Annotated in this window: 79 protein-coding genes, 1 tRNA gene, 1 other RNA gene, 1 pseudogene and 1 riboswitch (2 of these 83 running past the window's edge); of the genes and pseudogenes, 23 read left to right on the top strand and 59 right to left on the bottom strand. The window is 47.1% G+C overall.

The window, feature by feature from the left end:
- The 13 genes from ACWJJ4_RS14800 to ACWJJ4_RS14740 all read right to left on the bottom strand — a co-directional run.
- Positions 1 to 406 carry the beginning of an acetyl-CoA carboxylase biotin carboxylase subunit gene (locus tag ACWJJ4_RS14800; protein WP_454021764.1) on the bottom strand. Its footprint begins 944 nt before the window's first position, so 406 of the gene's 1,350 nt are visible here — the first part of the coding sequence; it begins with the start codon at positions 404 to 406; the stop codon falls past the left edge of the window.
- Between the two features lie 21 nt (positions 407 to 427).
- Entirely contained in the window at positions 428 to 2,068 is a 1,641-nt protein-coding gene (locus tag ACWJJ4_RS14795) for an AMP-binding protein (RefSeq protein ID WP_003153896.1), read from the bottom strand.
- 44 nt (positions 2,069 to 2,112) lie between these two features.
- Positions 2,113 to 3,255 (bottom strand): acyl-CoA dehydrogenase family protein, encoded by a 1,143-nt coding sequence (locus tag ACWJJ4_RS14790; RefSeq protein ID WP_014305112.1) that lies wholly within the window; start codon positions 3,253 to 3,255, stop codon positions 2,113 to 2,115.
- Between the two features lie 140 nt (positions 3,256 to 3,395).
- Positions 3,396 to 4,934 carry a glycoside hydrolase family 10 protein gene (locus tag ACWJJ4_RS14785; RefSeq protein WP_454021763.1) on the bottom strand — a complete coding sequence of 513 codons (1,539 nt, stop codon included), beginning with the start codon at positions 4,932 to 4,934 and terminating at the stop codon, positions 3,396 to 3,398.
- 121 nt (positions 4,935 to 5,055) lie between these two features.
- Entirely contained in the window at positions 5,056 to 5,436 is a 381-nt protein-coding gene (locus ACWJJ4_RS14780; protein ID WP_058906078.1) for a DUF1360 domain-containing protein, read from the bottom strand.
- Positions 5,437 to 5,511: 75 nt separating this feature from the next.
- Positions 5,512 to 9,315 (bottom strand): non-ribosomal peptide synthetase, encoded by a 3,804-nt coding sequence (locus tag ACWJJ4_RS14775; RefSeq protein WP_454021762.1) that lies wholly within the window; start codon positions 9,313 to 9,315, stop codon positions 5,512 to 5,514.
- 18 nt (positions 9,316 to 9,333) lie between these two features.
- Positions 9,334 to 20,109, bottom strand: a complete 10,776-nt coding sequence (locus tag ACWJJ4_RS14770) for an amino acid adenylation domain-containing protein (protein ID WP_454021761.1) — start codon at positions 20,107 to 20,109, stop codon at positions 9,334 to 9,336.
- A 25-nt stretch (positions 20,110 to 20,134) separates the two neighbouring features.
- Positions 20,135 to 27,784: an amino acid adenylation domain-containing protein gene (locus tag ACWJJ4_RS14765; protein WP_454021760.1), complete on the bottom strand. Its 7,650-nt coding sequence runs from the start codon at positions 27,782 to 27,784 to the stop codon at positions 20,135 to 20,137.
- 15 nt (positions 27,785 to 27,799) lie between these two features.
- On the bottom strand, positions 27,800 to 35,497 hold the full coding sequence (locus ACWJJ4_RS14760) for an amino acid adenylation domain-containing protein (RefSeq protein WP_454021759.1): 7,698 nt from the start codon (positions 35,495 to 35,497) through the stop codon (positions 27,800 to 27,802).
- A gap of 25 nt (positions 35,498 to 35,522) precedes the next feature.
- A complete protein-coding gene (locus ACWJJ4_RS14755; RefSeq protein ID WP_454021758.1) occupies positions 35,523 to 43,181 on the bottom strand; it encodes an amino acid adenylation domain-containing protein in 7,659 nt (2,552 codons plus the stop codon).
- A gap of 479 nt (positions 43,182 to 43,660) precedes the next feature.
- Positions 43,661 to 45,136: a D-alanyl-D-alanine carboxypeptidase/D-alanyl-D-alanine endopeptidase gene (gene dacB, locus ACWJJ4_RS14750; RefSeq protein ID WP_146276904.1), complete on the bottom strand. Its 1,476-nt coding sequence runs from the start codon at positions 45,134 to 45,136 to the stop codon at positions 43,661 to 43,663.
- Positions 45,137 to 45,155: 19 nt separating this feature from the next.
- Positions 45,156 to 46,124, bottom strand: coding sequence for an aldose 1-epimerase (locus ACWJJ4_RS14745; RefSeq protein ID WP_454021757.1), 969 nt, complete (start codon positions 46,122 to 46,124; stop codon positions 45,156 to 45,158).
- Between the two features lie 114 nt (positions 46,125 to 46,238).
- Positions 46,239 to 47,627, bottom strand: a complete 1,389-nt coding sequence (locus tag ACWJJ4_RS14740; RefSeq protein WP_454021756.1) for an MATE family efflux transporter — start codon at positions 47,625 to 47,627, stop codon at positions 46,239 to 46,241.
- A 228-nt stretch (positions 47,628 to 47,855) separates the two neighbouring features.
- On the opposite strand from ACWJJ4_RS14740, the gene ACWJJ4_RS14735 reads away from it, so the two are divergent.
- On the top strand, positions 47,856 to 48,398 hold the full coding sequence (locus ACWJJ4_RS14735) for an IseA DL-endopeptidase inhibitor family protein (RefSeq protein ID WP_015417595.1): 543 nt from the start codon (positions 47,856 to 47,858) through the stop codon (positions 48,396 to 48,398).
- 145 nt (positions 48,399 to 48,543) lie between these two features.
- On the opposite strand, the gene ACWJJ4_RS14730 is transcribed toward ACWJJ4_RS14735, so the two are convergent.
- The 3 genes from ACWJJ4_RS14730 to ACWJJ4_RS14720 all read right to left on the bottom strand — a co-directional run bounded on the left by ACWJJ4_RS14730 (position 48,544) and on the right by ACWJJ4_RS14720 (position 49,750).
- Positions 48,544 to 48,616 (bottom strand) — tRNA-Arg (locus tag ACWJJ4_RS14730).
- Positions 48,617 to 48,658: 42 nt separating this feature from the next.
- Positions 48,659 to 49,204, bottom strand: a complete 546-nt coding sequence (locus ACWJJ4_RS14725) for a site-specific integrase (protein WP_003153850.1) — start codon at positions 49,202 to 49,204, stop codon at positions 48,659 to 48,661.
- 315 nt (positions 49,205 to 49,519) lie between these two features.
- Positions 49,520 to 49,750, bottom strand: coding sequence for an excisionase family DNA-binding protein (locus ACWJJ4_RS14720; RefSeq protein ID WP_003153848.1), 231 nt, complete (start codon positions 49,748 to 49,750; stop codon positions 49,520 to 49,522).
- Positions 49,751 to 49,992: 242 nt separating this feature from the next.
- On the opposite strand from ACWJJ4_RS14720, the gene ggt reads away from it, so the two are divergent.
- Positions 49,993 to 51,768 (top strand): gamma-glutamyltransferase, encoded by a 1,776-nt coding sequence (ggt, locus tag ACWJJ4_RS14715; RefSeq protein ID WP_077722426.1) that lies wholly within the window; start codon positions 49,993 to 49,995, stop codon positions 51,766 to 51,768.
- A 46-nt stretch (positions 51,769 to 51,814) separates the two neighbouring features.
- Here the strand turns inward: ggt and ACWJJ4_RS14710 are convergent, their stop codons facing one another.
- The 4 genes and pseudogenes from ACWJJ4_RS14710 to ACWJJ4_RS14695 form a co-directional block, all read right to left on the bottom strand.
- A complete protein-coding gene (locus ACWJJ4_RS14710; RefSeq protein WP_326360866.1) occupies positions 51,815 to 52,990 on the bottom strand; it encodes an MFS transporter in 1,176 nt (391 codons plus the stop codon).
- 143 nt (positions 52,991 to 53,133) lie between these two features.
- Positions 53,134 to 53,436, bottom strand: a complete 303-nt coding sequence (locus ACWJJ4_RS14705) for an ArsR/SmtB family transcription factor (protein ID WP_003153841.1) — start codon at positions 53,434 to 53,436, stop codon at positions 53,134 to 53,136.
- Between the two features lie 61 nt (positions 53,437 to 53,497).
- Positions 53,498 to 53,713: pseudogene (locus ACWJJ4_RS14700) on the bottom strand (His/Gly/Thr/Pro-type tRNA ligase C-terminal domain-containing protein); the annotation flags it as partial.
- 51 nt (positions 53,714 to 53,764) lie between these two features.
- A complete protein-coding gene (locus ACWJJ4_RS14695) occupies positions 53,765 to 54,631 on the bottom strand; it encodes a LysR family transcriptional regulator (RefSeq protein ID WP_070081951.1) in 867 nt (288 codons plus the stop codon).
- A 118-nt stretch (positions 54,632 to 54,749) separates the two neighbouring features.
- Between ACWJJ4_RS14695 and ACWJJ4_RS14690 the strand changes: the two genes are divergently transcribed.
- Positions 54,750 to 55,730, top strand: a complete 981-nt coding sequence (locus ACWJJ4_RS14690; RefSeq protein ID WP_326362556.1) for a zinc-binding dehydrogenase — start codon at positions 54,750 to 54,752, stop codon at positions 55,728 to 55,730.
- Between the two features lie 26 nt (positions 55,731 to 55,756).
- On the opposite strand, the gene ACWJJ4_RS14685 is transcribed toward ACWJJ4_RS14690, so the two are convergent.
- The 3 genes from ACWJJ4_RS14685 to gltB form a co-directional block, all read right to left on the bottom strand.
- Positions 55,757 to 55,984 carry a hypothetical protein gene (locus tag ACWJJ4_RS14685; protein WP_146284503.1) on the bottom strand — a complete coding sequence of 76 codons (228 nt, stop codon included), beginning with the start codon at positions 55,982 to 55,984 and terminating at the stop codon, positions 55,757 to 55,759.
- Positions 55,985 to 56,098: 114 nt separating this feature from the next.
- Positions 56,099 to 57,580, bottom strand: a complete 1,482-nt coding sequence (gltD, locus tag ACWJJ4_RS14680; RefSeq protein WP_003153838.1) for a glutamate synthase small subunit — start codon at positions 57,578 to 57,580, stop codon at positions 56,099 to 56,101.
- Positions 57,581 to 57,596: 16 nt separating this feature from the next.
- On the bottom strand, positions 57,597 to 62,156 hold the full coding sequence (gene gltB, locus ACWJJ4_RS14675; protein WP_454021755.1) for a glutamate synthase large subunit: 4,560 nt from the start codon (positions 62,154 to 62,156) through the stop codon (positions 57,597 to 57,599).
- Between the two features lie 145 nt (positions 62,157 to 62,301).
- Here gltB and ACWJJ4_RS14670 point away from each other — a divergent pair, with 145 nt between their 5' ends.
- Positions 62,302 to 63,204, top strand: a complete 903-nt coding sequence (locus ACWJJ4_RS14670) for a LysR family transcriptional regulator (protein ID WP_025852255.1) — start codon at positions 62,302 to 62,304, stop codon at positions 63,202 to 63,204.
- Positions 63,205 to 63,264: 60 nt separating this feature from the next.
- Here the strand turns inward: ACWJJ4_RS14670 and proB are convergent, their stop codons facing one another.
- From proB to ACWJJ4_RS14650, 4 genes are all read right to left on the bottom strand, one after another.
- Positions 63,265 to 64,383: a glutamate 5-kinase gene (gene proB, locus ACWJJ4_RS14665; protein WP_176283360.1), complete on the bottom strand. Its 1,119-nt coding sequence runs from the start codon at positions 64,381 to 64,383 to the stop codon at positions 63,265 to 63,267.
- 24 nt (positions 64,384 to 64,407) lie between these two features.
- The gene (proC, locus tag ACWJJ4_RS14660; RefSeq protein WP_014418088.1) at positions 64,408 to 65,256 is read right to left on the bottom strand and encodes a pyrroline-5-carboxylate reductase; all 849 of its coding nucleotides are present in this window, start codon (positions 65,254 to 65,256) and stop codon (positions 64,408 to 64,410) included.
- A 176-nt stretch (positions 65,257 to 65,432) separates the two neighbouring features.
- Positions 65,433 to 65,801, bottom strand: coding sequence for a replication termination protein (gene rtp / locus ACWJJ4_RS14655; RefSeq protein WP_003153833.1), 369 nt, complete (start codon positions 65,799 to 65,801; stop codon positions 65,433 to 65,435).
- A gap of 288 nt (positions 65,802 to 66,089) precedes the next feature.
- On the bottom strand, positions 66,090 to 66,806 hold the full coding sequence (locus ACWJJ4_RS14650; RefSeq protein WP_015417604.1) for a 3-ketoacyl-ACP reductase: 717 nt from the start codon (positions 66,804 to 66,806) through the stop codon (positions 66,090 to 66,092).
- Between the two features lie 129 nt (positions 66,807 to 66,935).
- Between ACWJJ4_RS14650 and ACWJJ4_RS14645 the strand changes: the two genes are divergently transcribed.
- Positions 66,936 to 67,241, top strand: coding sequence for a DUF948 domain-containing protein (locus ACWJJ4_RS14645; RefSeq protein WP_003153826.1), 306 nt, complete (start codon positions 66,936 to 66,938; stop codon positions 67,239 to 67,241).
- A gap of 65 nt (positions 67,242 to 67,306) precedes the next feature.
- Entirely contained in the window at positions 67,307 to 68,068 is a 762-nt protein-coding gene (locus ACWJJ4_RS14640) for a hypothetical protein (RefSeq protein ID WP_369614723.1), read from the top strand.
- Between the two features lie 31 nt (positions 68,069 to 68,099).
- On the opposite strand, the gene ACWJJ4_RS14635 is transcribed toward ACWJJ4_RS14640, so the two are convergent.
- From ACWJJ4_RS14635 to ACWJJ4_RS14625, 3 genes are read right to left on the bottom strand one after another with little or no spacing between them, the layout of a single operon-like run.
- Positions 68,100 to 69,347 (bottom strand): RbtT/DalT/CsbX family MFS transporter, encoded by a 1,248-nt coding sequence (locus tag ACWJJ4_RS14635; RefSeq protein WP_102422270.1) that lies wholly within the window; start codon positions 69,345 to 69,347, stop codon positions 68,100 to 68,102.
- A gap of 47 nt (positions 69,348 to 69,394) precedes the next feature.
- A complete protein-coding gene (locus tag ACWJJ4_RS14630; RefSeq protein ID WP_454021754.1) occupies positions 69,395 to 70,861 on the bottom strand; it encodes an FGGY-family carbohydrate kinase in 1,467 nt (488 codons plus the stop codon).
- Complete coding sequence (locus tag ACWJJ4_RS14625) at positions 70,854 to 71,870, bottom strand: 2-hydroxyacid dehydrogenase (RefSeq protein ID WP_454021753.1); 1,017 nt, start codon at positions 71,868 to 71,870, stop codon at positions 70,854 to 70,856. The genes ACWJJ4_RS14630 and ACWJJ4_RS14625 overlap by 8 nt, the downstream gene beginning before the upstream one ends.
- Before the next feature lie 121 nt (positions 71,871 to 71,991).
- A riboswitch (SAM riboswitch) is annotated at positions 71,992 to 72,084 on the bottom strand.
- 146 nt (positions 72,085 to 72,230) lie between these two features.
- On the opposite strand from ACWJJ4_RS14625, the gene ACWJJ4_RS14620 reads away from it, so the two are divergent.
- The 3 genes from ACWJJ4_RS14620 to ACWJJ4_RS14610 all read left to right on the top strand — a co-directional run bounded on the left by ACWJJ4_RS14620 (position 72,231) and on the right by ACWJJ4_RS14610 (position 75,791).
- The gene (locus ACWJJ4_RS14620; protein ID WP_317461317.1) at positions 72,231 to 74,294 is read left to right on the top strand and encodes a molybdopterin oxidoreductase family protein; all 2,064 of its coding nucleotides are present in this window, start codon (positions 72,231 to 72,233) and stop codon (positions 74,292 to 74,294) included.
- A gap of 644 nt (positions 74,295 to 74,938) precedes the next feature.
- Positions 74,939 to 75,517, top strand: a complete 579-nt coding sequence (locus ACWJJ4_RS14615) for a MarR family winged helix-turn-helix transcriptional regulator (protein WP_077722442.1) — start codon at positions 74,939 to 74,941, stop codon at positions 75,515 to 75,517.
- The gene (locus ACWJJ4_RS14610; RefSeq protein WP_070081957.1) at positions 75,510 to 75,791 is read left to right on the top strand and encodes a hypothetical protein; all 282 of its coding nucleotides are present in this window, start codon (positions 75,510 to 75,512) and stop codon (positions 75,789 to 75,791) included. The genes ACWJJ4_RS14615 and ACWJJ4_RS14610 overlap by 8 nt, the downstream gene beginning before the upstream one ends.
- A 378-nt stretch (positions 75,792 to 76,169) precedes the next feature.
- Here ACWJJ4_RS14610 and ACWJJ4_RS14605 read toward each other — a convergent pair whose 3' ends face one another.
- A complete protein-coding gene (locus ACWJJ4_RS14605) occupies positions 76,170 to 76,916 on the bottom strand; it encodes an SDR family NAD(P)-dependent oxidoreductase (RefSeq protein ID WP_070081958.1) in 747 nt (248 codons plus the stop codon).
- 168 nt (positions 76,917 to 77,084) lie between these two features.
- Between ACWJJ4_RS14605 and ACWJJ4_RS14600 the strand changes: the two genes are divergently transcribed.
- Entirely contained in the window at positions 77,085 to 77,441 is a 357-nt protein-coding gene (locus ACWJJ4_RS14600; protein ID WP_014417586.1) for a winged helix-turn-helix transcriptional regulator, read from the top strand.
- Between the two features lie 700 nt (positions 77,442 to 78,141).
- Here the strand turns inward: ACWJJ4_RS14600 and csaA are convergent.
- The 4 genes from csaA to ACWJJ4_RS14580 form a co-directional block, all read right to left on the bottom strand.
- Positions 78,142 to 78,474 carry a chaperone CsaA gene (gene csaA, locus ACWJJ4_RS14595; protein ID WP_094246856.1) on the bottom strand — a complete coding sequence of 111 codons (333 nt, stop codon included), beginning with the start codon at positions 78,472 to 78,474 and terminating at the stop codon, positions 78,142 to 78,144.
- Between the two features lie 68 nt (positions 78,475 to 78,542).
- Positions 78,543 to 79,253 carry an AraC family transcriptional regulator gene (locus tag ACWJJ4_RS14590; RefSeq protein ID WP_454021752.1) on the bottom strand — a complete coding sequence of 237 codons (711 nt, stop codon included), beginning with the start codon at positions 79,251 to 79,253 and terminating at the stop codon, positions 78,543 to 78,545.
- Between the two features lie 52 nt (positions 79,254 to 79,305).
- Complete coding sequence (locus ACWJJ4_RS14585; RefSeq protein ID WP_454021751.1) at positions 79,306 to 79,872, bottom strand: TetR/AcrR family transcriptional regulator; 567 nt, start codon at positions 79,870 to 79,872, stop codon at positions 79,306 to 79,308.
- The gene (locus ACWJJ4_RS14580) at positions 79,872 to 80,591 is read right to left on the bottom strand and encodes an MBL fold metallo-hydrolase (RefSeq protein WP_025852283.1); all 720 of its coding nucleotides are present in this window, start codon (positions 80,589 to 80,591) and stop codon (positions 79,872 to 79,874) included. The genes ACWJJ4_RS14585 and ACWJJ4_RS14580 overlap by 1 nt, the downstream gene beginning before the upstream one ends.
- A 224-nt stretch (positions 80,592 to 80,815) precedes the next feature.
- Between ACWJJ4_RS14580 and ACWJJ4_RS14575 the strand changes: the two genes are divergently transcribed.
- Positions 80,816 to 81,337: a kinase gene (locus ACWJJ4_RS14575; protein WP_094246852.1), complete on the top strand. Its 522-nt coding sequence runs from the start codon at positions 80,816 to 80,818 to the stop codon at positions 81,335 to 81,337.
- A gap of 29 nt (positions 81,338 to 81,366) precedes the next feature.
- Here ACWJJ4_RS14575 and czrA read toward each other — a convergent pair whose 3' ends face one another.
- Positions 81,367 to 81,699, bottom strand: coding sequence for a Zn(II)-responsive metalloregulatory transcriptional repressor CzrA (gene czrA / locus ACWJJ4_RS14570; RefSeq protein WP_007407993.1), 333 nt, complete (start codon positions 81,697 to 81,699; stop codon positions 81,367 to 81,369).
- 191 nt (positions 81,700 to 81,890) lie between these two features.
- On the opposite strand from czrA, the gene ACWJJ4_RS14565 reads away from it, so the two are divergent.
- Complete coding sequence (locus ACWJJ4_RS14565; protein WP_003153802.1) at positions 81,891 to 82,556, top strand: lysozyme family protein; 666 nt, start codon at positions 81,891 to 81,893, stop codon at positions 82,554 to 82,556.
- Positions 82,557 to 82,620: 64 nt separating this feature from the next.
- Here ACWJJ4_RS14565 and ACWJJ4_RS14560 read toward each other — a convergent pair whose 3' ends face one another.
- A complete protein-coding gene (locus ACWJJ4_RS14560; protein ID WP_003153801.1) occupies positions 82,621 to 83,157 on the bottom strand; it encodes a DUF420 domain-containing protein in 537 nt (178 codons plus the stop codon).
- 144 nt (positions 83,158 to 83,301) lie between these two features.
- The gene (locus ACWJJ4_RS14555) at positions 83,302 to 84,084 is read right to left on the bottom strand and encodes a VLRF1 family aeRF1-type release factor (protein ID WP_031379041.1); all 783 of its coding nucleotides are present in this window, start codon (positions 84,082 to 84,084) and stop codon (positions 83,302 to 83,304) included.
- 188 nt (positions 84,085 to 84,272) lie between these two features.
- Here ACWJJ4_RS14555 and ACWJJ4_RS14550 point away from each other — a divergent pair, with 188 nt between their 5' ends.
- Positions 84,273 to 84,776: an N-acetyltransferase gene (locus tag ACWJJ4_RS14550; protein ID WP_014305189.1), complete on the top strand. Its 504-nt coding sequence runs from the start codon at positions 84,273 to 84,275 to the stop codon at positions 84,774 to 84,776.
- Between the two features lie 65 nt (positions 84,777 to 84,841).
- The gene (locus ACWJJ4_RS14545; RefSeq protein ID WP_077722447.1) at positions 84,842 to 85,819 is read left to right on the top strand and encodes a S66 family peptidase; all 978 of its coding nucleotides are present in this window, start codon (positions 84,842 to 84,844) and stop codon (positions 85,817 to 85,819) included.
- Positions 85,820 to 85,850: 31 nt separating this feature from the next.
- Here the strand turns inward: ACWJJ4_RS14545 and ACWJJ4_RS14540 are convergent, their stop codons facing one another.
- From ACWJJ4_RS14540 to gerPC, 7 genes are all read right to left on the bottom strand, one after another.
- The gene (locus tag ACWJJ4_RS14540; protein ID WP_173613035.1) at positions 85,851 to 86,243 is read right to left on the bottom strand and encodes a hypothetical protein; all 393 of its coding nucleotides are present in this window, start codon (positions 86,241 to 86,243) and stop codon (positions 85,851 to 85,853) included.
- 161 nt (positions 86,244 to 86,404) lie between these two features.
- Positions 86,405 to 87,277, bottom strand: coding sequence for a 3D domain-containing protein (locus ACWJJ4_RS14535; RefSeq protein ID WP_003153795.1), 873 nt, complete (start codon positions 87,275 to 87,277; stop codon positions 86,405 to 86,407).
- Positions 87,278 to 87,512: 235 nt separating this feature from the next.
- Positions 87,513 to 89,291, bottom strand: coding sequence for a DNA helicase RecQ (gene recQ / locus ACWJJ4_RS14530; protein ID WP_070081962.1), 1,779 nt, complete (start codon positions 89,289 to 89,291; stop codon positions 87,513 to 87,515).
- A 107-nt stretch (positions 89,292 to 89,398) separates the two neighbouring features.
- A non-coding RNA gene (gene ssrS / locus ACWJJ4_RS14525) (6S RNA) lies at positions 89,399 to 89,584 on the bottom strand.
- Positions 89,585 to 89,798: 214 nt separating this feature from the next.
- Positions 89,799 to 90,425, bottom strand: coding sequence for an FMN-dependent NADH-azoreductase (locus tag ACWJJ4_RS14520; RefSeq protein WP_454021750.1), 627 nt, complete (start codon positions 90,423 to 90,425; stop codon positions 89,799 to 89,801).
- Between the two features lie 144 nt (positions 90,426 to 90,569).
- Positions 90,570 to 91,061: a TraR/DksA family transcriptional regulator gene (locus ACWJJ4_RS14515; protein WP_003153790.1), complete on the bottom strand. Its 492-nt coding sequence runs from the start codon at positions 91,059 to 91,061 to the stop codon at positions 90,570 to 90,572.
- 83 nt (positions 91,062 to 91,144) lie between these two features.
- Positions 91,145 to 91,525, bottom strand: a complete 381-nt coding sequence (gene gerPC, locus ACWJJ4_RS14510) for a spore germination protein GerPC (RefSeq protein ID WP_070081963.1) — start codon at positions 91,523 to 91,525, stop codon at positions 91,145 to 91,147.
- A 92-nt stretch (positions 91,526 to 91,617) separates the two neighbouring features.
- On the opposite strand from gerPC, the gene ACWJJ4_RS14505 reads away from it, so the two are divergent.
- Positions 91,618 to 91,851 (top strand): hypothetical protein, encoded by a 234-nt coding sequence (locus ACWJJ4_RS14505; protein ID WP_014305194.1) that lies wholly within the window; start codon positions 91,618 to 91,620, stop codon positions 91,849 to 91,851.
- Here ACWJJ4_RS14505 and ACWJJ4_RS14500 read toward each other — a convergent pair.
- Positions 91,838 to 92,320 (bottom strand): Hsp20/alpha crystallin family protein, encoded by a 483-nt coding sequence (locus tag ACWJJ4_RS14500; RefSeq protein ID WP_094246848.1) that lies wholly within the window; start codon positions 92,318 to 92,320, stop codon positions 91,838 to 91,840. The genes ACWJJ4_RS14505 and ACWJJ4_RS14500 overlap by 14 nt on opposite strands.
- Positions 92,321 to 92,390: 70 nt before the next feature.
- Between ACWJJ4_RS14500 and ACWJJ4_RS14495 the strand changes: the two genes are divergently transcribed.
- Both ACWJJ4_RS14495 and ACWJJ4_RS14490 read left to right on the top strand, forming a co-directional pair.
- Complete coding sequence (locus ACWJJ4_RS14495) at positions 92,391 to 92,663, top strand: hypothetical protein (RefSeq protein WP_003153786.1); 273 nt, start codon at positions 92,391 to 92,393, stop codon at positions 92,661 to 92,663.
- Entirely contained in the window at positions 92,660 to 92,893 is a 234-nt protein-coding gene (locus tag ACWJJ4_RS14490; RefSeq protein WP_003153785.1) for a hypothetical protein, read from the top strand. The genes ACWJJ4_RS14495 and ACWJJ4_RS14490 overlap by 4 nt, the downstream gene beginning before the upstream one ends.
- A gap of 44 nt (positions 92,894 to 92,937) precedes the next feature.
- On the opposite strand, the gene ACWJJ4_RS14485 is transcribed toward ACWJJ4_RS14490, so the two are convergent.
- From ACWJJ4_RS14485 to ACWJJ4_RS14475, 3 genes are all read right to left on the bottom strand, one after another.
- On the bottom strand, positions 92,938 to 93,282 hold the full coding sequence (locus ACWJJ4_RS14485; RefSeq protein WP_003153783.1) for a PH domain-containing protein: 345 nt from the start codon (positions 93,280 to 93,282) through the stop codon (positions 92,938 to 92,940).
- A gap of 293 nt (positions 93,283 to 93,575) precedes the next feature.
- Positions 93,576 to 93,716 (bottom strand): DUF4025 domain-containing protein, encoded by a 141-nt coding sequence (locus tag ACWJJ4_RS14480; protein WP_454021749.1) that lies wholly within the window; start codon positions 93,714 to 93,716, stop codon positions 93,576 to 93,578.
- A gap of 65 nt (positions 93,717 to 93,781) precedes the next feature.
- Positions 93,782 to 93,985 carry a DUF6501 family protein gene (locus ACWJJ4_RS14475; RefSeq protein WP_003153779.1) on the bottom strand — a complete coding sequence of 68 codons (204 nt, stop codon included), beginning with the start codon at positions 93,983 to 93,985 and terminating at the stop codon, positions 93,782 to 93,784.
- A 183-nt stretch (positions 93,986 to 94,168) separates the two neighbouring features.
- Here ACWJJ4_RS14475 and ACWJJ4_RS14470 point away from each other — a divergent pair, with 183 nt between their 5' ends.
- From ACWJJ4_RS14470 to ACWJJ4_RS14460, 3 genes are all read left to right on the top strand, one after another.
- Positions 94,169 to 95,656: an aldehyde dehydrogenase family protein gene (locus ACWJJ4_RS14470; RefSeq protein WP_003153776.1), complete on the top strand. Its 1,488-nt coding sequence runs from the start codon at positions 94,169 to 94,171 to the stop codon at positions 95,654 to 95,656.
- 95 nt (positions 95,657 to 95,751) lie between these two features.
- A complete protein-coding gene (locus ACWJJ4_RS14465) occupies positions 95,752 to 97,635 on the top strand; it encodes a terpene cyclase/mutase family protein (protein WP_264101039.1) in 1,884 nt (627 codons plus the stop codon).
- Entirely contained in the window at positions 97,632 to 98,477 is an 846-nt protein-coding gene (locus ACWJJ4_RS14460) for a superoxide dismutase (protein WP_070081967.1), read from the top strand. The genes ACWJJ4_RS14465 and ACWJJ4_RS14460 overlap by 4 nt, the downstream gene beginning before the upstream one ends.
- Before the next feature lie 39 nt (positions 98,478 to 98,516).
- On the opposite strand, the gene ACWJJ4_RS14455 is transcribed toward ACWJJ4_RS14460, so the two are convergent.
- Entirely contained in the window at positions 98,517 to 99,854 is a 1,338-nt protein-coding gene (locus ACWJJ4_RS14455) for a sodium-dependent transporter (RefSeq protein ID WP_007407975.1), read from the bottom strand.
- A gap of 203 nt (positions 99,855 to 100,057) precedes the next feature.
- Between ACWJJ4_RS14455 and ACWJJ4_RS14450 the strand changes: the two genes are divergently transcribed.
- Entirely contained in the window at positions 100,058 to 101,026 is a 969-nt protein-coding gene (locus tag ACWJJ4_RS14450) for a bile acid:sodium symporter family transporter (protein WP_278071057.1), read from the top strand.
- A gap of 27 nt (positions 101,027 to 101,053) precedes the next feature.
- Here ACWJJ4_RS14450 and ACWJJ4_RS14445 read toward each other — a convergent pair whose 3' ends face one another.
- From ACWJJ4_RS14445 to cdaS, 9 genes are all read right to left on the bottom strand, one after another.
- Positions 101,054 to 101,800: an MBL fold metallo-hydrolase gene (locus ACWJJ4_RS14445; protein ID WP_454021748.1), complete on the bottom strand. Its 747-nt coding sequence runs from the start codon at positions 101,798 to 101,800 to the stop codon at positions 101,054 to 101,056.
- Between the two features lie 73 nt (positions 101,801 to 101,873).
- On the bottom strand, positions 101,874 to 103,121 hold the full coding sequence (gene odhB / locus ACWJJ4_RS14440) for a 2-oxoglutarate dehydrogenase complex dihydrolipoyllysine-residue succinyltransferase (protein ID WP_064107643.1): 1,248 nt from the start codon (positions 103,119 to 103,121) through the stop codon (positions 101,874 to 101,876).
- Positions 103,122 to 103,136: 15 nt separating this feature from the next.
- Positions 103,137 to 105,971, bottom strand: coding sequence for a 2-oxoglutarate dehydrogenase E1 component (gene sucA, locus ACWJJ4_RS14435; RefSeq protein ID WP_015388115.1), 2,835 nt, complete (start codon positions 105,969 to 105,971; stop codon positions 103,137 to 103,139).
- Between the two features lie 227 nt (positions 105,972 to 106,198).
- Positions 106,199 to 108,115, bottom strand: a complete 1,917-nt coding sequence (locus ACWJJ4_RS14430; RefSeq protein WP_454021747.1) for a vWA domain-containing protein — start codon at positions 108,113 to 108,115, stop codon at positions 106,199 to 106,201.
- 10 nt (positions 108,116 to 108,125) lie between these two features.
- The gene (locus ACWJJ4_RS14425) at positions 108,126 to 109,016 is read right to left on the bottom strand and encodes an AAA family ATPase (protein WP_454021746.1); all 891 of its coding nucleotides are present in this window, start codon (positions 109,014 to 109,016) and stop codon (positions 108,126 to 108,128) included.
- A 77-nt stretch (positions 109,017 to 109,093) separates the two neighbouring features.
- On the bottom strand, positions 109,094 to 109,684 hold the full coding sequence (locus ACWJJ4_RS14420; RefSeq protein ID WP_057080768.1) for a superoxide dismutase family protein: 591 nt from the start codon (positions 109,682 to 109,684) through the stop codon (positions 109,094 to 109,096).
- Positions 109,685 to 109,767: 83 nt separating this feature from the next.
- Entirely contained in the window at positions 109,768 to 111,006 is a 1,239-nt protein-coding gene (locus tag ACWJJ4_RS14415) for a LysM peptidoglycan-binding domain-containing protein (RefSeq protein ID WP_454021745.1), read from the bottom strand.
- Between the two features lie 320 nt (positions 111,007 to 111,326).
- A complete protein-coding gene (locus ACWJJ4_RS14410; protein ID WP_146284481.1) occupies positions 111,327 to 112,538 on the bottom strand; it encodes a macrolide family glycosyltransferase in 1,212 nt (403 codons plus the stop codon).
- 118 nt (positions 112,539 to 112,656) lie between these two features.
- The gene (cdaS, locus tag ACWJJ4_RS14405) at positions 112,657 to 113,283 is read right to left on the bottom strand and encodes a sporulation-specific diadenylate cyclase CdaS (protein ID WP_156734902.1); all 627 of its coding nucleotides are present in this window, start codon (positions 113,281 to 113,283) and stop codon (positions 112,657 to 112,659) included.
- Between the two features lie 277 nt (positions 113,284 to 113,560).
- Here cdaS and ACWJJ4_RS14400 point away from each other — a divergent pair, with 277 nt between their 5' ends.
- The gene (locus ACWJJ4_RS14400; protein ID WP_317461313.1) at positions 113,561 to 114,922 is read left to right on the top strand and encodes an MATE family efflux transporter; all 1,362 of its coding nucleotides are present in this window, start codon (positions 113,561 to 113,563) and stop codon (positions 114,920 to 114,922) included.
- 13 nt (positions 114,923 to 114,935) lie between these two features.
- Positions 114,936 to 115,343 carry the beginning of an STAS domain-containing protein gene (locus ACWJJ4_RS14395; RefSeq protein ID WP_003153745.1) on the top strand. 441 nt of this gene lie beyond the right edge of the window, so 408 of the gene's 849 nt are visible here — the first part of the coding sequence; the start codon lies at positions 114,936 to 114,938; the stop codon falls past the right edge of the window.

The raw sequence follows: 115,343 nt of genomic DNA, 5'->3' as shown, positions 1-115,343 counted from the left end.
CTGAAACACCGGGAACAATCGGGACCTTTGCTTTTTGCATCGTTTTTCGGGCTTCTATCTTGCTGCCCATCTTGGCGATGATATCACCGGGCGGGCCGATAAATGTGATTTGTTCCTTCCGGCAGCGTTCGGCGAACAGGCTGTTTTCTGACAGCAGCCCGTAGCCCGGATGAATGGCGTCCGCTCCGGCGGATTTGGCGGCTTCTATGATTCTGTCGATATGTAAATAGCTTTCATTTACTCTCGATTTACCGATCGGATAGGCCTCATCAGCCGCTTTTACATGCAGCGCGTCCCGGTCGGCTTCTGAATACACAGCTGTCGAGGGGATGCCGAGGCGTTTGCAGGTGCGGATAATTCTTAAGGCGATTTCTCCTCTGTTGGCAATCAGGACTTTTTTAAACAAATGTGAAGCACTCCTTTTTCATTAAGTTAACTTGAGCTCTTCAATCGTTTTTTCCCGCAGCTTGAATTTCTGAATTTTTCCTGAGGCTGTCATTGGATATTCATCTGTAAACAAAACATACCTGGGGACTTTATAGCGGGCGATATGTTCTTTGCAAAAGGTTCTGATGTCTTCTGCGGAAGCGGTTTGTCCGTCTTTGAGCCTGACCCACGCCGCGGCCTCTTCTCCGTATTTCGGATCAGGCACGCCGACGACCTGAACGTCTGCCACTGCGGGATGCCGATATAACATTTCCTCAATTTCGCGCGGATAGATATTTTCGCCGCCCCTGATCAGCATGTCTTTCAGACGGCCCGTGATTTTGCAGTACCCGTCCTCGTCCATGACCGCCAAATCACCGGTATGCAGCCAGCCGTCTTTGTCTATCGCTTCTTCGGTCGCTTCTTGATTTTTATAATAGCCTTTCATGACATGGTATCCGCGGGTGCAGAGCTCTCCTTGTTCACCCCGGTCGGCTTCTCCGGATGTTCCGGGCCGAACGATTCTGACTTCGATATGGGGAAGCGCGCGCCCCGCTGTTTCCACTCTTCTTTCAAACGAATCATCCGTTCTTGTCTGCGTAATGACAGGTGATGCTTCGGTCTGTCCGTAGGCAATGGTAATGTCGGTCATTCCCATTTTGCCGATCACTTCCCTCATGACTTCCGCCGGACATGGCGAGCCTGCCATAATCCCGGTTCGGACGTGGGAAAGATCATATTCAGAAAAACGGCTGTCATGAAGGAGGGCGATAAACATCGTCGGTACACCGTGCAGAGCCGTGCAGGCTTCTTGCTCCACCGTTTTCAGAACGGCCGGCGGAGAAAACTGTTCGATCGGAATCATCGCCGCACCCGCGGAAACACACGCCAGCACGCCGAGCACACACCCGAAGCAGTGGAAAAACGGCACGGGAATACATAAACGGTCACTTGAAGTAAGCTTCATGCATTCTGCGATATTGGCCGCGTTATTTACGATATTAAAATGTGAGAGCATGACGCCTTTCGGAAATCCGGTCGTACCTGATGTATATTGCATATGAATGCAATCATCCTTTTTCAGGCTGTCCATCCTTCCGTCAAGCGCTGCATCCGTTAAAGCTTCGCCTTCCTTCAGCAAAGAATCCCAGCGGTGCATCCCGGGCGGACTTTTATCACCGATATATAACACCGTCCGTAAAAAGGGGTAACGTTTCGAACGCAGCCTGCCGTGCTCACAAGTTTTCAGCTCCGGAATCAGCTTATTCACCATCTCAACATAAGATGTCTGCCGGTAGGAATCCATGATTATCAGGGCCGAGACGTCTGAATGCGCCAGCAGGTAATCGAGTTCTGCGATTTGAAAATTTGTATTAATGGTGACCAGAACAGCGCCGATTTTCGCCGTTGCAAATTGCGCCGCGAGCCATTCCGGTATGTTGGATGCCCATATGGCCACATGATCTCCTTTTTCAACTCCCAGCTTCATCAGCCCTTTTGCGGTTTGCCGGCATAACCGGTCAAACTCGGCATACGTATAACGAAGGCCGCGCTCAGGGTAAACAACCGCTTCATGATCCGGAAAAAGCTCCGCGGTCCGCTCAAGCAGCTTTCCGGCTGTTAAATGGATAAGTTCAGCCATATGACCTGCCCCCTTCCATCCCTGTCTTAGTAAACGTTTTCATTTCACTTCAAAAGCTGTCTTGCGATGACCATTCTTTGAATTTCTGACGTTCCTTCGCCAATCTCCATCAGCTTTGCGTCACGAAGCATACGTTCGACACCGCATTCCTTCATATAACCGGAACCGCCATGAATTTGGATGGCCTGAAGGCATGTTCTGACGGCCATTTCTGAAGCATAAAGCTTGGCGAATGCCGCTTCTTTCGTAAATGGCAGGTTTTGATCCTTCAGCCATGCCGCTTTAAGCACCATTTGTCTGGCAAGGTCAATTTCCATCGCCATATCGGCCAGCTTAAATTGAATGGCTTGAAATGACGATATCGGACTGCCGAACTGCTTGCGTTCCTTCGCATATGACAGCGACGCCTCCAGTGCGCCTTGAGCGATACCGACAGCCAGTGCCGCAATCGAGATCCGCCCGCCGTCTAATGTATATAAAAATTGTTTAAAACCTTTTTCAGGATCACCGAGCAGGTTATCGGCAGGCACCCTGACATCCTCCAGCACAAGCTCGGCCGTATCTGAGCCTCTCACACCCATCTTGTCGTACGGATTTGTGATCGTAAATCCCGGTGTGTCTGTCGGGACGATGAGAGCTGAAATGATCGGTTTTCCGGCGGAGTTCTTTCCCGTAACGGCGGTGACAATGACCGTGCGGGCGTAATTTGCGTTTGTGATCCAGCATTTTTCTCCGTTTATCACATAGTCATCGTCCTTTTTCTCGGCTTTTGTCTGGGTACCGCCGGCATCTGAACCGGCATTCGGCTCTGTCAGCCCGAATGATCCGAGCGCTTTTCCCGAAGCAAGCGGAATAAGATGTTCTTGCTTTTGCTGTTCAGTACCGAAATAGTATAATGGGCTTGCGCCGAGTGACACGGCTGCCGCGTAGCTCAGCCCCGTGCTGCCGCAGGCTTTTCCGATTTCTTCAACCGCTGCTGCATATGAAATGGTGTCACCGCCCGCCCCGCCGTATTCTTCCGGAAACGGAATTCCGAGCAGCCCAAGTTCGCCTATTTTTTTAAATGTGTCTATCGGGAAAACGGCTGATTGATCAACCTCATGGGCTTTCGGGGCAATTTCATTTTTGGCGAAATCTCTGACCATTTCGCGCACCATCTGCTGTTCTTTTGTCAGTTGAAAATTCATTAACCTTCCTCCTTCTGCTGCTTTCTACATTTTATTAATGGGGGTCTTTATTCATTCCATCCAAATAAAGTCTGAACATTCGGACTCATCCATCGCAAAAAAACTGACAGCGCGGCAACTGTCAGTTTTATTAATAATGGCTATTTAATCGTCCGTTTTGCGGAGGGACGGCTCTCATGGTGAAGCCTGTCAACGGAAGTAACGATATAGGTGCAGGCTTCTTTCGCCCGAATATCAGTATCTGAAAATGTCTGAGTCCGTGACGATGTTTTTCTGACTGTATCCACTAAATAAGGCTGCTTTCCCTTTTCTGCGCGGTAAATGGCGTAATAAGCCGTTTTTTTACCGTTGGATTTTGCATCTTCGATATAGAGTGTATGGCCTGAAGCGTTCTTCTCCGCCCGTTTGACAGCCGGTTTTTTTAAAGCCGAATGTCCGAGCCAAGGCATCTCGGGAATTAATGCGGGCCGGCTGTACATGTCTTTGATCAAACGGTTTTTTACATTGAGCGGATTACGGTTTAAATCCTTTAAACTGAAATGCATGCTTCCTTTAATCCAAGCTGATCCCCTGTTTAGCGTAATCTGTCTTCCGTATTCCCCCGGGTCGGCCCATGCCGGATCAGCATTGTTGTTGATTTTATAAGCTGCCTGCCCGATATATAAATGCACCGGCCGATTATTCACTTCTTTTCCCCACCAATCCGCTAAGACGTCATATGCCGCCGCTTTAAATCCGATACTCCAGTAAATTTGCGGTGCGATGTAATCAATGTATCCTTTTTGGATCCATTCTCTTGTATCAGCATATAAGTCATCGTAGTTCCGCACCCCGGCGGCCGTTTCGGAGCCTGTCGGGTCATCTGCGGCATTTCTCCATACGCCGAACGGGCTGATTCCGAATTTGACATAAGGTTTTTCTCGTTTGATGGTTAGGTTGATTTCTTTTACAAGCCGGTTGACGTTATCCCTGCGCCAGTCATCAATTGATGCAAAGTGAGCTTTTCCGTACCGTTCGTATTCCGCCTGATCGGGGAATTCCTGTCCGGCAATTTTATAAGGATAAAAATAATCATCCATATGAACCGCATCAATGTCATAACGGCTGACCACCTCTTTGATTCCATCCGTTATAAATTGTCTTACTTCCGGAATTCCAGGATTATAGTACAGCTGTTTTCCGTATGCAGCGACCCAGTCCGGATGGGAACGCGCGGGATGATCGTCTGAAAGCGCATTCAAATTTGTGTGATTCATCGTGATCCGGTAAGGATTGAACCAAGCGTGAAATTCAAGATTCCGTTTATGTGTCTCTTCAACTAAAAAAGCAAGCGGATCGTAGCCGGGATTTTTGCCTTGTGTTCCTGTCAGATACTCTGACCAAGGCCCGTAATCTGATGGATAAAAAGCATCAGCCGCAGGCTTAATTTGGACGATAACGGCGTTCATTCCCATCTCCTGAACGTCATCCAGCAGCTTGCTGTATTCTCTTTTTTGCTCTTCCGGTGACAGCCCTTTTTTAGAGGGCCAGTCGATATTAGTGACAGACGCGATCCAGACGGCTCTCATTTCTCTCTCCGGCTGAGCGCCGCTTGCTTGTGCGGATGCTGAGAACGTAAAGATGCCGGCTGTCAGTACAACGGCCAAAAACCATATCATGCTAAAACGGCAGCTTTTCATGTTTTTCCCCCTCTCTGCTTTACGGTATTCCGAAGCATTCCGGGCGGTGAATCAGAAAGCCTGCTTTGCTCCTCTCAGCCTAAAAGGGAAAGAAAAAAGTCCTAAAGCGAATCAAAACGCTTCAGGACTTTTTATGTTTTATGGCGGCGAGCACGTCAATGACCTTCGTTCCGACGCCGACGCATGTTTCAAGAATGGCCTGCGCTCCGGCAATGGACAAAATGAAAATAACCGGATGTGCATAGCGGGGCCAGACCAAATAGCAGATGCCAATTAATATGGCGCACCAGATGCCCGCACACCAATAACATTGCAGCATATAACCGAATGCGGAGGAAGGGACTTTTTTTTGGACGGCGCGCCCGTTTTGATCGACGGTTTTTTCTTGTTTTATAAAGGGTTTTCTTATGAATTCCGTAATCTTATCAAATACGATCAAATGGGTCAGCCGGTAGCTGGCAAGAATAATCATTACATACGTAAGCCAAGATAGGTTCGTCATCTCAAAGCCTCCAAAAAAAACTGAGTTTGATTCCCCTATCTTGCCCTTTGTCTTCTTCAGTCATTCTGCCGGATGTTACAGATTCCGCGCCAAGCGTCTTCCGCTGTTTGCAATGATGTCCAGTATGACCTCGGCATTTTTGTGTGCAAAGGCGGGTTCAAACATATCTTTATGGGCTCCCTCGCCCTGATATTCCTGGTAGAGTCCCATTGTGGCGCCTTCCCATTTCTTCGGCTCAGGCTCAGCATTTTGCTCTTCCTTTAAGCCGGCCTCGATAAAATGGAGGTTTGCCCCGATTTGGCCGTCATTTATCAGTTCCGCCCAGTACGTTTGATATCGCTCTGTTTTTCTGATGACCGCTTCCCTGACGGCTTCCGGGACATTTTCGGCTGTTGCGTTTGTTGGCTGCGGCGGCAGTGCGTCAAGCTTTCTGTACGCGTCTGCGATAATGACGTCGCTGATTTCTAAGCCTCGCTTTTCCATCGCTTTTGCCGCCTCGAATGCCGTATTGCCGCCCGCTGAATATCCGAAGAGGATATAAGGGCCTTCCGGCTGGATTTCCAGCATTTTATCAATGTATTGTTCCATTCTGCTGTCTTCTTCAATAAAGTTAAAACCGTACACAGCAGCCCGTCCATTTAATGCCGCCGCCAGATCTTTAAAGAAAATGCCGAAACCTGAGATTGGCGGAAAACAGAAAAGATTGCGGCCTTTCGGCTGATTCAGTCTGCTGATATGCTGTTCGGCAGCTTCTGACAGTGTGTTTGAATACAGCTTTTCAGCCAATTGTTCAATTGTCGGATATTCAAATATCATTTCAATCGGGACGTCCATCTGCTGCCTGGTCTTCAGCTGATGAATCACTTGCAATGCTTTCAAAGAATGGCCGCCCAGCTCAAAGAAGTCATCCTGTATGCCCAGCTCTCCGCAGCCGAGGATCGGCGTCCAAATGTCGATCAGCTCACGCTCTACCCAGTTTCGTGGCGGAACGGCTTTTGATGAAGCTTTTTTCCGTTCCGGCGCAGGCAGCCCGCGGCGGTCCACTTTGCCGTTTGCGGTAAGCGGCATACGGTCAAGCTTCATCACATACTGCGGAATCATATAGTCGGGAAGCGACCTGGCCAATAGGGATCGAATGGCTCTTTCTTCAGCATGTGCGCCTGTATAATACGCACAAAGGGTTGCTTCTTGTCCTTCGTCTGACACGATGACTGCCGCTTCCCTGATTCCATCAATTTCAGTCAGCCGCGCTTCAATTTCGGCCGGCTCGATACGCTTCCCGCGAATCTTGAATTGACGGTCGATACGGCTGATGTATCCGATGCTTCCATCAGGCAGCCAGTGTGCCAAATCCCCTGTTCTGTAAATCTTTTCTTCAGGATGAACCGGATGGCTGACAAATGCTTCACTTGTTAAGTCAGGCCTGTTTAAGTAGCCTTTGGCAACCCCGTCCCCGCCGACACAAAGCTCACCGGGCACGCCGATCGGCGCAAGTCCGCCATTTTTATCAATGATATACGCGGTTGAATTGCTGATCGGTTTTCCGATTGGGATCGGCTGAGAAAAATCGTGCCTGATTTCGTAAAAGGTAGAAAATGTCGTATTTTCCGTCGGCCCGTATATGTTATAAAGGCTGAGATTCGGACAGCGGTGTCTGACCTTATTGATGAGCGCCGGGGACAATGCTTCTCCGCCGACATATAAGGTGTGCAATCCGGAAAACATCTCCGGATCCGCCTGGGCAAACTGGTTAAAGAGCGCCGTCGTCAAAAACAGAATCGTAATACGATTGGAACAAAGATAATTGCCGAACCTCTCAGGGGCAAGCATTGTCGTGCGGTCAACCACATGAAGGCACGCTCCGTTCAATAGCGCTCCGAAGATTTCAAACGTCACTGCGTCAAAACCGATGGACCCTGTCATAATGAGACGGTCCGTCGTGCCGGCTGACGTGTAATTGCTGTTTGACACGAGCGATACGACGTTGCGGTTGGAAATCATCACGCCCTTCGGTTTTCCTGTTGAACCGGATGTATACATAATATAGGCAAGGTCCTCAGGTGACGTTACGGTATTCAGTTTTCCCGCCTCAGCTGTTTGTTTTTCAGCTGCAGCCGGGATAGAGATGATGTGAGAAAAGTCAACGTCAGTCTCAATCCCTTTTTGTACCGTTAACAGCTGTGCTCCGCTCTCAGTGAGCATATCGGCGATCCTGTCGGATGGCAGTTCTGCATCGAGCGGAAGGTACGTCCCTCCCGCTTTCAATACAGCGAGAACAGCGATGATAAATTCCGGTGAGCGTTCGGCAAGAATCCCGGCAATTCCTTTTGGCGCCAAACCGTTTTCCAGCAGGATGCGGGCGAACGCAGTTGACCGTTCATCGAGCTCCCGGTACGTCATCGTCAGCCCGCCGGCGTGAAGCGCCTGATGATCCGGGGTTTTCTTCACCTGTCGGCTGAACAGGCTGATGATGCTTTCGTCTCTTTCATAAATTGTTTTCGTGTCATTAAATTCGCCGATTATTCTTGATTTTTCCTTTTGTCCGAGCATCGGAAGCCGATCAGCGGGAACATCGGGATTGAAGGCGGCGCCGCGCAGCGCTTCTTCCAAGTGTCCTTTTACGCTCTCTATCCATACTTCGTCATAAACGTTCGCATTGTAGCTGAATTTGATGATCAGCTCATCGCCGGGCGCTATGATGAGGTTAAAATCGTAGCCCGATTGTTCCGAAACATTGACATTCCCGATCCGGAACGGTGCATCCGATTCCTTTTCCGCGTCTCTCATCTGCTGCTGAATCGGATAATTTTCAAACACGATGATATGGTCGATTAAATCCTGTTTCAGCTCAGTCTGAGATTGGATGTCAGCAAGCGGATGATAACTGAACGCCTCTGAATCAAGCATTTCTTTCTGGCTGCGGCCCAGCAGTTCTCTAAAGCTTTCGTCACCCGTTTTAATGCGTACCGGCACGGTATTGATAAACAGCCCGATCATGCTTTCCACGCCGTCAATGACGGAAGGCCGCCCTGATACGACGGCGCCGAATACGGCATCGTCCGTCCGGTTGTAGCGCTGCAGCATCAGGCCCCATACAGTCTGCATAAGAACCGCGAGCGTAGCGCCCTCTTCTTTGGCGATGGTTTTCAGCCTGTCTGTCAGATTTTGATCTAAAGAAAACAGGAGCTCTTTCTTACGGTAGCCTTTTTCCTGGGGACGGGCCGATATTTTCGGGAGTCCTGAGGGTGTCTCGCAGCCTGCTAAATATCCTTTCCAATACTCAGAAGCCGCGTCTTTGTCCTGATCAGTCAGCCATGTAATATACGTGCTGTAAGGCTTTGCGGGCGCCAGTGTGACAGGTGAGCCTGATTCAATCGCCCGGTACATATGCATGAATTCCTGAAGGACGATGCCGAGGCACCAGCCGTCCATAAGGATGTGATGGTGGCTCCAGACGCATACATATTTTTCGTCAGCCGTTTTAAACAAAGACACACGCATCAGCATATCCTTTTGCAAGTCAAAGCCTTTTAAGCGGTCACGTTCCTTAAATCGCTGTAAGTAGGCGCTCTGTTCCGCTTCATCCAAATGTGTAAGATCTTCGCGGTGCAGCCGGAATTCCCGCTCACGCAGCACGACTTGGCGGGGGCCGTTCAGCTGAGCGATATGAGGTAAAAAAACCGTTCTGAAAATATCGTGGCGGCTGATGACAGACTGTACGCTTTGCTCAAACAATTCCGGACGAAGCCGGCCTTTTATGGTGAAGACGGATTGCTCGATATATGCAGCCCCCTCCTTTTGCAGAAAGGAATGAAAAAGCATTCCTTCCTGCATTCGGCTGAGGGGATAAATATTTTGGATATTTTTTGTTTTGTCCATGTGTTCCTCCCGCTCGGTTTAGTGGAAGCTGAGTAAGTCGGCAATATCCTGCAATGCTTCCTCAGTCAGCTCCCGATCATCAAAGTCACTGACGGTCTTCTCCGTATCGGTTTTGCTGAGGCAGTGTTCCGACAGTTTCAGGAGGTAATACCGGCAGCTTTCGGACAGCCGTTCGATCGTATCTTGCCGGAAGCGCTCCGTTTCATAGGAAATGCTGACGGTCATCCGGCCTTTTGCCGCAATCGCGCTGATTTCAAGTGACTGCTCCCGTTTCCATGTATCTGTCACATCATCTCCGCCTCCCAAAGGAGAAAACTGAAACGCGTCAGGCTGTTCCGTTTCTGCCGGATTCCCGCCGGGCGCATCGAATTGTCCGAGATAATTAAAGCTGATCTCCGGTGCTTTCCCGAAAGTCATCCCGGCAAGCTTCGGCGGTGTTAAATATTTGAGGACGCCGTATCCGTTCCCTTTATCCGGAATGCGCCGCAATGTGTCTTTAACGGTTTTCAATGTGCGAATTTCATATTCTTCAAGAGGTTCATAAACTCCGCTCCGGACAAGCACCGGGTAAATGGAAGTGAACCACCCCACTGTCCTGCTGATGTCCGCACCTGCCTGCTCCGATTGGCGTCCGTGTCCTTCAAGGGCGATTTTCAAAGCGTGCCGCGGCGACCACTTTTGAACGGCGAGCACGGCGGAAGCCAACAGCATATCTTGCGTATCCGTATTGTAGGCGCTGTGCACATCTTTCAACAGGGCGTCCGTTTCACTTTCTGTCAGAGCGAAGGATACCGTGTTCCGTTTTTTTGCAGGAGTTTGAGATAGATCTGCCTGCTCGTAAGGAAGACTTTCCGTTTCATAGTGTTCAATCTCCCGCCAATACTCCGCCTGCTGAAGAAGCTGTCTGCTTTCGGCATAATCGGCCAGCTGCTCCGTATATGTTTTGAATGACATGGTTTTCGGAGGGAGTTTGATTTCCTGTCCAGAGGCGGCCTGCTCATAAGCAGAAGCCAAGTCTTCCAATAAAATCCGCCATGATATCCCGTCGACAGCGAGATGATGGACCGTCAGAAACAAGTAATCTTCTGCTTCAGAGCGGAACAGCACCGCCTGTACCAGCGGCCCGTTCTCCAAATCCATGTTTCTCTGTAGCTCTGCGACGCGGCGTTTTATAAAACGTTCCTTCTCATGCTCATCGCCTTCCGTTTCTAATATGGTCAGGTTGTAAAGCTGCTCATCTGCGAGGTCAGCCGGTCTGTTGAAGAGGAGAAGACCTTTCTCTTCGTCTTTTTTGCAGACAAGGCGCAAGGCATCATGATGAACGGTAATGGCTTTTAACGTTTTCCTCAGAGCCTCTTCATCTATTGAATTTGTTCTCGTCAGCATGACGGACTGGTTAAAATGATTTGCTTCCTTCATGTCTTGTGTGAAGAACCATTTGTGAACCGGCGACCACTTCACTTCTCCTTCTGCGGGAGCTTGGCTGACCGGCTGCCGCTCTGTACGGACATAAGGAGCCAGCTCTCTAATTGTCGGCCGGCTGAAAATATCTTTTACGGCGATCTGTTTTCCTGCCTGATGTAATCGGGCTGATACTTGCAGGGCTTTGATGGAATCGCCGCCCAGTTCAAAAAATGATTGATCCGCGGCAATGTTTTCAGTTCCGAGCACTTCGCTCCAAATCGCGGAAAGCTCTTTTTCCAAGTCGCTTTCAGGCTCCGTAAATGCCCGTCCGGTGTGCGCTTTTTTCCGCGGCTCAGGAAGCGCGCGGCGGTCAAGCTTCCCGTTCGGTGTGACAGGCAGGGCTTCAAGTGTTTCAAAGAACGCCGGCACCATATAAGCGGGCATTTCATTTCTGAGTGCCTGTTGCACGGTTTCACTTTCTGTTCCTTCTTCTGTCACGATATAAGCGCATAGTTCCGTTTGGCCTGCTGATGCGGACAGAGCGGTAACGGCTGCTTCCTTGACACCTTTTATGCCTGTTAAGGCTGATTCAATTTCTTTCAGTTCCACCCGGTAGCCTCTGATTTTGACTTGCTCGTCCATTCGGCCGATATATTGCAGCGTGCCGTCCGGCAGCCATTTTGCCAGATCGCCCGTGCGGTACATGCGCCGGTTCTTGTGGAACGGATCTTGGACAAAGGCTTGGGCCGTTTGCTTAGGAAGATTGCGGTACCCTCTTGCAAGGCCGGAACCCGAAATGCAAAGTTCTCCCGTTACACCGATCGGCTGCGGGTGATCCCCGTTTAAAATATAAACGTGTGAATGCTCAATCGGACGGCCGATCGTAATGTTCTCACTTTGTTCTATATGTCTTGCCGCTGTAGTGGCGACGCTGTTTTCCGTCGGGCCGTACTCATTGGCAAGCTCCGTGTGAGGACAAACTGATAAACTGCGGCTGATAATGTTTTGGTCGACAGCTTCTCCAGCTAATGTGACAATTCTGAGAGACTCTGCATCCCCCGGCTCCAGTACGTCAAGCAGTGTACGGTACAGTACGGGAACAATGATCATGTGAGTGATGCGGTAAGATGCAAGATAGTGTTTAATGGCAAGAATATCTCTTGCTTCATCTTCAGCTGGAACGGCCGCCTTCGCACCTGAAATCAGCGGTGTGAACATACTTGTTACAAAACCGTCAAAGGAAAATGAAAAAAGCTGAAGAACCGTATCTTTCTCATTCAGATCATAAAATCCGCTTCGCCATTGAAGGGTTTGGCTGACGGAACGATGTTCGACCATAACCCCTTTCGGCCTGCCTGTCGTCCCGGACGTGTAAATGATGTAAGCCAAATCTTCCGGTGCTGATAATGGCTGAACCGGTGATGCGTCTTGTTCTTGGATATCCTCCAGTGCGAGCACTTCACCTTTAAAATGATCAGGCACTTGATCTATTGCGCCGTGTACGGTAAGAAGAAGCGCTGTGCCGCTGTCTGAGATGATATATTGCTTGCGTTCCTCCGGATATTCAGGATCTATCGGGACGTAGGCGCCCCCGGCTTTCCAAACCCCGAAGACTGCGGCGACTTGTTCCGGTGATCTTGGTATTACAATGCCGACGGCGGCATCCGGTCCGATCTCCCGTTTTTGCAGAGCTCTGGCGATTTTATTCGACCATTCATCTAATTCTTTATATGTGACCAACGTTTCCCCGCTGATAAGGGCTGCCGCATCCGGTGTTTTTCGCGCCTGGGTGATGAACAGTTCATGAACTGTTTTTTCAGGCAGCTGTTTATCCGCCGTGCCGTTAAAGTCCGAAAGAATTCGGTCCCGTTCCGGAGCAGTCAGCATGCTGATCGCTTGTATAGAAGTTTCCGGTTCACGGACAATGTGTTCAAGCATCGTCATAAAGTGGGAAGCCCAGCGCTGCATCGTTTCTTTCCGGAATAAAGACGCCGCATATTCAAACAGAAAATGAATCTGTCCCCCGCCTTCAGAAGCCTGCAAAGTGACATCAAATTTGGAAACCGGACGGGACACGTCCGCAGGCTGAATATGCAAACCGTCCAACAGCAATTCCTCATGCTCCATATTCTGAAGAATAAACATCACATCAAACAGCGGATTACGGCTTGTGTCCCGCTGCACGCCGAGCCGTTCCACCAGCTCTTCAAACGGGTAGTCCTGATGTTCATACGCTTCCAGTGCGGCCTGGCGGACTTCCGCCAAGTAATCGGTAAACCGTTTGTCCCCCTTCGGCTCCGTTCTGATGGCCAGCGTGTTGACGAACATGCCGAGAATCGGTTCAAGGTCTTTGTGCGGACGCCCGGCAATCGGCGAGCCGACGATGATGTCTTCCTGCCCGCTCAATCGCGCGAGTAACGTATTGTACGCGGCGAGAAGAACCATATACAAAGTGGAGCCGTGATCCCGGGCGGTGCGGTGAAGGCCGGATGCCGTTTCAGCGTCAAGCGTGCACGATACGCTGCCGCCCGCAAAGCTTCTGACAGCCGGACGGGGCTTGTCAGCCGGAAGCTCAAGCACCGGAAGCTCTCCTTCTAGCCGCTTCAGCCAATACGCTTCCTGCTTCTGATACCCTTCTTTCTGCTGAAACGACCGCTGCCAGACGGCATAGTCTTTATATTGAAGGCGCATCGGCGCAAGCGAACGGCCTGCGTACAGCTCGCCGAATTCTTTAATCAAGGTGTTGACGGACACACCATCGGAAATAATATGATGCATATCCGTTAATAAAAGATGGCGTTCGTCCGATTCTTTCACGAGGGCCGCACGGAAGAGCGGCGCTTCCTCCAGACAAAACGGCCGGACGAATGCGTCAGCTGACTCGGCCTCATCGAGCTGAAACGGTACGCTGTCATGGATGCGCTGCACCGGTTCGCCGTCAGGCCCTGTTTCAAAGGACGTTCTGAGCGACTCGTGCCGCTCCACAAGCTGCCGGAACGTCTCCTCCAGCCGGCTGCGGTCAAGCGGGCCCGTCAGTTCCAGCACAGCCGGCATATTGTAGCCGACACCGCCGTCTTCAAGCTGTTGGAGCACATACATCCGTTTCTGCGCCGAAGACACCGGGTAGGTATCTTGTGTTTGCGCAGGCTGAATCGCTTCATACGGGCTCTTTTCCAAGTCCTGAATAACCGAAGCGAGCTCTTCCACCGTCGGCCGGGCGAAGATGTCCTGTAACGGCACCTGAACACCGAATTCTTTGGCGATGCGGGAGACGAGAGCCGTCGCTTTTAACGAATGGCCGCCCCGCTCAAAAAAGTGATCCCGGATGCCGACGGGTCCGTTTTTCAGCACCTCTTCCCAAAGGGCGCAAAGCTTCATTTCCGTGACGTTCCGCGGGGCGGTGTACACCTGTTTGTCTTCCGCTCCGCCGGGAGCCGGCAGCGCGCGGCGGTCAAGCTTTCCGCTCGGCGTGACCGGCCATTCGTTCATCTCTATAAACTGAGCCGGCATCATGTAGGCCGGAAGGCGTGCAGCAAGCTCCGCCCGCACGTCATCGCTTTTTCGTCCTTCGATATAGGCGTAAAGCGCGGTTTCGCCGTGTTCGGTCCGGGCAGTGACCGCCGCCTCACGAATGCCGTCAATGCGCCGGATCGCCGTTTCGATCTCTCCCGGTTCAATCCGGTAGCCGCGAACTTTCACCTGTCCGTCTGACCGGCCGAGCCATTCGACAAGCCCGTCTTCAGTCCAGCGTGCGATATCGCCCGTCTGATACATGCGCTCTCCCGGATAAAACGGATCATCGAGAAAACGTTCCGCCGTCAGTTCAGGACGGTTCAAATAGCCCCGGGCCACGCCTGTCCCCGCGATATACAGCTCTCCGATACAGCCCGGCGGCAGAAGCTGTCTCTTTTGATTTAAAATATACAGCCGCATGTTATGTCCGGAAATGCCGATCGGAACATTGTGAAATTCCTTTCCTTGCGGCAAATCAAAGTACGCCGCTTCTACCGTCGCTTCCGTCGGACCGTAGGAATTTGTCAATTCCGTTCCCGGCAGAAGGTCATAAAAACGGGAAACCAAGTGCGGGCCCAATTGTTCGCCGCCGGCAAAAACCCTTTTCAAGCAGGTCTTTTTGATCGGCTGTTTTCTGGAATTTATATATTCCAAGAAAGCATGAAGCATGGATGGCACAAAATGAGCTGCCGTTATGCGGTTTTTCTCCAATGCGTTCAGTATCATTTCAGGGTCTTTCTCGCCGCCTTGCGGAAGGAGAAAAACAGAAGCTCCCGCGATCGGCCACCAAAACAGCTCCCAAATCGAAGCATCGAAAGAGTATGATGTTTTATGCAGAATGGTGTCGGAATCATTTAATCCATAACGCGTTTGCAGCGAGTATAAAAAGTTTACGGCTGACTGATGTTCAACCTGCACGCCTTTTGGGCGTCCCGTAGAACCGGATGTATAGATGATATAAGCCAATGAATCAGGTTTTACCGGAACATTGGGGTTGGCCGCAGCTTCCGGGTTTCCTGTTTGCCCGCTTTTCAGAGAGATCGTTTCTCCCTCAAAAAGATCTGGTGCGAAAAGTTCTGGTTCTGCCAGTAAGAATTTCACGCCGCTGTCTTTCAGTAAAAAGCGAATCCGCTCTTCCGGATAATCCGGATCAATCGGCAGATATGCACCGCCTGCTTTTAAGACAGCGTAAATGCCGATCAGCATGTCAGGAGAACGCCGGCCCATAATGGCAGTCTTATCCTCCAGCCTTATCCCCCGCTTGATCAGCTGGTGCGCAAGCTCATTCGCTCTTTCGTTCAGTTCCTGATACGTAATCGAAATGTCATCAGTTAAAATCGCCGGACGGTCCGGCGTTTTTTCTGCCTGTTGTTCCAGCAGCTCATGAAGAGGCTGATGAAGCGGAAACGCTGTTTTCTGCAAGGGGCTGAAATTTTGAAGCAGAGACACTTCTTCTTTTTCTGACAAAACAGAAATATCGTCTAATTCCAAACCCGGATCAGCTGCGGCGTTTTCGGCAAGTGTCGTGAAAAATTCCGCCCATTTTTGAATCGTTTTTCTCTCAAACAAATCGGTGCTGTATTCAAACTGGCAGTACAATTCACCGGCGTTTTCGGAGATGTACAGCGATAAGTCAAATTTAGAAATCGGCAGGCTGACGTCTGCCGGCTGCAGTTCAAGTCCGGCTGCCCTAAGCTTCTGCTGTTCCATATTTTGCAGCGCAAATGTTGTGTCAAACAGCGGATTTCTGGACATGTCCCGCGGCACACCGAGCTTATCGACGAGCTCTTCTAACGGGTAATCCTGATGTTCGTAAGCCTCAAGCGCTGTTTGGCGAATTTCCTTTAAATATTCTTTGAACGTCATGCTTCCGTCGGGACGCGTCCTGAAAGCGAGCGTATTGACAAACATGCCCAGAACGGCGTCAAGGTCGGCATGAGGCCTTCCTGCAATCGGAGACCCGACAATCATATCTTCCTGTCCGCTTAAACGGGCTAACAGAACCGTGTACACACCGAGCAGCGTCATATAAAGTGTGCATTTGTTTTCTTTCGCCAGCTTTTTCAACTGTGCTGTATGTTTTTCGCTGATGACAAATGACACCCGGTCACCGGAAAAGCTCCGCACCGGGGGACGCGGCTTATCAGCCGGCAATTCAAGCACGGGAATCTCCCCGGCAAGCCGGTTCAGCCAGTATTCCTCTTGTTTCCGATATGCGGCGCCCGCCTTAAATGATTGCTGCCAGACGGCATAATCTTTGTATTGAATCCGTAACGGCGGCAGACTTCTCTCAGCATACAGCTCACTGAATTCACGTATCAAAAGATTGACGGATACGCCGTCTGAAATAATATGATGCATGTCAGCTAAAAGCAGATGCCGGTCTTTTTCTATTTGGACAAATCCCGCCCGGAAAAGAGGCGCTTTGCCGAGATCGAACGGCCGGATAAACGCTTCGGCTGATTGTTCTTTTGTAAATGCAAACGGCACTTCGTCATGAATCCTCTGCACAGGCCGGCCGTTTTTTTCTTCAAAGGACGTTCTGAGCGGTTCATGCCGCCGGATCAGCTCCTTGAACACGGCTTCCATCCTGTCTCGGTCAAACGGCCCCTTCACCTCTAAAACGGCTGGAATGTTATAGCTGACACCGCCATTTTCAAGCTGGTGAAGGACATACATCCGTTTTTGAGCGGATGAGACAGGATAAGTTTCTTTTGTTTCTGTCTTTTCTATGGATGCGAACGGATTCTCTTCTGCTTCACCGATGATTTTGGCGAGTTCTTCTACAGTCGGATAGCTGAAGACATCACTCAGCGGGATTTGCACGCTGCACTCTTTAGCTATTTTTGCAACGAGTGCCGTCGCCTTTAATGAATGGCCGCCAAGCTCGAAAAAGTGATCGTGAACGCCGATCGGGCCGGTTTGAAGCACTTCTTCCCATATGCGGGTAAGCTTCAGTTCGGTCACATTCCGGGGAGCTGTATATCGACGGCCCGCTGCGTACGCTGAAGCTTCCGGAAGGGCCCGCTGATCGACTTTGCCGTTCGCAGTGAGCGGAATCGCGTCAACGAAAGCCCATTTGACCGGAATCATATAATCAGGCAGCTCCTTGGCCAAATCACTTCGCAGCTGAGAAGGATCAGTCGCTTGTGAGACGCTGCAGTAGGCGCATAATTCATTTTCGCCCGACTCATTCGTTTGAATCAGCACGGCAGCTTCTTTCACGGCATGATGATTTGCCAGGACGGTTTCAATTTCCTTTGGTTCAATCCGGTACCCTCTGATCTTCACTTGATCATCTGTCCGGCCGATGTATTCAATTTGGCCGTCCGCACGCAGTCTTGCCAAATCTCCGGTCCGGTACATGACGGCGCCCGTTCTGAACGGATCCGGCAAAAATTTCTCTTCGGTCAGCGCCGGATTGTTCACATAGCCTCTTCCTGTATTCGCTCCGGAAATATACAATTCTCCCGCAATTCCGAGAGGCTGAAGCTGTCTGTTTTTGCTGAGAATATACATTTTGTTATGATGGATCGGTTTCCCGATCGGTGGATGTTCAGGTATGTCATCTCCCGCAGAAATCGTATACGTTGAAACCACGTGGGTTTCTGACGGGCCGTAATGATTATGCAGCTGCATACCGTGTAAACGGAGCGTCTGCCTGAACAAACGTGAGATAGTCAGCTGCTCCCCGGCCGTAATGACATGCTTCACACAGCGGGGAAAAGACTGTGCATAACCTTCTTCATTGAAAAGCATCTTGACAAACGCAGTCGGGAAAAACACCACTTCCGTTTTGTGCTGATCGATAAACGAATACAGCTGAGAAACATCCCGTTTGATAGATTCGGGCACGATACAAAGGGTGCCGCCGCTCAAGAGTACTGAAAATAACTCCTGATAGCAGACGTCAAACGCCAAAGATGCGTACTGCAGCACATTTGTGCAAAAATCAATGTCTGTGTTCGTCAATTGGTCAGAAAGAAGGTTGGCCATATTTTTATGTTCGAGCAGCACGCCCTTCGGTTTCCCTGTCGTACCGGATGTATAAATCATATAAAGGAGGTCGTCCGCCGTATTAATGGATTGCACATTGCTTCCGTCCGCTTCCGTCCCGGCCTCTTCTATATATGTAACCTGCAGCGTTTGTTCCGCGGGGAGTGACTGATGCCGCTCTGTTACAACATGGATGCAGCCGCTGTTTTCAATAACATATCGGATACGCTCCTTTGGACTGCCGGGATCTATCGGGACAAAGGCGCCGCCCGCTTTTAAAATACCGAGAACGGCCGCCGCTAAAGAAGGGGAACGGCCGAGCATGACGCCTACCGGCTCCTCCCGCTTTAATCCGCGTTTTTGCAGCAGACGGGCCAGCTTATTAGCCGATTCATTCAGCTCTTTGTACGTCACTGACCCGCCTTCATACCGGATCGCGATTTGATCCGGCGTTTGTGCGGCCTGCCGTTCAAACATCGCATGAATCGTGTCATACTCAGGCTTTTCAGTTTCTTCAGAAATCGGAGCAAGCAGCTGCTCTTTTTCCTCAGGAGTGATGATTACAAGCTTATCCGGCGTGATATCAGGTTTGTCGAGAATCTGGGAAACGATATGTGTCAAATGACCTTTGATATTTTCGATAAATTGGCGGTCATACACGCTTGAATCGTATCTCATTTTCAAATGAATCTCGTCACCCGGCGCCACCATAAGATAAAAACTGTAATTGGTTTCGTCTTCCATGCTGAAATCATGGATGTGAAAAAGGTCTTTCGTTTCCCCGTTGCTGTTCAGCACATCGAGCTCCTGTTCAACCGGATAATTCTCAAAGACGAGAATATGGTCAATTAAGCCTTGTTTTACCTGTGAATTCGCCTGTATATCATAAAGCGGATGATAGCTGTATGCCTGTCCTTTCAAAGCGTCCTTTTGCACGTTTTTGATCAGCTTTTGAAACGGGATGTCCGCCCCGCTGATCCGGACAGGCACGGTATTAATGAACAGGCCGATCATTCGCTCGATGCCTTCGATTTCAGACGGCCTTCCGGAAATTACAGAACCAAAAACCGCATCTTCTGTCTGGTTATACACCTGAAGCAAAATGCCCCAGAGCGTGTGGAAAATGGTGCTCAGCGTGACCTCTTCTTTCACGGCCAGATCTTTCAGCTTAGCCGTGTCCTCTTTTGAAAAGGAAAACGTCACTTCCTCTTGTCTGCTTTCGCCGGCTTTTTTCTGCTTCGGCAGAACAGTCTGCTGCTCAAAGCCTTCAAGGTATCGCTCCCAGTACGAAGCGGCTTTTTCTTTATCTTGCTCCATCAGCCACTTGATGTAGGTCCCGTACGGCACAGCAGGCTCAAGCGTTAACGGTGTCCGTCGAAGCCGCGAGGCATATATCTGGAAGAACTCTTTCAGCACGATCCCGAGACACCAGCCATCCATAATAATGTGATGAAAACTCCAAATGCACGTATATTCACATTCTCCGGTTTGAAGCAGCGTCACCCGCATCAGCATGTCTTTTTGCAGGTGAAATCCTTTCTTTCGGTCTCTTCGTTTGGCTTCTTCAATATGCTTGATTTGATCAGCCTTGTTTAAATTGGTGAGATTTTCCTCAATGATGCTGACGTTCCGCTCTTTTAATACGACCTGCTGCGGCACTGACACGTTCTGGCTGATAAAGATCGTTCTGAAAATATCATGTCTTTCGAAAAGGGCATGAACGCTCTCTTCAAACACGCGGGTGTCAACCTTCCCTGTTATTGAAAAGGAGGCCTGCTCGGCGTAAGCCTGTGATTCCTTTTGCAGGAGGGAATGAAAAAGCATTCCTTCCTGCATATAAGACAGCGGATAAATATCCTGAATTGCATTCTTTTTTGTCATGTTATAATCTCCCCGTCGCCTTTTTCTACAGTTCCTCGACAAAACTCGCTATGCTGTCCAAATCATCAGATGTTAACGTTTTGCTGCTAAAATCACTAACGGTTTTTTCTGCTTCCTCTTTGCCTGTGCAGTGCGCCATAATATCACGCAAATATTGCTGTAAAGTTTGCAGCAGCTGTTCCATCGTTTCTTTGCGGAAGCGGCTCGGCGGATAGCTCAAACTGAAGTGCAGTTTATGTTGTGCAGCCATCGCGCTCATTTCCACCGCTTGTTCCCGCTGCCATGTCGGCGTGATGTCGTGCCCGCTCGCAAGACCGGATAAACTGAATGTGTGCTGATCTTCTGTATCATTGAATTGCCCTAAATAGTTAAAGCTGATTTCAGGCGCTTGTCTGAAGCGGATTGTTTTTTGTTCAGATGGTGTCATGTATTTTAAAATGCCGTAGCCTATTCCTTTATCCGGTATTCTTCCGAGTGTGTCTTTGACCGTTTTTACAGCCGTTCCAAGCTCAGCGCCTGCTGTGTTCAAGTCAATGAGCACCGGGTACATGGAGGTAAACCAGCCTACGGTGCGGCTGATGTCGAGCTCCGGCATGATGTGCTCTCTCCCGTGCCCTTCCATCGCGATGCGCAGTCTGCCGCCCCCTGTCCAGTCCCGTAAAGCCAAAGCTGCGGCAGTCAGAAGAATATCTTGCGTATCGGTATGGTAGGCCCGGTTGACCTGCTGAAGCAAAACGGACGTTTCTTCTTCTGTAAGCGTAAAGCTTACCGTTTGCCGAACGCTGTCGGCTCCCGTCTGATACTGCGGTTTTTCATAAGGAAGTTCGGCGGCTGTTTCTTCTTCAATAAAACGCCAATATTCTTCTTCACGCATCAGCTTGCTGCTTTTTGCGTATTCTGAAAGCCTTACGGCGTATTGCTTAAACGAATCGGTCTTTGGCGGAAGCTGGACCGGCTGACCTTTTACGGCTTGAGTGTAAGCGGCAGATAAATCCTCCAGCAGAATACGCCATGACACTCCGTCAACCGCCAGGTGATGTACGGTGATGAATAAATAATCCCCTGACCGGGTTTTGAACCAGCCGGCTTTTAATAACGGTCCTTTTTCAATATCCATCCGCTGTTGGAGCGCAGCCACTTCATCTTCTATTTCTCTTTCCCAAGTATCTGTCTCAGACAGATCCCAAATGTCCAAGCTGTACAGTTCATCTTTTTGAATACCGTGATTGATTTGTCTGATACTTTCGTTTTCTGAACTGACGGTGATACGGAGTGCATCATGATGAATGACAAGATGCTCCAAGGCTTGTTTGAGCGGCTGTTTATGCAATGCGTCAGAGCTGAACATCATGACGGACTGATTGAAATGATTTCTGTTTTCCATCCGCTGTGATAAAAACCAGTGCTGAACGGGTGTCCAAGGTATGTCTCCTTCCACCGGCCGCTGATCGATGACTCTTTCCGCTTTCCGGATAAGAGGCGCGAGTTCCTTAATGGACGGATGCCGGAATAAGTCACTTGCCGTCATTTTCCACCCGTAGCGTCCGAGCCGTGCGGCAACTTGCAGCGCTTTGATTGAATCGCCGCCCAACTCAAAAAATGAGTCTTCAATCCCGACTTGTTTTGTGCCGAGCACTTCCTGCCAGATCACGGAAAGCTGTTCTTCAAGCTCATTGCGGGGAGCTGTGTATGCGGTTTGAAGCGCGAGCTCCGGTTCGGGCAGATTTTTCCGATCCAATTTACCGTTCGGCGTAAGCGGCAGCTTCTCAAGTTCCATCATATAGGCCGGAACCATGTAATTCGGCAGTTGCTTAGAAAGTGAAGAACGCACTTTTTCTGTATCCATGTCCGCCTGCAGACTCATATATGCGATCAGTTCTTTATTGCCGGACTGCCCGGTTCTGACTGACACGGCAGCTTCTTTCACGCTGTCCAGGCTCCTCAGTGCGGCTTCAATCTCTCCCAGCTCGACCCGATAACCGCGGATTTTCACTTGATCATCCATCCGTCCGGCATATTCAATCGTTCCGTCCGGCAGCCAGCGGGCTAAATCCCCGGTGCGGTACATCCGTTCTCCGGGAACAAAAGGATTAGGGACAAATTTTTCTTCCGTCAGCTCAGGGCGGCCGAAATATCCTCTTGCCACACCGTCTCCGCCTGTGCATAATTCACCGATGACGCCGATCGGCTGCGGTGTTCCCCTGCTGTTTATGATATATGCGGTTGAATTTCCGACAGGGCGGCCGATCGGGATTGAATGATCGTATGATTGTTCAATCAAAAAGCAAGTCGAGAACGTCGTGTTTTCAGTCGGCCCGTATCCATTCCATACCGAGAGATACGGCAGCGCATTCCGAACCCGGTTTACATGACTTGGGGACAGTGCTTCCCCGCCGATAATCAATCGGGATAATCCGGAAAACACGTATTCATTTTGTTCTGATAGATGATTGAACAAAGACGATGTCAGCCACAGTGTCGTAATGCCGTTTTGCTGTATAAATGTTTCCAGAACATCAGAGTCGAGATAGGTTTCCTGGTCACTTACATATAAAGAAGCGCCGTTTAAAAGCGGACCGAATATTTCAAATGTCGTTACATCAAATCCTAATGATGAAGTAAACAACAGTCTGTCTTCCGGCGTAAAATCAATATAATTGCTGTTTTTCACAAGGCGGATCACGCTTCGCTGTTCAATCATGACGCCTTTTGGCGCACCTGTTGACCCGGACGTATAAATCATGTAGGCCAACGATTCAGGTCCGCCGAGCGGTTCGGGATTTTCCGAACTCAAGCCGGCCTTTGTTTGAATATCCTCTATGAATAAACGTTTTCCTGAAAGCGGCAGACCGTCAAGTTTATCAGATTGGAGAAGAATATCAGCTTTACAGTCTTTAAGCATCCATTCACCCCGTTCCCGAGGCACATCGTCACCGATAGGCAAGTAGGCGCCTCCCGCTTTTAATATTCCGAGGATTCCGGAAGCAAGCTCTGTTGTGCGTCCGGTTAATAAGGCGACAACACTTTCCGGACCGACGCCATTTGATCGGAGAGCCGCCGCTATTCTGTTAGCCCGTTCGTTCAGCTCACGGTATGTCAAGATTTGTCCATCATAAACAACTGCCCGGGCATCGGGGGTTTCTTCAGCCTGACGCTCAAATAAACGGCTGATGGTTTCGTGTCTTGGGTAATCGCTTTTCGTCTGATTAAACTGATAAATGACGCGATTTGTTTCAGCATCATCCAGTACGTGAATGTCACCAAGCGGTATTGTTTGGTCTTCAATTACTTTTGTAAGAATTCGGGTAAAGTAAGAAAGCCATTTTTCGATTGTCTGTTTTTGATAGATATCTGTATTGAATTCAAAATCAAAGCTGATGGAACCGTCAGACCCTTCCGCCGCGTAAAGCGTGGCATCAAACTTTGCGGTTTTATGACTTGTACCCGCAGCTTGAGTCAAATGCAGCTCATTTAAATTCAGGGATTCACGCTCCATATTTTGGAGCACAAACATCACGTCAAACAGCGGATTACGGCTTGTGTCCCGCTGCACGCCGAGCCGTTCCACCAGCTCTTCAAACGGATAGTCCTGATGTTCATACGCTTCCAGTGCGGCCTGGCGGACTTCCGCCAAATAATCGGTAAACCGTTTGTCCCCCTTCGGCTCCGTTCTGATGGCCAGCGTGTTGACGAACATGCCGAGAATCGGTTCAAGGTCTTTGTGCGGACGCCCGGCAATCGGCGAGCCGACGATGATGTCTTCCTGCCCGCTCAATCGCGCGAGCAGCGTATTGTACGCGGCGAGAAGCACCATATACAAAGTGGAGCCGTGATCCCGGGCGATGCGGTGAAGGCCGGATGCCGTTTCAGCGTCAAGCGTGCACGATACGCTGCCGCCCGCAAAGCTTCTGACAGCCGGACGGGGCTTGTCAGCCGGAAGCTCAAGCACCGGAAGCTCTCCTTCTAGCCGCTTCAGCCAATACGCTTCCTGCTTCTGATACCCTTCTTTCTCCTGAAACGACCGCTGCCAGACGGCATAGTCTTTATATTGAAGGCGCATCGGCGCAAGCGAACGGCCTGCGTACAGCTCGCCGAATTCTTTTATCAAGGTGTTGACGGACACACCGTCAGAAATAATATGATGCATATCCGTTAATAAAAGATGGTGTTCTTCCGATTCTTTCACGAGGGCCGCACGGAAGAGCGGCGCTTCCTCCAGACAAAACGGCCGGACGAATGCGTCAGCTGACTCGGCCTCATCGAGCTGAAACGGCACGCTGTCATGAATGCGCTGCACCGGTTCGCCGTCAGGCCCCGTTTCAAAGGACGTTCTGAGCGACTCGTGCCGCTCCACAAGCTGCCGGAACGTCTCCTCCAGCCGGCCGCGGTCAAGCGGGCCCGTCAGTTCCAGCACAGCCGGCATATTGTAGCCGACACCGCCGTCTTCAAGCTGCTGGAGCACATACATCCGTTTCTGCGCCGAAGACACCGGGTAGGTATCTTGTGTTTGCGCAGGCTGAATCGCTTCATACGGGCTCTCTTCCAAGTCCTGAATAACCGAAGCGAGCTCTTCCACCGTCGGCCGGGCGAAGATGTCCTGTAACGGCACCTGAACACCGAACTCTTTGGCGATGCGGGAGACGAGAGCCGTCGCTTTTAACGAATGGCCGCCCCGCTCAAAAAAGTGATCCCGGATGCCGACGGGGCCGTTTTTCAGCACCTCTTCCCAAAGGGCGCAAAGCTTCATTTCCGTGACGTTCCGCGGGGCGGTGTACGCTTGTCTGTCTGCCGTTCCGCCGGGAGCCGGCAGCGCGCGGCGGTCAAGCTTTCCGCTCGGCGTGACCGGCCATTCGCTCATCTCTATAAACTGAGCCGGCATCATGTAGGCCGGAAGGCGTGCCGCAAGCTCCGCCCGCACGTCATCGCTTTTTCGTCCTTCAATATAGGCGTAAAGCGCGGTTTCGCCGTGTTCGGTCCGGGCGGTGACCGCCGCCTCACGAATGCTGTCAATTCGCCGGATCGCCGCTTCGATCTCCCCCGGTTCAATCCGGTAGCCGCGAACTTTCACCTGTCCGTCTGACCGGCCGAGCCATTCGACAAGCCCGTCTTCAGTCCAGCGTGCGATATCGCCCGTCTGATACATGCGCTCTCCCGGATAAAACGGATCATCGAGAAAACGCTCCGCCGTCAGTTCAGGACGGTTCAAATAGCCACGGGCCACGCCGGTCCCTGCGATGTACAGCTCTCCGGCAACGCCCGCAGGCTGGATGGTTCCCCCGCTATCTAATACATACAGACGGGCACCAGGAACGGGTTTTCCGATTGGAAGCCGCGTCCGTCCGCTGTCCCGTTTTCGGTCACAGACGTAAAAGGCCGCATCGACCGTCGCTTCTGTCGGCCCGTAGCCGTGAATAAGCATGGTCTCCGGCAGAAGATCGGCAAACCGGGCAGCCGTAAGCGGGGAAAGAGCTTCCCCCCCGGCAAACACGCGTGTCAGTGTTCTGCCGAGGCGGGTTCTTGTTTCTGCAGGCTCAGTTTCCAGCGCGTCTAAAAAGCTGTTGACCATCGCCGGAATAAAATGTGCGGTCGTCACCTTTTCAGAAGAAAAAGCTTCAATCATCCGCACTGGATCTTTCTCCCAGCCGGCCGGAAGCAGATACACGGAGGCGCCGGACATCGTCCACCAAAACAATTGCCAGATGGAGGCGTCGAATGAAAAGGATGATTTCAGCACGATAATATCCTCTTCCGTTAACGGAAACTGCCCTTGCATCCCTGATAAAAAGGCGGCGGCTTGACGGTGTTCAACAGCCACTCCCTTCGGTGTTCCCGTCGAACCGGACGTATAAATGATATAAGCGAGCGAATCAGCATCCGCTTCGTCAGAGACAGCCCCTGTCTCCGTCTCACTTGTCAGAGAAGAAAGAGACACTTCTAGCGTTTCGCCGGAAAAACCGGAAACGGATAACCCCGGCTGTGCAAGCAGGAGACAAGCGCCGCAGTCATCGAGCATATAGCGCAGCCTGTCCTCAGGATAGTCAGGGTCAAGCGGCACATAGGCGCCGCCCGCTTTTAACACGGCAAGCACAGAAACCGCCATCTCCGGCGAGCGTTCGGCGAGTACGCCGACCATGCTTTCTTTGCGGACGCCTTTTTGTCGGAGCCGGACGGCGAGCCTGTCCGTGTACTGATCGAGCTCGGCGTACGTCAGCATACCGTCCGGAAAACGGAGCGCCGGACGATGCGGCGAAAGCACGGCGCGGCGGGCAAACAGCCCGTGAAGAGTCGGAGCCGGCGGTTCAACCGTTTCTGTATGGTTAAATGCATCCATCATACTTCTGGCTTCACACGCATCCAGCAATGCGATCTCGGAAGCGCCGATTTCAGGGTCGGAAATGACTGAGTTCACCATATGCCGTAAAAATGTTTCGATATTCTTCATAAAAACATCGTCGTATATACCGGTATCAAATTTTAAGCGGATATAAAGAGAATTGCCCGGAATCACCTTTATGCTGCATCCGTAGTTTGTGACTTCTTCCATCGTGAAATCCTCTACCGCAAAATCAAATGAACCGGCCTGACTCACATTTTCAATTTCACGCTGGGCCGGCACATTTTCAAACACGATAATATGGTCAAACAGCGCTTGCTTCAGAGGGCTTTGCGCCTGAATGTCATACAGCGGATAATAGCTGTAAGCTTCTGCTTGCAGCGTCTCCTGCTGCAAATGCCTGACAAGCTCCAGAAAAGAAAATGAACCGCTTTTCACCCGTACGGGAATCGTATTAATAAACAGTCCCACCATTTTTTCCACGCCTGCGAGATCCGACGGCCGGCCGGAAACGACAGAACCGAAAACGGCATCATCACAGCGGCTGACACGCTGCAGCAAAATGCCCCACAGTGCCTGGAACACTGTATTCAGCGTTGCTCCAGCCCTTGCCGCAATGTTCTTCAGCTCATTTGTCTGCTCTTCAGAAATGGTGAAAACCGCCTGCTCAAGTTCGCCGTTTGGTTCCGCGGATTTTTTCGGAAGAGACGCCGATTGCTCAAGATCGGCAAGTCTCGTTTTCCAAAAAATCTCGGCTTCTTTACGATCCTGCTTCATGAGCCATTTAATATACTTCCCATATGGCTGAACAGGCTCGAGAGACGGAAGCCGTCCGTCTCCCAGAGATTGATAGATCATCAGAAATTCCTTCATGACAATTCCGAAGCACCAGCCATCCATGACAATATGATGATGGCTCCATATACAAACATAGCGTTCAGGCGCTTTTTTCAAAATGGAGACTCTCATGAGAGGATCTGATTGCAAATCAAAGCCTTTATCTTTATCTTCTTTTCTGAACCGGTCGGCATATTTGTCTTGCGCCTTCTCGTCCAAATGAGAAATATCATGAAACTGAACGCGGCTCGGCCTGTTTTTCAACACGACTTGGCGGGGCTTCGCCACATTCTTATGAATAAATGTCGTACGGAAAATATCGTATCGTTCAAAAACAGCATCTATACTTTTTTGGAATCGTTCCCGGTCAAGCTGTCCGCTGATCGTAAACACCGCTTGTTCGAAGTAGGCTCTTGAGTCATGATCCAACAGAGAATGAAAAAGCATGCCCTCCTGCATAAAAGACAAAGGATATATATCTTGTATTTCCGGTTGCTGCCCCATTGCGCCACTCCTTTTCTATAGTTTGTTGACGGCTCCCATAATGTCATTCAGATCTTCCAGCGTTAACTCCTCGTCACTGAAATCAGCGGCGCTCCATTCACGCTCCTCTTTGCCTGTGCAATGCGTGATGATCTGCTTGAGAAAGGTATGAAAATATCCCGTCAAAACTTCAATCGTTTCTTTTTGATACTGAAAACGGTTGTACACGACATGCATGCTGAGACATTCCGACGATACGGAGCCGCTGATATCAAGTGTGTACGGACGTTCCCAGTCTGGGCTGACTTCATTTCCCGCTTTTACGGGAGAAACACCGAAGCCGCTGGAACGGATTTCCCGGTCAAACTGTCCCAGATAGTTAAAACTGATTTCAGGAGAATCAGATTCAGTCTCTCCCCAGAGTTTGCTTATATATTTCAGCACCCCGTATCCCGCTCCTTTATGCGGTATGCGGCGCATCATGTCTTTTGTCCGCTTAATGTGATAGCCGAGACGCTCGCCGTCATCAGGCTGATCTTGAAAACTTGCGTCAACCAATACCGGATAAATTGACGTAAACCAGCCGATGGTTCTGCTGATATCAAGATGCTCCAGGTGCTCTTCCCTTCCGTGGCCTTCCATGCTGATTTTGAATGTCTCGTTTCCGGTCCATCTGTTCAGCGCTAGGCTTAACGCGGCAAGCAATAATTCGCCCGTCTCTGTTGTGTATGCTCTGTTTGCTTCCGTTAACAGCTGCTCAGTCTCCTGTTTTGTCAATGTAACGGTCATCACATCTGTATCTTTCAGAAGATTGGAAGAGATGCGGGCATCTTTCGGAAGCGGTTTGACCGCCGCTTTTTCTCTTTCGGACCAGTAGTCTGCTTCCTGTAACAGCCGGCGGCTTTTTGCATAATCAGAGATTTGCTTTGCGTAAGTCTGATAGGAATCGGTTTTCGCCGGAAGCGCGGTTTCTTTTCCTTCGAGCGCCTGCCTGTAGCACGCGGTGAGATCTTCAAATAAAATCCTCCATGACACTCCGTCAATGACAAGGTGATGAATGGAAAGCAGCAGATGATCGCCATCAGCGGCATGAAATAAGCCGACAGCTACGAGCGGACCCGTCTCCAGCCTAATGGAAGTTTGAATACGGGCGGCCGCCTGTTCAATTGCGGCGTGCTCCTCTTGTAATGAACCTTTCTCTCTTACGTCATGCGTTTCAAACGTAAAGAGTTCTTCTTCAGAAAGGTTTTCCGCTCTGTTATATTGAATCACCGATCCGTTTTGTGTGCCGCATACCATCCGTAATGCGTCATGATGAACCGCGAGCTGCGCCAGCGCTTTTCTCATAGCAGATTCATTGATTCTGTCCGCACTGCGGAGCATAACGGACTGATTAAAATGATCATACGGCAATGATTGCGAAAAGAACAAGTGCTGGATCGGCGTCAGCGGCACGTCTCCCGTGACGGGAGACTGATCAATCACGCGGCGGACTTTCCGGAGCCGCATCGACACTTCTCCCAGTGTCTGATGCTCGAACAGCTCGCGGACGGTCGTTTCATAGCCCTGCTGTTTCAGCCTCGCACATACTTGCAGCGCTTTAATCGAATCCCCGCCGAGATGGAAGAAATGAGCATTGGGGCCGAGTCCTTCAACACCTAAGAGTTCTTCCCAGATGTCAGCCATCATTTCTTCAGTTTCATTTCTCAGGCTGATATCATCTCCAAGGCTTTCATTTAATTCAGGCTGCGGGAGTGCCTTCTCGTCCAGCTTCCCATTCGCCGTCAAAGGCAGTTCATCAAGCTCTATCAAGCGGGCGGGAATCATATATTCCGGCAGAAAAGCTCTGAGAGAGGCCTGAACCTCTGCTTCTTTTATTTTTTCATTCCCGTGTAAGACCGCGTATGCGTAAATGGAGTGCTGACCGTGCTGATCAGCACGTGTGATCACGGCGGCCTCTTTCACGAAGGAAAGCTCCTGCAGCGCTGATTTTATTTCTCCCAGCTCAATTCTGTGGCCTCTGACTTTTACTTGCGCATCTTTCCGCCCGACATATTCCAGCTCGCCATTTGAGAGTCTTTTGGCAATATCGCCCGTCCGGTAGAGCCGCATGCCGGTATTGTGCGGATTCGTGATGAACCGGGAGGCGGTTAAATCATCCCTGTTTACATATCCCCTCGCGACGCCTTCCCCGCCGATATAAAGCTCACCTGGAATTCCGATCGGCTGCGGATTCATATAGGCGTCCATGACAAAAGCATGAAGGGTTTCCAGCGGTCTGCCGATATTGCTTTTATTTCTCTCAATATCATCCATCTTCAGTTTTTTGCATGTGACGTGAACCGTGGTTTCCGTAATGCCGTACATATTAACAAGCTCCGTCTCCGGGTACTTCTCTTTCCAGCTTTTCAGCATGCCGGGCTGAAGCGCTTCTCCGCCGAAAATGACATATCGAAGCTTCAGCTTGTCCGCATGCCCGGCCTCTTCATGAATGAGTCCGGAAAAAGCCGTCGGCGTTTGATTCAGCACCGTTACGCCTTCACTTTGCAGCAGCTGCCGGTACAAATGCGGATCACGGGCAGTTTCTTTCGGCACGATAACTACCTTTCCGCCGTATAAGAGCGCGCCGAATATTTCCCAGACAGAAAAATCAAAGCAATAGGAGTGGAACAGCGTCCAAACGTCTCCAGAGCCGAAATCAAACGGCAGTCCTCTATGTGTGATAAGGCTGATGACATTGCGGTGTTCCGTCATAACGCCTTTCGGTTTTCCGGTTGTGCCCGATGTGTAAATCACGTAAGCCGGCTGTTCAGGCGTTATTATTTCTTTCGTTCTGTCTGCTGAAACGGATTCAGGCTTATCAATGTATAATACCGGCAGCCCGTCCATTCCGGATATCCCAAGACCCGATTGCGTCAACAGAACACGCGCACCGCTGTCAGTCAGCATAAATGAAATCCGCTCGTCCGGATAGTCAGGATCAATCGGCAGATAAGCCCCTCCCGCTTTTAAAATACCGAGAATCCCAATCAGCATATCCGGGGATCGTTCGGTCATAATTCCGACAATCTGTCCGGAGCGGATGCCGTTTTCCGACAGCATATCGGCGATTCGATCCGCCTTTTCATTGAGCTCGCGGTATGTGAGACGCTCATCGGACATAACGGCTGCAATTTGATCCGGCATTTTTTCCGCCTGTGCTTCAAATAAACTGACGATCGTCTCATGCCTCGGATACTCAGCTGTTTGATTTTCCGCTTGAAGAAGCATCTGCCGCTCGTTTTTATCCAGCAAATGAATGTCAGACAGCTTCCGCTCATCATCCGATGCGATTTGTCCTAAAAGCGCTTTAAAATGACCGGCCCACCGTTCGATCGTATCTTTTTCAAACAACGCGGTACTGTATTCAAAATGAAAATCCAGTGAGCCGTCCGGCTGTTCCTCGGCATGAAGCGTCAAGTCGAATTTTGAAATGTCATGTTTCACTGCATGTGAAGAAACGGATAAGCCCGGAAGGTTCACTTTGAAATCATCACTGTTTTGCAAAACGAGCATGGCATCAAACAGCGGATTGCGATTGACTTCCCGGTGTGTATCAAGCTTTTGGGCAAGTTCTTCAAACGGGAAGTCCTGATGTTCGGCTGCGCCGAGGGCGAGCATTTTCACCTCTTCTAAATAAGCGCGGAATGTCTTATCCCCTTTCGGCCTGCTTCTCATTGCCGCGGTATTTACAAACATGCCGATGACCCCATCAAGCTCAGCGCGGCTTCTGCCGGCCGCAGGTGAACCGACGATAATGTCTTCCTGCCCGCTCAATTTAGAAAGGAACAAGGAGTAGCCTGCCAAAAGAATCATATACAGCGTCGAACCCGTCTCATCCATAAGCCGGCGCAAATTCTCCGCCGTTTCTTTTTGAAGGCGCGTTCGTACAACGGACCCGCTGAAATCAGGAAGCTGCGGGCGCTTTTTATCGAGCGGCAGATCAAGAACGGGAATGTTTTCCCCGATCGCATCCAGCCAATACCGCTCATGTTTTTTGAATTCTTCAGCGGCGAACCGCTCATGCTGCCAGACGGAAAAATCTTTGTACTGAAGTTTTAACGGCCGCAGTTCTTTTCCTCTGTACAAATCCGTCAATTCTTGAATCAGAACGCTCATTGACACACCGTCTGCAATAAGATGATGCATATCAAGCAGCAGAAAATGACGTTCTTCAGTGGCTTTGGCTAAAGTCACTCTCAAAAGCGGCGCTTTTTCCACGTCAAACGGCTTGACGAAAGCTTCCATTGTCTCTTGAAGAAGTGTCCCGGATGGCATGTGAATCTCTGTGAGATCGAGATCGACATGTGAATGTATGTGCTGCATCGGCTCCCCGTTTCGTAAAACAAATGATGTGCGTAACGCTTCATGCCTTTGTAACAGCGCTGAAAAGGCTTCGTGCAGACGATCCCGGTTGAGTCTGCCGCTCAGCTCCAGACAAGCGGGCATATGATAGCCCGTGCTGTCCGCCGCAAGCTGATGAAGGGCATAGAGCCTTTTTTGCGCAAAAGATAGCGGGTACAAGTCCTTTGCCTCCGCAGGCGTGATTTCTGCATATTCTCCTCTTTTCCTCTGTTCTAGGAAGCGGGCCATGCTCTCGATGGTCGGATGTTCAAAAACATGGCGGACGGCAAGTTCAATTTGCAGCCGTTTATGTATGTTTGAAACAAGCGACGCGGCTTTCAGCGACTGTCCGCCGATTTGGAAGAAATCATCTCTCATACTGATGTGTTCCCGTTTCAGCACTTCTTGCCAAATAGACAGCAGCTCAGTCTCAAGCATTGTGCGCGGAGCTTGATAATCACCGGTTCTCTCGGCTTCTTTCGGCTCAGGAAGTGCGGCCCGGTCAAGTTTTCCGCTCACAGACAGCGGCATTTCCGTCAATTTGGTAAAGCTTCCCGGGATCATATAAGCAGGTAATCTCCCGGCCAATTCGGCATGAGGATCAAATGTCACACCCGCGTTTTCCAGTACGACATAAGCTGCAAGCTCCTGTTCCCCGTCCGCCGTTCTGCGCACGGTGACTGCCGCCTCTTTTACCCCGGACAGACTTCTGAGTGCCGTTTCGATTTCTCCCAATTCAATTCTGTAACCTCTTACCTTCACCTGATCGTCAAAGCGTCCCATATATTCAATCGTTCCGTCCGGTAAAAATCGGGCTGCATCTCCCGTTCTGTACAGCCGTTCACCTTTACGAAACGGATGAGAGGTAAAGACTTTGTCCGTCAGCTCTTTTTGCTGAAAATATCCGTCCGCCAGACCTTTTCCGGAAATACACAGTTCACCGACGGCTCCGACCGGCTGCAGCCGATCTCCGTGCATCATATAGACAGAAGTGTTGGCAATCGGGCGCCCGATCGTAATCCGGCTGCTTTTTTGCAGGTTGCGCAGAATCGTCGTGGCCACACTGTTTTCCGTCGGGCCGTATTCATTCAGCAGCTCGGCATTCGGGCATATGTTGCGGCTCGCTTCCACGATATCAGGGGTGGCCGCTTCCCCGGCAAATGTCACCGCCCGAAGCGTCTGCGCATCCTTTTTCGTCAGCGAATCAAGCAGAACGCGATACAGAGACGGAACGATCAGAAGATGGCTCACTCCGTGGCGGGCGATTTTCTGTTTTATTGAAAGGACGTCTTTCGCATCATCTTCATCAGTTAACAGTACACAGGCGCCCGACAGAAGCGGAGTGAAAAGACTCGTTAATGACCCGTCAAATACGTATGAAAAAAGATGAAGCGCTATGTCTCCTCCTGTCATCCCGTATTCTTCACGCCGCCATTGCAATGTATTGCTGATCGCTTTGTGTTGTACAAGCACCCCTTTCGGCCGGCCTGTCGTTCCGGAGGTGTAAATGACATACGCCCAATTTCCGCTGTCAGACACCGGCGGAAGCGGTGCGGTCTGCTGGGAAACCGTTTCCTCCATGATGACGACGCTGCCCTTGAAATGGGGCGGAATGAGGGGGAGCAGGTCTTTTTCAGTCACGAGCAGTGAGGCTTCACTGTCTCTCAGTAAAAATGAAATCCGTTCAGGCGGAAATTCCGCATCAATCGGCATATAGGCGCTGCCCGACTTCCAAATTCCGAGCAGAGCAGCAACTGTACTCATTGATCGGCGCAGCATAACAGCGGTGATCTGATCGGAACGGGCGCCTTTTTCCCTTAACGCATGGGCAATCTGATTCGCCCGCTGATTTAATTTTTTGTAGCTCCAGCTTACCCCGTTATATCTCAACGCCTCTTGGTCAGGCGTTTTTGCCGCCTGTTCTTCAAACAGCCCATGAACGGTTGTCTCAGGGTACGGACGGTTCGTTTGGTTAAACGAATGAATCAGGGCTTCTTCCTCCGGAGGTACGAGACTGATGCTTGATAAAAGCCTGTCCGGATCTTCCGTTACACAGGAGATGACCTCCAGAATATGCCCTTTGATCCGTTTCATGTCTTCCCGATCGTAGATGCCCGCATTGTAGCTGAATTTCACATAAAACTCTTCTCCCGGAACGATGACGACGTTAAGATCGTAATTGGTTTCTTCCGCCATCGAAAAGTTTTCAAGTGAGAGCGCACTGCTTTCCGTTTGCTGCCAGCCGTTTACCGCAGCCTGCATCTGAACCGGATAATTTTCAAAGACAAGGATATGGTTCAAGAGATCTTTTTGCAGACCGCTCTCGTTTTGGATGTCATAAAGCGGATAATAGCTGTGCTCTTCCGCAGCGAGTGACTCTTTTTGCACCTTTTTGAGAAGAGAAGAAAAAGTCATATCACCAGCCGCGCGCACCCTTACCGGCACGGTATTGATAAACAGTCCGGCCATGGATTCAATGCCGCTGATAGCTGACGGCCTGCCGGAAACAACTGAACCGAAGACGGCATCTTCAGTGCCGTTGTAACGATGGAGCAGCAGACCCCAAATGCCCGTAAATATAGTATTCAGCGTGACCCCGATGCCTCGGGCAATGTCTGTCAGTTTTTGCACGGTTTCAGGCTCAAGGGAAAATTGAAAATGCTCAGATACATAACCGTTTTGCGCCGGCTTATTCTTCGTTTGCGGAACGGAAACGGTTTCTCCGTAATCTTCCAAGCAGCGCGACCAGAACGCTGACGTCTCTTCTTTATTCCGGCTTCGGAGCCATTTGATATAAGTGCTGTAAGGAGCCGGACTGCCGAGGTTTACAGGCCGCCCGTTCCGGATCGCATAATACATGCTGAAGAAATCTTTCAGTACAAGGCCCAAGCTCCAGCCGTCCATCATAATGTGATGATGAGTCCAAACGCATGTATGGCGGTTTTCTCCCGTTTGAAAAAGAGTCAAGCGCATTAAGGGGCCTTTTTGCAGATCAAACCCCTTATGCCGGTCGTTTTCCTTGAATTTGTCAATGATGCTTTGCTGCCGTTCTTCCGAATAGTCTGAAATGTTCTCAGTCTGTACGGCAGTGTCACGGCGTGAAAGGACAACCTGCTGCGGCCCTTCAAGGTCAGGCACTTCTTTTATGAAAATCGTTCTGAAAATATCATAACGGCTGACAAGCATATCCAGACTTTTTTGGAATGTATCAATGCATAAATCCCCGCTGACTGTAAACGAAATCTGCTCGACATATGCGTTTGATCCGGAATCCAGAAGCGAATGAAACAGCATGCCTTCCTGCATATATGATAAAGGGTAAATATCTTGAATTTCTGTCGCTTGTGTCACGAATGCCACACACCTTTTTATGAAATTAAAGTCCTTTTACGAGATCTTCAATGCTTGATAGTGCTTGAGCGGTCAATTCTGTATGGCTGTAATCCGTTAATGTTTTTTCCCGCTCTTTCTTGCCGGAACAATGGGCGATGATGTCCTCGAGGTAAGTATGGAAACGATTCATGAAGAACTCGATTGCCCCCGGTGCAAATACATCGGTATAAACGGCTTTTACCTCCAGTTGCCCGGCCGCCACCATCGCGTTAATATCCAGATCAAACTCGCGGATGCGCCCGGCTGCTATATCATGCTGCGGCTTGAACGGTGACATCTTCAGCGTCCCCTCAAGACCGTCAAACGCACCGAGATAGTTAAAGCTTATTTCTGGGTCTTTATAAAGAATGTTTCGCGAATATCTCAGCAGCCCGTAGCCGGTTCCGTGATGAGGAACCCGTCTCATCATGTCTTTTACCGTCTTTATGCGGTGCGCGGTTTTTTCGCCTGAGCCGTCCGGCACTCTCATATCCAAAAGCACCGGGTAAACAGATGTAAACCAGCCTGCCGTTCTTGACATATCAATGTCAGGAATATGCCCTTGGCGTCCGTGTCCTTCAGTGCTGATAAGCATCTGTTCGGAACCCGTCCACTCATGAAGCGCCATTCCAAGCGCCGTTAAAAGCAATTCATGAACATCCGTTCCGTATGCCTGCTGTGTTTCCAACAGCAGCTGCTTCGTGACTTCGCTGCTTAATATCCACGATGCAGTGCGCGCGTTTTCCTGCAATCGTCCGGCGTTTTCATCAGTTATTTTCGGCAGCGGCGCTGTTTCACCAGACATCACGCTGTCCCAGTATGCGGCTTCCTCCAGCAATGCTTTGCTCTTGGAAATGTCAAAAAGCTCTTCAGCATACTTTATATAAGAATCGCTTTTCGGCGGCAGTTCGATTTGTTTGCCGTCCAATGCCTGCTGATAAGCTGTCTGCAGATCTTCAAGCAATATCCTCCATGACACGCCGTCCGTGATAAGGTGATGAATCGTGATAAGCAGATGGTCGGCTTCTTTCAGCCTGAACACTCCGAGATGAAGCAGAGGGCCTTGATCAAGGCGCATAGCCTGCTGTATTTCTTTTTCCTCAGCGGCTATCCGTTTTTCCGGCTGTGTTTCTTCTGAAAGATCTATGACGTTAAGCGTAAAGATTTCTTCATGCTGCTCTGTGATTCCGCGGTTATATTGAACAACTTCCCCATGCTCATTTTCAGTGAAAGTCATTCGCAGCGCATCATGATGTTCTGTCAGCGCGCAAACCGCCTGATACAGCGCATCTATTTCGAGGCTGTCTTCACTGCACAGCATGACTGATTGGTTATAATGAAGCTCAAACGCCCCCGGCTCCTCAAAAAATCTCTGCTGGATCGGTGTCAGCGGAGCGCTTCCTTCTATCGGGCCCTGATCAGCCGTTGCAACAGCCGTCGTGAGGTGTTTCGCGAGTTCTGCAATCGTCGGGAACTGAAACAAATCGCGGATCGACATGTTCCAGCCTTCTCCGGCGAGTCGGGCTGACACTTGAAGCGCCTTAATGGAATCTCCCCCAAGCTCAAAGAAAGAGTGATGAATTCCCGCTTTCTGAATATGAAGCACATCTTCCCAAATCCGGCATAACATCGCCTGTTTTTCATCGCCGGGCGCGACAAATGCCTGTGATGAATATATCTCTTCTGCCGGCAATGCCGATTTATCAAGTTTGCCGTTCAGTGTCAGGGGCATGCTGTCTAAACCGATAATATGAGACGGCATCATATAAGCCGGGAGCTCCTGCATAAGAGACTGGCGGAGTGATGAGATATCGGCCTCTTTAGGAACGATGTATGCCGCTAACCGGGCTTGTCCTTCGGCATCTTTCATCACGGTAACAGCCGCTTCTTTGACTTGATCGTGTTTCAAAAGCACACTTTCTATTTCTCCCGTCTCAATTCTGTAGCCTCTGATCTTCACCTGCTTATCAATCCGCCCTTGAAAACGAAGAGTTCCATCCGGCAGCCAGCAAGCCTGATCTCCGGTTCTGTAAAGCGTTTCTCCCGTTTGTAACGGGTCACTGAATGCGTCCTCTGTCAGCTCAGGCTGTCCCCAATATCCTTTGGCGACGCCGGCGCCCCCGATATACAGCTCTCCGAAAACGCCGATCGGCTGGACCTGTTTGTCTTTGTTTAAGATGTACATTTGCACATTCGGAAGCGGAACACCGATCGGCACATCATCTTCCCGCGGCTCTTCGCTCATTCCGGCTTCATAATACGAAGAATCAATTGTCGCTTCTGTTACACCGTAGCTGTTAATGATCCGCATTTCTTTCCCAAAGCGTTCATGAAGCGTATAAAAATCTTGCGACTTGATCATATCTGAACCAAGTACCAGTATTTTTACGCTTTGCAGCGCGAGTTTCCGTCGGTATATATATTCCATAAACGGAACAATCAGCGCGGGTGTCGACTCCATAAACGTGATGCGGTGCTGATCAATGAGCCGATAAAGCTGCTGCGGCTCAAGCCGGACGTCATCCGGACAAATGATAAGCGTTCCCCCGTTCAGCAGGGCGCGTGCAAGATCCCCTGAAAATACATCAAATGAGAAACTCGCCATCTGCAGCACTCTGACCGGTATAAGATCAAGCTCATAAATCCTGCGCCATGCAAGTGCTGCATGCGTAAAGCTGCGATTTCTGACTTCGACTCCCTTCGGCGTTCCCGTTGTTCCCGAAGTATATATGATATATGCAGTATCATCCGGTGACGCTGCCGGCTGAATATTCTTTGCAGAAATATCGTATTGATCTTCATGATCAAGCTGAATGAGAAATAAATTGTGATCCGTCAGCTGTGAAGCAAGTTCTTTGTATTCTGACTGCACCATCAAGACGGATGCCGCGCTGTCTTTTAATAAATAGCGAATCCGTTCCTCAGGATAATGGGAGTCAACCGGTATATACGCCCCTCCCGATTTCATGACGGCAAGAACACTGACGATCGCTTCAATCGAACGGTTTGCCAATATAGCTGCTCTTTTTCCCGGACCGAATCCATTTTTCTGCAGTGTTCGGGCAAGACGGTTTGCCCGCTCATTGAGCTGGAAATAGCTGATCTGTTGTGTTCCTTCAATAACAGCGGTCTGATGAGGCGTTTCTTCTGCTTTCTCTTCAAACAGCTGGTGAAACAGTTTGTGTTTTTCCATGAATTCGGTTTGTGTGTTATTAAACTCAATCAGTAACTTTTGTTTTTCTTCTTCATCCAAAATGTCAGCTTTCGATAGTGTGACTTCCGGTTCGGCGGCAACATGGCGCAAGAGATTCAGTAAGTGGCCCATCCAGCGTTCAATCGTTTCTTTTATAAAAAGCTCGGTGCTGAATTCCATCTCAAAGCGGATGTTTCCATCGGATTCAGCCGCTGATAAGGTCAGGTCAAAACTTGATACATCATGTTCGGTATGCTCTGAGCGTGACGCCTTCAGACCGGCCAGATTTATCTCCTCTCGCTCCATATTCTGAAGAATAAACATCGCATCAAACAGCGGATTGCGGCTCATGTCCCGCTGCACGCCGAGCCGTTCCACCAGCTCTTCAAACGGGTAGTCCTGATGTTCATACGCTTCAAGCGCAGCCTGGCGGACTTCCGCCAAGTAATCGGTGAACCGTTTGTCTCCCTTCGGCTCCGTTCTGATGGCGAGTGTATTGACGAACATCCCCAGAATCGGTTCAAGGTCTTTATGCGGGCGCCCGGCAATCGGCGATCCGACGATGATATCTTCCTGTCCGCTCAACCGCGCGAGCAGCGTATTGTACGCGGCGAGAAGCACCATGTACAAAGTGGAGCCGTGATCGCGTGCGATGCGGTGAAGGCCGGATGCCGTTTCAGCGTCAAGCGTGCACGATACGCTGCCGCCCGCAAAGCTTCTGACAGCCGGACGGGGCTTGTCAGCCGGAAGCTCCAGCACCGGAAGCTCTCCTTCTAGCCGCTTCAGCCAATACGCTTCCTGCTTCTGATACCCTTCTTTCTCCTGAAACGACCGCTGCCAGACGGCATAGTCTTTATATTGAAGGCGCATCAGCGCAAGCGAACGGCCTGCGTACAGCTCGCCGAATTCTTTTATCAAGGTGTTGACGGACACACCGTCAGAAATAATATGATGCATATCCGTTAATAAAAGGTGACGTTCGTCTGATTCTTTCATGAGAGCCGCACGGAAGAGCGGCGCTTCTTCCAGACAAAACGGCCGGACGAATGCGTCAGCTGACTCGGCCTCATCCAGCTGAAACGGTACGCTGTCATGGATGCGCTGCACCGGTTCGCCGTCAGGCCCCGTTTCAAAGGACGTTCTGAGCGACTCATGCCGCTCAACAAGCTGCCGGAACGTCTCCTCCAGCCGGCTGCGGTCAAGCGGGCCCGTCAGTTCCAGCACAGCCGGCATATTGTAGCCGACACCGCCGTCTTCAAGTTGTTGGAGCACATACATCCGTTTCTGCGCCGAAGACACCGGGTAGGTGTCCTGTTTTTTCGCAGGCTGAATCGCTTCATACGGGCTTTCTTCCAATTCCTGAATAACCGAAGCGAGCTCTTCCACCGTCGGCCGGGCGAAGATGTCCTGTAACGGTACCTGAACACCGAACTCTTTGGCGATGCGGGATACGAGAGCTGTCGCTTTTAACGAATGGCCTCCCCGCTCAAAAAAGTGATCCCGGATGCCGACGGGGCCGTTTTTCAGCACCTCTTCCCAAAGGGTGCAAAGCTTCATTTCCGTGACGTTCCGCGGGGCGGTGTACGCCTGTCTGTCTGCCGCTCCGCCGGGAGCCGGCAGCGCGCGGCGGTCAAGCTTTCCGCTCGGCGTGACCGGCCATTCGCTCATCTTTATGAACTGAGCCGGCATCATGTAGGCCGGAAGGCGTGTCGCAAGCTCTGCCCGCACGTCATCGCTTTCCCGACCTTCGATATAGGCGTAAAGTGCGGTTTCGCCGTGTTCGGTCCGAGCGGTGACCGCCGCCTCACGAATGCCGTCAATGCGCCGGATCGCCGCTTCGATCTCCCCCGGTTCAATCCGGTAGCCGCGGACTTTCACCTGTCCGTCTGACCGGCCGAGCCATTCGACAAGCCCGTCTTCAGTCCAGCGTGCGATATCGCCCGTCTGATACATGCGCTCTCCCGGATAAAACGGATCATCGAGAAAACGTTCCGCCGTCAGTTCAGGACGGTTCAAATAGCCCCGGGCCACCCCTGTCCCCGCGATGTACAGCTCTCCTGCCACGCCCGCAGGCTGGATGGTTCCTCCGCTATCTAATACATACAGACGGGCACCCGGAACGGGTTTTCCGATCGGAAGCCTTGTCCGTCCGCTGTCCCGTTTTCGATCACAGACGTAAAAGGCCGCATCGACCGTCGCTTCCGTCGGCCCGTAGCCGTGAATAAGCACGGTCTCCGGCAGAAGATCGGCAAACCGGGCAGCCGTAAGCGGGGAAAGAGCTTCCCCTCCGGCAAACACGCGTGTCAGTGTTCTGCCGAGGCGTGTTCTTGTTTCCTCAGGCTCCGTTTCCAGCGCGTCTAAAAAGCTGTTGACCATCGCCGGAATAAAATGCGCGGTCGTCACCTTTTCTGAGGCAAACGCTTCAATCATCCGCACAGGATCTTTCTCCCAGCCGGCAGGAAGCAGATACACGGAGGCGCCTGACATCGTCCACCAAAACAATTGCCAGATGGAGGCATCGAATGAAAAGGATGATTTCAGCACGATAATGTCCTCTTCCGTTAACGGAAACTGCCCTTGCATCCCTGATAAAAAGGCGGCGGCCTGACGGTGTTCAACAGCCACTCCCTTCGGTGTTCCCGTCGAACCTGACGTATAAATGATATAAGCGAGCGAATCAGCATCCGCTTCTTCAGAGACAGCCCCTGTCTCCGTCTCACTTGTCAGAGAAGAAAGAGACGCTTCTAGCGTTTCACCGGAAAAACCGGAAACGGATAACCCCCGCTGTGCAAGCAGGAGACAAGCGCCGCTGTCCTCAAGCATATATCGCAGCCTGTCCTCAGGATAGTCAGGGTCAAGCGGCACGTAGGCGCCGCCCGCTTTTAACACGGCAAGCACTGAAACCACCATCTCCGGCGAGCGTTCAGCGAGCACACCGACCACGCTTTCTTTGCGGACGCCTTTTTGGCGGAGCCGAACAGCGAGTCTGTCTGTGTACCGGTCAAGCTCGGCGTACGTCAGCATACCGTCCGGAAAACGGAGCGCCGGACGATGCGGCGAAAGCGCGGCGCGGCGGGTAAACAGCCCGTGAAGCGTCGGGGCCGGCGGTTCAGCCGTTTCTGTACGGTTAAACGCAGTTAACACCCGTTTCTTTTCTTTTTCATCCGCCATATCAATATGCCGAATCAGCCGGTCTGGATTTCTAACGGCATTTTCAACGATCGTCAGCAAATGAGTTTGAATCCGTTTAATCGATGTTTCAGTAAATAAAGCGGATTGATAATCAAAATTCAGCTCAATCAACCCCGTATCTGTCCGCTCCTTAATTAAAATGGACAGCTCATTTGCCGTATGCCCGCTGAAAAACATCGCCGTTTCATAATCGAAGCCCTCCGCCTGATGCCACGCGAGAGGCTGGTATTGCATCGAAATCCCGATGATATTTTGCAGATCGTGATGAACCTGCCTTAATTCATTGACAAAAAGATTGTAAGGATATTTCTGGTGCCGCATAACAGACAGCTGCTCTTTTCCTACGCTGCGGACAAAGGACAGGAACTCCGCATCAGGATCTGCCGTCATTCTGATCGGCAGTGTGCTGACGAACATGCCGAGCATATCCTTTTCGAGCCTGGAGCCCCGGTTTCCGTAATAAGTGCCGATGGCAATATCTTTTTTAGCCGTCAGACGGCTGATGCATATGTATAACGAAGCCATAAACAGAGAGATGATGCTGATATTATTTTCTTTGCAAAAACGCCGGATAGATTGTTCTAAGGAGTGAGAAAGAGTGATTGTATCTCTGGAAGCCGCAGTGCTTTGTCTAAGATGAGAGGTTCGTTCCGCCAGTGAAAGGTGTTCCGGAACGGTTCGGTATGTTTCAGTCCAAAATGAACGGTCCTTTTGAAAACGGGAAGACTGTAAGTATTGCTGTTCTTTTTCCATGTAGCTGAGATAGGAAGGCCTGTGATGTTCAGCTAAATCCTCGCCCCGCATGATCTTTTGGTAGATATCAATGAGCTGGTTGCCGAGCAGGTTGAGCGAGATGCCGTCCATGATAATATGGTGAAATTTTGAATAAAGCCAAACTTCTTCGTCTGACATGACAAGCAGAGTAAATTGATACAGAGGTGAATGAAACAGCTTGAACGGAACACGGGTCTGCGTGTCAATCCATGCGTCCCGCTCTGAGTTATCAGTATGAGTAAAATCAACAGTCTCTAATGAAATCGGCCGATGTCCCGCCAGATACAGCTGGGGTTCTGATCCGTCCCCTTCTGTCAGTTGAAACCTGAGCGAATCATTTTGCGAGATAGAAAAATCTAAAGCATGGCGCAGTACGTCAAAATCAATGTCCCCCCTGAATTTGACGCATGCCGCGAGATTGCAGATACTTGTGCCCGGTTCGAGCAGCTCGGTAAACCACACTCTTCTTTGTGCGTGAGTTAAAGAATAAACAGTGTTCTTCAATGGAATCCCTCCGCTTCAATTTAAGAGGATAAGAAAGTGAAATAATTACAATTAAATTTCGACAGCATATGACTAAATCATCCATATAAGCATTATTTTAAAACATATTTTAGAAATCACAATAAAAAATTAAATTTTCTCTAACATTTTTTAGAATATAGTATATATTCCTCACTTCATTTCTTCATTTCTATAATCTTTATACCATGTAAAACGGTATGTATGCACACTGCAAACTGGTTCTTAAACACTATAATAAGGAATAAAATGTATAATTAATTGCGCTTTTAAAAAGGTTTTTCCTCCTGAAAAGAAGTTTCATGTTAGAAAATGAAAAATCGGTGAACAAGTAAGAAAGTAGTATGTAAAAAAAAGGAAGTATATTGCGATATTACTTTTTGAAAAGATTGATTCATAATCGCAATATAATGTTTTACAGACATCAAAAAAAGCCGAACCCTCTAAGGATCCGGCCCTTCTTATTGATTTGCCAGCACGACTGCGATTTTGTCTTCAATGTCTTTGCCGTCATCTTCGTCAAGCAGCCCGTTTTGAAGCACGGAAAAAATAAGCGTATCTCCTGTTTTTGTGTCTGCATAGCCGGCAATCGAACTGACTGATGTTAGTGACCCGGTTTTCGCTTTAATTTTGCCCTCTGCCGGAGTATTCTTCAGCCGGTTCCGAAGAGTGCCTCCCGTCATTCTGTCGCTTGCACCGGCGACAGGGAGCGAACGAAGGAAAGCCGGGTACCACTTTTCTTTCTGAACCGCATACAAAAGCTCTCCGATTTGGCCGGCGGATACGCCGTTAATATGAGAAACGCCGGATCCGTCTCTTGCAATCAATTCATCCGGATTCAGCCCGAACGATTTGAGCTCCGATTTCATCACGTCCAAGCCCTTTTCCCAGCTGCCCTCCCCTTTTTTCACTTTTCCCATTTCCTTGATCAGAATTTCGGCGTGCCCGTTGTTGCTCAGTTTCATAAACGGGATCAATAATTCTGAAAGAGGCATGGATGTCCGTGATGTGACAAGCTGGGTGCGGTGCGGCATTCGCCCTGTTCTGATTTTCCCTTTTACAGTTATACCCTGTTTAGTAAGCGCTTGTTTCCATAAATCTAAAGCATAGGACGACGGATCCCACACTGCCGCCCATTCTCTTGCCTTTGACGAGCCGGCAGGTATGGTTCCCTTTATCGTAATCACATTGCCACCGTGCTCCCGTTCAACCGTCAATTCTTTCTTTTCATCAGAAGCGACGGTTTTCACTTCATTTTTCACACGAACGACGTCCGTATGGGGAGAAATCGAAATGCGCGGCTTTTTACCGGGCTGTTTCGCCGGGGTGATTTCAGCAATCACCGTTCCGGTATCATAATCTTCATTTGGGGAAGCGGTAAGAGCTGATACTTGCGCGCCATAATATTGGCCTTCATCACTCCACGGAAGATCAACTGAATACCTGGTATCGTCATACCACGAATCATCCCCGACCAGATCTCCTTTAATGAAATGGATGCCTCTGGCTTTGACTTGTTTAGCCATCTTCTCAAAATCAGAAGCCAATAGGGTCGGATCGCCTTTTCCCCTGAGATAAAGGTTTCCGCGCAGCTGTTTTCCTTTCACGGCGCCGTCTGCCCGTACTTCTGTCTTAAAGGTGTAATCTTCTCCGAGAACGGAAAGCGCCGCAGATGCCGTCAGCAGTTTCATCAATGATGCAGGCCTCAGCCGCATATCTTCCCGGCTGCCGAACAGCACCTCCCCTGTTTTTGCTGACCGGACACTGACGCCCGCTGAAGCTCCCTTTAAAGCGGGTTCTTCATCCAGAATGTGTTCCAGCTCTTTTTGCAAAGTATTTTTTTGTTCAGCCGCCTTAGCCGCATCATCAATATAAGGAACTTCGGCAATGATCAAAAGCAGAATCACCGCGCACAAGCGTTTCACATATGTTTTCAATGTTATCCCCGCCTCTTTCCTATTCTTCGTCATGCAAAATGGTGATCCTGGATGACGCAGCCGCTTCTTCGCCCGGTTTCAGAATCTGAAGCCCTGTCAGTGATGCAGGCTGATTCAGATTAAAAGCATCTGTAACGGAAGTATAAGGCTCAAGACTGACAAACCCCTGCTTTCCGTCGCCGTTATATACCACCCAATGCTTGAAAGACGTGTCCGCTTGATACAAAACGGATAATTTCTCATTCGGATGATAAATAACAGCTTCGTTATTGCCGCCATTCCGTCCGGAAGAAAGAAAAACATCGTCAAACTGTTTATTTTTCAAAGACATCCCGTGACGGAACGCTTCTTTATCAGGCACATCCAATAAACGGCCTGTCGGTACGAAACGTTCATTTAATTCCCACATGCGGTCAGCCGTCAAAAATAGACGGGATCGCTCTTCATTGAAAACAAATGTGGAATGATAGCCTAGCCCCCAAGGAAAAGCCTCCGTTCCCTTATTCATAATCAGCGCCCGCTGCGTAAACACATTGTCTTTTAATGTATAGGTCATCCGGACAATGACATCGTGCGGAAATTGTTTATGAACACGGGGAATCTTTGAAAGATCAATTTCTGTTTCGACTGTCATTCCATCGCCCTCTTCTCTCGCTGCCGCCGCTTTCCAATGCTGATTGTGAAGAAAGCCGTGAATATGATTATGTTTATCCTCTTCGTTTATCTCGAATTGATACGCGCGCCCGTCAAAACGAAACGTCCCGTCCGTAATCCGGTTCGGCGGGAATAAAACGGGAATGCCGTACAGCATCGGTTTTTTGAGGAATTCCTCCGCAGTTTCCGGTTCTCTCAGAAGCTGCATACCGGTTCTTTTATCCCGAAGCGATATGACATTTGATCCCCACTCCGGCACAATGATGCATTCAGCCTGATCAGTCTCCGCTTTTATGGCTGAAACTCCTAAATAAGTCGTATGTTCAATCGTCATAAGCACCTGCCCTTTCCTTGTTTTCTAGCATGTATAGGAATTCCATTTTCTAAACTCATTTTCCTTCTCTAAAAAAACATCGCCCGTATGAATTGAGCGATGTGCGGTAAAACCTTATTGAATCAGCCGGGTAATCTGTTTTTTCTTCCATACAAACCGGTAATATCCGTATTGCAGCAGCAGGCTGACGACAAAAGCCGCCGGATAACCGACCCAAATGCCGAGAATGCCGAGATTCGTATAATGAGAAAGAATAAAGGCCACAGGCACTTCAATTCCCCAAATCGTAAAAATGCTGATAATCGTCGGCCATAACACCGTACCGCTCGCCCGCATTGTTGCTGAAACAATCTGAGCGTGACCGAAAATCAAATAGCTCCAAAGGGTAATCATAATCAGATTGCGGGCAATGCGGAGTGTATCCTGATCGGTTAAAAACAAAGCCAGTATCTGCCGGGAGAAGGTGTAAATCAGCACAATCAAAACCCCGCCGATCAAATAATTCAGGCCGATCCCGACTTTGATGACCTGCTTCAGCCGGCCGAATTGATTAGCTCCTATGGATTGGGCGGCAAAAATTGAAACGGCGATACCGAGGCTTACCGCCGGCATCTGCACATAACTCGCCACTTGGTTGACAACCCCGTAAGCAGCCGTCGCGTTTGATCCGTAATGATTGACAAATGAAATGACCGCAATTTCAGAAAGTGACACGAGAATCATATTGATGCTCGACGGAATCCCGAGACGGAGTAAAAGCGTGAGCAGCTTTTTGTCCATTTTAAGAGAACGGAGCGCAGTCCGGTCAAATGCCAATGGATGTTTCCTTTTCCGCAAATAAACCATGAGTACGATAAATGTCACGATGTTTGAAATCACGGTTGCATACGCCGAACCGTAAATGCCGAACTTCGGAAGTCCGAAAAGCCCGAGAATCAATAAGGGCAAGAGCCCGATGTTTATGACTGTACTGACGATTAACGTATAAAACGGAGTCTTTGAATCTCCCGTTCCGCGTAAAAATGTCGTATACGCAAAATATAAAAACATCAGCGGCATTGCGCAAAACAAAATGCGCGCATATCGGACACTGACATCTATTACGTTTTCCGGCGTTCCCATCAGCCGCAGAATATCAAGCGTAAACACACTGCCGACAACTGCCAGAACAACACCGAGCATAAAGGTAAAAGTCAGTGTAGTGCCGACAATCGCCTTCATCCTCTCTTCGTTTTTCGCGCCGTAAGCCTGCCCGATCAGAATGGAACTTCCCGAACCGATTCCGATCGTAAAGGAGATCAGCAGAAAAAACAGCGGAAAAAAAGACGATACGGCGGCAAGCGCATCAACTCCGAGCCACCTTCCGACAAATACCATTCCGACCAATTGGCCGACAGATTGCAATACATTGCTTAAAAGCAGCGGCACTAAAAACAGTGACATCGATCGCCAGACAGACTGGCCGCGGCCTTCCGCTGTTTCTAAATGATCTTGTACTTCCATATGTAGGACTCCTTTTTTGATTTTCTTCCATTTTATTATTCAGCAGACAGCTTGTAAAAACCTTTTGTTCAATGAAACTCTTTATCTTTTTCTCACGTCTTACATGGAAATAAACCATAAAAATAAAAAGTCCGGAAAATATTTCTGAAAAGGTATTGTAATCTTAACGTAATTATTGTAACATTTGTAACATAAGAGAAAGAGATTGATTGAAGGAGAGATTATATCATGAAAAAATGGCTATTATTCCTCACTACTATTACATTGATTCTGTCATTGGGCACTGCGGCGACCGCAAAAAATGCATCTAATGACCTTACACAAAAACAAGCACTTCAGCTGGCCCTGTCAGCGAGAGAACATTTCTGGAACACGATGAGCGGCGGTGCGCTTAAATCAAACGCAAACTGCACATCTGAACCGTTTGAATATCAAAATCTTCAATACGTCTTTATGTGCAAAGACCTCGGAACAAAAGCGAAAGCCGTAAAATATCTGACACCCGCTTTTACAAAGCAAGCGATTGACAAAGGGCTCAAAGATTACCACTTCACTGTAAAAGACGGCAAATTGGCTGTTCCGGTTGGCGACGGAGATAACCTCCTGAATTGGAAAAAAGCAAAAATGACTCTTCTTTCTAAAAAAGGAAGCGTTCAAACATACCGCTTCACTGTACCGACTCTTGACGGTTCCCCGTCAGCAAAACGCGATGTAACATTCGTAAAAGAAAACAACGTTTGGAAAGTTAATCAATTTGATGCTGTCATATAAGAAAAAGCCCGCTTGCTTACAGCGGGCTTTTTTCACATCATTTCCACCAGGTTCTTGCAAAATATTAAACTCAAAAACCCCTTGTATAACAAGGGGTTTTCTTTTTTGCCGACATTATTAATCTGCGCCTATCTTATACAAAAAACGCTCTAGGAGAGATTCGAACTCCCGACCTGCAGTTTAGGAAACTGCTGCACTATCCGCTGTGCTACTAGAGCCTGCTTCTATTATAGTAACGCTGGCGGCCGTTTTTTTCAAGCCTACAGCCCTCCGAACACTTTATAGGCGGCTCTCGTCGTATCTTCATCTATTCCGATATAACGCATTGTAATAGACGGAGAAGAATGATTCAAAATCCTCTGCAGTTCAGCAATGTCTTTTGTCCTCTGATAAAAATGATACCCGAACGTCTTTCTAAGCGTATGCGTCCCGATTTCCTCCAATCCGCAAGCGGCTGCCGCTTCCTTTAATATTCTGTATGCCTGAATCCGGGAAATGGGCTTATTCGTCCGTTTCGATTTAAACAAATAGTCATCCTCTTTCATGTCTTTTGTATAAGCGTAAATGTCGGCCTTTAAAGACTCCAGTATCAGAATTTTTCTTTTCTTTCTCGTTTTGCTTTCGGTTGCCCACACATGGTCTTTGTTCCTTACATCCCTCACGCGAAGCGGCAGAACATCAGAAATCCGCAGTGCGCTGTTCATGCCGAAAATAAATAAAAAATAATCACGATCACTTTTCTTCATTAAATACTGTTTGACTTCCTGGATCTTCTCCAAACTTCGGATCGGCTGTACGATATGCATCAAAAAACCCCTTATAATTAGTAAAGTAACATATTGAGTATTATGTTACTATTATAGCCGAAACCTGTTGAATGATAAAGGATAAAGGGCCTTATGTAACATAATATACATAGTGTTACATAAGGGGAATAAGGCATGCAGTTTCATCGAAGTCTTCAAAAACATCATTTTCGACCCGGTGGCGGGCTTTTAAATCAATAGATACTCACGGTATTAAAAAAGAAAAACAACGTCCTTAAAACGAAATCTGAGCATTCGTTTTTTTGTGAGCAACCGAAAAAAATGAAAAAAAAAGACACAATATGAAATTGTGTCCTAGTCTTCATCTTTTACATCAATGTCTTCAGGAAGCGGCTCATTTAAAAACTCTTGAATCATTTCCTTATATTTTTCCAGCTGTTCGAGATGGGTTTGAAATTGTTCCTTGTTGATTAAATATTGCTGTCCGTCATGTACGGCCCTTATTTTATTCGTCAAAACAAGATTGTGCACATATTCTTCAGGAAGACTGGTAAACTCAGCTGTCTCTTTGATCGTTAAATACATGGCTCACGTTCCTTTCATATGTCATGGAGTGAATTCTGTTTTGTTTATTGTAGCTTATTTTTTGTCTTTATGCTTGTTTCACAGCTTTTTCTGTCCGGTTTCCCATTTAGCCTATTTGCGACTGATTACATTCACACAGAAACTCCGGCTTTTTGCGCACCGGACTATTCCGTTTGTCACTTGTGAAAACAGCACATTTTACTTACTCTATAATTGTAAGCGGAAAACAAAGGAGGCAGACTATGAAAAAGAAAAAGTTTATGAATCTCTGTTTTATCGTTCTGCTCAGTACTTTGCTCGCGGCCGGAAGCATCCCTTATCACGCTCAGGCTAAGAAACACCCGTTTTCCTATGACGACTACAAACAGGTAGATGTCGGCAAAGACGGCATGGTTGCCACCGCCCATCCTCTCGCTTCACAAATCGGTGCCGACGTGCTGAAAAAAGGCGGCAATGCAGTTGACGCCGCGGTCGCCATTCAATTCGCATTAAACGTAACTGAACCTATGATGTCGGGAATCGGCGGCGGCGGATTTATGATGGTTTATGATGCGAAGACGAAAGACACCACCATTATCGACAGCCGGGAACGCGCACCGGCAGGCGCAACACCGGATATGTTCCTTGACGAGAACGGCAAAGCCATCCCTTTCTCCGAACGCGTTACTAAAGGGACTGCAGTCGGTGTTCCGGGAACATTAAAAGGACTTGAAAAAGCGCTCGACAAATGGGGCACACGCTCCATGAAACAACTCATCACCCCTTCCATTAAACTTGCCTCAAAAGGCTTTCCGATCGATTCGGTTTTAGCTGATGCCATCTCAGATTATAAAGACAAATTATCACACACCGCTGCAAAAGACGTGTTTCTTCCGGACGGAGAACCTCTGAAAGAAGGAGACACACTCATCCAAAAAGACTTAGCCAAAACATTTACAGCTATTAAGTACAAAGGCACAAAAGCATTCTATGACGGTGCATTCTCCAAAAAGCTTGCGGAAACAGTGCAGGAATTCGGCGGCTCAATGACAGAAAAAGATATTAAAAACTTCAATGTGACGATTGACGAACCGATCTGGGGAGATTACCAGGGCTATCATATCGCAACTGCTCCTCCTCCAAGCTCGGGCGGTGTTTTCCTGTTGCAAATGCTGAACCTCCTGGATGATTTTAAACTTTCTCAATATGATATCCGTTCTTGGCAAAAATATCAGCTTCTCGCAGAAACGATGCATTTGGCTTATGCTGACCGCGCCGCATTTGCCGGGGATCCAGAATTCGTCAACGTCCCTCTCAAAGGCCTCTTGAATCCAGATTATATCAATGCCCGCAGACAGCTGATAGATATTGATAAAGTCAATAAAAAACCGAAAGCCGGCGACCCTTGGGCCTATCAGGAAGGTTCTGCAAACTATAAACAAGTGAAGCAGCCGACTGACAAACAAGAAGGCCAAACGACTCACTTCACGGTAACTGACCGCTTCGGCAATGTCGTATCTTATACGACAACGATTGAACAGCTGTTCGGTTCCGGCATTATGGTTCCCGGATACGGCGTTGTGTTGAATAATGAGTTAACAGACTTCGATGCGGTACCTGGCGGCGCAAATGAAGTGCAGCCGAATAAACGTCCGCTCAGCAGCATGACTCCGACTATTTTATTCAAAAATAACGAACCTGTCCTGACTGTCGGCTCTCCCGGCGGAGCAACGATTATTTCTTCCGTCCTGCAAACGATCCTGAACAAAGTTGAGTACGGCATGGATCTGAAAGCGGCGGTCGAAGAGCCGAGAATTTACACAAACAGCATGACATCCTATCGATATGAAAAAGGAGTGCCGGAAGAAGCCCGCACAAAACTGAACGAAATGGGGCATAAATTCGGCAGCAGCCCGGTTGATATCGGTAATGTGCAAAGCATCCTGATCGACCGTGAAAACGGCACCTTCACCGGAGTTGCCGACTCAAGCCGAAACGGAGCCGCAATCGGCGTAAACTTGAAACAATATAAAAAATAACTAGACAAAAAGCCTCGTTTCTCAAGCTGAGAAATGAGGCTTTTGTTTATTCTGCACTGTATTCAGATGAGGGTTTTTCAGATGTTAACGAGGCAAGTGAAAGCACGCTGCACATCGCGATGACAACACCCGCTGATCCGATCCATGTCACTGACGCAAGAGACAGATGAGTGACAACAAGGCCCCCGATGCCCGCCCCGGCCGCCATAGCCAGCTGCATCACGGACTGGTTGAGGCCAAGTAATACACCCGATGATTCAGGCTCCATCGTTGCCAAATGATACTGCTGAGCAGGTCCTGATGACCAGGCGGCGAAGGACCAAAAAATAAGCACTGCCGCCGCTCCGAAAGCAGAATGTGTGACAAACGGCAATAACATGAGCATGATAGCATGAAGCGCCATTCCGCCGGTTAATGTCATACGCGCCCCCCATTTGTCTGCGCTGAAACCGCCTGCTTTAGAACCGGCAAGACTTGCAACACCGAAAATAAGCAGCAATGTACTCAGTATTCCGCTGCCGATATGAGTGACGTTCAGTAAATACGGAGAAAGGTACGTATACGCAACCGAATAGCCTCCGAGCCAAAAAAACGTAATGGCAAGCCCGACAGCCACCTTTCGTTTCTTCAAAAGAGAAAATTGCTGAATGAGCGGCACCGGTTTATCTCCTTTTATCTCAGACAACGCGAAACGTATAATAAGCATAGCAATGATTCCGATTGCCGCAATTCCGGCGAAAACCACCTTCCAGCCGAAAGCTTCAGACACGGTTCTTCCGATCGGAACACCGATAATGAGCGCCGCCGTAAACCCCATAATGACGGTTGCGAGAGAACTTGCCTGTTTTCCCGGGGGAGCGATTTTTGCTGCGATCGTAAGCGCGGTGACCACCACAGTTCCTGCTCCAAGCGCCATGATCACCCGGGCTGCCGCAAATAAGCCGTATCCCTGTACGAGAAATGAAATGATATTTCCGATTACAAACAATCCAAGAGCATAGATCATGAGCTTCCTTCTGTCCAGTTTTGCTGTAAGGGCCATCATGACAGGCGTTCCGATTGCATAAACAAGTGAAAAAATCGTAATCAGCTGCCCTGCTGCTGCCACAGTAACTCCCAAGGAACCTGCAATTTTATCAAGCATCCCGGATATCACATATTCAGACGTCCCCACTAAAAAGCTGATAATTGCCAAAATGTAAATCTTCCAGGTATTTTGCACCTGACACACTCCTTCATTGATGATTTATATAAAGATATATTGTGATATATCGATATAAAGAATTGAACAAACAGAAACAAATCGCAATATGTCGATGTGTAGTCGGAAAAAGAAACTGAATCCCTCTTCTAAAGGATTCAGCCCTACATTTCGCGCTGAAAATAATCGGCCATCGCCTTTATCGCATCTTCATCTCTTTTATAATAGGTGTATTTGCCAATCCGTTTTGTTTGGATAAGGCCTGCCCGCTGAAGAATGGAAAGATATTGAGACGCCGTTGACTGTGTCATCTGAAGCTTATCGGTGATCTGGCTGACACATACTCCGATCTCATTCATATCAATGCCATCATGCGGTGCGAAGTGACGGTCCGGCTCTTTCAGCCATTGTAAAATCTCAAGCCGTGACTCATTAGACAACGCTTTAAAAACATCAATAGGTTTCATACGCTTTATTATATCGTGATTTTACGATATGTCAATGTTATTTTTCTTGAATCTCTATTTTTTATTTTGTCTCTCTTATGATCCGGGAAATAAAATCACTCACATTCTCTTCAAATGTGTTTTCCCGCCCGTATTGCCTTACATGTACAGAATGATGGCGGCACTCTCGATCTCCCACAACCGCAATATACGGTATTTTTTTCATTTGTGCTTCTCTGATTTTATAGCCAAGTTTTTCATCACGCTGATCGAGCTCAGCCCGGATACCCGCTTTCTTTTTGAGAAAACCGGAACGAAAAAAATTGGCGTACACAGCTGTTCTGTTTTCTCATTTTCCGTTCGATAATGTTTTTAATCCATTCAGCAGTTCTTCAAACGCCGATGTCAAAAATAAATCACTCCGGTAGATGAATGATATATTCATATTCCGAAAATGTTCAGGAAGCTCATGAAGAAAAAGATTTTTCCTGTTTTGAAAATAACGGACGGCTGATGCAGGCAGAAAGGAGACCCCCATCCCCGCCTGCACCGCCCCAATAATGGCTTCCAACGTACCGAATTCAATGATTTTATGTGCGGGCACTGCCTCTTCTTTCAGTATGTTTTTTATTTTGCGGCGGTGCGAACAGCCCGCGGCAAAATACAGAATCGGCTCTCGCAGCAAGTCTTGCAAACTGCCTTCCCGCTTATTTGAAACCAAGACCAATTCTTCTTGAAATACAGCGTCTTGCTCAAGATCTTCATATTCGACCGGTCCGTAAACAAAAGCGCCGTCCAGCTCATAGTGTAGAACGCGCTGCACTAAGGTATGTGTATCACCGGTTGACAGCGACAGCTGTACTTTCGGATAGCGGCTGCAATACTCCGTGAAAAATTGAGGGAGATGGACGGCTGCCGCCGTTTCAAGAGAACCGATTCGAAGCGGGCCGTTCGGATCGCCTGCCTCTTGCGCCGTTTTTTGCGCCTCATGCAGCAATTGAAGGATTCTGTCTGCGTCTTTTAATAAGTTTTCACCTGCTGGCGTCAGCGTCATTCCCCGATTTGTGCGGTAAAAAAGCTGTGTTTGCAATTGCCGTTCCAGCTGCTGAATCCGGTTTGTCACATTTGATTGAACATAATGCAGGCTTTCTGCCGCCTTTGAAATACTTCCTTTGCGGGCGACAGCCTGAAAAATCTTTAAGTCTCCGCTTTCCATGTAAGGGCACCTTCTTGCTATGATTTTTATTGATAGCCGGCTATCAATTTTCATTTATTTACTGCAGCTGATACAGCCTGTAAAATTTTTCTCATCAATCATAAAGGAGAGAAGAATGATGAATGCCCTTATCATACACGAAAATGGCTTTGATTTCAGGCAGGCACCTGACAAAAGGCCGGGGAACGGCGAAGTAAAAATAAAGCTGAAAACAGCCGGATTAAACCATCGTGATTTGTTTTTAATAAAAAAACACGAAACCGGAAACCATGAATTTATTCTCGGTTCAGACGGCGCGGGAATCGTAACCGAAATAGGACACGGCGTCCGGTCTCATTTACTGAATGCAGAAGTCATCATCAACCCGGTGCTGAATTGGAAGACTGTTGAGGACGTACCAGCCGTCCCTGATATTTTAGGCGGTCCGAGCGACGGAACATTTTCACCTTATGTCATCGTTCCTGCGGAAAATGCCGTTTTAAAACCCGAACACCTGACTTGGGAGGAAGCGGGCGTCCTGCCGTTATCAGCATTAACCGCTTATCGCGCCTTATTTACAAAAGGACAATTAAAAAAAGGCGAACACCTTATCCTTCCGGGCATCGGAAGCGGCGTGGCAACATACGCCTTATTCATGGCAAAAGCTATCGGAGCGACAGTCAGCGTCACCTCCCGCAGTGAAAACAAAAAACAAACCGCACTGTCATACGGTGCAGACCGGGCGATTGACAGCTACGGTGACTGGAATGAGGCGCTGAATGGCGAAAAAGCAGATATCATACTTGACGGTGTAGGCCCCGCCTTATTTCAACACTATCTTGACATTATTAAACCGAATGGCCGGATCGTAACATTCGGCGCCAGTTCAGGCGATCAGCTCGGATTTCCCATTCGCTCGCTGTTTTTTCCGCAGATTCATATTCTCGGTACATCAATGGGAAGCAATGAGGAATTCGCGGATATGCTGGAATTGATAAACCGCTGCGGCATCCGTCCCATTATCGATCGCATGTACCCTCTCGGTGAAGCAGCTGCCGCTTTTAACAGGATGCGGGAAGGACGGCAGTTCGGCAATATCGGCTTTCGTATAGATGTCTAAAAAAAGGAGCGGACCCGTCCGTTCCCTTATTTGTTTATAAGCGTTTCTGCTTGAAATTCAAAATGTTGTTCTTCATCGATTAAAATCTGCCCGCAAATCGACTGGAGACACACAGAGCCCGTCACGTTTTTTAATAATAAACGGCGGCGATGACTTCCGCCGTCAGCAGCACCGCGATCGACTGCGCAAGGCTTGCAAATCGTATCAGTCTGCGGAAGAAAACAATCTCTCCGCTCTGTAAAACAAAATTCCATATTTATCTTCCAGTTCCACATTACCCTTATATGACCAATACAAGAAGAAGGAGGTTCCATTTCAATACGAAAAACCGGCTGATCCCAGCCGGTTTTATAAATAAACCCCTTTATTTACGGTAAAACAGTGCTCCCCATTAAATAACTGTCGACTTCGCGCGCTGCTTCCCGGCCTTCATTAATCGCCCATACAATCAGGCTTTGGCCCCTTCTCGCATCCCCTGCGGCGAAAACACCGTCAACATTCGTTTTATAATCCCCATATGCCGCCTGAATTTTATGATTTGCCGAATCGACACCGAACTGTTTCAATAATGGCTGTTCTGTTCCTTCAAAACCGATGGCGATGAACACCAGCTGAGCAGGCCAGACTTTTTCTGTACCGGGCAGTTCATGAAATTCATACTTTCCGAATTCGTTTCTGACTTTTTCCATTTGGATGGTGTGGATCTCTTGTAAGCGGCCCTGCTTATCGGCCACCATTTTTGTCGTCTGAATTGAATATTCTCTCGGGTCTTTGCCGAACTTTGCCTGCGCTTCTTCATAGGCGTATTCAAGGGTAAAGACGTGCGGCTGTTCAGGCCACATATTGTCGTTCGTGCGCGTCTGAGGAAGTTTAGGATGTTTCCCGAACTGGTGCACGCTGCGCGCTTTTTGACGCAGCGCGGTTGCCACGCAGTCAGCTCCTGTGTCTCCTCCGCCGATCACGATGACATCTTTCCCTTTAGCGTCTATAAATTGTTTGTCTTTGAAGTTGGAATCTAAATAGCTTTTCGTCGCCAGTGTTAAATAGTCCATCGCATAATGGACGCCTTTTGCTTCCCGGCCTTCAATCAGCAGATTGCGCTGCTTTTGGGCGCCTGTGCACAAAATGACGGCATCAAATTGTTCTTTCAGCTCATCTGCCGTTATGTCGACGCCGATTTCGGTATTTGTCACAAAATCTATACCTTCCTGCGTCAAAAGCTTAATACGGCGTTCGACGACATTTTTCTCAAGCTTCATGCTCGGAATGCCGTACATCAGCAGGCCGCCGGCTCTGTCGGCACGCTCATAGACCGTTACGGAATGACCGGCTTGATTCAGCTGATCAGCGCTTGCCAGACCTGCCGGGCCTGAACCGACGACAGCGACTTTTTTACCTGTTCGTTTCGCTGGAATTCTCGGCTGAATCCATCCATTTTCAAAACCTTTGTCAATGATCGTCCGCTCGATGTTTTTAATTGAAACAGCCGGATCTGAAATGGCCAGCGTACAAGATCCTTCGCAAGGAGCGGGACAGACCCGCCCTGTGAATTCAGGAAAGTTATTCGTTTTCAGAAGGCGCTCCAAGGCTTCTTTCCAGCGCCCCCGATAGACGAGGTCATTCCACTCCGGTATCAGATTATAAATCGGGCAGCCGGAGGTAAAACCGTTGATATCAGCGCCGATTTGGCAAAACGGTGTGCCGCAATCCATACACCGCGCCCCCTGCCGCTTTGACGCTTCATCTGAAAATGGAGCCGAATACTCTTTCCAATCCTTTAAGCGAGTGAGAGGGTCCCGCTCAGCCGGTTTTTCTCGTTTTTCTTCCATGAATCCAGTTGGTTTCCCCATGTTCCTCTCCCCTTTCTTACTGTACTACCGCTTGTTTATGGTCTTTGGCAGGCGTTTGCTGAACCTTTGTATTGGCTTCAAAAGCATACATAATTGCGTCTTCTTCTGATAAACCCGCCGCTTTTTGTTCTTCGATGCTGAGGAGCATTTGTTTATAGTTTTTCGGAATGACTTTGATAAAGGTTTCTGCGGCTTTTTCCCAATTGTCCAGGAGATCAGCGGCTTTTTTGCTGTTTGTCAGCGCCGCATGCCGTTTGACCATTTCTTGCACTTCTTTGATCTCCGCCTCATCCGTCAGCTTTTCAAATGAAATCATTTCCATGTTGCATTTGCGTTTAAATGCTTTGGCATCTTCACTCAGGACGTATGCGATACCGCCTGACATTCCCGCCCCGAAGTTTTTGCCGACTTCGCCGAGGACGACAACCCGGCCGCCTGTCATGTATTCACAGCCGTGGTCTCCGATACCTTCTACAACGACATTGACTCCGCTGTTACGGACTGCAAAACGTTCACCGGCGCGCCCGTTAATGTACGCTTCCCCGCTTGTTGCTCCGTAAAATGCGACGTTCCCGATAATAACGTTATCGTGTGTTTCACAATTGAAGGCATCAGGCGCTTTCACGATGATTTTTCCGCCTGAAAGCCCTTTGCCTACGTAGTCATTTGAATCCCCGTTCAAATGAAGCGTCATCCCTTTAGGGACAAATGCTCCGAAACTCTGTCCGGCTGATCCGGTAAAATGAAGTCTGATCGTATCATCCGGCAGGCCTTCCGCTCCGTAGCGTTTAGAAATTTCACTTCCCGTCACGGTTCCGGCTACGCGATTTGTATTATTGATCTTGATTTCAGCTTCCGCTTCCTGACCGGCTTCAATTGCAGCCTGCACCGCCGGAAGAATAACCGTCATATCAAGCGACTCGTCGATTTTATGGTTTTGCGCCGTACGGAAAGTGCGTATGCCTTCAGGCTGGTACAGCAGTGTGGATAAATCAAGCTGTCCCGCTTTCCAATGCGCTTTCGCACGTTCACTGACATGAAGAACGTCTGTCCGTCCGATCATTTCATCAAGCGTCTTAAAGCCTAACTGCGCCATATATTCACGCACTTCTTCTGCGACAAACAGCATGTAATTTACGATATGGTCAGGATCGCCCATGAATTTTTTGCGGAGCTCCGGATTTTGCGTCGCGACACCTACAGGACATGTATCTAAATGGCAGGCGCGCATCATGACGCAGCCGAGAACGACAAGCGGCGCTGTAGCAAAGCCGAATTCCTCCGCACCGAGCAAGGCGGCCATCACGACATCTCGGCCTGTCATCAGCTTACCGTCCGTTTCCAATACTACGCGATCCCGTAAGCCGTTCAGCATCAGCGTTTGGTGAGCTTCTGCAAGACCAAGCTCCCACGGAAGACCCGTATGTTTAATACTCGTTTTCGGCGATGCGCCCGTTCCGCCATCGTAGCCGCTGATGACGATGACATCCGCAGTGCCTTTTGCCACACCGGCCGCAATCGTGCCGACACCGGCTTTTGACACGAGCTTGACGCTGATTCGCGCGCTTCGATTTGCATTTTTTAAATCATGGATCAGCTGCGCCAAATCTTCAATTGAATAAATATCATGGTGAGGAGGCGGTGAGATCAGCCCTACACCTGGTGTAGAACCGCGGACATCCGCGACCCAAGGATATACTTTGTTCCCCGGAAGCTGACCGCCTTCTCCCGGCTTCGCCCCTTGCGCCATTTTGATCTGCAATTCATCCGCATTGACGAGATAATGGCTCTTTACGCCGAAACGGCCGGAAGCGATCTGTTTAATCGCACTTCTTCTGTCGTCGCCATTTTCATCCGGAACGAAACGTTTCGGATCCTCGCCGCCTTCTCCGCTGTTGCTTTTTCCGCCAAGCCTGTTCATCGCTATCGCTAAAGCCTCATGGGCTTCCTTGCTTAATGAACCGAACGACATCGCTCCTGTTTTAAAACGTTTCACGATGGACGCAGCTGATTCAACTTCCTCTAATTTTAAAGGCTTGCGGTCTTCTTTGAAGGCGAACAGATTGCGTAAAAATCCGATTCGTTCTTCATCCGCTGCTTGAGAATACTGCTTAAACAGGCTGTAATCATTTTTTCGGCAGGCCCATTGCAGCGTATGGATGGTTTTCGGGTTGAAAGCGTGGTGCTCTCCCCCGTTCCGCCATTGGAATTCACTTCCCGGATCAAGAGTTTGGCTGTAATCATCCTTGTACGCCGCTTGGTGGCGCTGTTTCGCTTCTTGCGCAATCGTCTCAATATCGATTCCGCCAAGCTGAGATGCAGTACCGGTAAAGTATTTGGCGATAACGTCTTCACCGATGCCGACCGCTTCAAAAATTTGGGCGCCCCTGTAACTTTGCACAGTTGAAATCCCCATTTTTGACATCACTTTCACGACGCCTTCTGTTACGCTCTTTCCGTATTTGCTGACAGCTTCTTCATACGGAATATCAAGCCGGCCTTCATCGATTTCCTGCTTATACGTAGCATAAGTCAAATACGGATTGACAGCATCGGCACCATACCCGATGAGAGCCGCAAAGTGATGAACTTCACGCGCTTCCCCGGATTCAACGATAATGCTTGCTTTTGTTCGCAGGCCTTGACGGATCAAATGCTGATGCAGCGCACTGACGGCCAAAAGCGGCGGAATCGGCGTCAATTCCCTACTCATTGCCCTGTCAGATAAAATTAACAGAGATACGCCTTCCTTGATCGCTTTTTCCGCTTGCTGAAACAAATCCTTCAGGCCTTTTTCCAGGTCATCGGAAAACAGCGTGCGGATGTTCTGGCTCTTAATGTCAGGGTGCACAAGTGTTTTCAGCGCATAAAACTGTTCGTTTGATAATACAGGAGTATACAATTTTATGCGGCGTGCATTTCTTTCACTCGGATGCAGCAGATCGCCTTCAGCTCCAAGCCATGTCACCGTAGAGGTCACAAGCTGCTCGCGGATCGCGTCAATCGGCGGGTTTGTGACTTGCGCAAACAGCTGTTTAAAGTAATGAAACAGTGATTGGGCGCGATCGGATAAAACGGCGAGCGGCGAATCATTTCCCATAGAGCCGAGCGGGTCCTTGCCTTCTTTAATAACAGGAATTAAATACTTCTGAATATCTTCATACGTATATCCGAACGCTTTTTGACGGACGAGAAGATCATCGAATTGTTCCTCTTCCCGGATTTCCGGGTCAGGATTCACTTGAACCAATTCTTCTTCAAGCCATTTTTGATACGGGAATTCATTGGCGATTTCTGTTTTTACTTCTTCATCTGAAATAATCCGGCCTTCCTCTAAGTCAATGAGCAGCATTTTTCCGGGCTCCAGACGTTTTTTATGAAGAATGTTCTCCTGCTCCACTTCAATAACGCCGACCTCAGATGAGAAAATAATATGGTCATCTTTTGTCACATAGTAACGTGCCGGACGCAGGCCGTTACGGTCAAGGATGGCGCCGATCTGTTTTCCGTCCGTAAACGAAATGGCGGTCGGCCCGTCCCACGGCTCCATTAAAGAGCTGTGATATTCATAAAAAGCCCGTTTCGCTTTAGACATGTGAGTGTTTTCCGTCCATGGTTCCGGAATCAGCATCATTGCCGTATGTGCCGGTTTCCGCCCCGCCATCACGAAAAATTCAAACGCATTATCAAGAATGGATGAGTCACTGCCCTCAGCATTTAAAATCGGCAGCACTTTGTGAAGATCGTCTCCGAAGCTTTCTGAAACGAACTGCCGCTCCCTCGCTCTCATCCAATTGATGTTGCCCCGAAGCGTATTGATTTCTCCGTTATGAATCAGATAGCGGTTCGGATGGGCACGTTCCCAAGTAGGAAAGGTATTTGTGCTGAATCTTGAATGCACGAGTGAAAATGCAGATACGAAGGTTTCATCCTGCAAATCCAAATAAAAAGCGTCAACCTGCTCAGGCGTTAACAACCCTTTATAAACAATAGTCTGGCTTGACAAGCTTGCGAAGTAAAAATCAAGCTGTTCTTGAACGCCCCAATTTTCCGCCTGCTTCCGGATGACATACAGTTTGCGTTCAAAAGCAAGGCTGTCTTTCAAATCGTTTGCGGCTCCGATAAATACTTGACGCACATACGGGCAAGTGCTTTGTGCCACTGTTCCGATTTTTCCGACATTTACAGGGACGGTTCTCCAGCCGAGAACAATCTGTCCTTCCTGCTCAATGAATGCATTCACCTGTTTTTCGATCTTTTTTCTTTCCTCTTCATTTTGCGAGAAAAAGACCATTCCTACCCCGTAACGGCCTTTTTCCGGCAGCTTCATTTCTCCGCACTCTTTCTTAAAAAAAGCATCAGGGATCTGAACCATCAGGCCGGCGCCGTCACCCGTATTCGGATCACTGCCCTGTCCTCCTCTGTGATCCAGCTGGCAAAGCATCTTCAGTCCTTTTTTGACAATGTCATGTGAAGGTTTCCCTTTTAAATGGGCATACAAGCCGATTCCGCATGCATCGTGCTCAAATTCCGGACGGTAGAGACCTTGTGCTTTCGGCATTTGATTGTAAGTCATAATTCCTCTCCCCCGATCAGTTTCCGTTAATTATCGGTCATAAAATCTGACAACTTTAAATTAATTGTAAGTTTTCAAAACAATATAAACAATATATAATTTAGATCAAATACATCTCAAAATGAGATAGATGGGTGTGAACGCAATGGAATTACGCCAGCTTCGGTATTTTATGGAGGTAGCAGAACGGGAACATGTGTCAGAAGCGGCTGATCATCTGCATGTCGCACAATCCGCCATCAGCCGGCAGATTGCAAATCTTGAAGAAGAGCTGAAAGTCACTTTATTTGAACGGGAAGGCAGAAATATTAAATTAACGCCGATCGGCAAACAATTTTTAGAACATGTTAAAACGGCGATGAAAGCAATTGATTATGCGAAGGAACAAATTGATGAATATCTTGATCCGAATCGCGGAACCGTCAAAATAGGATTTCCGACGAGCCTTGCAAGCCAGCTTTTGCCGACTGTGATTTCGGCATTTAAAGAGGAATACCCGAACGTTGAGTTTTTGCTTCGCCAGGGTTCTTATAAGTTTTTAATCGAAGCGGTAAGAAACAGGGATATAGATGCTGCGCTGCTCGGCCCCGTTCCGACGGAATTCCCCGACATAACAGGCAATATCTTATTCACGGAAAAGATTTACGCGCTTGTTCCGCTGCATCATCCGCTTGCCAAACAGAAAAATATTCATTTAATTGATCTGCGCGGCGACCAATTCGTTTTATTTCCTGAAGGGTTTATTCTCCGAAACATGGCGATTGACGCTTGCAGACAGGCCGGCTTTGCGCCGCTTGTATCGACGGAAGGCGAGGATTTAGATGCCATTAAAGGATTAGTCTCCGCGGGGATGGGAGTTACTTTATTACCCGAAAGCACCTTTGCAGAAACCACACCCCGGTTCACGGTCAAAATTCCGATTGAATTTCCTCAAGTGAAGCGCACCGTAGGCATTATTAAACCAGAAGGAAGAGAACTGGCTCCGTCTGCAAATGATTTCTATCATTTTGTCATTCAATTTTTCTCCAAACTTGAACAATATCAATAAAAAACAAACCCGAGCTTCAAAACGAAGCCTCGGGCTTTTTCATATTTTTATAGATCTTTCTCAGCCGATCGGAATGGATAGTTCAACGTGGCAGACAAACGCTTCCGGATCAATGACTGATTGATCGGTCTGTTTGTGCGGCGTTTCTTTAAATGTCTTCAGCTGGGCTGAGGAATAGTTGACGATGCCGAGTCCGAGCTCTTCTCCCTGCTGATCAAGCAGCCTGACAACCGCTCCGCTGCTGAATCTGCCCTTAATCTGTTCGATATCCTGCGGTGACAGTGCCATATTTCCGTTCGCGACATCGTTGCTGCTTTTCTTTTCCATCACAATTTCGCCTTCGGGGCCGGAATTAAATGCAAGCCATTGTTCTTTGTGGTTTAACGGCAGGGTTCCTTCCGCTTCAAAATAAGTTCCTTCAGCCGCCTCATCTACCGCTTGAAGCAGAATGTCCGGGATGTTAGCCTGCCCGAGAAAGCCTTTAATACCGGAGGCCATCACAATTTTAAAAGCATCCAGTTTCGAACGCATTCCGCCGGTTCCCATTTCACTCCCGGCATCTCCCGCGCTTGCTTCTATTTCCGGAGTGATGTCGCTTACATGTCTGATTCTTTTCGCTTTCGGGTTGCTGCGCGGATTATCATCATATAAACCGTCAATGTCTGATAAAATTACAAGCATGTCGGCATCAATTAAACCTGCCACCTTCGCTGCGAGTGTATCGTTATCTCCGAATTTCAGCCGGTTGACTGTGACCGTGTCATTTTCATTAATAATCGGAATAATGCCTCGTTCCAAAAGGACGTTCATCGTATTGCGCACATTATGGTAGCGGTATTCATCGGAAAAGTCGCTTCTTGTAATTAATATTTGTGATGCGACATAACCGTGCGCTAAAAACAGCTTTGAATAAGCCTCCATTAATAATCCCTGCCCGATGGAAGCAGAAGCCTGTTTTTCAGGGAGGCCTTCCGGTTTCTGAATAAATCCGAGCTTCCGATAACCTGCCGCCACTGCGCCGGAAGATATTAAAATCACTTCATAGCCGCTGTCTTTCAGCTGTGCGATTTGATCCACCAATGCTTCCAGCTTTCTTCTGCTGATTTCCCCGTGCAGGCTCGTCAGTGAGCTGCTTCCGATTTTCACCGCGACTCTTTTGATCTTCGTCCGAGACGTCACTGTATCACTCCTGTTTTTTAACGATTATAGTGCTGCCGTTTTTTCAATTGTTTTGCTGATCTCAATAGAACGTTCGGTCGCATGTTTAATGGCTTTGGCAATGGCTTCTCCGCCGCCTTCTGACCTGAGCGCATCGAGGCCGGCTTCCGTCGTGCCGTTTGGAGAGGTGATGTTTTCCCGAAGCACATCCGGTTTTTCACCCGTTTCCATCAGCATTTTAGCAGCGCCCAATAACGTTTGCGCGCCGATTTTGCGGGACAGCCGTTTGTCTAAGCCGGCTTCTTCACCTGCTTTTTCAATAAACTCCATTAAATAATAGAAGTACGCCGGTCCGCTGCCTGCGATGCCGGTGAAAATGTCCATCTGATCTTCCTTGATCACGTACACTTCCCCGAGGCATTCCAAAAGGGATACCGCGGTTTTTGCTGAACCGTAAGAGACATGGTCTCCGAAAGCCGCAGCTGTTGCCGATTCGCCGATCATGCTGGATGTGTTCGGCATCACTCTTACAACTGGCTGACGGTCATGTAATGATTGTTGTATAAATGAGGTTGTTATGCCTGCCAGAACAGACAGGATGATTTGATGAGGTTGGATACGCCGTTTCAGCGTAGCAAGAGCGATTTCAGCATCCTTCGGTTTCATGGCTAAAATAAAGACATCAATGTCTTCGGTTTTCATGCTGTCAAAAGCAATGCCTTGAATTCCGTATTGATGTTCCAATTCAGCGAGTCGCTCTGTATTGCGGCGGTTTGTCACGCAGATGTTTTGGTTGGGAATTTTTTTTGCGCGGACCATGCCTGATATCATTCCTTCAGCCATTGATCCTGCTCCGATAAAAGCAACTTTCTTTTGATCTAAGATCGGTAACATCTCCCTTGTTCGTATTTTGTTCGTATTTTTCACACGTTTTTTATGTTACCACTTCAGGAGTCGATGTCAAGTTTGAAGGTTTTATTGATATGTATTGTTCCGAGCCTGTTATTATGTATAATGAATCACAGAACAAACCTTTAGAGCCCGGGAGGCCGGATGCGTTCCGGCCGGATTTAAAAATTATCTGAAATGGCTTTTTCTATCAGCTTTTTGCAGCGGTCAAGCTCTGTCTTCAGCTGTTTTTTGTAAAGCTTCGCTGCTTCATAGTCTTTAAATTGATAGAGAACGACTTCCTGGAGTTTGGCTCCCTCCTTTTTCACTTTTACTTGCTTTAAAATCCCGTCATCCAAAAGTTCGTGAAGTGAACGGTACACCTCGGTATGATTCGGCTTAAAACCGATGGGTTTAAATTCCGAACGCAGCACCTCGAGAAGCTTCAGCCCGTAAAGCCGTTCCTGCTCTGTCATTGTAATCATGTAAAGCTTTAAAAAGGCTCTTTGTTTCACTAAAAAACCGGTTGAACTTCTTTTTTCTTCTTTCAATATGTGCACACCCTTCCTTCTAACAAATTATTCCATGTACTAAATATTCTCTTTATATCCCGTTTTCCCTTTTATTGTTCGGACAGTTTGGTTTGTATTGATTTGTTTTTTGGAGCGGGAAAAATAATCTTAGTGAACATTTGGTACATAGTTTATTTAGTTTAATTATAGCTGATATCGGTTTCTTTTTCACTCTTTTTTCTGCAAAAACGGATCTTTATGCCTATTTAATCGGGTTGCGAAATCAAAAAAAGAAAAGACCCGTCACAAAGACAGGTCCCCTTTTGTTTAAGGATTAGTTGACCACAAACCGGCAGTTTTGATGAAAATGCGCGGATGTAATTTCAATTGAGCAACCATATATTCTGCAAGATCCTCAGGCTGCATGACTTTTTCCGGATTGCCGTCTGTCAGATTTAATTCAATAGACATGTCGCTTGCAACCGTACTCGGAGTCATTGCGCTGACACGGATATTGTGTTTTCTGACTTCCTGCATGAGAGATTCGGTCAGACCGAGAACGGCAAATTTAGAAGCGCTGTACGCACTTGTCGCCGCGGCGCCTCTTTGGCCCGCCGTAGAAGAAATATTAATGATATCTCCTGATTTTCTCTCAATCATTTCAGGAAGAACGGCGCGTGTCACGTGGTATACACCCATTACATTAACTTGAATGATGTCTTCCCACTCTTCAGGCGTAAGATCCAAAAATCCGCCGAATTTGCTGATTCCGGCATTGTTAATCAGGATGTCAACCTCACCGAGTTCTTCTTTAATAGAGGAGACGGCTTGTTCAACCTCTTTTTGGTTTTTTACATCGGCAGCAGCGAATGATGCCTTTACACCAAGGGCTTTCACTTCTTCCGCAACCTTTTCGACATTTGCTTCTGTACGGCCGATTAAACCGATATTGACTCCTTCTTTGGCTAAAGCGATAGCGGCGGCGCGGCCGATTCCTCTGCCCGCACCCGTGATTAGAGCCGTTTTGTTTTGTAAGCTTTCCATGTCTTTCACCCTTTCTGAATGTCCTTATGTACGATTTCACATTATAAGCAGAAAAAAAACAATTAGCAAATAAAATGATTCAACACGATCCGTAAAGGGTATCAACTGAAAAAAAGGAGTGAAAAGCAGATGATCATCATTTTGTATATCAGTGCTGCCGTTGCGGCTGCCGCGTTAATTTATGCAGCCGTATCCGCCGTGCATTTTAAAAGAAACACAGCGCCTGATATAAAGAAGATTAACGCCGCGACAGCGTCTATGCAGACGTCCGTTGAAGAAATCAAAACAGAAACCCGTTTGTTATCACAAAAGCAGAAAGAACTGCAGGAAGACTTTCTTACTAAAAAAACAGCCGTGCAAACGACGGCAGCCGAAGTTAAAGGAACGCCTCACGTGCTGAAAATGCTCTGGAACGCCGGTAAAAGCGGTTTATGAGCCTGCATGTCATCCGACGTTTTTGATGACACTAAGAGAAACTGGCGGATTCAAGGAGGCATAACATGATTTGCGATCGTGAGCGGCTTGCGCATTTTTTGCAGCAGCTTAAAGCATTATCATCTTCGGGAGGATTTACAAAATCGGATTTGCTGACTCCGGAGTTCCATTTAGCCAAGGACGGAGATCTGGATATGTATTATTCGCCTCATAATGAGGATATCAACCCACATGCTGCGGTTGTCATCTCCGGAATTACACCCGGTTTTTTTCAGATGCAGCGGGCTTACAAAGCAGCGGCACAGCTTTTAAAAAACGGCGAATCTCTTGAGGTGATAGCATATGAGACAAAAAAAGCGGCCGGACTTTCCGGTTCCATGAGGCAGCACATCATCGAAATGCTTAATGAATGCGGTCTGCCGGCCGCGCTTCACGTTGAGGATTCATCCCGGTTTTTTGATTCAAAACGGGAGCTGCTTCATACGACATCCGTTATCAAACACCCTGTTTTTTATAAACAGAAAAACTATACGGGACACCGGCCGGCCATCAGCAGATCAGCTCTTCTCAGCCGTTACGCGCTGACATGTTTTCCGGATGAAATAGAAATGATGAAAAAAGACATTCTGCTTATCCCTCTCGGAAAAGCAGCAGAATCAGCCTGCCGCACGCTGAAGAAGAACGGCAGAATGGGCCATGCGGTCATTCTGGAAGGCTTCCCGCATCCGTCCGGAGCAAACGGACATCGTTTCAAACAATTTCACGAAAACCAACAATCGTTACGTGAACAAATTCAGCGGTTTGCCGGGTTTCTTCAGCAGCCGTAAAAAAACGCCCCGAATTTTCGGGGCGCTGCTGTTAAGAAGCGTATTCAGGCAATGCTTTATCGTGTTTTGCCGTTTTCTCTTCAGGTATTTTGATTTGATTTGTCAAGATTGCACTTACGAAATAGAGCGCTGCGAAAATCCATACAACGCCTTGTGCGCCGACAAGCCCGATGAACGCCCAGGCAAGCGCGGGGCCGACAAATGCCGACAGGCCCGCAGCCAGATTTAACACAGACATGGCGGCACCTTTATTGCTGCCGGCCGCCGTCGGCACGATAGCCCCGATCGGAACGAACCCGGCGAGGAGCCCTCCCCATATAAAACCGACAATGCTGACGAAAAGCAAGTTCCCATGTGATACAACAGGAGCATAATATAATAAAAGAGTAAAAATGCCGCAGCCCACTCCTCCGAACCACATGACGGTCTTTTTCCAGCCGAAGGCATCGCCGACTGCGCCGAATATTAAGTTAAAGACGATATTTCCGAGAAAGATCGTTCCCCAAATTTGCAGCCATACATTTGTAGAAATGCCGTGCTGCGCCATATGCATCGGGAGGAATACCGGAAATCCGTATGTTCCGATGCTGTTAATGATCCGAATGATCCCCCCAGAGAGCACGCGCGGATTTTCAGCAAGGATGGTGATTCCCTTCATTAATTCCTGCGCCTTTTCCCGCTTATCTGCCTTTTTCTTTTCAAAGCGGTCCCTATTTAAAATCAAAGCAAAAAACGCGCCGAGGCATACCCAGAAAATTGAACTCCACAGCGTATTCAAATAGCCGAAGGATTTGATAGCCCAGCTTGAATACCAAGCACCGAATACAAACATCCCGCAGCAATATGCAATCCAGAACCAGCCGACCGCCGTACTGAGCCTGTTTTTCGGCGAACGGTAAATCACCCATGTCAAAAATGAATAGGCAAACAGCGGGTAACCCAGCCCTTTAATAAAATACGTGACATACATCACCGGCAAATTAAGATTCTCAAATCCGTATGCGATAAACGCGGCTGTTCCGATGACGTAAAACAACAGCCCCATAAACATCGTCCGCTTTGCGCCGAAGGCTTCGAGGCAGACCCCTGAAAACCACGACGCCACAGCAAGAGAAATACCGTAAACCGTAAACAGGGATGCTGATTGCTGTACCGTCAAGCCGTTTTCAACTAAAAACGGGCTGAGCCAGCCTTGTTCAAGGCCGTCCCCCATCATAAACAGCACGACCCCTAAAAATCCCCAGGCGAGCTGTTTTGGAATTCCTATTTTATTAAGCATTTTTGTTCCTCCTCAGCAATCTTTCATGTTGTCATCTCATCCCCAAGTCAGGCTTTCACCGCCGGTTGAAAATGAGTAAATAATTTTTGCGTATGTTTCCATTCTTCATATAGGAAGAGATCCGTCTGATCCGCTTCCGGCTCAATTATCTTTGTGCGGGTCGAAAGCTCTGCTTTCACACCGAGAGCTTCGTTGCAAATCATCACCGCTCCCATTGCGGATGCCTGGCTGAACCCCTCTCTCTTGTAGATTTTCTTTTGAAGAAGGTTAGCAAGAAACTGCGTCAAAGCATCACTTTGGAAACCGCCGCCGCACACCTTCACATAATCTTGTGAAAAGGAAGCCGCCTCTGTTAACGCCTCATAGTTCCATTTGATTGAAAAAGCGATTTCCAGCAGTGCGGCTTTAACAAAATGGGCTCTGCTTAAGTTTTGGGACAGCGGAGCGTCAAATATAAATCCGCCTTTTGCCAGTGCGTTTTTCTCAGGCGATAAATAGGAGCCTAACGCAGATATACAAGCATGATCATGTTTCGGCAGACTTGCGATTTCCCGTTCCATGACGCTGTAGGATTCATTCGGATAAAAAATGGATTTTAATTTTTGATAATTGAGTCCTGTTACACCCGGATTCGTTTCAAGAAGCCATTGACCTTCTTCTGTATGGCAATTCAGCCATGCATTCTCTAAACTTTCGGTTCCGGTCTCCGCTGTTATCTTTGTAATCGGCGTCGTTGTGCCGGATACGATGACGATATCTCCCGGCTTTGCATCTGCACTTTTGATGGCAAGCTGTGTGTCTCCCCCGCCTGCAATCACAGGCACTCTTTCAGAAAGACCGAGCACCGCCGCTTTCTTAAACGTTAACATTCCGACAACCGTCCCAGATCGGACGAGTGAAGGAAGAATGGCAGAAGGCACACCGAAGATGTTGCATAATTTCTCTGACCACGCCTTTTTCCTTACGTCAAACAGCAGTGTTTCAGCAGCCTGTGACGGTTCATAGCTTAAAATTCCGCTCAGCTCAAATGTCACCCAGTCACTGATGCTTGTGATGCACTTCACTTCTTTCCATAAAGACGGCTGTCTGGCTTTTAATCCGACAAATTTCATGGCGGAAAATAAAGCGCTCGGAAGACGTCCGGTTTGCTGATGCACTTCTTCTTCTGCCTCAATCCCGCCTTCCCATTCACGCCCTCTGTTATCAATGTTGGGCAGACCGAGAAATGCCTTTTTATCTTTATTGATCAAAACGATTCCCTGCCTCTGGCTTGTTGAGGTGATTCCGATTAATGTAATATGAGGGCTCTTGGCAATAGCCTTTCTTGCCATAGCGCTGATTTGCGTCCATAACCCTTCCGGTGAGAAATATCGTCCGTCCGGATAAAGCGGATCCGTCACATATTCGATGTCTTCCCTTTCAAGCGCGGTCACTTCGCCGCCGGCAGTCACGACCGCGACTCGCGCATTCCCAGTCCCGATGTCAAATACAAGGTAGCCTTTTTGTTCAGCCATTACAGCCTCCTCCTTCCGTTTCAAGTTCTCTTTTGTTATAAAGTTCACGTATTGTATAGGTTTGATCTTGTTTCCATTTGAAAAGCGCTTCATTTAAAATCTTCACATGATGATCTTCCACTTCAAATGTTGCGCCCGCTAAATGGGGAGTCGCTAACACATTCGGCAAAGAGATCAATTCATAATCAGAAGATTCAGGCGGTTCATGATAAAACACGTCAAGGATCGCTCCCTTAATCCGCCGTTCTTTCAGCACCCGCAGCAGCTCTTCCCTGTCTGTAACCGCCGCTCTTGACGTATTGACAAAAACAGCTTCCTGTTTCATCAATTGAAAGTGCCGGGCGCCGATAAGGCCGATGGTTTCTTCTGTGCGCGGCAAGTGAACGGAAACAATATCACTTTCAGAAAATACCCGTTCAATCGTCGTTTTTTCATACTCCCGGTTTTCATGACGGACAAATGGATCATAGTAAAGCACTTTGCAATCAAAAGCGGCCAATAGCCGGGCGATTCTCTGTCCGACAGCGCCGAAACCGATAAGGCCGACTGTTTTCCCCGTCAGCTCATTTCCTCTGAATTTGACGTAAGCCTGCAAATAATCACCATTCCACTTCCCGTCCTTCAGCCACTGATGGGAAGAATACGTATGACGCAAAAATGAAATCACATTTCCGATAAACATTTCAGCAACGGCCTGGGCATTGCGGGCCGGTGTAAAGAAAACGGGGATTTTTCTTTTAGTCGCCGCCGCAATATCCACATTAGACGGCATTCCTCTGCAGACACCGATAAAAGCGGAATCCGGCAATATGTCAATAACACGCTCAGACACCTCATCAAGTTCGGTAATAAGCCCCGACGCGTTTGTCTCTTGAATCATTCGGATCAATTCATCTTCCCGATAGGCCCGGCCGTGCTTCTTCCACGGCCGGTGCACAGTCCGGCCGAACAGCTCAGTCAGCTCCTTCAGCCCCTCGTCGTGATATGGCGCGGTAATTAAAACCGTCATGGTACAAAACATCCTTTTCACATAAATTTTTCCATAAAAAAATCTCTTTCCTCAAAGAAGGAAAGAGATTCATATACCGTCTTTATCCGCTTGAAGCGCACAAATATGTATAGACCATTCTTTCCTATCTTTCAAGCATACGCTTGCTGGAATTGGCACAATAAATGTTGCCGAGGTTTCATAGGGCCAGTCCCTCCACCTCTCTGGATAGAAAATAAAATGATGAAATTGTCAGGCTGTTTAAAAGAATAAACTCATCATAGAAAAGTCTTTCCATGATGTCAACACTTTTTTCTGAATTGACGTTCGATTTTGAAATGTTATAATGCTTACAATATAAACAAAGAGGAGAAATGGGCTATGAATTCTGCTGCAACACAGCCGAACGGGGTCTTTAAGTCGGTGTGCTCCCTAGACTGTCCCGATCAATGCGGCTTGCTTGTGACAAAAAAAGACGGAAAAATCGTTAACATTCAGGGAGACCCCGATCACCCGGTCACATCAGGGAATATTTGCAACAAAGTCAGACACATGGCTGAGCGTATTTATGATGAGAAGCGCGTAACCGTTCCGTTAAAACGGATCGGTAAAAAAGGTGAAGCCGCGTTTGCGCCTATTTCCTGGGAGGAAGCGATCAATACGATCAGTTCGCGCTGGAAAGAGCTTATTGCCGAAGAAGGAGCGGAAAGCATTCTTCCGTACAGCTTTTACGGCAATATGGGAAAACTGGCGGCAGAGGGAATGGACCGCCGTTTTTTCCATCGTCTCGGAGCGAGTCATCTCGAACGGACGATCTGCAGCAAAGCCGGATCTGAAGGCTATAACTATACAATGGGTGAAGGAGCGGGTACTGATCCGGAGGAGACCATACATGCAAAGCTCTTTATTTTTTGGGGGATCAATGCCGTCAGCACGAATATGCACCAAATCATGATTGCTCAAAAAGCCCGGAAAAAAGGGGCTAAAATTGTCGTTATCGATGTACATAAGAATCAAACCGGCCGGCTTGCCGATTGGTTTATTCCCATTCGCCCCGGCACAGATGCCGCACTCGCCCTCGGTATCATGCATGTCTTATTCGACGAAAACCTTCACGATGAAGCATTTCTCACAGAATACACCGAAGGCAGTGAAGAATTAAAAGCGCATGTTAAACACTATGATCCGGAAACGGTTTCTGCTATTACAGGCGTTAAAGCCGACGATATCAGACGCCTTGCGAGAATGTACGGGGAAACCTCCCCTTCCCTTATCAGGATTGGAAACGGCATTCAGCACCATGACAATGGCGGAATGATCGTCCGCACCGTCGCCTGCCTTCCGGCTGTTACAGGACAGTGGCTCAACACCGGAGGAGGCGCAATCAAGCACAACAGCGCGGTATTAAACTATAACAGACAAGCGCTCCAGCGGCCTGATCTGCTTTACGGCCGGAAGCCGCGATCATTTAATATGAACAGGCTCGGAAGCGTTCTTTTAGAAACAAAACCGCCCGTGCGCTCCCTGTTTATTTACGGTACGAATCCCGCAGTGGTTGCGCCGGAAGCGAATAAAGTCAGAAAAGGCCTGCTGCGGGAGGATTTATTTACAGTCGTTCACGATTTATTTTTAACGGAAACCGCCAAATATGCGGATATCGTGCTCCCTGCTTCATCCGCTTTTGAAAACACGGATTTTTACACGTCTTACTGGCATCATTTTATTCAGCTGCAAAAACCGGTGATCGAACCCTACGGGGACAGCAAATCGAATACGGAAGTGTTCCGTCTGCTTGCCGGAGCAATGGGATTTACCGAGCAGGAGCTTCAGGATTCCGATGAAGAATTAATCAGACAGGCGCTGGACTTTCCCGACAATCCGTATATCGAGGATATTGATTACGAAGCGCTCTCACGCCATTCCTTCATGAAAGCCAAACGGAAAAAACCGCTTTTTCCGGGAAAGCTCAAGACACCGAGCGGAAGAATTGAATTATATTCGGAAAAGATGAAACAGGACGGTTATCCGGCGCTGCCGACACACATCCCTCTTGAGAGCGATGACGATTTTCCGCTTTTATTTGTCCCGGGACCGAATCATAATTTTTTAAATTCGACATTTTCAAATAACGAAAAACACGTAAAACTGGAAAAAGCGCCAAAACTTTTTATTCATACAGAAGATGCTGTACGCCGGAACATAGAAGACGGAGAAACCGTTAGAGTTTGGAATCACCGCGGAGAGTGCGAATTGACTGTTTCGGTCGGCGAACAGGTGCTTCCCGGCGTTGCGGTGAGCCAAGGTCTTTGGGCCGATATGGATGATAAAAAACAGCTCGTCAATTCACTCACGCCCGATCGGCTGGCGGATATGGGCGGAGGCGCTGTTTTCTTCTCCGGAAAGGTGCAGGTGGAAAAGCTCAGCAATCAAAACCGTCCGCAATAAACGCCCGGCGGTTTTGCTGAAGGCTGAATCCTTCGGCCGGCTTCACCGTATAAAAAATGATAACGTTTATTGGAGGTTTGGATATATGACATTCCGCATATCACGAGAAACGGAAAGCGGTATGTGCAGAAGACGGCATTAAGAGGATGGCTGACTTCCATGCTGGAAAAAGAATAACAGCTGCTATGAAAAGCGGGAAGAGTTTTTCTCTTCCCGTTCATTAAGATTTGCCGCCCTGCCTCTCTTCAACCCCAAACATACGACAGATATCGTTCTTACGTAACGAAACATCCCCTTCTTTAGATTTCAAATAAAACCCTTTCATATATAACCGTATGACTTCCTCATATGTAAGCTCATGACGAAGGAGCGCCATTAAACGCCCGTCTTTTTCATCTTGTTTATTGAACCATTCATACCGTTATGACCAGTTCACTTTCTGCATGTCAAACACCTTCTCACTTTGAATTAATGCCCTTTTCGCATTTATTATACTTATTTCCCCTTTTGTAAACACTCCGACTGCCTGTAACATTTTTGAAAACAGCCGTACCCGTCCCTATTAGTCACCATGTTGACTTATTTCCCTTTGTGATGTATATTGTAATTGTCAACATGGTGACAATTTAGTTGGGAGATAATTTATGGATATTAAATTACTAATGAAGGAACTGCATTTTATGCAACAAAGTTACGCATCATTATTTTCGGTTGTCAATAAGGTGCAGACTCGGGGGGACGAATACTTAGAAATGTTGACTTCCCGACAGCACATGACTCTTATTGCTATTGCCCATTTACCGACGGAAGATACCACACTTATGAATATCGCTAAAAAGCTGGGCACAACAAAACAAACCGCTAACAAATTAATTTCAAGCCTCGCGAAAAAAGGATATGTTCACACGGTGCCAAGCAAACTGGATAAACGTGCAATCAATATTGAGATTACCCCTGAAGGAAAAAAAGCGTTAATTTCCTGTTCAGAAAGATCCACCTATTTTTTAGCGGATATGTTTCATGAGTTCACAACTGAAGAAGTTGAAACATTCTGGAGGCTATTGCAAAAACTTTATCGTTTTGATGGTGAAGAACAGGATGGTTTTGAAGAAAAAGCACATTTGAAAGTTGAAGACCAGGCACGATTCATCTCAGATGACTATGAAGAAAAAATCATGGCTGAATTTTCAAAACGGAGATATGGGAGTGCAGACGATGAATAATATGCTTTATCGAAAAGTAAAAGAAACAGAGGATAAGATGAAGGAAAAATGCTATGAGCTGAAAGATAAAATTGATCAATTTATTTCTCATGCTAAATATAAAATTCATAGCAACCGTAAACTGGACCGAGCCGGCAATTATATATCAATTGCCATTGGACTCTTTATCCTAACTGCCTCATGGCTGACCGGAACACAATGGCTGCTTTGGATAGGCGCGGCGAGTATTTTGAGTAATGCCTGTTTGCTCATTATAAAGCCTGTTAAAAATTGAAAATCTGAAAAAAGCTCTCTAAAAGAGAGCTTTCTTTTATTAATCGTCCCAGTCCTCATCTTCTTCCCAGTTTTCTTTCATCTCATGAAGTCTTTCATAAAAGAACTTTATAAGGCAGAATTAAGTTCTTTATAGCCACCGAATTCACTCCAAATAACAACTGGACATTCTCCTTCCCGTTACTTTAAGTACATTTATTCACAAAGTAATCTTTTTTACAGGTCATTTAGTGGTAGCCCAGGAAAATGCGAATTTACAACGTTAATCAAATTTAAACATAAAAAGTCGAATTCCCTGTCCTTTAAGGAAAACGACTTCTTCAAGTAAATCCCCATTAACCTTTTTTTGGGGACGATTTGTAATCTCTGCGCAGTGAAATTATACCTGTGCTAGCCCGCCATCTACGAACAATTCAACACCCGTCAAGTAACTGCTTTCGTCTGAAGCAAGGAAAGATACAGCGTTTGCTACTTCTTCAGGTGTCCCAACTTTTCCAGCTGGAACAGTATTTCTGCTATTTTCCATTACTTCTTCAAGTGCATCACCAAAAAGCTCATCGTAGGCAGGTGTAAGAATAGCTCCTGGACTAACCACATTTACACGGATTTCAGTATCTTTTAGGTCAAGAATCCAGTTGCGAACTAGTGCTCTTAATGCTGCTTTAGATGCTCCATATACACTAAACGCTGGGTTGCCAATTGATCCAGCAGTAGAGCCCGTTACAATAATAGAACCTACTTTGTCCGGGAATAGTGATAACGCTTTTTGAACAGTAAAGATGGTTCCTTTAACGTTAATGCCGAACGTTCTATCAACCTGCTCTTCAGTAATTTCACCTAATGGAAGGAAGCTGCCGGTGCCCGCATTAGCAAAAAGAATGTCCAACTTACCTTTTTCCTGCTTTATCATGTCATATAGTTTGTCTAAGTCTTCAAGCTTAGAAATATCACCTTGAACACCGGTTACGTTCTTGCCAATTTGGTTAACAGCTTTATCAAGTTCGTTTTGTCTACGTCCCGTGATATAAACATATGCACCTTCGTTTACAAATTTTTGTGCTGCAGCAAGACCAATCCCACTTGTTCCACCCGTTACAAGCGCTATTTTACCTTCAAATTTACCCATACTTAACACTCCTTTAGAATTAATTTTATTTTATGTCTAGTACCTTTAAGTACTTGAAGAACAACTTACAAGATATAGTATCCTTCAGTAAGCACATTATCGGAAGTACCCACTTTTTTGTGATATAGTAACTAAAAAGTAATAAATGTGGAATGGAGAGCTTTAGACATGAAAAAATTTAGCTGTGGGTTTGAAGTGACAAAGGAAGTTATTGGCGGAAAATGGAAAGGTCTTGTATTATACTTTTTAATGAATGGACCAAAGAGAACGAGTGAATTAAAGCGCATTATCCCAAATATAACTCAGAAAATGCTGATTCAAACACTTAGAGAGCTTGAAGCCAGTGGACTTGTGAGCAGAAAGATGTATAATCAAGTACCGCCGAAGGTTGAATATTCATCCACTGAACTTGGAGAATCTCTTAAACCTATCTTGCAGGAGCTCTGTCAATGGGGAGGCCATTATGCGGAGCAAGAGTATGCAGAAGGTGAATATGAAATTGTACAGCCAGAACAACTAAGTTAGGATTGATGCAGCTGCTGAAGCAAATGCTAAACAACTTCAATACCATCACCTGACAGATGAAGAACAGTCAGAAATAAATGAGATATTCAATTTTGAAAGTGAAGTTCTAATAAGAAGTGTCATGGACTATATTCAGGAGAACTTTGATGAAATTCAAAAAAGAGCTGTTTCAAATGTTAAAGAGAAGGTTCAGAAACTTAGCAAAAAGATAAATGAAGACATCAGTAATAACATTTAATGCCTATATGGTCTCTTCGCATGTATTTTTTACACAAAAAGACCCGGATTTTAATTCCAGGTCACACTTACACCTTGTATTCACTTTATTTTCAGTACGTTTTGATTGATATAACAACGTTTTTGACAGCTCATAATAATGGATTTGGGGTCACACTCAGGTCACACTTCGGGTCACAATTTGCTCAAATTCCCTCTTGCATTTCTCGAACTGCTTTATTCAAGATCATAGAATTTGAACAAAACCTTACACCAAGTAGTCATGGTGATCGGCAAAACAAAGCCAGATATAACATATATTAAAAAATCTCTTGCATTTCCACATCCGGCATGCTATATTCATATAGCGATGAGCTGAATTGTGTAAGCCGATGCACATGCCCTTGCGGCACACACGAATGTGGCGTGTGGTGTATCGCCTCAATACGCAAAAGACGTTTGCTTCTGCAAACGTCTTTTTTTATTATCCGATTTTCGTTCCGTTCGGTACTGTCTGCTCTGGCGTAAGCAGGACAACGTCTCCTTTTTCCGGGATGCCGCCGAGAACGAGAACTTCCGACTTAAATCCGGCGATCCGCCGCGGCGGAAAGTTGACAATAGCGGTAACCTGCCTGCCCGTCAGATCATCCGGTTCGTACCGTTTTGTAATCTGGGCGCTTGATTGTTTCATGCCGATCTCTTCGCCGAAATCTATTGTCATCTTAATAGCCGGCACCTTTGCTTCCGGGAATACTTCCGCTTTTACGACCGTTCCTATTCTGAGATCGAGCTTGATAAAATCTTCGATGACTGCCATATCAAAAACTCCTTTTTTACAATCATGATATCAAAAAAAGACGCAGTTTATTTAACCGATTTTCAGGATTATTTATCAGATTGAAAGGTGTTTCGGAAGACGCGCGGCGTTATTCCCTTATGTCTGACAAACCATCTGGTAAAGGAAGACAAATTTTGAAAGCCGACCTCCTGACTGATGTCTGTCAGCCGGCATTTTGTTTCAATAAGCATTTGTTCCGTTTTCTTCATACGGAGCTCAGCAATATAAGCTTGCGGGCTTTTCCCCGTCTGCTTTTTAAACCAGTCGGAATAATACGCCGGGTGGTAATGTTCCATTGCGGCAAGCTCTTTAATTGAAAAAGTCTTTGAGAGATTTCGGCGGATATACGCAATTGAATCATTCGTACGGTTTTCTTGTATCTTTTCAGCAATATATTCTGCAAGCAGACTCAATGAATGAGCCGACTGCTGCTTTGTCTCTTCTGTCAGCAGAAACCGAATCGATGTCCAAAAAGAATCAAGCTTATTCAGAACGCCGGGATCAAATGAACCTTTGAAAAAATATGCCGGTATGTCGAGAACGAGACATTCGTTTCGCTCCAAAGAACGGAACCGATGTTCATGCCCGGGCGGAATATACAGCATTTGATCAGGTTTTAATCTGATTTCACGCCTTTCTGTCTCCAAGTCAAGCTGTCCTTCGAGCGGAAAGAGCATTTGGCAGTATGTGTGTGCATGAGAATCAAAAATATGTGAATAGGTGCGCCGCTCACAGATGATATGTTGTAATGAATCCATTTGTCCCTCCTTTTACATGATGCGTTTTTTTTATTTAGTTTACATAATAATATTATTGTTCCCTCATCTGTAAACCTCTTAGGAAAGCAACAACTGCAAACTTCCGACTTTCTTTAATTGATTCGGTTAATTCAAATGCACTCTGTTTTCTCAACACGGCAAATCCGTGAAGAAGGCTCCTCAGTCCTCTCGCAGCATGAATCGCAGTGTCAGACTGTGCATAACCGTTAGCTGTCAGCTGCTTGACAACAAGCTCTACAAGCAGGCTTGACAGATTCTCAATCCGGCCGTCTTTTATCTTTTGAAATGTTGCGTCATATAATCCGGGATTGGCTTCTGCGAAATTGATATAGGCATCGGCAAGAGCGAGCAAAGCAGTTTCACCCGTCAGTCCTTCTGAAGAGGCCGCCATTTTTTCATATAACATAGTTAAACCGGAGACAGCCAGCTCTGTTTTAATTCCTTGAAGGCCATTGACAAAATTGTAAAGGGAAGGCGGTTTTACGTTTAAGGACTTTGCAACGGCCGCAAGCGTCACTTCGTTCAGCCCTTTTTCGTCAGCGATACCTGCTGCGGCTCTCAATATCATGTCAAGGCTCATTCCGACTCTCGGTGACATTATGATCGGCCTCCCGGCAGGCTTCGTTCAGCTTCCTCAGCAGCCTCAGCCATCATTTCAACGGGATTGCAGAGAACATTTCCATGTCCGGCGGCCAGACTGCTTGGTTGATGAGCGATAAGCGTTCTTGCTGTTTTTACAGCTTCTTCTTTATTCCACGTAGCAAAAGCCGGAAACGGAAATTTCCATTTCAGCTTCCCTGAAACAGCAAGGCCGCCCCGTACTTGAAAGGCATCTCCGACGATCAGCATATCATTTCTCATATCTTTAAAAGCGAGGCTTCCCGGCGTATGACCGGGAGCGGGAATGACAAGTAAAGATCCGATCCGCTCGCCGCCTTTCAGCAGGCGATCAGGTTCGGTCTGAACATTTTTCGGCACTCCCCCCTTTATCGGCGTTTGTGCTTCATGCTCAAATAAAGAAGTGTCACCTTTCAGCAAGAAAGAATCCCGCTCAGAAATACAGACGGAAGCATCCGGAAATTCCGCAGCTAATGAGTCAAGCGAACCGATGTGATCCCCGTGCGCGTGGGTGAGTAATATGTCATTCAGCGGCTTCCCAAGCTGCCGCAATGCTTGTTTGATTCCTTTATGACTGTTAGGCAGTCCGGCGTCAATCAGGGTTACTCCTTCTTCTTCTTCGACCAAATAACAATTCACCGGGAAAAGCGCTGGAAAAAAAGTCAGCTGCCAAACCCTTCCGTATTGTAAGATTCTCATCAACATCCCCCTAAAACTAATATCATTAGTTTTATTATAACTAATGCCGTTAGTTTATCAAGCGTTTTCTGTCTAAATCCTGAAAAAGGCGCGGGCGCTTCTCTCATGCCAAAAAAAGAAACGCGCATACTGTGATAAAAGATGCTTTCAGCCTGCGAATAAATCAGACTACTAAAACCAGCCGGATAAGCATACACTACTCAACGGAGGGGGAGTTCCACATCATGCATATCACACTTCAAAGCATCTGCCCTGTCTTAATGATTGCCTTTTTTCTGTATAAAAAGGTGAAACGGTCCGTCGGCTTTCAGCCTTTGAAACCCCGCTGGCTTTACACAAGAATGATTTTATTTTCATTGCTGGCCGCCGCTCTGGCGTTTTTCAGCATCACACACCCGGCTTTATACGGGTATCTTATATTCGGCACTTTTTGCGGCTGGCTTCTGGTCCTGTTTGCCAAACGGAACATTTCTTTTGAAGAACGCCGCGGAAAAATGTATTTTCGCACTCACCTGTGGATTGAACTTATTCTATTAACGTTATTCCTATCGAGATTTGTTTATCGCGTTATTGAAATATACCGGGTCACAGCGGACTTTACCCATCCGGAGGCATACAGCCAAACGGTCGGGGCTGATCCGCTGACCATCAGTATCTTTTATTTCATCGCAGTTTATTACAGCGGCTTCTCTTTTTATGTTTTAAAAACGAGCAGAGACCAAACCAATAACAGTCAGTACGGCTGACATCCCTGTCTAAAAAGCAGGGATGTTTTTTAATCGTGCCGCGTATGGTGAATCATTTGCTGAAGCACATCTAACACATGTTCATCCTCAGGTGAATAATAGATGGATGTTCCTTCTCTGCGTGATTTGACGAGGCGCAGATTTTTAAGAAAACGCAGCTGATGAGAAACGGTAGACTGCAGCAAATTCAGCTTTTCTGCGATATCATTTACCGCGTGTTCACCCTGTGACAGCAAATGGAGAATTCTGATTCTGGTCGGATCAGACAGCGCCTTAAAAGTCTGGGCAACCAAAAATAAAGTTTCCTCATCTAAATCGACAGCGGGGTCATTCGTGTTTCCGGATTCGTGAAATTCAGTCATATACCTCACCCTTCTTTTCTCAAGTAGCCCAATTATACCAAATGTCAATTGATGCAGGTACATCCTGCGCCTGACAAAAGAACCGTTATTTTAAATTTATGTTTCAAATACGGGTTTCCGCTTGGTTTCGCGCATTCATCTGTGTCATAATGAAAAAGTCATAATGCTCCTGAAATTGAGGGTGAAACACAGTGGAGAAAAAGAAAAAAGGCTGTTTCGCTGCCGCGGGTCTTATGATGATATGTGTTTTTGTCATGGTTTCCTTCTTCCTCATTCTGTTATTTTCAAATAATGAATGGCTCAAAAGTCTTCCGTTTGATGTCAAACCGATCGTGCTTGAACGGCTGACAGATTACAAACCGCTTGTTGAAGACGAGCTGGATGAAAAAGGACTCACCAAATATACATCGCTTGTACTCGGCATGATATATCAGGAGTCAAAAGGAAGAGGAAATGATCCCATGCAGTCTTCAGAATCTCTGGGTTTAAAGCGAAATGAGATTAAAAACCCTCAAACCAGTATCAAACAGGGAATCAAACAATTCACTCTCATGTACCAAACAGGCAAGAAAAAAGGCGTAGACTTGGATACGATTATACAAAGCTACAACATGGGAGCCGGCTATATTGATTTTGTGGCTGAACATGGAGGATCGCATACTGAGGAACTGGCAAAACAATACTCCGAGCAGCAGGTCAAAAAGAATCCGAAACTTTACACTTGCGGAGGGAACAAAGACAATTTCCGTTATCCCTACTGCTATGGTGATTACACGTACGCAGAAAAAGTAAAAGCAAAAACAAAAACCGTTGAACAATCCTTAAATGTAACAACACTTGAAACGCTTGAAGAGTAAAAGGCGCCCTGATGAGNCGCCTTTTTCAATCAATAGAAAAAAGCCGCGCAGAGCACGGCTTTTTTTAATAATACGGTGAGATCATTAAGTATACAATGACACCCGTCAGACTGACATACAGCCAGAGCGGCATCGTCCATCTCGCGATTTTTTTGTGGCGCTCCACTTGCATGCTGAATCCTCTGATCAGCGTAAACAGCGCAAGCGGCACGATAACGGCGGAAAGACAGATGTGCGTAATCAAAATAAAGAAATAAATCCCCCGAATGATGCCGTGGCCGCCGAATAAAGTATTCTCAGCTATCGAGTGGTACACGACATAGCAGATCAAAAACAGCAGAGTCGTCGTAAACGCCGCCAAAATAAAGCGTTTATGCGCTTGAATATTTTTTTGCTTAATCATAAAGAGCGCTGCCAGCAAAAAGATAAAAGTAAAGCTGTTAAAAATGGCATTTAACATCGGCAGAATATGAATATTGGCAATGCTGACCTGTCCCGATTTCGGCATAAAAAACAGCACCGCAATTAACCCGTTGATCAAAACGGTCAATGTCAGCACGATACCGGTATAACTTTTAGGTTTGTTTTCTGTCTGATTCATCTTATGACCTCTCTCAATTTTACTGACTATCCAAATGGTATGAGAATTCAGCTTTGATGTCAACGGTTTCGTCCGCTTCGTCAGAAATTAGACAAACTTAAGCCCTAAAAAGACCGGGTGTTTGAGACCCGGCCTTTCGTCATATTATGCTTCCTTCAACAGTTCTTCTATCACCTTATGTTCGTTTTCATTCAACAGATTTTTTGGAATGATCCGATCTATCGGTTTATTCATATGCTGATCGAGAATATCGGCTGTTTCTTTGTCCCCTGCGATTACGAGACGCTCCCATTGGTGTGAAGCGGCCTTTTGATCAAGGTTTGAAGCCAATCGTTTATACAGCCTGTTTTGGTTTTCTTCGACATGGGCTTTGGCAGCGTCTTCGTCCATCGATGCGGAGCTTCCGCTTACATCCTGCGGTTTCCACGATTCATTGATGACGTCGTATTGATAATGCTCCACCCCTTCAATTTTTCCGAGTACGGTTTCTATGATCTTCACTTCATTCTGCTGGGTGAGAATAAAAGCCGTGCTCGGAAATTGTTCACGGAGAAGTTCTAATTGATCAAGGACAGCCGTTTCTTCCCAATAAAATCGTGTTTCGACAGGCACCTGCAATTCAATCGTCTCCCAGATGCCGCCTTCTCCCGATGCAAAAAATACGAGACTTCGCGGCATCTCTTTACCAAGCCCATCGATATATTGATAGACGCGTTCCATGATGCGGACGAGAGATTTTTCTTCTTCCGGATCACTTACAGACAGATACTCTTTTAATCTCCGAAAACCGGTTTTCAAGGCGATTTTCCACTCTCCCCCCTGCTGATCCGGATTTCTCATATCCGTATTTACATATAAGGAAAGCATTTTATCAGGAGATTCCGTCATTACGTACTTCAATTTGCCGATGAGTGAGTCAATTGCCATTATAGATTCCTCCTTTTTCCGCTGCTCACTGTTCCTTTCCCTATCCGCACCGCCTTAAAAACGTCAATCCACATATAAACGGCAGACTTTTCTAAAAAAGTTTTTGCAAAACCCATTTACAAACCAAGACATCATTTACTACAATGGATACTTGTGTTTGACTAAGACTTTTACGCTGTGAAAGGAGTATGATTTTGTTTACTGCAGAAGAAAGAGATCAGAAAGAGCTGGAAAAAGAGCTTCATAAACTTGAATTTCAGATTTTCAGAATGCGGGAAAATCTGATAGATGTATCAAAAGACGCGCGAGTGCTTGGTATTGATCAATCGAACAATGACGATTGGATCATTGTTTCCTCGATTGATGATGGCCAAACATGTAAGATTATGCTGACTGATTGTGAATCAGCCTACCGGGGAAGAGGCTGTTTTTCACTGATCGCCTCTTATTATGATAATGCCATTCATATCGGGGACATTAAAGGGCCGCCGAACCACGGCTACGGCTCGATCTGCATGAAATTTTTAAAACATATCGCCAGAGAGCAGAATATCCCGAAAGTGACGGGCGACATCGCTAAGCGTGATTGGGATCATGTCGACCGGCTCGTTCATTTTTATGAAAAGCATCAATTTGATGTCTGGATTGACAATGATACGCAATCAGGCGGCATTAAATGGGTCGACCTGTAAAAAATGATAGATAAACCCTCGTTAATATGGTGTAATAGATTAAACCATTTAAGGAGGGTTTTTTTTTGTATCCGGAAAAATTGAAAAAAGGCGACGGCATTCGTATTGTGTCTCCGGCCACAAGCATGTCCGCTATGTCAGATGAAAATATAAATGCCGCGAAGACAAAATTGGAGGAGCTGGGCTTTTGTGTCTCTTTTTCAGAGAATGCAAAAGAAATAAATGAATTTCATTCATCATCGATTGAATCGCGTGTACGGGATCTGCACGAAGCTTTCGCTGATCCTGACATCAAAGCGATTTTGACGACACTCGGCGGGTTCCAATCAAATCAGCTGCTCCGCTATCTTGATTATGAAAACATCAAGCGGCATCCGAAAATCCTTTGCGGCTATTCAGATATTACCGCTCTCGGCCATGCCATATATCAAAAAACCGGCCTTATTACATATTCCGGTCCCCATTTTTCTTCATTTGCCATGAAAAAAGGGCTGGACTATACGATTGACTCTTTCTTGGCCTGCTGTGCTTCTGACAACCCGTATGAGGTAAAACCTTCATCCGAGTGGAGTGATGATAAATGGTATTTGAACCAGGAGGACAGACGTTTTTATCGGAATCCGGGACCGCTCGTTATTCAACCCGGATATGCGGAAGGAACACTGATCGGAGGAAATCTATGCACGCTGAATCTTCTGCAGGGCACGGAATACTTTCCGGAGATGGAACAAGTGATTCTGTTTATAGAAGATGATCATATGTCGGACATTCATATGTTTGACCGGGATTTGCAGTCACTCATCCATCTTCCCGCTTTTTCAGCCGTGAAGGGAATTGTCATCGGACGTTTCCAGCATGCTTCAAATGTGTCTGAGGAGGCTCTGCGTACCGTCATCCGTACAAAAGAAGAACTGTCATCCATGCCTGTTATCGCAAATGCTGATTTCGGCCATACCTCCCCTTTGATGACATTCCCGATCGGAGGAACATGCAGGATAGAAGCCGGCTCAGAAGGCGGACGGATATGGATTGATCGGCATTAATACATAAAGACGGGAAAACCGCCCCGTCTTTTTATTTTGACGCCTTATGCCGCGGCGTGCGCGGAGCGATCATAATTCGTCCGCCAGCCGCTGCCGTCACCCATACGGAAGCTCCTTCATAAAAACGGCTGATCTCTTCATTATATACGGCGTGTGTCAGTTCACGTTTATCATTCGTTCCGTCTTGGTTTTTTACGTTTAAAATAAGTACAAGCTCGTGCCTGCCATTCTTCATCACGCCAGTACTTCTCACCTTTTCAATAACGGCTGGCCTTCCTCTCCCTCTGTCAAGCGCCTGAAACAGCCTGACAGCAGGCATAGACAGTCCGATAACGAGCACAATGACGAAAGCGGTGCATATACCTGCTTGAAACACTGGTGATTCTGTGAAGGCATTCCATAAACATATAAATTCCGGCACCATCAGATTCATCATCCCTTCAGATTCCGTTTTCACATCCATTCCTTATTATATTAGAGAAACGCTTTTTCTTTTTCCGCATATAACGATTATATACAGTCAAAAAAGGGAAGAAAAAAAGAACACAAAGCATTTCGCCTTGTGTTCTTCATCTCTATATGAAACTAGTCTAATACTTTAACATTTACAGTTCTGACGCCCCAGTTGTTAGCGTCACTTTTCTTTGCAACAAATACGTCAATTTTATTTCCTTTAATTGCGCCGCCTGTATCTGCTGCTGTTGCCACTCCGTAACCTTCAACATAAACCTTAGAGCCAAGCGGAATGACACTAGGGTCTACCGCGATGACTTTTGCATCAGGGTTTTTGTTTAAGTCAACACCGGTTGCCGTTACACCGGAAATGCCGCCGTCGTTAGCAGAGTAAGCAGTTGCAGTCATTGTCAGCTGCTTTTTAGGCTCTTGTTGGTTTGTATTTGATTGAACAGGCTGCTGTTTTGCTTCGACAGCCTTCGCTTCTTGTTTAGGTTGTTGTTGTTCTTGAACAGGTTCTTGTTTAGGCTGCTCGTTTTTGACAGCTTCCTGTTTCGGCTGTTCTGTCTCAGCAGCTGGTTTTTGTTCAGTTTGCGGCTGGCTGGCTTCTTGAGCCGGCTGTGCAGCCTGAGCCTGACCTTTCACATTTAACGTTGTGCCTGCGTAAATTATATCTGATTGCAAGTTATTCAAGCTTTTCAGATTGCCGACTGATGTTCCGAATTTCTGAGCAATTTTCCAGAGGCTGTCGCCCTGCTTCACTGTGTACTGCCCAGATGTGGTTGTTTCTACTGAAGAAATAGTCAGTTTCTCTCCTTCAATAATTAAATCAGAAGATAACTGATTCCATTCTTTTAAGTCCTTTAGGTTCACTCCGTTTTTTTGCGAGATCCCCCAGAGCGTGTCACCCTTTTGCACCGTGATTTCTTTAGCAGAAGCGTGAGCTCCAAATGCAGTTGTTGAAATTGCTGCAACTGCGACAAAGGACATAATCGTCTTCTTCATAAGTAAATCCTCCCTTGTTAGCTTTTTATTGGCGGCTAACAGGTGATATCGTAACATATGAAAATGTCAGTTCAATAACAAAACGATTTGAATTAGATTACAGTTCCTTTACATGAAACATTTCTCTCGCTTGGTAAGTCTTGCTGAAACCTTGATACAGCAAGGGTTTTCAAGCTTCTGATTTTTCCGGCGCCAATGAAAAACACAATGTGCAAATTTCTAAAAAAACTTTTTTTCACTCTGTTTCTCTTACATAATTTCGGATTTCTTCTAAAAAAACCGCTCCGTATTTCAATCTTTTTTGTTCCCCGACCCCTTTTACGGAAAGAAGATCCTGATCTGTTTTCGGAAGTTTCGCCGACATTTCTTTTAACGTCTGATCTGAGAACACGACAAATGGAGGCACACCCTGTTCAGCTGCAATCTCTTTGCGGAGACGCCGGAGAAGCTCAAATAATTCGTCATTTTCGGTAACTGCGGCGGCCTGTAAGGCTTCTTTTCTCGCGACTGCGCTTTTTCCAAGCAGAACGTCCCTGCCTTTTTGGGTGACCATAAGCGTCGGAAATGTGCCGTCCGCCATTCTGATATATTCATCTGAAATAAGGAATTCGATAAAATCACTGATTTCCGCTGCGGATTGATGCTTCATAATGCCGTAAGTGGACAGACTGCTGAAGCCGTTTTCCAGCACTTTTTTATTTTTAGACCCGCTAAGCACCTGCGCCACCATCGTTTTTCCGAAGCGCTCATTCATTCTGATGATGCATGACAATACCATCTGCGCTTCTTTTGTGACGTCATGGGCGGTCCTTGTATCAGTGCAATTGCCGCATGCTTCGCAAGCTTCCGCCTCATTCTCGCCGAAATACTTCAGAATAAACCGCTGCAGGCAATCTTCCGTATGACAGTAATCCACCATCTGTCTCAGTTTTTTGAGATCCTGCTTTTGTTTTTCTTCTCCGGCGGCCGATTGGTCTATTAAAAAACGCTGCACCATAATATCCTGCGGCGAAAACAAGAGCACACACTCGCTGTTAAGGCCGTCGCGCCCGGCCCGTCCGGCTTCCTGGTAATAGCTCTCCATATCTTTCGGGATCTGCGCGTGTAAAACAAACCTGATGTTGCTCTTATCGATTCCCATTCCGAAAGCGGACGTAGCTACCATCACTTGTATCTGATCGTTAAGAAAACGCTCCTGCTGGTCTTTTCTGTCATCATCCGCCAATCCGCCGTGATAACGGCCGGCATTGATGCCGCTGCGTTTTAATTTCTCATATAAACGGTCGGTTTCTTTTCTTGTCGCTGTATATATAATGCCGGCTTCGTGTTTATTTTTTTCGAGGTACCGCTCGATAAACCGGTCTTTGTTTTCGCCCTTTACTACTTTAAACGTTAAATTCTCTCTGGCAAAACCGGTATATACAGTTTGTTCTTTCTTAATATGAAGCTGCTTGCAGATGTCATCATGAACCTCAGGCGTAGCCGTCGCCGTTAAGGCGATGATGACGGGCGGTTCTTTTAATTCATTAAAAAGGATTTCGATATTCCGGTAACTCGGCCTGAAATCATGTCCCCATTGCGATATACAGTGAGCTTCGTCAATGGCGACAAGAGGAACCGTAATATTCTGCAGGATGTGAATGAATTCAGAAGAAGTCAAACGCTCCGGTGTGATGTAAAAGAGCCGGTAAGCCCCTTGTTTCAAACCGGTCAGGCGCTCATGAATGTCACGGCTTGTCTGGGTGCTGTTAATATAAGCTGCCGCGACACCCGCTTCTTCAAGCGCGTCCACTTGATCTTTCATTAAAGAAATAAGAGGGGAAATAACGATTGTGGTTCCTTCAAACAGCAGTGCGGGAATCTGATAGCAGATTGATTTTCCGCCCCCCGTCGGCATAATGCAGACCGTGTTTTTTCTCTCCTCTGCAACTGATTGTATCGCCTGCTTTTGGCCCGCGCGAAGACTGTCGTAGCCAAAATAATGCGCCAGAAGGGATTGGGCTTTATCCAGCATATGTTGTAAAACCTCACTTTGTCTTTGATTCTTTCATTTTATCATAATGATAAAGTACGCTGCCCAAGGGCAATTCAAAATAAAAAGCCATCTCCGCAAGGGAAATGGCTTTCGCTACGTATGCCGTACGCAAGTAAGAAAGTTTTAAACCACCACTCCTCAAAGTGGGTGTTTGCAGAAGCGTTCCTGTCGTCCTCTGCAATGGAGGCATGACATTCCGGCTTCGATATAAAACTCCCTATTACAGCTTAAAGGTTAAAACTTAATTAACAATACGAACAATGTAGCTTCTCTTATATCCTACACCATCAGTCGTATTTTGGCAAGAGGGTTAATTCTTTTACAGAAAACCTTTTTTCTTTGTAAAAAATGCTTTATTCTACATAAAAATTGTTTTTTCGACAAAATATCAATATATCAATATAAGATCAGATCGAAAGCTTCCGCCAGTTTCTTCTATAATAGAAAAAACTCTCACACCCTGTAGGGGCGCAAGAGTTATGGCAATTAGAATTTTTCAGCCAGATCTTTCGCTTCTTGCAGTCCTTTTTCAATGATCGCTTGAGCGTTATCCGGTGCAGCATTATGGCCTTCAACGACAACAGTGTGAAGATCTTGGACACCCCAGAAACCGAGAACGGTTTTCATGAAGTTTAATGACATTTCAAGAGATGCCATCGGTCCTTCAGAATATACGCCGCCGCGTGCGTTTAAGAGCGCTACTTTTTTATCTCCCATCAGACCTTTAGGGCCTTCAGGCGTGTATGTGAAAGTAACCCCTGCGCGAGACAGGTAATCAACATAAGTATGAAGCACAGCAGGCACTGTGAAGTTCCAAAGCGGGAATGCAAACACGACTTTGTCAGCTTTGACGAATTGATTTAAGTAAATGTCAGCAGTTGACGCTTGTTTTTTCTCTTCGTCTGTCATTTCAATTCCTTTTGAAGCTTTGAATGTTCCGTTAATCATATCTCTTCCGAGGTAAGGAAGGTTTTCTTTATGAAGATCAAGTTCGATCACTTCATCATTCGGATTGTTTTCTTTATAAGCAGCCAGAAACGCTTCGTATAATTTTACGGACACGCCTTCTTCAGCCGTACGGTCACTTGATTTTACAAATAATACTTGAGACATTCTAAATTCCTCCCGGTAATCTTTTAATATTTACTTACAAATAGTATGTTACTTTCTTTTTTATATAAAGTCAATGATTTTATTTCGATTCTGAGATTTTTTATGGAATAAAAAAACAGGTACATATGAATGTACCTGCTGCTATTATTGTGAATCCTGCTCGCGATCCAGGATTTCGTAAGTTTGTGAGCTTTTTTGATCAACGGTTTCTTTATTTGAGAGGTCTTTCACCTGCTCGTGAAATTCCCTTTCATATGACGGAGCGTCTGTTTTCACATCCCCTTCTGTTTCTCGCTGCGCTTCGACGGTCATTCTGGCGTACGGAACGGCTTCAAGTCTTTCATAAGGAATTTCTTTTCCCGTTTTCTCACAAATCCCGTATGTTCCTTTATCCATTCGTTCAAGCGCGGCGTTCACCTCATCTAAAAGATTCTGATCGACACCGTCCAGCGTCTGATTCGTGACCCTGTCCAAATAAATGCTTCCGTGATCAGCTAAGTGATTATCTACTCCGTTCGACAATTCTCCTGTGTCTTCGCTCATTGAATGATTTTCTTTTGATTCTCCCTGAAGACTTTCCTTTAAATCGATTAATTTATGATAAAGGCTGTCCTGCTGTTCTTTTGATAATGACATATTCATCATCTCCTTTTTCGTCTGTATTCTTCGCTGCATCTGTTAATACATACCCTCGAAAAAGGAGGATGAAACAATGGGGGTCAATGCTTTCTCCCCCTGATGGTGACATTGGGTGTCTGCTGCTTTGTCTGTCTTTTTTCTTTCGCAGCATCATTTTGCGGGTTGTCCCGACTTTCTTCAGCGCAGGCTTGTTTGAGCCTGTGCGCCGGTGTATGGTAAGTGGCGCCGATATTCAGCATACCGCTCAGCTCTTCTATACTCAGCTGTTCAAAATCAATATTGTATTCAATCTTGTCCACTTTGACGTGCTCAATATGGACATATGTTTTTTCCCCTTCAACCGTTTGCGGCTCAAAATGACACTTATCCTGAAGGTCATCAAGCTGTTGTTCCACTTTCTTAAGCCGGTCTAATTCTTCTTCACACACTTTTTTGAAAATCTCTTTCATTATTTTTTTCAAAGAAAATCACTTCTTTCCCCGTCACTCTTGGAAAGTTCTATGCGTCCCGTATTGCGAATATATAAACATGATATACAAAAAGGAGGCGAATCATGATGTTTTTTCCGTCCGTTATCAACTTTGAGTATATAAAAATGAACGGAATCAGCGGCGGAGCGGCTTTTAACACCGGCTCTTCCGTTATGGTGAGAAACACAGCAGCCAATAAAAGAAATGAAGGGTACGGTGAACAAAACGGTGATTGCACCGTTGTCGCCATCCCTATCATGAGTATCGATGATTCAGATCTGATAGATGGCACAGCGAACAAGATCAGCCTTCGATAATGATCTGGCTTGCATCCCCCAGATGTTTAGCAATCGATATATATAAAATCCCGTCTTTGAATACCGCCTGCATTCCCTTCGTACCATGAGCGGAATGCGGAAGATCGAGTTTTTTTTCAAAATCGCCGTATTTTCCGGTCTTCTGTTTAAAATCCTGTTCATTGAAAAAGGATTTTCTCGTGCCTTTTACGACAATATATTCTCCATAGGACAAAAGCTGAACATCTTGTTTCCGGTAGCCGGGCAGATACAGCAAAAATTGGAGCTCATCATGGGTTTCCACAATATCTATAAGAGGAAAAGCCTCCTCATTTCTTCTCATTTGCCCATCTCCCTGTTGAAAGGGAAAATGAGAATGGCCGTTTTGAAATGATTTCAGTTGTTCATCATCAAAAACGTTTTTCCAAAAGTCGCCGCCGGACATGTTTTGCGCCATTTCCATCCATTGCTTCATCTTATCGAAATCCATTTTTATCGCCCCCTGTCTAAGCATACGGTCATAACAGCCGGCATACACCTGTATTAAAGGAGGTTTGCCTGTGGTTCAACCAACTCCATATATCAATATTAATATTTTCATGTTGAAAATTAATTCCTTTGAAAATGCTTCAGCGGTGAATGTCGGACAAAATTTACTGGCGGAATGGCAGAATTCTGATAAAAAGAATCAGGGATACGGACAGAACTTCGGAGATGCAAGCGGCTTCATCGGCACGAACGGCAAAGTGGATGACCGGGATCAAATTGATTCTCCATCAACCTTTGAGTCTGCATGCGACAAAATCCCTGCCGGAAAAGGAGGCCCATTATGATGTTTTCGCCGGTTTTGGTAAATGTAGGAGGCTTTAAAGTAAATGCAGTCGACCGCGGTTCTTCCATTACGATCGGGCCGTATCAGCAGATCGATTATTTTTTATCCAATAAGATCAACTACGGATTCGGTGAAGAAAATGGTGATTTGGCGCCGATTTATATCCCCATCAGTTCTATCGCTGATCCGGATCTCATTGATTCGAACTCCGGAAAAACAAGCATTATATAATAAAAAGGCCATCCGCATGCATTCGGATGGCTTTTATGTGATATTTAACTGCATAAGTATTTTGTTAAGATGGCTTGAACCTCAGTCAAGTCCGTTTCTTTTGCAAATTCCAATTCGAAAGTTTTTCCCCTTGTCATTAATACAAGCCCGGTATCGGGATCAAACATCCCCGCTTCTTGAATGGCGAAGCTTTCAATTGTTTTATATGGAAGAAATACGCGCACTTTCTTTTTGGAGAACATTTTATTATCAAAGAAAATCACTCGTTTATTCGTAAAGCATATTTGGTCAACCCGCAGTTTATAAATCGTTTCGATCCGTTCTCCCTCAACGAGCAAAGCCTCCAGCTTTTTTGTGTCGGTTGATCTGCTGACAGAAAAAATTCCCAATGAAGAACCCCACTTTCTGCTTCTATACTATTGTTTTATTACAATCATAAAAAAATAAGTTCTTTATCCCTATATAAGAATACGACATAGAAGGCATTTAAACCATTACGAACAGATTACATTTTTAGAACGTTCATCAAAAAAGCCCTTCGCGAAAGGTGCCGCTGTTATGAAGTAATACGGTTCAACGGAAGAAAAGGTTTCAAGAAAACAGTATTTTTTTCGAAAAGTCAGTTTTTTATTTTCCCCATAAAAAACCGCGGCTTCTCCAATGCCGCGGTTTCAACAAAACATCAACGATCCGTATCTTTAATTGTTCCTTCTTTATAGGTATCTGATATTTGTTCCATCGTCGTGTCGGTGCCTTCTTCAGGTTGCACTTGCTGAAGCTGATCTGATGTTTTATTTTGTTTGTCTTGCTCTGTTTTTTTCATTTTGCAGCCACCCTTTATATGTAGTCTTTTTTAGTATGGCTCAGGCAAAATGGATTCATTCAGCTTTAAACTTCTTCAAAATACTCTTTGTAGAAGCCTCCGACTTTGTTTGTATTGTCTGCAACAAAAATGAATTCTTCTGTTTCATTTTTGACTTCATACTCTTTACCCGGCGTCAGCACATTTTTGACAATGTATTTTTTCGCATCTGTATGTACGCATTTGACCTTTTTGACACTTTCTTTTGTCTGCCAATTATTATGAATCATTTATAAAACTCCTTTTCTTAATCGATAAGCTTATTGTAGCCGTTTTTTCTTGTGAATTGCAATAACGGTTATCGATTGATTTTACCGGGGGTGTTATTATAGAATGACTGTATGCGCTTACTTTGCGCGGACATCAAGATGCTCAAAACAGACCATAAAAAAATTTCGGGAGGTTTGTTACGAATGAGTTCTTTAACGATGCAGATCACAAAAAGGCTGGAAACATTTTTACAGGGTACGAAGAAACTTTATATTGACGGAAAATTTGTTCCGAGCGCTTCAGGATCAACATTTGTCACACCGAATCCGGCAACCGGAGAAACGCTGATGACGCTTTACGAGGCACAGACAGAAGACATTGACAGTGCAGTGAAAGCGGCACGCAAAGCCTTTGATCACGGCGAATGGCGCACTATGCCGGCCGCTTCCAGAAGCAGGCTGATGTATAAGCTTGCCGATTTAATGGAAGAGCACAAAACGGAACTCGCGCAGCTTGAAACACTTGATAACGGAAAACCGATTAATGAAACGACGAATGGGGATATCCCGCTCGCAATTGAGCATATGCGTTATTATGCCGGGTGGTCTACAAAGATAACCGGACAAACAATTCCGGTCGCCGGTTCATATTTTAATTACACCCGCCATGAGCCTGTCGGCGTCGTGGGGCAGATCATCCCTTGGAACTTCCCGCTCCTTATGGCGATGTGGAAAATGGGCGCCGCCCTTGCCACAGGCTGCACAATCGTTTTGAAACCGGCGGAGCAGACACCGCTGACCGCCCTCTATTTAGCGGAATTAATAGATCAGGCGGGCTTCCCTGACGGCGTCATCAATATTGTCCCAGGGTTCGGCGAGACGGCCGGGGAAGCGCTGACCAACCATGACGATGTTGATAAACTCGCTTTTACCGGCTCTACAGAAATCGGCAAAAAAATCATGGAAAAAGCCGCAAAAAAAATTAAACGCGTGACACTGGAGCTTGGCGGAAAGTCACCTAACATCATTTTGCCTGACGCCAATTTGAAGAAAGCCATTCCGGGCGCTTTAAACGGGGTCATGTTTAATCAGGGGCAGGTATGCTGCGCAGGCTCCCGGGTCTTCATTCACAAAGACAAATATGATGAGGTCGTCAGCGAAATGGTTTCATATGCGAAATCGCTTCAGCAAGGCGCCGGCCTTCACCAAGATACACAAATCGGCCCGCTCGTCAGTCAGGAACAGCATGAGCGCGTGCTTTCATATATTGAAAAAGGAAAAGCGGAAGGAGCCAAAGCTGTCGCGGGCGGCAGCTGCCCGTTTGAAGAAGGGTATTTTGTCTCCCCGACTGTATTTGCGGATGTGGATGACAGCATGACCATCGCAAAAGAAGAAATTTTCGGCCCGGTCTTAGCCGCCATTCCGTATGATACGGTTGATGAAGTCATTGAGCGGGCGAACCGCTCGGAATACGGCCTTGCAGCCGGACTTTGGACTGAAAATGTGAAAAACGCCCATTACATTGCTGACCGTCTCCAAGCCGGCACCGTTTGGGTCAACTGCTACAATGTTTTCGATGCGGCATCTCCTTTCGGCGGCTATAAGCAATCCGGCCTCGGGCGGGAAATGGGCTCTTACGCGCTGAATAATTATACAGAAGTGAAAAGCGTCTGGATCAACCTGGAAGATTGATCCAACAAGAAACTGCTGCCTGTCAGCAGTTTCTTTCTTTTGTCATGCCGTCTTTTACATATGAATATATATGCTTCTGAAGGAGTTGAGCGAGTGTGAGCACAATTCATGAAAACGTCAGAAGCCGCCAAAAGAAAACCATCTCCCTATTAAGAGAAACGCAAAATGCGGACGGCTCATGGTCATTTTGTTTTGAAGGACCGATTTTGACAAACGCCTTTCTGATCCTCCTTCTCACTTCTCTTGGAGACAATGATAAAGAACTGATCGCTGAGCTTGCAGAAGGCATTCGCGCTAAACAGCGCCCGGACGGAACTTTTGCCAACTATCCTGATGACCGGAAAGGAAATGTGACCGCTACTGTACAGGGCTATGCCGGCTTGCTGGCTTCCGGTTTATATAGCCGTTCTGAGGCGCATATGATTCAGGCCGAACGCTTTATCATCTCAAATGGCGGCTTGCGCAACGTACACTTCATGACAAAGTGGATGCTTGCGGCAAACGGCCTATATCCATGGCCCGCGCTGCATCTGCCATTATCTTTCTTAGTCATTCCCCCATCCTTCCCGCTGCATTTTTACCAGTTCAGTACATACGCTCGTATTCATTTTGTACCGATGGCCGTGACGCTTAACAAAAGATTTTCGCTGAAAAATCCCAACGTTCCGTCTCTCGCGCATTTAGATCGGCATATGACTAAAAATCCGTTTACATGGCTTCGTTCCGATCAGGATGAGAACAGAGATCTCTCTTCTCTTTTCGCGCACTGGAAGCGGCTTTTACAGATTCCTGCCGCTTTTCACCAGCTCGGTCTGCGTACGGCCAAAACGTATATGCTTGACCGGATTGAAGAAGACGGCACATTATACAGCTATGCGAGTGCCACTATTTTTATGGTGTACGGCCTGCTCGCTCTCGGTGTATCGCGCCACTCCCCCGTTATCAGAAAAGCGCTTGCCGGCACGAAAGCTTTGCTCACGTCTTGCGGCGATATACCGTACCTGGAAAACTCAACGTCGACCGTTTGGGATACGGCGCTTCTCAGCTATGCGCTTATGAAAAGCGGCATCTCAGATAACGATCAAATGATAACCGGCGCCGCCCGGTTTCTGCGTGAACGGCAGCAGACGAAAGTCGCTGATTGGGCCGTTCACAACCCGCATGCTGAACCGGGAGGATGGGGTTTTTCAAACATTAATACAAATAATCCTGATTGTGATGACACAGCCGCAGTGCTCAAAGCCATTCCGCGAAAACGTTATCCCGCCTCATGGGAACGCGGACTGAGCTGGCTTTTGTCCATGCAAAACAGTGACGGCGGCTTCTCTGCTTTTGAGAAAAATGTCAATCATCCGCTGGTCCGCCTGCTGCCGCTGGAATCGGCTGAGGAAGCTGCCATCGATCCTTCAACAAGCGACTTAACCGGACGGGTGCTGCACTGTTTAGGAGAAGCGGGGCTTTCTTCTGATCACCCTCAGATTGAAAAGGCCGTCCAATGGCTGATCCGCCATCAAGAAGAGGACGGATCGTGGTACGGCAGATGGGGTGTCTGCTATATTTACGGCACATGGGCAGCGCTGACAGGGATGAAGGCTTGCGGCGTGAGCCAAAACCACCCGGCCGTGAAAAAAGCGATCCGCTGGCTGAAGTCCATTCAAAACGAGGACGGAAGCTGGGGAGAATCCTGTAAAAGCGCAGAAGTCAAAACCTATGTTCCGCTTTCTTACGGGACGCTTGTACAGACGGCTTGGGCGGCCGAAGCTTTGCTGCAATACGAAAAACCTCATCATCAAGCCGTCACAAAAGGCATATCCTTTCTTATTGAAAACCGGCATTACGAAGGCGACGCTTTCAGCTATCCGACCGGAATCGGCCTGCCGAAACAGTTTTACATCAGGTATCACAGCTACCCGTATGTGTTTTCTTTGCTTGCGCTCAGCACTTTTATGAAAGTGAGTGAAAAGGAGGAAGAAAAATGAAACGGCACGCTTATCAAACCGAAATGCTGAATTGGTGTGAAACCTTGAAGGAACAAGTCATACAGCAAGGTCGGTTCGATCGCTTCGCGGCACAAATCGACCGGATTTTTCACACCCTTCAGGATGATGGATTAACGGAGGCGGAATGGTACGAACAGGCATCAGCACTTTACCGGGACATTACCGAACCGGATGAGCCGGATGAGCGCAGAGCCTATGTGCCGATCGGCAAGCATGTCCTCCCTAAACTGCCATACAGTTATTCCGCACTGGAACCTTATATTTCAAGAGAGATTATGAAACTCCACCATACAAAACACCATCAGAGCTATGTTGACGGTCTGAATAAAGCAGAACTGGAGCTCAAAAAAGCGAGACAAACGAAACAGTACGACTTAGTGGCGCATTGGGAGCGGCAATTGGCGTTTCACGGTGCCGGCCATTATTTGCACAGTATTTTCTGGTTTTCCATGAATCCAAACGGAAAAAGACGGCCGACGGGTGCGCTCTTTCAAATGATTGATGTGTCATTCGGAAGCTATTCTGCTTTTAAAGAGCAATTTTCTCAAGCGGCGAAAAAAGTCGAAGGAGTCGGCTGGGCTATCCTAGTCTGGGCGCCGCGCGCCGGGCGGCTGGAGATTTTGGCCGCTGAGAAGCATCAGCTCTACAGCCAGTGGGACGTCATTCCTTTGCTTCCGCTGGATGTGTGGGAACACGCTTATTATTTACAATATAAAAACGACCGCGCGGCTTACGTGGATCAATGGTGGAATGTCGTTGATTGGCGGGAGGCGGAGAAACGGTTCGAACAGGCGCACCGCGTGATATGGCCGCTTTATTAAAAAAGCCCCCGTCTTGAACGGGGGCCTGCTTCTTTTGGTCTAAAAAATACCAAGCACGTGCAGAAAAACGATAATAATGGCTACAGGAGCCACATAACGGATTAATAGGAGCCAGACTGCAAACCATTTTCGTTTTATACCGGAACCGCTTTTCAGTTCGTCAAACAGCATCTGTTTCGGAATTTTCAGCGGTACGAAAACGGCAATTAAAAGCGCGCCCAGCGGCATTAAGACATTGCTGACCAGAAAATCCGCAGCGTCAAAAATACTGCGGTGAAAAATAGAAACATCACTCAAAATTCCGTACGACAGCGCCGAAGGAACCCCGACAATAAATATAGCAAGTCCCCCGATCCATGCATACCGCTTCCGTTTTGCCGAATCGCCTTTTGACAAAACAGCAACTAAAATTTCAAGCATTGAAAAAGCCGATGTCAGCGTCGCAAATAAAAACAGCAGCAAAAAAGCGAGTAAAAACACGATGCCCAACGGCATTTGGTTAAAGACTGTCGGCAGCACGTTAAATAAAAGCTGCGGACCTTGATCCGGCTTGAGGCCGAACGCAAATACCGCCGGAAAAATCGCCACTCCCGCCATCACGGCAACAAGGACATTTAATACCGTCACCGATACGGCGGATTGAACAATATTTTCTTCTTTTTCTAAATATGCGCTGTATGTAACCATTACGGACACTCCGACGCTTAACGAGAAAAATGATTGACCCATCGCATATAAAATGGTATTGGCATCCATCGCGCCAAAATCAGGCATGAAGAAAAATTTTAATCCCTTCGCTGCATCATGCAGCGTAACGGAGCGGATCATTAAAAGAATAAACAGAATAAACAGAGCCGGCATCAGCACCTGGCTTACCTTTTCGATGCCGCTGCTCACCCCTTTTGCCACAACTAAAATCGTCAGCACGATAAACAGCAGCTGACCGAAAACCGCTGCATAAGGGTTGGAAATGGTATCGATAAATAACGTATCAAATCCCGAAGAAAGCGATAAACCGCCTGTAAAGCCTTTTATAATGTAGATTAATATCCATCCCCCCACTACGCTGTAGAAGGACAATAGAATAAAACACGTAATGATTCCGAGATATCCGATCCAGTGCCACTTTTTCCCCGGCGCCAGCGCCTTATAGGATTCAACGGCGTTTTTTTGTGTTTTTCTGCCGATAATAAATTCAGCAAGCAAAAGCGGCAGTCCGATTAAAACAGTAAATAAAATAAAAACAAGCAGAAAAGCGCCGCCTCCGCTGGTTCCCGCTACGTAAGGGAACTTCCATATTGCGCCGAGCCCGATTGCAGAGCCGGCCGTAGCTAAAATAAATCCCAGCTTAGATGACCATTGATTAGCTTCTTTCACTTCAGCACTCCCAATTCATTTCAGTATAAAAATCAATTGTAAGAATATATGTCTGAATAGTCAAGAAGATATTAGTTTACATAATAATTTTATCGAAAACTTATATTTAATATTGAATTATTCAGAATATTATTTATAATGGAGTACAGAAAAGTCAGTTATATTTTCTGACTGATTGATTGGATATAAAAGGAGCTGTGTTTATGGAATGGCTGAAAAAAATAAGCGGGTTTGCGGGCCAAACCTTTGGCTTGTGGGTTATCGTCTTTGCCGGTTTGGGATTCGCCTGCCCTGATTTGTTTACTTGGATCAGTTCTTATATGACGATTTTCCTTGGTATTATTATGTTTGGGATGGGGCTTACTCTTCAAGCAGACGATTTTAAAGAATTAATCAGAAAGCCTTGGCATGTCGTGATCGGGGTCGCTGCCCAGTTTACGATTATGCCGCTTACGGCTTTCTGTTTATCAATCGGGCTCCGCCTCCCCGCAGAAATCGCCGCGGGCGTCATTCTGGTCGGATGCTGTCCGGGCGGTACGGCATCAAATGTCATGACGTTTTTGGCGAAAGGCAATACGGCACTTTCTGTTGCGGTCACCACGATCTCAACATTGCTTGCTCCTATTGTAACGCCGGCACTTATTATGCTGTTTGCGAAAGAGTGGCTTCCCGTTTCTTTCGGTTCACTGTTTGTTTCCATTATGCAAGCCGTGCTTTTGCCGATCGTCCTCGGGGTGATTATGAAGCTGTTCTTCAAAAAACAGGTCGGACAAGCCGTGCACGCGCTTCCTCTCGTATCGGTAATCGGCATCGTAGCGATTGTATCCTCTGTCGTCAGTGTAAATCGTGAGCATCTGCTTCAATCCGGACTGCTGATTGTGTCTGTCGTCATCTTACATAACGGAATCGGATATTTGTTAGGATTCCTGACTGCAAAGCTGTTCAGAATGGATTATGCTTCACAAAAAGCGATTGCGATAGAAGTCGGGATGCAAAACTCCGGACTGGGCGCAGCACTTGCGACAGCGCATTTCTCCCCTTTGTCAGCCGTGCCGAGCGCAATTTTCAGCATATGGCACAATCTGTCGGGGTCTGTTCTTGCCACCTACTGGTCTAAGAAAAAAGAGAAAAACAGCGCCGAAGAAGAAACGGCAAAGATTCCGTTTTCATAACTGAACAAGGATAGGCTGCTGCAGCTCCTATCCTTGTTTATTCTGCAGATCACGAAACAGGCGCAAAAGCGCTTTTTTTACATCCCCCTGAAATAAACCTCCATGATAACAAATCAATTGGCGGATATCGTAATCGAGCAGCCGCTGCACAGATCGGACCGCATCATCCATATGTAACGTATAGTCAGGATTAGCAAGTTTCAGCTTTCCGTCTTCAATGACGACCGCATCACCTGCGATCATTGTTTTTTCGGCAGGCAGATAAAGACTGATATGGCCGGGTGTATGACCCGGCGTGGCTACAATCCGAATGCCTCCGCACCAAGGCAGCAGCTCACCGTCAGTAACTGTCCGGTGAACTGGGGCCGATTCGACTGATTGAAGCGAGCGGATGAACTGTTTTGCATAAGGCTTTGCATCCTCTGGCAATGAACTAAACGTTGATTCAGCCTGCTCAAGCCGTAAAGATTTTTTAGAGCCGTCAATATACGGCGCTTCACGCTCATGTACTGTCACGCTGATATCCGGGTGCAAACGGTGTAATGCAGCGAGTGAGCCGATATGATCTATGTCGTGATGCGTTACAATGATTTTTGTCAATGAATGAAGCGACATTCCATGCCGGGCAGCAGCGTGTTGAAGATGGTTTGTAAAACCGGGATATCCGCAGTCAATTAATATCGTGTCATGTTCGTCTTGCAGAAGAACCGGAGTGATTGAATGCAATTCTTCATTATATTCAAACTCGATCTCAAGCGGATAACAGCTTTTCATATAAATTCTCCCCTTCGCTCAATAAAAAAAGTACACTGCTTGTAAGGGCAGTGTACTTTTTGTCTGTCTCAAATTATCCTTCCAGCAGCAGCTGTTCCGGATCTTCAAGCAGGTTTTTAATGGTGACAAGGAACCCGACCGCTTCTTTACCATCTACAATTCTGTGATCATATGATAAAGCGATGTACATCATCGGACGGTTTTCAGAGCGCTCCGCATCAATTGCTACTGGGCGCAGCTGAATTTTGTGCATACCTAAGATCCCGACCTGAGGGCTGTTTAGGATCGGTGTTGACATAAGCGATCCGAATGTACCTCCGTTTGTGATCGTGAAGGAGCCTCCTTGCAGCTCACCTAATGTTAATTTATTGTTTCGCGCTTTCTTCGCAAGTTCGCCGATCTCTCTTTCAATGCCGGCAAACGTCAGGCGGTCAGCGTCACGTACGACTGGGACGACAAGCCCTTCTTCAGCCGCGACAGCGATACCGATGTCATAGAATTTTTTCACGATCAGCTCATCGCCTTGAATTTCAGCGTTAAGGAGCGGGAATTTTTTCAATGCAGCCACGACGGCTTTTGTAAAGAACGACATGAAACCGAGTTTTACATCGTTTTGCTCAAGGAATTGGTCTTTACGGCGTTTTCTTAGATTCATAACGGCCGTCATGTCAACTTCGTTAAATGTAGTCAGCATCGCAGAAGTCTGCTGCACTTCAACCAATCGTTTCGCGATCGTCTGTCTGCGGCGGGACATTTTTTGCACTTCGACAGGTTTGTCAAAGCTTTGCTGTGTTTTTTGAGCCTGCTGTTTCGGCTGTGCCGCAGGTTTTGAAGCCGGTTTTTCATAAGCTTCCACATCTTGTTTGCGCACGCGGCCAAGCGGGTCCCCCGTCGGAATTTGTGATAGATCAATCCCTTTTTCCCTTGCCAGCTTGCGTGCAGCCGGAGACGCTACCGTTCTGGATTTCGCTTCTGATTGTGCTTCCTGGCTGACTTCTTGTGCAGCAGGTTCAGCTTTTGCTTCCTCTTTCGTTTGTTCATTGGCTTGAGCACTTTCTGAAGGGGCGGGTGCAGAACTTTCGCCAGCGCCTTCTGTAATGGTACCGATAATTTCTCCTACTTGGACGGTATCACCCGAATCTTTCAATACCTCTTTTAGAACACCCGATTCTTCTGCTGTCAATTCAACATTTACTTTGTCCGTCTCCAGTTCAAGCAAGTACTCACCCTGTTCTACATAATCACCGGGCTGCTTTAACCATTGGGCTATCGTTCCTTCTGAGATTGATTCTGCTAATTCAGGTACCTTAATTTCCGCCATTTTTACATTTCCCCCTTAGTTTTTGCGAGTCAAGCTATCAGATACAATGCGTTCCTGTTCTTTTTTGTGGACTGTCGGATCTCCTTCTGCGGGACTGGATCGTCTTCTTCGGCCGATGTATTGGACATTTACTCCTTTTGGCGCAATTTCCGTCAGATACGGGCTGATATAACTCCATGCCCCCATGTTCTGCGGCTCTTCCTGAACCCAAACGATCTCTTGCAGGTTCGGCAGTTTGGCGAAAAGCTCCTTCGTATCTTTTGCCGGGAACGGATACAGCTGTTCGATTCTGGCAATATGAAGCCAATCCTTATCGCCTTCCATTTTGTTGAAGTGATCGCTGATATCAATTGACACTTTTCCGCTTGATAATACGACGCGAGTCACTTTTTCGTAAGCGTGGGAAAGACCGGACTGCTCATAGACAGGCTTGAATCGGCTTTCGCTCAGTTCCTGCACTTCAGATACCGTATTCGGGTTGCGCAGCAGGCTCTTCGGCGTCATGATCACAAGCGGACGGATTTCCTCACGAAGCAGCATTTTCGCTTGTCTTCTTAAAATGTGGAAATACTGAGCCGCACTTGTCAGGTTGGCCACTGTCCAGTTGTTTTCCGCCGCCAGCTGCAGGAACCGCTCGACGCGGCCGCTGGAGTGTTCAGGGCCCTGCCCTTCGTAACCGTGAGGCAGCAGCATGACCAGCCCTGATTTTTGTCCCCATTTTGCCCGTCCTGCAGATATGAATTGATCAAAATAGACTTGAGCCGCATTGGCAAAGTCTCCGTACTGCGCCTCCCACAACACAAGCGTTTCAGGCGAATACACGTTGTATCCATATTCAAAGCCGAGAACCGATCCTTCAGAGAGCGGGCTGTTATGCACCGTAAATGAAGAAGCGCAGTCGTCTAAGTGATGGAGAGCAACAAATTCTTCTCCTGTTTCGCTGTCATGCAGCACAAGGTTTCTTTGAGCGAACGTTCCGCGCTCTGAATCCTGTCCGGTCAGCCGGATCGGCGTGCCGTCTTTCAAAATGGAAGCAAACGCAAGCGATTCAGCCAATGACCATTCAACTTTACGGTCATCATCAAACGCTTTTGCACGTCTTTCCAGGATTCTTTTCAGCTTGCCGAACACGTTAAAGGATTCCGGCCAGTTGATAAGTTCGCCGTTCAGCTTGCGGAGAACATCAAAATCAATGGCTGTGTCAACGTCTGGAAAACCGTTGGACACCGGCTCCGGCAATTCAATTTCCCGTACGGCGTCTTCTTTTTTGGCGGGCACCTTTTTATAGGCGTCTTCAATTCGTTTTGTCACTGCCATTTCGATGTTTTGCGCTTTTTCCTCGCTGATCAGTCCTTCACTTACGAGTTTTTCCGCAAAGATCCGCTTGACAGTCGGGTGTTTTCTGACGGCATCATACAGCATCGGCTGTGTCGTTGACGGCTCATCCATTTCATTGTGGCCGTATCGTCTGTACCCGATTAAATCGATTAAGAAATCTTTATTGAACCGCTTCCGGTATTCAACCGCAAATTTAACGGCTGACAGGCATGCTTCCGGATCATCCGCGTTGACGTGAACGATCGGAATTTCATAGCCCTTCGCCAAATCACTGGCATATTTCGTAGATCGTGATTCATCGCTTTCAGTGGTAAAGCCGATCATATTATTGGCGATGATATGAATGGCCCCGCCGACCTGATAGCCTTTCAGAGAGCTTAAGTTCAGCGTCTCGGCGACAATGCCTTCTCCCGGGAACGCTGCGTCACCGTGAATTAAAATGGCGAGCGATTTTGTTTCATCTTGAACCGGGTACCCCTTTTGCGTTCTTGTTTCCTGTGCCGCCCGCGTGCTTCCTTCAACAATCGGATTGATGAATTCCAAGTGGCTCGGGTTATTTGCAAGCGTAATCCGCGCGCTTTTGGTTTCAGCATCCTGAAGCTGTCTGTCTGCACCGAGGTGATATTTGACATCGCCCGTCCAGCCGTAGCTGATGCCGGTCGATCCTTCAGACGGCACAAGGTCTTTATTCGGCGCGTGCTGGAATTCTGAGAAAATAATTTCATACGGTTTGCCGAGCACATGCGCAAGCACATTTAAACGGCCTCTGTGCGCCATCCCGATATTGACATTGGTTGTGCCCGCTTTCACAGACTGGGCGATAATGTCGTCAAGAACCGGCACAAGCGCGTCTAATCCCTCAATTGAGAAACGCTTCTGACCGACGAATGTCCGGTGTAAAAATTGTTCAAATCCTTCTACTTCCGTCAGTCTTTCTAAAACGGCTGACAGTTTTTCCGGTGAATTTTTCCGGAACAGTTCTCCGGATTCGACCATTTTTGTAATCCATGCGCGCTCTTCGAAATCATGCACATGGTCAAACTCGAAAGAGATGGTTCTTTTATAGGTATTGCGTAAATGCTGGATGGCTTCTAAGCCGTTTGTTATATTGGCAGGTGCGTCTTTACAGATGACAGACGCGGGTATTGCTTTCATTTCTTCTTCTGTAAGCCCGTACTCGGATAACGGAAAGAGCTCGCTCTTTTTCGGATCCTTTCTGAGCGGATTGACGGAAGCGTTCAGATGGCCATAGGTTCGAATATCTTCTGCAAGTTTAACTGCTGCTGCGATCTTTTGAATCAGATCTGCGGTGACGCGTCCCTGTTCCTTTGTTTCCGATGCCTCTTTTATTTGGCTTGGCGGAGCGCCTAGTTCGTCAAACATGTCTTTCAGATCCGGATCAATGCTGTCTGGATCTTCAGCATATTGGTCGTACAGCTCCAGTGCGTAGCCGAGGTTCGGTCCGTAAAAATCTTCCCAATTCATTCTTTGTTTCATATTATTTTGAAACATTTGAATATTACCCCCAACCTAGATAATCAAGTGATCAATTCACTATCTTGAAATAACTTTTGAACGCTGTGCCCAAAATTATGTAATAAAAACGCTTCCAAGGATATTTTACCACTGATTGCGTTTGGATTCTACCTTGATTGTTCACAAAATAGTAAAAAAAACAGATCAATACCGAAAAAATTAAATCATTTTAAAATAAAAAGCGAAAAAGCATAGGAAAAAGCCTATCCTATGCTTTTATGAAGCAGTTTTTTCAAGAGCGGATACAGCACATCGGGCAGCTGATCGACATCCGGAACAAAAATACTGTACTTTCCGTACATATCCTGAATGGTTTTCATCTGGGATTCTTCTATCGCAGTATTGGACAGAAAAACATTTATGACTTCTATCCCTTTTTTTCTCGCTTCGATGACAGCCTCGCTCGTATCGACGATGCCGTTTTGTTCGTATCCGAATGCTGCCGGCTCTCCGTCTGAAAACACAATTAAAAATTTTTGCGCCTCACTCCGCCGCATCAGCTGTTTCGTCATTTGTCTGATGGCGTATCCGTCTCTGTTATCTTCTTCAGGCGCAAGCTGCATGATCAGCGGACCCGCAGCCTGCAGCAGCGACTCTTCAAACGGAATGACGGTATTGAAGAAATTCGGCTGGCTCGTTTCGGTCGCTTCGTTTGTATCCTCCCAAAATCCGACGATTTGGTGAGGGACGGATACTGATTTCAAGGCTTCATGAAAAAGAACGATCCCTCTTTTTGTTTCATCCATTTTGTCAAACATGCTGGCCGAACAATCGACAAGCAATGTAAAAACGGCGTCAATGTCTGAGGACGGGTCCTGCTTTTTATAGAAAAGGCGCGGGTTCCGTTCCGTAAAATAGCGGATGAGTTTGCGATTCAGCCGGCCTGCGTGAAGGTCGGTCCGCGGGAGCGTTTTTTTGTGCTCAAGCGTTTTTTGTATCATCTGCTTCAGGCGTTTTTGATATGATTCTATCGTTTTTGCCTGTTCTTTATAAGACTGCTCCTCTTCGGGAGACGCTTTATGAGGCGTTTGATAAACCGGGAAGGCAAATTTGTTTTCTTTTCCGTCAGCCAGCCCGGCGCCCTCATGTTCATCCTGAATGGATTCAAGCGCTTCCAGTTTGGAGTAATCCTCTCTTTTCGTCTGACGTGAGGAACCTTGAACGGAGCCGAGCGCCTGGTCACCGGCATCGCCTTCTCTGGCCGCGTCTTTCCCAAGATCTGACTTCGCGCCGTGCTCAATATCAAATTGAAGGAAGCTTTTTGACGGCGCTTCGGTTTCCCGGTGCCACGTATTCATTTTCTCTTCAAGGATCTCTTCATCTCCGTCGGAAGACTCAGGGAGCGTGAGATCGTCACTTAATGAAGGCGCTTTTTTTACGCTTTCGAATAAAGGCTCTTCAGCAGCTTTTTCGTAATCAAGTTCCGGCAGAAAAAAGTATGTGTTCAGCATATCTTTCTCAAGCACTTCATCAAGGCCTTCCATGAGGTCTTCCGTTATTGTTGCGATTTGTTCCGTAGAATCCGCCTCATACACCCGGATGAGCTGACGTTCAATATACGGTATCATCATATCAATATTTTCATGCATGGTAGGAATGCCTTCAAGCGGAGACTCAGCCGTCAGCTTGACAAACATCGCGCAATACAAAGCGTCGGTGAAAATGCTCCGTTCTAAATTCAATGTCAGCTGCGTCGTGAAATATTTCCTGTACATCTCCCTCCGCTTCTGAAAAACACGTTTCGTTCCCGGCCGTTCTTTTTTGATCAGCTCTTCAATTCTGATATCCTCAAGCAGCATAAACAGCTGCTTGGCAAAGCTTTGGCGGGTGAAGTGCCGGTGAACGTCATTTAAAAACCCCGCAAATACCCGAAATGAGCTGCTGCGTGTTCCGACAGCGCGCAAATAGACATCGCTTTTCAGGCCGGCTTCCATATCCCCGGCTGATCGGTCTTTCCAAAAGTGGCTCATGTAAATTTTCTTTTCAAAGGGATTGTAGTAAGACTGCACGCCGTATTCCACTTCAACTTCACTGCTTCTGGTCAGTGTTTTGGCCAGATCAGTCAGCATCATGAACAAAAACGAATCAATCGTGCTGTCGTTAAATTTGATAAACTTCATTGTATATCCCTCATTCGAACAGCGTTTCTGCAATATTTCTGACAGCGGCTTTTTCCCTGTCATCGTCAAGTTTTTCCACGATGCCTCTTTCAATCGCCCGTTTCGGCGGGATGTACGCAGCCAAGTCGCACGTATCAATGAGAGCCCTGATGGATGCCGCTTCTTCTGACACTTGTCCGTTATGCGCTTGCGCGATTAAATCAGAAGACAGCGTCATAAAGCGCTCAATTAATTTCTCATCTTTTAAGACAGACTGAGAGGTCAGCACCTGCTTCAGGAGGCTTCCTTTAATATACGGAACATCAATGATGACAAAACGGTTTTTAAGGGCTTCGTTCAGCGGAACGGTGCCGACGTAGCCTTCATTAATCGCGGCGATAACACCGAATCCTTCGCTTGCCTTAATCACTTCTCCTGTAAAGGGATTTGTCATCATTTTTCTGTAATCAAGCACGCCGTTTAGAATCGGAAGGGTTTCAGGCTTTGCCATATTGATTTCGTCAATGTATAAAAAATGTCCCTCATTCATTGCGGTTGTTACAGGTCCGGGAACGAATTCAATTGTCGCCTGCCCCTGTTCATTTTCAATCGTTTTATAGCCGACAAGCGCTTCTGCATCGAGGTCTACGGAGCAGTTGACACTGTGCATCGGTTTATGAAAGTAGTTCGAAAGCGTTTCCGCCAATTTTGTTTTCCCCGAACCCGTCGGTCCTTTTAATAAGATATTTTTTCCCATTGTCAAAGCGATGACGGCATCGAATACAATCGCTTTATCTTCGGCCTCATAGCCTGATGATCCGATTAAATCGTGGAATTCTTGGGAAACGGGATGATTTTGATAAGCCTGCAGTTTGTTTTGTATATCTTCCGGAAGTGATAGGTGCTGTAATTCTGAAGTCATAGGTGATGTTTCCTTTCCATTTGTATTCCATAACCGAGTATACTAAAAAAGCCCTTGTATACTCAATACAAAAGGGCTCATTCCCTGCGGGCGCTTTTTGTCAGGGGAGCGCAGGCGATTCTGGCCCCGGAATTTCCGCTCGGGTTTGTTAAATAATCGTCCGTATGTTCATGAATGACGAACGCGCTTCCGTCCCGGTCGAGCAGGCTGAGTCTGCTCCCTTCTTTTAATGAAGTTTGCGGCGCGTTCATAATGACATCCACTTTACCGTCAGCCCCCACTTCAAGATTGGGGAGATCCCCGGCGTGATGACCCATCGGATTGTTGAAGCCGTGTTCTTTGTTCAAAGGGTTGAACGGACCGCCGGCTGATTCGAAATCAGGTGCCTGACATGTCCCTTTTTCATAAATATGAAATCCGAGAGAAGCGCCGGGCGGCAGATGTCCCGCTGATATATGAATGTCTGACCCTTCATCATCAGATTCCCTCACTTCGATATATCCGATCGTTTTTCCGTTTTGATTGATGAGTCCGGCATGCTCACGGTATGCAGATGCTTCCAATGCGCGGCTTTCCCCATGTTTTTTGGGCGGAACAGGAGCGGGTCTCCCCCCGCAGCCGCAAAGCGTAATTGATGCGAGCATGAGAAAAAGCAAGAGACGATTCATGCTTCCTCCCCCTTATTTTTTTACCCATCAGTCTTGTCAAAACGTGAAAATGGTAAACAAAAAAAAGCCCCGAAAGGCTTTTTTTAAAAATAACTGCGCGCTCCTAAATAAGCTTTTTTCCAATATGGATTGCTTAAGTTTGAAATTTCAACCCCGGAGGAGCTTGCGTGAATAAAGTCTCCTCCGCCTAAATACATTCCCATATGAGAAGGGCCCGCTTTATATGTCGTAAAGAAGACAAAGTCGCCTGCTGACGGCTGGCTGATATGTTTCATCGTATTCCAATATCCGGCCGTGCTCAGACGGGAAACAGAGCTTACCTTATTTAAAAGGTAATAGATGTAACCGCTGCAATCGAAGCCCGCAGGCGTATTGCCTCCCCAGCGGTAAGGCACGCCGACATGTTTTTTCGCCTCGCCTATCATTCTGTCAATCTTTGACCCTGTCACCGGAGGTTCGGGAGTATTTGGCTTGTTTGGCTTTTCCGGTTTGTTATCCGGCTGACGCACAGGATCTTCTGTTTTTCCCGTTCCGTTAATCACAAGAACCTGTCCGATTTGAAGCACATCAGTTGTCAGTTTATTTTTTTCTCTGATGAGCTGAGCGGTGATGCCGAACCGATTAGCAATTTTCCAGAGGGAATCGCCTGCTTTTACTTTGTAAGTGGATGGCTTCTCAGAAGGATTTGAATGAGATGGCGGTGTTGTGCCGCTGTTTCCGTTATGTGAAGAACCTTTGATCTTTAATACTTGATTCGGATACAGCATGTCTGATGTTAATTGATTCAGCTTTTTCAGTTCGGCGATGGTGATGCCGGTTTGATTGGCGATTTTCCACAGCGAGTCACCCGGCTTCACAGTGTAAGTCCCTGATGCGCCTTTATCAGGCTTTGTCTGTCTGCCGCCTCCGTCCGTGCCGCCGGCAGACCCTTTAATTTTCAGTTTTTGGCCCGGATAGATGACATCTGAACTCAAACGGTTCAGGCTTCTCAGTTCAGAAACGCTCATTCTGTATTTTTTTGCGATCACCCATAATGAGTCTCCGTATGTAACTGTGTAGGCACCCGTGCTTGGTTTTCCCTTTTGCCCCTTATGTGTGCCGCTGCCGTCGGGAATGTGCAGCCGCTGTCCTGGATGGAGTATCGTTGATTTCAGTTTATTTTCCGCCTGCAGGGCTGAAATACTTGTATGATATTTTCGGGAAAGCTTCCAAAGAGAGTCGCCGCTTTTTACTTGAATGGTTTTTGCTTCAGCGGGATGCACGGCGAAGGTTGAAGTCATTACTGCAGATACAGCCAGTCCGGCTGCGATTTTTTTCTTCATATAACGAAAAACCTCCTATTTATCATTGCTGAAAGGGACGTCCCTTTTCTTTGGACGCCGCCTGTTATGCAGGATTCATTCAGAAGTCGACATTAATTCCGATTCATTTGGTCTTAGATCATCACCAACGCCACACATTTTACATAAATTGAGAACATTTCACAAAAGACTTTGGAATCATTTTCATAACATGGCTTTTTTCCGCGACATTCCACCTTTCTTGTCTGTTTTTCATACAATTCTCTTTACGGCGTGGAAAATCCTCCCGAAAAACAATCAAAAAAAGCCCGCTTCCTTTAAAGGAAGCGGGTGACGGCTGATTACAGAACCCGGGTCTCGGCAGTTTTCACGTCTTCTGCTATCAATTCCGCTGCACGCTGTGCTCCGCCGGCCGCTTTCAGGGATTCTCCGATTTCAGAAGCTTTTGTCTGATATTCAGGATTTTCGCTCAATTCTTTTATTGCTTCAGTGAGCAGCTCCGCTGTTACATCTTCTTTTTTAAACATCTTGCCCGCGCCCGTGTTTTCCACTTGGCTTCCGACGGCGAACTGATCTGCGCCCATCGGAATGACGATCATCGGAGTTTTGTAGTAAAGCCCTTCGCTCGTACTGTTCATTCCGCCGTGAGTGATAAATAAGTCCGCTCTCTTCAGGATCTCAAGCTGCGGAACATAAGGCTTTACAATGACATTCTCAGGAATTTCATCAAGCTCCGCCGGATCAAGATGTTTGCCGATTGACATGACGGCTTTTCCGTTAAAGTTTCTGACCGCTTTTAAGCATTTATTAAACAATTCCTTCTGATTGTTAAAAATCGTGCCCATTGAAATAAACAGGACTTTTTCTCCTTCAAGCTGGTCAAACGGGAAATCCTGAGCCGCCGGCCTTTCAGTTATGGACGGACCGACAAAGAGATAAGAATCGCCAAACTCTTCTTCTTTCGGCTGAAACGCTCTTGAAGTAAATACGATGGTTTTTCTGCCGTCATTTGAGAAAATATCATACGGCGTTTTAATGTCTGCGCTGAATTCTTCATTGAGCCGGCTGACCGCTTCGGTATAAGCCGGATAATGAGATGATTCCTCTGATACAAGGTTTGTATTTGAAAACACTTCTTTAATAAATGCTTCATTCATTGCAAAAGTCGTGCAAAGTGAATATGCCGGCAGTTTCAGCTTATTTCTCACAAGCCTTCCTGCCAGAAAATGATGATCATACAGGATGTAGTCATAGGACTCATCTTTTACTTCCTCAAGAATACGGAGTGCAGCTTTTTTGGAAGTCTCAATCATTAATAGCAAAAACTCGGTAGCATCCCGCTGTTCATCACCCGTTGCGTTTTTTCCGAATTCATCTTTTCGGAAATCTTCATATTCACGGAATTCCGCTCCGCTTGACGCGATTTTGTTCTCATATTCCTTCACGCCGTAATATACGACATGCTCCCCTTTTGCCTTCAGTTCTTTTACGACGCCTAAAGACGGATTGATATGGCCTTCTCCCGGAAAGCCGATCATCAATACATTTGCCATCTTTCCACTCCCTATTCTTTTAAATTTTATGTATATTTAAACGATAACATCAATACAGAAAAAGGTAAAGATGTTCACTTTATTAATATTAAATAGGTACAATATTCCCATTTTCTTATTATTTCGTATGAAGCGCCCGCGGCGAAACAAGCGGATACAGTCCGCCGTCTTTAGCAAAAGACATTTTTCCCGTTTCTTCTGAAACAACGAGCACGAGTGCATCAGTCACGGCCGAAAGTCCCATCGCGGCCCTGTGGCGCGTCCCGTATTTGAGATCGACATGTTTTGTTGTGAGCGGAAGCAGATTGGCTGCTGATACAACCCGGTTTTCTCTGACCAATACGGCTCCGTCATGAAGCGGATTGCCGGGATAAAAAATACTCTCAATTAAAGCTGAACTGATCTCGGCATGCAGGCTGGTCCCTTTTTGTATCATTCCGTCCAGCGGATCTGCACGTTCAATCACAATCAGCGCTCCGTGCTTTTCTTCCGCCAGATGCTGCACGGCCCTCGCCAGCTCTGTATAGGAAGGCGTAAAATGTTCGATATATGACTGCAGGTAAAACGACGAAGCGACAGCCTGCATTTCCTGAAACGTATGTCCCAGTTCATCTAATTCGCAAAGAAGGCATTGGTCTTTTTCATCCAATGTCCGCAGTATCATTCCGGCATCCTCCGTAATTTGTTTCAAATACGTTTGAACGGCAGCGGTAAACGCGCTTTCCGTCATTTGAGTGTGGCGCATGTCACATCATCTCCTTTCCCTTATTTTCTGCATCGCGCGCATGGATATGCGCCGCTGTGTACACCATAATCATGAAAGGAGGCGCACATCATATGGAATTCGCACGGCTGATGCAATATATCTGCACCTTTTTAGGGGTCATTTCACTTTCATTCATTTATGCCAAGATGTTTAAAAAGCCGAAACCGGACAAAAAAGAGTAGGCCGGCTTTCATTGCTTTTTATACATAAAATGTTATAATTTCTCTCGTTAAAATAAAGAAACGGGGAACCTAAATTGAGAGAAACGAACACGATCGGCCAAAAGGTCAGACAGCTGTTACATATCTTCATTCCGATTTTAATCACGCAGGCGGGCCTTTCCCTGATCACCTTTTTGGATACGGTGATGTCAGGGAAAGTGAGCGCCGCCGATTTAGCCGGTGTTGCAATCGGTTCAAGCCTGTGGACGCCGGTGTATACGGGCCTTGCAGGAATATTAATGGCCGTTACGCCCGTTGTTTCGCAGCTGTTTGGAGCCGGCAGACGAAAGGAAGTGCCGTTTTCCGTCATCCAGGCCGTTTATGTAGCGGCCATTCTCAGTGCGGCGGTTATCCTGATCGGCTTTTTCACCGTTGATATGATCTTGGGACATTTGGGCCTGGAACCTCGTGTCCGGACGATCGCCAAACACTTTTTAGGCTTTTTATCCCTCGGTATTTTTCCTTTGTTTGTGTACGCCGTTTTGCGCTCGTTTATTGACGCACTCGGCAAAACGCGAGTCACGATGCTTATTACGCTTTGCTCATTGCCTATTAATTTTGTTTTAAATTATGTATTTATTTTCGGGAAATTCAACATGCCGGCATTGGGCGGAGTCGGTGCGGGGCTCGCTTCCGCCCTGACTTACTGGTGTATTTGCGCCATCAGCTTTTTTATCGTCTTCAGATTTGAGCCGTTTGCCGGGTACTCTGTATTTCGGAAACTGTACCGTTTTTCTCCGTCTGAATGCAGAAAACTTTTGAAAATCGGTTTGCCTATCGGTTTTGCGGTATTTTTTGAAACGAGCATTTTTGCGGCTGTCACACTTCTAATGAGCCATTTCCGGACGGTGACGATTGCAGCCCACCAGGCGGCAATGAATTTTGCTTCCCTCTTGTATATGCTGCCGCTAAGCGTATCTATGGCCATGACGATTTTAGTCGGCTTTGAAGCAGGCGCAAAGCGCTACAGGGATGCCCGGTCATACAGCTATATCGGCATTGTGATGGCCCTTTGTTTTTCTTTATGCACGGCTGCTTTCATTTTACTGTTCAGGCCGCAAATCGCCGGAATGTATACATCAGATCCGGAGGTGCTCTTGTTGACGCAGCACTTTTTAATCTATGCGCTGTTTTTCCAGCTTTCTGATGCCGTAGCAGCTCCGATACAAGGCGCCCTGAGAGGATATAAGGATGTCAACTATACACTCGGTGCGGCTTTTGTTTCGTATTGGATTATCGGGCTTCCGCTCGGTTACGCAGTCGGCACTTACACGAACCTTGGGGCATACGGCTACTGGATCGGGTTAATTGCAGGACTTGCCGCAGGAGCTGTCGGTTTATTCTTCAGACTGATGAAGCTGCAAAAGCGTTATGTGAAAAAAATGATGATTTTATAAAGGAGGAGCAGCAATGCCAAAACATAAACTGCTGTACGATTATTTAACCGAACGGGCGGAGGACATCAGTCAGACATGGTTTGATACCCTTCATGATACGGATCCTGATTCTGTTTATGCTTCTACTGACCCGGCTGTTCTCACAAATCTGAAAAAACAAAATCTGGCGTTTAATTATCAACTCAATCGGATTTTTTCTGAAGAGAAGGAAGTATATACAGCGGCATTGGAAAAGTGGGCGTTTGAAGCCGCACGGGATAAAGAACATTTAAAAACTCCCATCCATTACATCATTCGCGAGTTTATCAGAGTTCGTGATTTGTATGTCGGCCATGTAAAGCAGTTTACCAGACTTCATTCAGACACCGTGACAGAAGAAGATGCCGAAGATATATTCCATACGCTGATTAAATCGTTTGAT

The organism is Bacillus sp. JK62 (assembly GCF_053663455.1).
This window is presented reverse-complemented; position numbering and strand designations above follow the sequence as displayed.

Coding starts and splice junctions, on each gene's coding strand:
- ACWJJ4_RS14630 (WP_454021754.1), bottom strand. CDS start 70,861: ATGGCTGAACAAAAAGGCTACCTTGTATTTGACATCGGGACTGGGAAT.
- ACWJJ4_RS14610 (WP_070081957.1), top strand. CDS start 75,510: ATGAATAATATGCTTTATCGAAAAGTAAAAGAAACAGAGGATAAGATG.
- ACWJJ4_RS14430 (WP_454021747.1), bottom strand. CDS start 108,115: ATGAAGTTTATCAAATTTAACGACAGCACGATTGATTCGTTTTTGTTC.
- ACWJJ4_RS14615 (WP_077722442.1), top strand. CDS start 74,939: ATGGATATTAAATTACTAATGAAGGAACTGCATTTTATGCAACAAAGT.
- ACWJJ4_RS14690 (WP_326362556.1), top strand. CDS start 54,750: ATGAATGCCCTTATCATACACGAAAATGGCTTTGATTTCAGGCAGGCA.
- ACWJJ4_RS14425 (WP_454021746.1), bottom strand. CDS start 109,016: ATGACTTCAGAATTACAGCACCTATCACTTCCGGAAGATATACAAAAC.
- ACWJJ4_RS14555 (WP_031379041.1), bottom strand. CDS start 84,084: ATGGCAATTGACTCACTCATCGGCAAATTGAAGTACGTAATGACGGAA.
- ACWJJ4_RS14650 (WP_015417604.1), bottom strand. CDS start 66,806: ATGGAAAGCTTACAAAACAAAACGGCTCTAATCACGGGTGCGGGCAGA.
- ACWJJ4_RS14520 (WP_454021750.1), bottom strand. CDS start 90,425: ATGTCTCAAGTATTATTTGTAAAATCAAGTGACCGTACGGCTGAAGAA.
- ACWJJ4_RS14725 (WP_003153850.1), bottom strand. CDS start 49,204: ATGCATATCGTACAGCCGATCCGAAGTTTGGAGAAGATCCAGGAAGTC.
- ACWJJ4_RS14625 (WP_454021753.1), bottom strand. CDS start 71,870: ATGACGGTTTTAATTACCGCGCCATATCACGACGAGGGGCTGAAGGAG.
- gltB (WP_454021755.1), bottom strand. CDS start 62,156: ATGACTTACAATCAAATGCCGAAAGCACAAGGTCTCTACCGTCCGGAA.
- csaA (WP_094246856.1), bottom strand. CDS start 78,474: ATGGCAGTCATCGAAGATTTTATCAAGCTCGATCTCAGAATAGGAACG.
- gltD (WP_003153838.1), bottom strand. CDS start 57,580: ATGGGGAAACCAACTGGATTCATGGAAGAAAAACGAGAAAAACCGGCT.
- ACWJJ4_RS14770 (WP_454021761.1), bottom strand. CDS start 20,109: ATGACAAAAAAGAATGCAATTCAGGATATTTATCCGCTGTCTTATATG.
- ACWJJ4_RS14585 (WP_454021751.1), bottom strand. CDS start 79,872: ATGTCACCGAGAGTCGGAATGAGCCTTGACATGATATTGAGAGCCGCA.
- ACWJJ4_RS14685 (WP_146284503.1), bottom strand. CDS start 55,984: ATGGAATTTTGTTTTACAGAGCGGAGAGATTGTTTTCTTCCGCAGACT.
- odhB (WP_064107643.1), bottom strand. CDS start 103,121: ATGGCGGAAATTAAGGTACCTGAATTAGCAGAATCAATCTCAGAAGGA.
- ACWJJ4_RS14705 (WP_003153841.1), bottom strand. CDS start 53,436: ATGAAACCTATTGATGTTTTTAAAGCGTTGTCTAATGAGTCACGGCTT.
- ACWJJ4_RS14475 (WP_003153779.1), bottom strand. CDS start 93,985: ATGATTCATAATAATTGGCAGACAAAAGAAAGTGTCAAAAAGGTCAAA.
- ACWJJ4_RS14605 (WP_070081958.1), bottom strand. CDS start 76,916: ATGGGTAAATTTGAAGGTAAAATAGCGCTTGTAACGGGTGGAACAAGT.
- ACWJJ4_RS14790 (WP_014305112.1), bottom strand. CDS start 3,255: ATGAATTTTCAACTGACAAAAGAACAGCAGATGGTGCGCGAAATGGTC.
- ACWJJ4_RS14620 (WP_317461317.1), top strand. CDS start 72,231: ATGAATTCTGCTGCAACACAGCCGAACGGGGTCTTTAAGTCGGTGTGC.
- ACWJJ4_RS14410 (WP_146284481.1), bottom strand. CDS start 112,538: ATGGCAAATGTATTGATGATCGGCTTTCCGGGAGAAGGCCATATCAAT.
- ACWJJ4_RS14515 (WP_003153790.1), bottom strand. CDS start 91,061: ATGTCATTATCAAAAGAACAGCAGGACAGCCTTTATCATAAATTAATC.
- ACWJJ4_RS14600 (WP_014417586.1), top strand. CDS start 77,085: ATGAAAAAATTTAGCTGTGGGTTTGAAGTGACAAAGGAAGTTATTGGC.
- ACWJJ4_RS14575 (WP_094246852.1), top strand. CDS start 80,816: ATGCATATCACACTTCAAAGCATCTGCCCTGTCTTAATGATTGCCTTT.
- sucA (WP_015388115.1), bottom strand. CDS start 105,971: ATGTTTCAAAATAATATGAAACAAAGAATGAATTGGGAAGATTTTTAC.
- ACWJJ4_RS14745 (WP_454021757.1), bottom strand. CDS start 46,124: ATGACGATTGAACATACGACTTATTTAGGAGTTTCAGCCATAAAAGCG.
- czrA (WP_007407993.1), bottom strand. CDS start 81,699: ATGACTGAATTTCACGAATCCGGAAACACGAATGACCCCGCTGTCGAT.
- ACWJJ4_RS14780 (WP_058906078.1), bottom strand. CDS start 5,436: ATGACGAACCTATCTTGGCTTACGTATGTAATGATTATTCTTGCCAGC.
- ACWJJ4_RS14470 (WP_003153776.1), top strand. CDS start 94,169: ATGAGTTCTTTAACGATGCAGATCACAAAAAGGCTGGAAACATTTTTA.
- cdaS (WP_156734902.1), bottom strand. CDS start 113,283: ATGCGCCACACTCAAATGACGGAAAGCGCGTTTACCGCTGCCGTTCAA.
- ACWJJ4_RS14670 (WP_025852255.1), top strand. CDS start 62,302: ATGGAATTACGCCAGCTTCGGTATTTTATGGAGGTAGCAGAACGGGAA.
- ACWJJ4_RS14590 (WP_454021752.1), bottom strand. CDS start 79,253: ATGGATTCATTACAACATATCATCTGTGAGCGGCGCACCTATTCACAT.
- ACWJJ4_RS14415 (WP_454021745.1), bottom strand. CDS start 111,006: ATGAAGAAAAAAATCGCAGCCGGACTGGCTGTATCTGCAGTAATGACT.
- ACWJJ4_RS14445 (WP_454021748.1), bottom strand. CDS start 101,800: ATGAAAAGCTGTTATCCGCTTGAGATCGAGTTTGAATATAATGAAGAA.
- ACWJJ4_RS14505 (WP_014305194.1), top strand. CDS start 91,618: ATGATGTTTTTTCCGTCCGTTATCAACTTTGAGTATATAAAAATGAAC.
- ACWJJ4_RS14480 (WP_454021749.1), bottom strand. CDS start 93,716: ATGAAAAAAACAGAGCAAGACAAACAAAATAAAACATCAGATCAGCTT.
- proC (WP_014418088.1), bottom strand. CDS start 65,256: ATGTTACCGATCTTAGATCAAAAGAAAGTTGCTTTTATCGGAGCAGGA.
- ACWJJ4_RS14550 (WP_014305189.1), top strand. CDS start 84,273: ATGATTTTGTTTACTGCAGAAGAAAGAGATCAGAAAGAGCTGGAAAAA.
- ACWJJ4_RS14695 (WP_070081951.1), bottom strand. CDS start 54,631: ATGGAAAGCGGAGACTTAAAGATTTTTCAGGCTGTCGCCCGCAAAGGA.
- ACWJJ4_RS14640 (WP_369614723.1), top strand. CDS start 67,307: ATGATTTGCGATCGTGAGCGGCTTGCGCATTTTTTGCAGCAGCTTAAA.
- ACWJJ4_RS14540 (WP_173613035.1), bottom strand. CDS start 86,243: ATGGTGCCGGAATTTATATGTTTATGGAATGCCTTCACAGAATCACCA.
- ACWJJ4_RS14450 (WP_278071057.1), top strand. CDS start 100,058: ATGGAATGGCTGAAAAAAATAAGCGGGTTTGCGGGCCAAACCTTTGGC.
- ACWJJ4_RS14765 (WP_454021760.1), bottom strand. CDS start 27,784: ATGGGGCAGCAACCGGAAATACAAGATATATATCCTTTGTCTTTTATG.
- ACWJJ4_RS14785 (WP_454021763.1), bottom strand. CDS start 4,934: ATGAAAAGCTGCCGTTTTAGCATGATATGGTTTTTGGCCGTTGTACTG.
- ACWJJ4_RS14460 (WP_070081967.1), top strand. CDS start 97,632: ATGAAACGGCACGCTTATCAAACCGAAATGCTGAATTGGTGTGAAACC.
- ACWJJ4_RS14795 (WP_003153896.1), bottom strand. CDS start 2,068: ATGGCTGAACTTATCCATTTAACAGCCGGAAAGCTGCTTGAGCGGACC.
- ACWJJ4_RS14775 (WP_454021762.1), bottom strand. CDS start 9,315: ATGGACAAAACAAAAAATATCCAAAATATTTATCCCCTCAGCCGAATG.
- ACWJJ4_RS14490 (WP_003153785.1), top strand. CDS start 92,660: ATGATGTTTTCGCCGGTTTTGGTAAATGTAGGAGGCTTTAAAGTAAAT.
- ACWJJ4_RS14580 (WP_025852283.1), bottom strand. CDS start 80,591: ATGAGAATCTTACAATACGGAAGGGTTTGGCAGCTGACTTTTTTTCCA.
- ACWJJ4_RS14740 (WP_454021756.1), bottom strand. CDS start 47,627: ATGGAAGTACAAGATCATTTAGAAACAGCGGAAGGCCGCGGCCAGTCT.
- recQ (WP_070081962.1), bottom strand. CDS start 89,291: ATGCTGGATAAAGCCCAATCCCTTCTGGCGCATTATTTTGGCTACGAC.
- ACWJJ4_RS14645 (WP_003153826.1), top strand. CDS start 66,936: ATGATCATCATTTTGTATATCAGTGCTGCCGTTGCGGCTGCCGCGTTA.
- ACWJJ4_RS14560 (WP_003153801.1), bottom strand. CDS start 83,157: ATGAATCAGACAGAAAACAAACCTAAAAGTTATACCGGTATCGTGCTG.
- ACWJJ4_RS14420 (WP_057080768.1), bottom strand. CDS start 109,684: ATGAATCGTCTCTTGCTTTTTCTCATGCTCGCATCAATTACGCTTTGC.
- ACWJJ4_RS14735 (WP_015417595.1), top strand. CDS start 47,856: ATGAAAAAATGGCTATTATTCCTCACTACTATTACATTGATTCTGTCA.
- ACWJJ4_RS14535 (WP_003153795.1), bottom strand. CDS start 87,277: ATGAAGAAGACGATTATGTCCTTTGTCGCAGTTGCAGCAATTTCAACA.
- ACWJJ4_RS14500 (WP_094246848.1), bottom strand. CDS start 92,320: ATGGATTTCGATAAGATGAAGCAATGGATGGAAATGGCGCAAAACATG.
- ggt (WP_077722426.1), top strand. CDS start 49,993: ATGAAAAAGAAAAAGTTTATGAATCTCTGTTTTATCGTTCTGCTCAGT.
- ACWJJ4_RS14635 (WP_102422270.1), bottom strand. CDS start 69,347: ATGCTTAATAAAATAGGAATTCCAAAACAGCTCGCCTGGGGATTTTTA.
- ACWJJ4_RS14720 (WP_003153848.1), bottom strand. CDS start 49,750: ATGTATTTAACGATCAAAGAGACAGCTGAGTTTACCAGTCTTCCTGAA.